Source organism: Candidatus Omnitrophota bacterium, assembly GCA_028716165.1.
In the GTDB taxonomy this organism is placed as follows: domain Bacteria; phylum Omnitrophota; class Gorgyraeia; order JABMRG01; family JABMRG01; genus JAQUQI01.
On record JAQUQI010000003.1, the window covers coordinates 31,136 to 136,529 of the forward strand.

Below are 105,394 nucleotides of genomic sequence, written 5' to 3' on the forward strand. Positions count from 1 at the left end.
ACCGTAAGGGAGCGTAACTAATAAGTGCGAATTTATCCTGATAATGCGACCAACGGGAGCATTAGAAGGATCTAAGCACTAATACAGCATACGCGACCGTAAGGGAGCGTAACTAATAAGTGCGAATTTATCCTGATAATGCGACCAACGGGAGCATTAGAAGGATCTAAGCACTAATACAGCATACGCGACCGTAAGGGAGCGTAACTAATAAGTGCGAATGTATCCTGAAGATACGACGAACAGGAGTATCTGAAGGATCCAAGTATCAATACAGTATACGGGAGCATTAGAAGGATCTAAGCACCAATACAGCATACGCGACCGCAAGCAAAGCGTAACTTATAAGTGCGAATGTATTTTTAGGATTGTGGTTAAGGATAATCGCAGGACAGATGATAGCATAAGGTTTGAATAAGCTATCAGCGTTGTTAATAAAAGTGCGGAATAAAAAAAGGAGGAATGGAAATGGCAGCAGATGAAAAGGTGAAAGCTATAATAGCGGAGCAGTTAGGCGTTAAGCCTGAAGAGGTTACTTCTGACGCGTCATTTATAGACGACCTTGGAGCTGATTCTCTGGATACCGTAGAGCTTGTTATGGCCCTTGAAGAAGAGTTTGGCATTGAGATACCCGATGAAGATGCGGAGAAGATGAGCAAGGTATCGGATGCCGTCAAATATATTGAAGAAAAAGTTGCCGCAAAAGGTTAATCAATAATCCCGCCAAATAATAGATGAAGAGAAGAGTAGTTATTACAGGCCTTGGAGTAGTGTCCCCTATAGGCAACGGTAAGGAAACTTTTTGGCAGTCTTTATGTGCCGGCAAATCGGGCATATCAAAAATAACAAGTTTTGACGCATTACAGTATAGCTCAAAGATAGCCGGAGAAGTCAAAGACTTTGACCCGTCGGCCTATATGCTTCCCAAGGACATAAAGCATAGCGACAGGTTTACCCAATTCGCTGTCGGCGCTGCGTGCATGGCAGTAGATGATGCGGGTATAGACCTGACAAAGATAGATCTATGCAAGGCAGGATCTATTATAGGTTCCGGTATAGGCGGTATCCATACCATTGAGAGGGAACACAAGGTGCTCTTGAGCAAGGGGCCCTCACGCGTATCCCCATTTTTCATTCCCATGCTTATAGTAAACATGGCCTCGGGCATGGTTGCCATAAGGCTTGGCCTGAAAGGGCCCAATACGTGCTCTGTCACTGCCTGCGCTTCAAGTAATCACTCTATAGGAGAGGCTTTCCGCGTGGTACAAAACGGCTATGCCGATATAATGTTTGCCGGCGGCAGTGAAGCTGCTATTAGCCCGATGGCTGTCAGCGGTTTTTGCGCGGCCAAGGCCCTTTCCACTACTAATGATATTCCACAGGAAGCGTCAAGGCCGTTTGATAAACACAGAAATGGTTTTGTCATGGCCGAAGGAGCCGGTATAGTTTTGCTTGAGGAATATGAGCGGGCAAAAAAAAGAAAGGCCTATATTTATGCCGAGCTTATTGGTTATGGCATGAGTTGCGACGCCTATCACATGACCGCGCCGGATCCTGACGGAAAAGGCGCTGTCCGGTGCATGCAGGAGGCCCTTAAAGACGCGCGCATAAGATCCGAAGATGTTGATTATATAAACGCCCACGGCACATCAACCGTGCTTAATGACGCTATGGAGACAAAGGCCATAAAGGCCGTCTTTGGCGGCCATGCTTCGCGGACGGCGGTAAGCTCAACGAAATCCATGACAGGCCATTTGCTTGGAGCTGCCGGCGGCATAGAATTGGCCGCTTGCGCCTTGTCAGTCTCAAGAGGCGTTATAACCGCCACGATCAATTATAAATATCCGGACCCGGAATGCGACCTTGATTATGTCCCTAACGAAGCCAGGAAAAAGCAGGTAAATATAGCCATGTCAAACAGCTTAGGTTTCGGCGGACACAACGCGACGATTATTATCAAAAAGGTCTAAAGCAAGGAGCGTGTAATGAGTTATTTGTTTACCGAAGAACAAAAAATGATAAGGGACCTGGCGCGGCGGATAGCGGACGAGAAGATAAGGCCTGTTGCCGCTGAATATGATGAGAAAGAAGAATTTCCATGGCCCATATTGAAGGTTATAGCGGAAAGCGACTTATCGGGCATCTATATTGAAGAAAAATACGGCGGTATGGGCGGAGGCGTCACGGAATTGTGCATCGCGACGGAAGAATTTTCAAAGGCATGCGGCGGTATTGCCGTTAGCTATGCCGCCAGCGCCCTGGGTTCATATCCGATAATATTATACGGTACCGATGAACAGAAGAAGAAATACCTGCCCGATATAGCCAGCGGCAAAAAGCTCGCCGCATTCGGCTTGACAGAAGCCGGGGCGGGAAGCGATGCCGGAGCCGTGAGCACGACGGCAAGAAAAGAAGGCAATTATTATGTTTTAAACGGTGTTAAACAGTGGATCACAAACGGCGGAGAAGCCCAGACATATACCGTTGTGGCGATGACCGATAAGACCAAGGGCAGCCGCGGGGCCAGCGCTTTTATAGTAGAAAAGGGCACCCCCGGTTTTGAGTTTGGTAAAAAGGAAAAAAAGCTTGGTATAAGATCCTCGGCCACAAGGGAGCTTATTTTTACAAATTGCAGAATACCCAAAGAAAACCTGCTTGGCAGGGAAGGAATGGGTTTTATCGTGGCAATGAAGACTTTTGATAAGTCCCGTCCCGGCATAGGAGCGCAGGCTGTAGGCATTGCCCAAGGCGCTCTTGACCATGCCTTAAAATACGCGAAAGAAAGGGTGCAGTTCGGCAAACCTATTTCCAGTTTTCAGGGGATTCAGTTTATGCTTGCCGATATGGGGACAAAAATAGAAGCTGCCAGGGCCCTTGTGTATTATGCGGCCGGGCTTATTGATTCGGGCGCTAAAGAGATATCAAAATTTTCGGCGATGGCAAAACTTTATGCCTCGGATGTCGCTATGGATGTTACTACCAATGCCGTTCAGATATTCGGCGGATACGGATATATGAGGGATTATCCTGTTGAAAAATACATGCGGGATGCCAAAATCACGCAGATATATGAAGGCACTAACCAGATACAGCGCGGCATTATCGCATCGGAATTGGTCAAAGAAATACTAAAAAAAGCGGATTAACCTTAAGGACAGCTTCTATAATATGAATTGCTTTAAGAAGCTGTCCTTAATTATAAAGATGAGATAAAATGAACATAGCGGTTTGCATTAAACAGGTCCCGGATACGGCCAATGTGCGCATTGATCCTAAGACGAATACATTAATACGCCAAGGCGTGGCTTCTATTATCAATCCCTTTGACATGTATGCGATAGAAGAGGCGGTAAGGACAAAAGAAAAACTTGGGGGTAAGGTCACGGCTGTCACAATGGGCCCCGCGCAGGCGGAAGATGCCTTGCGTGAGGCAATATCCATGGGCGTTGACGAGGCTGTTCTTATCTGCGACAGGGCCTTTGCCGGAAGCGATACATGGGCTACGAGCTATACCCTTGCCCGGGCCATTGCTAAATTAGGCGGTTTTGATATAATCTTTTGCGGCAAGCAGGCAGCCGATGGAGATACCGCTCAAGTCGGACCCGGCATATCCATGCACTTAGGCATACCTCAAGTGACATACGTAAAGAAGATAGAAGATATAAGCGCTTCCAAGGCGAGGGTAGAACGTATGACCGAGGAAGGATATGAGATTATAGAAACGCCTTTGCCGGCGCTGTTTACTGTGGTTAAAGAGATAAATCAGCCGCGGATACCTTCGCTAAAGGGAAGGATGAGGGCTAAATCGGTTGATATTAAAATATTACGCGCTCAAGATATTGGCGCTGATGAAAAGTTTTTGGGGCTTAACGGTTCGCCGACGCAAGTCGTAAAAATATTTACCCCCCCGCCACGGGAGGGCGGAGTCATGATAACCGGCTCGGTGGATGAAATAACGGACAAAATAATAGAAGCCATAAAAAACGAGTGTAAACCGAAGTTTTAAATAAAAAATTAAACAAGGCAAGATCAGGATATGAGCATACGAATAATCACGGATAAATGTGTAGGATGCAGATTGTGCATAAAATCATGCCCGTTTGGCGCTATAAGCCTTGCTGGAAAAATTGCTGTCATTGATCTTGGCAAATGCACGCTGTGCGGCGCCTGCAAAGATGCTTGTAAGTTTAAGGCCATAGCGCTTGAAAAAGAAAAAAAGCCGGCAAGGGATATTTCTTCATATAAGGGTGTATGGGTCGTTGCCGAACAGCACAAGGGGATTGTACAGAGTGTTTCATTTGAGTTGCTCGGCAAGGGCAGGGAGCTGGCGGATAAATTAGGCGTTGAGCTTTGCGCGGTATTGATGGGTGACAATGTAGGCCATGCGGCGCCCGAACTTTTTCATAGAGGCGCTCAAAAGGTATATCTTGTTGATTCGCCGAAGTTGAAATATTACCAGAGTGAGCCGTATTCAAAAGTCCTTATAGAGCTGATTAATGAGTATAAACCTGAAATAGTCCTGTGCGGAGCCACATCAACAGGCCGTTCTCTAATCTCAAGAGTGGCTGTAAAGATAAACACAGGCCTTACAGCGGATTGTACCGGACTTGATATAGACCCTCAAAGGAGATTATTGCTTCAGACCCGCCCGGCATTCGGAGGCAATATAATGGCTACTATCATATGCCCTAATCACAGGCCCCAGATGGCTACTGTCAGGCATAAGGTTATGAAAGAGGCTGTGCCGGATAAATCACTGAAGGGCCAGGTGATCAGGAAGACATATAGCGATGAAGTGCTTTCATCAAGGACAAGGATATTGGATATAGCCGAAGAAGCCGGCCAGAAGATCAATCTTTCCGAGGCCGATATTATAGTTTCAGGCGGCAGAGGGCTTGGCAAAAGCGACAATTTTTCTATTTTGAATGAATTAGCCGATGCGGTAGGGGGCGCTGTAGGCGCTTCGCGCGCCGCGGTTGACGCTGATTGGATAGCATATTCCCACCAGGTGGGCCAGACGGGCAAGACCGTGTGCCCGAAAATTTATATTGCCTGCGGCATATCAGGCCAGATCCAGCACCTTGCCGGAATGTCTTCATCCGATATCATCATTGCCGTGAATAAAGATCCTGACGCCCCGATATTCAAAGCCGCCAATTACGGTGTTGTCGGGGATCTGTTTGAAATAATACCGGCATTGACTAAAAAGCTCAAGGCCTTACTGGTATAACCTGTTTTACTCCCCGCCCGAGGCCGCCCAATAAAAATCATCATATCTTGTTCAATCTTCACCATAATTTTCGCCCGGGATATATCCGTCGGGAAGGGGTGTGTTTATAAAAAATACATACCCCTTCATTTGGCCTTGACAAGTATTATTGTTTTTGTGATAATACAAACAGGTCCGGTGGGAAAGGGTATTTACTTTTTTTTAAGATCCGCCTATCGGCGGGTTTTTGTTTTTCACAAGCCGGAAAAAGACTTGAGGCATATTTTTGAAAACACGCGGTTTTTAAGGGGAGAAAAGAATTGTATTTAAAGAGATTAGATATATACGGTTTTAAGAGTTTTGCCGAGAAGACTACTCTTGTTTTTGAGCCGGGAGTCACGGCGGTTGTCGGGCCCAACGGATGCGGAAAGTCAAACATCAGCGACAGTATTAAATGGGTCCTCGGTGAACAGAGCGCCAAGGAACTGCGCGGCTTAAAAATGGAGGACGTTATTTTTAACGGCACGGATACGGCCCAGCCTGTTAATCTCGCGGAGGTTTCATTAACGTTTTCCAATAAAGACAGGGTGTTCCCTATTGATTACGATGAAATTATTATTACCAGGCGAATCTACCGTTCCGGCGAGAGCGAATATCTTTTGAACAAGACACAGGTCAGGTTAAAGGATATCAACGCCCTTTTGGCTGGTACAGGCATAGGCGTAAGCTCCTATTCAATAGCGGAGCAGGGCAAGATGGACAGGATACTCCATTCGCGGCCGGAAGACAGGCGCGAGATATTTGAAGAGGCCAGCGGTATCACAAAATACAAATCAAAGAAGAAGGAGGCCTTAAGCAAGCTGGACAGTACCGAAAATAATCTCATAAGGATAGCGGATATAATTAATGAGATCAAGCGCCAGATAAATTCAATAGAAAGGCAGGCTCAAAAAGCGCAGCGTTTCCGGGTGGAATTTGAAAAAATGAAAGAGCTTGATATAAAGCTTTCGTACCGCGAATATAGCGGCATCAGGGAAAAGGAGTCTGAAAAAAAAGAAAATATCACGCTTCTTAAGCAGAAAGAAGGCCAGTTGTCTTTGGAATTGAGTATCTGCCAAGATGAGCTCCGGCTGTACCGTGACAAGATAAACGCTCTTGACGCAACTGTTGCGGAAAAAAGACAGTCGGTATCATTAATACTTTCCGGTATAGACAAAAACGATAACGGTATCAAGGTTAATACCGAAAGGGTAGAAGAGCTTAAACAGCGTTGTGAATCTTTGTCAAGAGAGTTGGAGGAGGCGTCAAAGCGCTTAACGGATCTTGATAAAAAGATCTCCGGCCTTGAATCCGAATTTAATATGGTACAGGAGGAAAGAGACAAAAGGCTCTCTCTGATAAAAGAGTCGGAAGACGGCCTGGCCAAGATCGTGGAGGCCGTAAAAAAATGCGAATCGGAAATCTCGGACGCCAAGATGGGCGTTATGGAGAACGCGTCCAGCCAGTTTAAATTAAAAAATGAGTTAAGCAAGATATCGGTATCATTGTATGCGGCTTCATCGCGTTATAAGCGCCTTAAAACCGAAGAAGACAAGGTGTTAAAGGATTCGGATGGGCTGGGTTTGGGCCTAATCTCAATTGAGGATGAATATAATCGCCAGAAAAAATCGCTCCAAAGCGTACTGCAATCATTAGACTGCCTTAAAAATGCCGATACACAACTTGCGATAAATGCCGCGGAAAAATCAAGCCTGATAGACAAACTTAAACAAAGGCTTGCTTCATCAGGCTCAAAACTTGAAATGCTTAAAGATCTTAAGCGCAAGATGGAGGGCTTCTCCGACGGTGTTAAGGCGTATATGGAATTTATAGACGCGGATCCTACCCGGAAAGAGCATTTTATCGGTATTGTAGCTGATATTATACACGCCAAGGAGTCTTTTATCAGTCCGCTTGAGTCGGCCTTGGGCCAGATGAGCCAGGCAATAATAGTAAAAGACGCCCAGGCCAGGCAGGATGCCGTACGGTTTCTTAAGGAAAGCAAAAGAGGCAGGGCCCATTTCATAGTGTTGGATGATTTTTCCGTTGAGGATGCCGGACTGCCGCAAGATGAGCGCCAGGCTGTCCAGGCGCCCATACTTGGTAGGCTCTGTGACATGATAGAGGTCAGCAGGCAGGATTGCAAAAAGATTATAGATTATCTGCTTAAGGGTATTTATGTTATTGACAGTTTAGGGCCTGATGCCATACCCGGTATTACCGACCGTTTTAAAGACATTGTGTCTTTTGACGGCGACATGAGGAGAGGCATGGTTTTTTCAGCAGGCCATACCCGGGCAAATGAGTGCACAAGCATCATAGGACGCGACAACAAGATCCGGGAGCTTAGCTGCGATGTAGACACGCTTAAAACGCAAATATCTGAATGCGGCCAGGAATATTCGCAGATGTTGTCCAGGCTTGACCAGATGAAAAAAGATATCAGCGGCCAGGAACGCATTGCCAAGCAGGAAGAGATAAAACTGCATTCGGTAGATGCTCAGCGCTTGAAAATACGCGAACAGGCTGACAGGTTGCAGGAAGAGCTTAAGGTCATAAGGCTTGAGATTGGGGAAACCGCAGAGGAGGAAAATACCCTTAAACAGCGCGAAGAAGCCCTGAACGCGCAATGCGCCGGGCTTGAAGACAAACAGCATATAATAGAAAATCTTATAAGCGGTAAGCAGTCGGAAATAGCCGGTTATATTACCGAGAAGGAATCTACCATAACCCTGCTTGCCCAGCTGCGCACGCAGATGTCTTTGGTAAGTGAAAAGTATGAGTCTCAAAGCGCCACTCTCAATATGCTTAGGAGCGCTTTTGCCGACGAAAATATTACTGTGTCCGAGAGGCGGACCCAGATGGATGCCGCGACGGCCCGTTCCGCCGCGCTTAAGTCAGACATGGAAAACCTCGCCAAGTTAAATGAACAGTTGCGTTTGGATCTTGATGAAGGTAACCGTAATCTCTTAGTGCTTAAGGAAGAAAGAGACAGTGTTTACGCGCTTGTTGAACAGTTTGAGGCCAAATCCAGGGCTATGCAGAAAGACCTTGATGAAATCAGGAGCTCTATATCCAATTGCCACCTGAATGCCAGCGAGCTTTCGTATTCCTCAAGCAGTATAAAAGAGAGAATATCTTCGTCGTATAAGGTTGATTTGGATAATGAGAATATTTTGTTTACAGGGACCGAGGATTTTGAGCAGCTCTGTAATGATCTTAAAGCGCTTAAGGAAAGGGTTGAGAAAATGGGGCCTGTTAATATGGTTGCCATTGATGAACATAATGAACTGAAACAGAGGTTTGAATTCTTGAGCACGCAGCAGCAGGACCTTATCGCCGCTAAAGAATCTCTGCATAAGGCAATTAATAAGATTAACCGGACAACGCGTAAGATGTTTATAGAAACCTTTGAAGCTATCAGGGCGGCGTTTAAGGAATATTTTAAACTGTTGTTTGGCGGCGGCACGGCAGAACTTTTTCTCATGGATCAGGCAGATATTCTTGAAAGCGGTATTGAGATAGTTGTCCGGCCCCCGGGCAAAAAACTTCAATCCATATCACTTTTATCGGGAGGCGAAAAGGCCCTTACATCAGTGGCGTTGTTGTTCGCGTTGTTTAAAGTCAGGCCTACGCCGTTTTGCATACTTGATGAAATAGACGCGCCTCTGGACGAAGCCAATATAGACCGTTTTAGCAGAATGCTGGCCGAGTTTGTCCATTCAACGCAGTTTATCGTTATCACGCATAACAAAAAGACCATATCGGTTTCAGATGTGATGTACGGTATTACGATGGAGAAATCTGGTATATCAAGGATAATATCCGCCAAGCTTGCTGACGACAAACAGATAGAGGAGCGCAGGATTCGGGCGGAAAATGAGGGCGCGAGGATATTAAAAGAACGCAGGATAGAGCAGGAAACCGAAGCGGATGCGGATCTGGCTGAACCTGTGGCGGAAGGCAAGCCTTAACAGGATATTATTTTATTTTTACCGGAGTTTTTTGCCGAATACAAGGCCTCATCGGCTTTTTTGATGAGGTCTTCTTTTTTTTGAGCGTCTGCGGGAAACGTTGATATCCCGGCGCTTATAGTAAGAGGCGGATACGATGTTTTTTTGTCCGCCCGCTTAAAAGTGCGTTCTATGGCCGACCCCAGTCTTTGTAAGGCGCATGAAGCATCAGCCTTGCCAATGCCCGGCATGATTATCGCGAATTCCTCGCCGCCGTATCTGCAGGCGATATCCTGTCCGCGTATACTTTTTTTGATGATGGAAGCAGTTTCACGCAGTGCCGCATCGCCTTTTTGATGGCCAAGGATATCATTGTAAGATTTAAAATTATCAAGGTCAACCATGGCCAGGCTTAATAACGTTTTATTGAGCCTGGCGTGTTTGATGTGTTCGGAAACAGAATTCTGAAAATACCCGTGGTTCCAAAGCCTGGTAAGCGAGTCTGTATGCGCCTGGAATTTGGTTGTTTCATACAAATGGGCGTTTTCAATGGCAAGCCCTGCCTGGTTGGCGAACATTGAGAGTATTCTTATGTCGTCTTTTACCACCGGTTTGCGGGTTATCATATTATCAACGATAAGAACACCCAGTGTTTCATGCTTGCCCTTAAGCGGAACGCACACAAACAGGTTTATTTTAAGTTCGTCTAATATGGGGTCATGGATCTTGGCCCTGGCTGATTTTGTCACTGCCTCCACATTAACACTTCCAAGCATGCATGACGCCAGAACCGAATTGGTTCCGTTTAGCGATACGCGTGTTTTTTTGATTATATTATTGAGAGGAGACCGTACTACATGGCTGTCAATCCTGTGAAACATGTCAACAATTTTATCAAGGCTTAATTTTTCTTCCTTTATCTTATTCCATATGATATAAGCCTCTTCGCGGTTTGTGGGCCCTATTGCCATGGCGCCCTCAAGCGCTGAACGGCTTTTGTTTGCTAAAAAAAGCATGGCCCTGTTAAAACCAAGCCCTTCGCGTGAGGTAACGGCGCTTAATATTATGTAAAGTATTTCCGGAAGGTTAAGCGTGGTCCTCATGGCATTGGTGACTTCATGCAGAAGCCATAATTCCGCTTTGGCCTTACGCAATTCTTTTTGTAATAATTTTATTTTATTTTCCATAACTCGCATTATTATATTACTATAGAGGGCATTGTCAAGGTAAATCCAGACAGAACCCGGTAGAAATCACAGCGAGAATCCCGGAGCCCGATCCGGGCAATCTTTTTCTTGACATCAGGAATTATTATGCTATACTCAATTTGTCTTCGGGACAGGGTGAGCTTCAAATGCCGTATCAGCAGAATTGACCGGCAAGAGGCAAATCCCGACTGGTCGTAAAAGCGGTTTTTTAAAAGCCGCGCCAAGCCGACAAGCCCCAGGTTTAGGGGCAGAAGAGGCGTAAATCCTCTGCCAATAGTATAGTCTAGATGAAAGAAGAGAAGGCGTATGCCGTGTCTGAATAATATCCCGAAGGCCAGTCCCCTTCGGGATAAATCATTTATGGAGCATTTTGTAAATATGAATACCATACAGGAAGCAATACAGGAAATTAAATCGGGCAGGATGATTATAATTGTTGATGATGAATCCCGTGAGAATGAAGGTGACCTTGTCTGCCCCGCTTCCAACGCCTCGGCGGAAAATATTAATTTTATGGCAAAATACGGCCGCGGCCTGATATGCGTTGCCCTTGAAGGCGGGAGGATGGACAGGCTTAATCTGCATCCGATGACATGCAACTCAAACACGCCTTTTAACACCGCATGGGCCATATCGGTTGATGCCGCAAAAGGTATTACCACGGGTATATCGGCTTATGACAGAGCGCAGACAATAAAAGTAATGATTGATGATAATTCCCTGCCTCATGACCTTGCCAGGCCGGGCCATATGTTTCCTTTAAGGGCAAAAGCCGGAGGCGTATTGGTAAGGGCGGGCCACACAGAGGCCTCCGTAGACCTTGCCAGGCTCGCGGGCTTTTATCCTGCCGGAGTTATCTGTGAGATTATGAATGATGACGGGACTATGGCCAGACTGCCTCAACTAATAAAATTTTCCAAAGAACACGCCTTGAAGATATGTTCTATTAAAGACCTTATAGAATATAGGCGCAGATTTGACAAATTGATAAAATGCCTTGCCGAGACAAAACTGCCGACCGATTACGGAGAGTTTAAGCTTTATATTTATGAGTCCATGATTGATAATTACCATCATCTGGCAATGGTAAAAGGAGATCTGAAACCCGGCCAGGGGCTGGATGTCCTGGTGAGGGTCCATTCGCAATGCCTTACAGGGGATGTATTTGGTTCAAAGAGGTGCGATTGCGGCAGACAGCTTCATAGCGCTTTGGCCATGATAAGCAGGCAGGCGCGCGGTATACTTTTATACATGAGCCAGGAAGGCAGAGGCATTGGACTTATAAACAAGCTGAAGGCCTATGCCTTGCAGGATCAGGGAATGGATACCGTTGAAGCAAACCATGCCCTGGGTTTTGAAGCGGATTTAAGAGATTACGGCATTGGCGCGCAGATTTTAACAGACCTTGGTGTAAGCAGGATAAGACTGCTTACTAATAATCCGCAAAAGGTTATAGGCCTTGAAGGTTACGGGCTTGAGATCGTTGAAAGGGTCCCTATTGAGGTTGAAACCAGCTTAGAGTGCAGAAGATATCTCAAGACTAAAAAAGAAAAACTCGGTCATAAACTGGAAAAGGTTTAGCCGTTTCAGAGATTATGCATTGAAAGTTGTTTAGGATGTTTTCCCGGTTATAATAAAAAGGAGGCTGTGATATGGCAAGGGTGATTGAAGGCGCATTGATCGCCAAAGGTAAATGTTTTGGTATTGTTGTTTCACGTTTTAATGATTTTATAACTAAAAAATTGCTGGAATCATGTATTGACACATTGTTAAGGCACGGCGCCAAAGATCAGGAGATTGAGGCAGCGTGGGCGCCCGGGGCATTTGAATTGCCTCTTGTAGCCAAAAAGATGGCCGGTTCAAAGAGATATGACGCGATCATTTGCCTTGGCACTGTTATAAGAGGTGAAACGCCGCACTTTGATTATGTCGCCTCCGAGGCCAGTAAGGGTGTTGCCAAGGTAGGCCTTGACACCGGCATACCTGTCATTTTTGGCATTATAACCGCTGATAATATGGAGCAGGCGATTAAACGCGCGGGTGCCAAGGAAGGCAATAAGGGTAAAGACGCGGCTTTATCAGCTATTGAAATGATAAACCTTTTAAGCGCTATATAAGCTGTGTATGGTTTCGGGCGGTTTAAGTTTACGGATATTGCCGTATCTGTTACAGGTTTTTTAAAAAGGACAAGCGTATGAGAAAAAGGACAAGGGCGAGAGAGATTGCTCTCCAGCTTTTATATCAGCTTGATATAAAACACGAGACCCTTAATGATATTGTAGATGATTTTTTTCTTTTATGCCTTGGCGATATGGGCCAGCCCGAGGCCTCTATCAAAGAGTTCGCGATAAGCCTTGCCCGCGGCACGCTTGAACATATAAAGACTATAGATGCCGCGATTTCATCTCATGCCCAGAATTGGCATCTTGAAAGGATGGCTGTTATTGACAGGAATATCATGAGAATGGCTTGTTATGAACTCCTTTATGTTAATGACATACCTGCAAAGGTTTCAATAAACGAGGCGGTGGATCTGGCGAAAAAATACGGAGACACCGAATCAGGCAAATTTGTAAACGGCATATTGGATAAGATTAAGGATGTCCATGCGGGGCCAAAATGAACCGTAAGGCGGATCTCCATATCCATACAAAACATTCGGACGGTTCTTTAAGTCCGGGAGATGTAGTTCGTATAGCCAGCGAAAAAGGCATATGCTGCGTTTCCATTACCGACCATGATAGCGTTTGCGGTATTGATGAGGCCATGAGCGCCGGCAACGCTTATTGCGTGGAAATAATCCCTGGCGTTGAAATAAGCGCCGAAGAATCAGGCAGGCAAATGCATATATTAGGCTATTGCGTAAACTACCATGACAGGGGCCTGCTCTCCTTCTTAAAGAAGATAAGGCAAGACAGGATTAAAAGATTTTATAAGATGGCCAATCTTTTGAGCAAGCGCGGTATGCGCATAGATGTTGATGAATTTTTAAGCTCTTACGGCGAGGTTTCCATAAGCCGTTTACATATAGCAATGTATATGCATAAAAAAGGCCTTGTCAGCAATTGGCGAAATGCTTTTAAGGAGTATATCGGAGACAATAAGCCTTGTTATGTTGCAAATTTTAGTTATACCCCAAGAGAGGCCATAGGCGCAATCAAATCCGCCGGCGGCATACCGGTCCTGGCGCATCCGGGCCTTAACGGTCTTGATGCCGCCCTGCCCGGGCTTATAGAGGACGGTATTATGGGTATAGAGGCTTTTCACAGCGAGCATTCGGATAAAACGGCAAGCGGTTATGAAAATTTTGCCAGGGCCAACAAACTTCTTGTTACAGGCGGATCAGATTGCCATGGCAGGCTTAAAGGGGAGATTATCATAGGCAGAAGCGCGATATCGTATTCATATGTTGAGGCCTTAAAAAATGCGCAAATCAATTGCTGAACGGTTTATGAGGCTTGCCATAAAGCAGGCTTTACTGGCAAGAGGGAAAACAGGTTTTAACCCCGCCGTAGGCTGTGTCATAGTAAAAAACGGCAGGCCCATATCATACGGTTTTCATAAGAAATTCGGCGCGCCGCACGCGGAGGTCGTGGCATTAAAGGCCGCGGGAAGCAGGGCAAAAAACGCGGTAATGTTTGTTACGCTTGAGCCTTGCGGCCATTTCGGGAAAACGCCTCCATGCGCCGATCTGATAATAAGGTCAGGTATAAAAGAAGTTTTTTGTGCCGCTCTTGACCCCAATCCTGCCAATAATGGAAAAGGTATTGGAAAGCTTAAGCGGGCAGGCATAAAGGTCTCTATAGGCCTTTTAAAAAAACAGGCCCAGGCTTTAAACAAGGATTTTATCGTGAGGATGAAGGCTTTGAGGCCTTTCGTCAGCCTGAAACTTGCCCAAAGCCTTGACGGAAAGATCGCTACAAGGACAGGCGATTCCAAATGGATAAGTTCGCCAAATTCAAGGGCTTTTGTCCATGAATTGAGGCATGGCCACGACGCGATAATGGTAGGGATAGGCACTGTTTTAAAGGATGACCCCCTGTTAAGCGCCAGAATACGACGCGGGCCACTTTCAAAAAATCCCAGACAGCCCATTAAGATAATAATAGACGCAGGGTTGAGAACGCCTGTAAACGCAAGGCTGCTAAGCAGGTTTTCGCCCGGCAAGACAATAATTGCCGCGTCCCAAAAGGCTTCTATTGCAAGGCAGAAGGCTCTATGCCAAAGAGGCGCCTGCGTAATACGCGCCGGCCTTGACAGCAAACGCGTGAATTTGCCTGTCTTGATGAGGCGGCTTATGGAAAAAGGCATAACCAGTATTCTGGTTGAAGGAGGAGGCGAAGTTGCCGCTTCAATGCTTGAGTCCGGATTTGTCCATAAGCTATATTTATTTATGTCTCCGGTTATAATAGGCGGTAAAAACGCTGTTGGCACTATAGGCGGACTGGGTGCCAATAGGGTCAAGGACGCGATAAGGCTTTACAATGCAAAGGCCCGAAGATTAGGAAAGGATTTTTTGGTGGAAGCTGATGTTTACAGGTATAATTGAAGAATTGGCCAGTGTTCACTCTCTTTCGCGTAACAATGACAGCGCGAGGCTTGCCATTGAGAGTAAAATATGCGGCTCTGACTGCCGGATTGGCGACAGCATTAGTATTAACGGCTGCTGCCTTACCGTGTCAGAAATAAACGGCCGCTATCTGTTTTTTGACATAAGCCGTGAAACATTACAGGCAAGCGATTTGGCGGATCTGGCGCAAGGAGACAAGGTAAACCTTGAGCGTTCATTAAAACAAGGCTCGCGCATAGGGGGGCATTTTGTGACAGGCCATATAGATTACGCGGCCAGGCTGTTGTCAAGGTCAAAAAAATCGGATTTTGTTCAATTAACGATAAGCATAGAAAGGTATTGCAGTGGTTTTTTGGCCAGGAAAGGCTCTGTTGCCATAGACGGAATCAGCCTTACGGTTAATGAGGTGGGAGAGAGTAGTTTTAATGTTATGATCATTCCCTTTACCTTGTCCAATACCACGCTTCAGTATAAGGAAAAGGGGTGCCGGCTGAACGTGGAAACAGACATATTGGCAAAATATACCCATAGTTTTTTAAGAAATACCTCCCGCGGAGTTTTTTCAGGTTCCGATGTAGATAAACTATTTCTTTCCGAGAACGGATTTATTTGATACCTCCCGCCCAAGTTAACATAAGTCGGAAATCTTCTTGATTATATGCCTTTGGAATGATAAACTAATTTGTCTGCCGCGGTGTATTAATGCGCATTGACATGAACTGGCGCGACGTTTAATATACCAGCATTTATCGGGGTGTAGCGCAGTTTGGCTAGCGCGCTTCGTTCGGGACGAAGAGGCCGGCGGTTCAAATCCGCCCACCCCGACCAATCTAAACATTGCGAATTTTGCGGACGGCGGCGGGACTGAAAGAAGAAAAGAAAGAGAGGTCGCCCTTGCCCCACCGCACCCGTGCGCGGGCGACAAAAAGGAACTCCCTTGATGATTTTTGTTGACTGTTTTTGAAAAATTGTTTATCATTATAATAGAAATCAAAGAAAGTTTAGATTATATTCTATATGCTATAATGTTAAACAATAATGAAAGCAATGTCAAATAAAATCTCCGAAAACCTGAAAAAGCTAAGAGAAAAGAAGGGCTACTCCCTTGAAAAGGTGGCTCGGCTTGCGGATTTATCGCTTAATACCATAGTCAAAGTTGAAAATGGAGTAAATAAAAACCCGACTATTGAAACATTAACTAAAATTGCCAAAGCGTTAGAAGTTGGCGTAGATGATTTAATTAAATGATTATGAAAAAACATACTCCTTTATTGGAAAAATTATTTGCAAAGGACTATCAGCTTATTGATGGGACTGATGAAATTTTTGAGTTAGATTTAGCTTTATGGGAATACGAGGCTTTATCAAAAAAAGAGTTGATTGATAGGAGTGCTTATTTAAAATCGGTTGACGGAAAAGAAACAACTCATTTCAGAACTTGTAATCTTCAAAATCTTGAAGAAGTTCATAAAAATAGTTCGTTTAGGACAAAAGTTTTCTTTCTTGACGGAAAATATTCGACGGGCTACGCAACACATAGTCTCTTTCCATATCGTGGAAAATTTCATCCTCAATTGATTAGAGCATTATTAAATATACTTGATATAAAGCCGGGCCATACCGTTCTTGATCCAATGGCTGGTAGTTCAACGGTTGCGGTTGAAGCTAATTTGCTTGGTATTGACGCAATCTCTGTTGATTTAAGTCCTTTTTGTGAGTTAATGGGAAAAGTTAAAACATTCGCATTAAATTTGGACATGAATATTTTAGAATCAATTGTCGCAAATCCGAAGGAAATTTTAGAAAAACTAAAAAAAGACAGGGCTCCTGAATATTTTAAAAATAATAAGGACGATAAAAAAAGAAGTTATTATGAAATAGTGCTATTGGCATTTTTGGATACTGTCGGTTTTGCTGGTCGTAGCAATTCATCTATTGATAAACTTTTCCCGCGCGTATTAGAGCGATATATTTCAACAATAAAATATTTTCAAGAAGCAAGACAAAAAATGGATTTGAAAATCGGGAGAAGTAAAATAATTCAAGGCAGTGTTATGAAATTACCAATCGATGATAACAGCATAGACGCAATAATAACCTCGCCGCCGTATTCTTTCGCTATTGATTATTTGAAAAATGATCAGCCGCAATTAGAATATCTTGGACATAATCTTGAAGTTTTACGGCAGGAAATGATTGGATTGCAGGGGCGAGGCGTGGAAAATAAGTTAGAAATTTATTTTAATAAAATGGATCAAGCTCTTGGCGAGATGAAACGAGTATCAAAGAAAAATGCGCCCGTTGTAATAATTATTGGCACAAATGATATTCAAACAAATGGGGTGAGATTGGAAACAAAAGTAATTGAACTTGGCGAAAAACAAGGACTTAAATTTGAACTCAATTTAAAGAAGCCAATACGGGGGCTACAGAATACAATGAAAGAGGAGTCAATATTATTTTTTACAAATCAAAAATAACATTATGAAATACACAAAACCTACAACCGATATTAAATTTAAAACAGTCATTGATAAAAATACTTTCTATTTTTTCAATCCCGCCTTTGAAGAAAAATATGAAGGTTATTTAAACTCGTTAAAGGAAATGCTTTTGATATTGAAAAATAATATTGAAACGCAAGGGCTAAAGAAAGAATTTTTTGAACAACTATTAATTGAAAAAGAAAACGGTCTTAGATCATTGCTCGCTTTGACTGGATTTTCAAACGAAACTTTAAAAAGATTGACTACAATTATTAGGGTTGTTAATGATCCAGAATTGAGCAAGTTGGTTTATAAGGACAAATGGTTTAAGGATGAAGACATAAATAATCTGAAAGAGTGGTCAGACGCTCAAATCGCAAAATTTATAAAAGAAAACGAATTTTTCAGAAAAGGAATTTTAAATATTTTCTTTGAAGGTTCAACAGTTCCGTTTTTGACAAAAACTATTCCGCTATTTGAATTGAAGAAACTAAGCATTTCAAAACTAAAATTTGAATTGCCGGAAATGATCGATACTTTAATCCGATATAAAGAAAAAGGTAGTTATTCCGGAATGAAAGAAAATAATCCGGAAATTTTAATTGAAGAAATTTTGAATCATTTAGAAATACCGTTTGAAAAAGGCGACCTCAGCGAACTAATTGATAATGCCCCCGATAATAAAAGAACAATGGATTTTATTATTCCAAACAAACAAAATCCGTTAATTATTGCTGAAAGCTCATTTTTGGTAACCACTTCATCCGGTCAAGGCGATAAGTCAAAAACAGAGATTTCCATTGATTCACTTATCAAATCGCATTATCCAAAGGCAAAATTCATTGGTTTTGTGGACGGCATTGGCTGGTATGTCAGAAAAGGTGATCTAAAAAGAATGGTTACGGCCTATGAAGATGTTTTTACCTTTCATAAGGCAGAATTAAGAAGATTTGAAAAACTTTTAATAGAAACTTTTATCGAAAAATAATTATGAGCAATTTAAATGAAATTAAATTTGAAATATCAGGCATAGGCAAGTTTATTGCTGATCAAATTATTGCTGTTCCTATTTACCAGAGAGCGTATGCGTGGGAAGAAAAAAATGTTGAGGAATTATTACAAGATATAGACCAGTCGCATCCCCATGATTATTTTATAGGTTCAATTGTAGTTAATCAGACTAAAGATGAAGGAATTTGGGAAGTGGTTGATGGGCAGCAAAGAATTGCTACTATCACGATTTTATTCGCTGCAGTTAGAAATTTTTTAAAAATAAATAAAGACCAGCAAGGAAGCGATAAGATTGAACGCGACTACATTTGTGATATTGACATTAGAACAAAAGAGCCTGTGCCGAAGTTAAGATTGGGAAATGATGATAATGATTATTTTATTTCAAAAATAGTTAAGAACGAAAAGTCAAAAGAATTAAAAGAATCACATCAAAGAATAAACAAAGCCTACAGTGTTGCATATAATTTTATAGCAAACAAAGTAAAACTTGATGGTGGTAAATATGACTACATTTTCAATTTAAATGATTTTATAAAAGAAAAAGTAAAAGTAATAATAGTGAGAGTGCCAGATGAATCGAATGCATTTACTGTCTTTGAAACATTAAATGACAGAGGTTTAGCTTTGTCTCAAGCAGATTTAATAAAAAATCATCTTTTTAATAAAGCTGGGAGCAGAATCAAGGAAGCTCAAAATTATTGGTCTGAAATGTCTGGTGCGATTGAGGCCGCACAAGATGAAGAAGAAATAATTAAATATATAAGATATTTTTGGTCGTCCCGTAATGGCTTAACTCGCGAAAAAGATCTATTCCAAGAAATCAAAAACAAAACAACAAATGCAAATTTATCAGTCTCTTTTTTAAGTGATTTGAAATCATCTACAAGTAAATATTTAGCTTTATTAAACCAAAACCATTCTTTCTGGGACGACCATACAAAGACAACTAAAGAATATGTAGAAAAATTTAATGACCTAGGCTTATATCAAAATAGACCACTCCTTTTAGCAGTTTTGAATCAGTTTGATTCAAAAGAAACAGAAAAAGCTTTTAAATTAATATTATCGTGGAGTGTTAGAAATTTAATTACAGGATCAATCCCTGGCGGAACTCTTGAAAGAGAATTCTCAAACCAAGCAAAAAAAATCAATAATGGAGAAATTAAAACCACAAAAGACTTACTAGATTCTGCAAAACATTTAATACCAACAGATAATCAATTTAAAGAAGCGTTCTGTATTGCCACAGTTACTAAAAATACTCTTGCCCAGTATTACTTGATTGAGCTTGAGAAAAAATATAGCGAAAGTGAAGAAAAATCTGTTGTAAAGAATTTTGACAATGTAAATCTCGAGCATATACTCCCACAAATAGTTGTTAATAAATCTGACTGGCAGACCTTTGATGAAGAGAGCCAAAAATCCTACTATAAAAGAATCGGCAATCTTACATTACTAAAAACTAAACCTAATTCAGATCTTAAAAGCAAAAGCTTTAGCGTAAAAAAAGAGGAATATAAAAAATCTGAAATAGAAATAACAAAAAATCTTAGTAGCATTACTGACTGGACACCAAAGGCTATAAAAGATAGACAAACAAATTTTGCAAAAAAAGCATTAGAAATTTGGAATTTAAGTATTAACTAAATATGCCAAAAAATTACCTCGAAAAAATTATTAAGGGCGATTGTCTCAAAATATTGAAGGGAATACCGGATAATTCGGTGGATATGACTTTTGCCGACCCGCCTTTTAATTTAAAGAAAAAATACAATCACTATGAAGATTCAAAAGAAAAACAAGATTATTTAAATTGGTGCAATGAGTGGATAAGTGAAATGGTGAGAATCACTAAACCAACAGGGGCAATTTTTGTTCACAATATTCCTCGCTGGCTTTCACACTACGCAGAGCATTTGAATAAAATTGCATATTTTAGACATTGGATTGCTTGGGATTCCGGCGGCGCACCGATGGGGAAAACCTTATTACCTAACCATTATGGAGTTTTATATTACACAAAATCAAAATCTCATAAAGATTTTAAATTTTTTGATATTAGGTATCCGCACCCAAGATGTAGGATTTGCGATGAATTTTTAAAAGATTACGGCGGCAAAAAAGATCAAGCCCATGGATTCGGACCGCTTCTCTCCGATGTTTGGAATGATATACACCGAATAAGACATAAAAAGCGAAGGGATGAGCACCCCTGTCAACTTCCTGTGCCGCTTCTTGAGAGGTTAATTTTAATGACTACAGATGAGGGCGATATTGTACTTGATCCTTTTGTGGGAACAGGTACAACAGCAGTGGCCGCAAAACGACTTGGAAGAAAATATATTGGGATAGAACTTGATCCTGATTATATAAAAATTTCCGAGAAGAATTTAAAAGCGGCGAAGGAAACAAAAATCAATGGGCATTTCGTTTCAATTTATCTCGGACATATTAGAACAATGAGAGACAAGGATTTTAAGGAAATTTGGAAAGATAATAGCGATTTGAAATTACTTGATAAGAAAATGTATAGAATTAAAAAATTGGTTGAATGAATTATGTTTATCCAGAAGCTCACAATAAAAAACCTCAAATGCTTTGCCGATGAGAGCGAAGCAATGGAGTTTAATGTTCCTGACGGCAAAACGGAAGGAAGCGGACTTAATATCTTTGTCGGCGAAAACGGGACAGGGAAAACGGCAACCTTGGAAGCAATAAATTTTCTAACAGAAAGTCATTTCGCAATTCAAAACAAATTGAAAATTTTTGATTTTCACAAAGACACGAGCGAAATAAGCGTTGAGGCGATTTTCAATCAGAACTTTAACTACAAAATGCCAGAAACATATCGCGGACAATTTTTTGAATGCAATGGCTTGATTTTTACCGCCAGCCAGAGAGACAGAAAGTCGCCCGGAAAACTACTTTCGCCAGCCCTTTCTGTTTCTACAAGCGTTTTGAATGTTGACCAAAATTATAAAAACTCAGAAGGTAAGCAAGGTAAATCCGTTGAAGGATATCACAAAATATTTGACGCAGGCAAATTAGACAAAGACGAACTTAATATTTTCTATTTTGACAAATATCGCACAAGGCATATAACGAGTGGGACTTTTACAACGACCTTTGATCGTATTGTTGATGACTTGAACTGGAAATTTGTTAAAGGATTAAAAGATAGTCAAGATAACAAAAATGCCGTAATGAAGTTAGCGAACGATTATTTTGCGAAAATGATTGAAGTTGCCCAGAAAGGCACCGGCGAAAAAATATCACAAGAGACGAAAACGTTTTTTAACAGAGAAGATTTTGAAAAAATAAAAATGGATTTTATAAACATTTTATGGCCGTTTTCCGACGCTTTCTTTGCGCTTCGTGAAGAAAATGAGGCAAATCAAATACCAGTCGCAAAGCTCGGCTCGGGAATTGAAATGATTTTTACGCTTCTACTGCTTCGTTCCATTTCTAATCAATCAAAAGGGTCAATAATCTATTTAATTGATGAGCCGGAAATATCACTGCACCCGCAGGCGCAGAAAAAACTTTTTCAGTTATTATTGCAAGAGTCCAAAGATAAACAGGTATTTATTTCAACGCATTCTTCTTATTTTACCGAGCCGAGTTTTATAAAAAATATTGCTCGTTTTCAAAAAACAAAAGAAAACAAGATTATTGTCCACAAACTTAAAGACGATACTTTGGCAGACGAATTGAAAGAAAACAGAAATTTCTTTTTTCGCCACAGGGATTTGTTTTTCACGGATGCCGCAATTTTTCTTGAAGGCGTAGAGGATTATGACAGATACTCAAAATTTTGCGAAGGAAATGATTTTTTAGGTTTGCTTGGTAATTTTTATATGATGAATGGTTGCGACCCGACTTTGTTTTTTGAAAAATTCTGCGGGCAATTCGGCATAAAATATTTTGCGGTTGTTGATAAGGATTTTTCAATCAATCGTTCAAAATGGCATAGGGAAAATAGAAAAAAGTTTATTGCCGACTTGAAACAATTTATAAAAGACAAGGGAATAAACTTTGATGAAAGTAAATTTGATCAAGAGTTAAAAAAAGAACTTCAGGAAACGCCAAGAACTGACGACAGAGAAGCCGAAGAAATTGATTTGGACAAGGTAAAAGTTTTGAAGGTGAAGAACAAGAATATTGTTGTACTCAAACAAGGCGAGGTTAAAGATTACCTTGATAAAGACGGAAATGTTGTTTCAGAAGGAAAAAGTGATAAAATAAAGGAGTTGAAGGCGATCTTTGGATATATTGCAAAAGATTTCCCCACCCACCGCCCAATTTGAAGTCCCGCCGCCGTCCGAAAAAATCGCTGAGGGTTTCCAGCAGGCGGGCAAAAAGGAAGGGGGTCTGGGGGAAGGAATTTTTGCCCGCCTGCTTTCCGTGCCGAAGGCGCGGCAGGGGTGGGAAGCGGCTCGTTCCTGCTCAAGCAGGAAGGCAAAGCCCGCAAAAATTGTTTCCTTAATTGAAAAAGAATTTTGCGCGCGCCCATTAAAAGAAAAAGAAATTTTTGCGGGCTTTGTCCGCCGAGAGGCGGCGAGCCGCTGGGGCGGGTTTCTGCCGTTCACGGCAGAAATTGTTGCTCAAAAAAGGTTCGTACTTCGTTCAGTAATTGCGACCATATTTTATCGCCCAGCCTTTTAGGCAAGAGGCTGTTTATGTAAAAAATTTATACTAACAGATTTACTGCCTATCTTGTAAAAATATTAAATATGAATAAAAGAATGCGCGTGACTTTCCACGGCCGGGTTCAGGGAGTCGGTTTCCGGTTTACCTGCCAACGTATTGCCGAAAACCTTGGAGTTTCAGGCTGGGTAAGAAATATGCCTGACGGCAGTGTTGAATTAGATGCCCAGGCGGGCCCTGGCGTATTGAGCGAATTTTTGAATTCCGTTAAACATGATATGGGAAGGCATATAGACAGGGATATCGTATGCTGGCACGAATCTGACAATAGGCCCAAGGGGTTTCATATAAGGTTTTAGCGTATGCCAAAACAGGAAAAGAAAAAAGAATTAGAGAAGTTAAAAAAACTGATCCGCGGGCATGACCGCAAGTATTACGTGGAACACGCCCCGGAAATTGCTGACTATGAATACGACGCAATGCTGCGCCGGGTAAAAGAAATAGAACGCCAGAACCCTTCTCTTATTAGCGGCGATTCTCCTACGCAAAACGTGGGAAAGGACTTGAGCGGGGGTTTTGAAAAGATCAGGCACCTCGCGCCGATGTTTAGCATAGATAATACATATTCCGACGATGAACTTATAGAGTTTGATAAGCGCGTCAGAAAAAACTTGAAGGCCGACAAAGTTTCTTATGTGGCGGAACTTAAAATTGACGGGGTGTCTATATCACTTTTTTTCCGCGGCGGTAAATTTCAATATGCCGCTACACGCGGCGACGGTAAAATAGGAGACGATGTTACGGAAAACGTATTGACCATTAAAACCATACCGCTGTCTGTAAGAGACAGCCGGGCTTTTCCGGCGGAGATAGAGGTGCGCGGGGAGGTGTTTATGGACAGGGCCGCGTTTGATGAAATTAACAGCCAAAAAACCGGCTCTGGAGAGGAGAAATTCGCTAATCCGCGGAATGCCGCTTCAGGTTCATTGAAACTGCTTGACCCGGACATTGTCAGAAAAAGAAGGCTTGACGCGTTTATATATGGAATAGGCTATTGCAGTGAAAAACTACTGCCCGCCCAATCGCAGATATTGGAATTTCTCAAAGATCAGGGGTTTCGCACAAGCCCTCATGCCAATAGATGTTCGGACATAAATGAGGTCATAGCATATTGCCAAAAATGGCATATAGACAAAACCCGGCTTGGTTATGATATAGACGGTGTTGTGGTAAAAGTTGATTCAATACCATATCAGGCCCTGCTTGGTTTTACCACGAAGTCTCCGCGCTGGGCGATAGCCTATAAATTCCCGGCCCAAAAGACGGTTACGAAATTAAAAGATATCATTGTTCAGGTCGGCAGGACCGGTGTGCTGACCCCTGTTGCCGAACTTGAACCTGTTGAGATATCAGGCAGTATTGTAAGCCGCGCCACATTACATAATATGGATGAAATCAGGCGTAAAGATATAATGATAGGAGACAATGTTATTATTGAGAAGGCGGGTGAGATAATACCGCAGGTGGTTTGTTCCCTGCCTGATGACAGGACAGGCTCGGAGAGGTATTTTGCCCCGCCCAGCATATGTCCGTCGTGCGGTTTGGCAGTATCCAGGCACGGACAGGAAGTGGCATTACGGTGCACAAACCCGAGATGCCCTGCCCAGCTAAAAGAGAGGCTGGCGCATTTTACCTCAAGAAGCGGGATGGATATCAGGGGCCTTGGGGACGCGCTGATCAACCAACTGGTTGACAGGGGTATGGTCGGTGACTATGCTGATATATATTGTTTAGGCCTTGACGATATATTAAAGCTTGAAAGGCTGGCTGAAAAATCAGCCAATAATTTACTGGATTCAATAAAGCGCTCCAAGACCAGGCCGTTTTCCAGGCTGATCTATTCCCTGGGCATAAGGCATGTCGGTATACACGCGGCAAATATACTATCTTTAAAATTTGACAGTATTGAAAAGCTGAAAGCGCAGCCGGCAGAAATCCTTGCTGATATAGATGCTATTGGGCCGGTGATGGCGGAGTCTATTGTGGATTTTTTCTCGCAACCGGATACGGATACGATCATTAATAAACTGAAAGGTTATGGTGTTATTTTGAGCCGGCAGTCCGCCCTGCCCCAAGGTGTTTTATCGGGAAAGACCTTTGTCTTTACCGGCACATTAAAGGATTTTTCCAGGATACAGGCCCAGGATGCCGTCAGGTCGCTGGGCGGGATTATTTCCGAATCTGTGGGTAAAAAGACGGATTATCTTGTCTGCGGGAAAGACCCGGGCTCAAAGCAGGCCCTGGCCCGGGATTTGGGAATAGCCATCATTGATGAAGATGAATTTAAGCATATGATAAAACGCGGAGGTCATTTATGAAGGCAAGATCAGCGCTTGTCTATTTATTATTAATTACCGTATTGTGCGCTTCCGGGTGCAGCGGCACCTGGAGAAAAAAATTTGTCAGGCCAAAGAAAGATGCTGACAAGCAGGGGCCGATATTACAGCCTTATGATTATGCCCGGGAATTTACCAATAAACAGTTATACGCCAATAATTATTCTTTCTGGAGGAGTTCGCAGTCGGAACTTATAAGGTCGGTAAAAGCCAAAGACGGCATAAAAAGGGTCAAGAGCCAAATGGGATACGCTGTTACCGATATTAAAAAAATGGCAAGCCTGCTTGTAGATGAGGAAAAGGCCAAACTCCAGCCTTATATCCTGGAGCTGGAGGAGATGGCGAAAAAGATAGAACAGCCTAATTACCTTAATTCAAACAGCAATGAGCTCTCATCAAGGCTTTCAAAGCATTATAGATCAATAAGCAGGAATTTTTCGTATCATTGCATGAAAAATTTAATAAAACCTGATCAGGCGTAATTATGTTTAAATGCCCTCGGCAGGATCAGCTGGTTTATAAGATTTATATAGATAGTGTCGGCACGAATTGTTACATATTCGGTTCAAAGAAGCTACGCGAGGTTATTGTCATAGATCCCGGCTCTGATGCGGACAGGATACGGGATTTTATGAAAAAAGAGGGCCTTGTTCCCAAGTGCGTGGTCAATACCCACGGCCATATAGATCATATAGGAGGCAATGCGGCGCTCGGCTTACCTATTTATATCCACGAAAGAGACGCCAATTTCCTGACCAACCCTTTATTAAATCTGGCCCCTTTTTATGGAACCCTGAAATGCTCTCCAAAGGCCTCGCGGCTGTTGAAAGATAATGATATTATAGAAGACGTTTCTGATATCAGCATTAGGGTCATCCATACGCCCGGGCATACTCCGGGGGGCATATCCCTTTACCATGACGGCGTCGTGTTTACCGGAGACACGCTTTTTTTTCAAGGCATAGGCAGAACGGATTTGCCATACGGCAGTAATAAGGAGATTAAATCTTCAATCAGGGATAAGTTGTTCCTGTTGGATGATGCTACTATTGTTTATCCCGGACACGGAGAGGAGACTACGATAGGCGGCGAAAAAAGGACGAACCCGTGGCTATGAAAGATTTTATTGAAGAATTCCTGAATTATCTCGTGGTTGAGAGAGGGCTTTCCGGTAATACCATATCGGCTTACAGAAGTGATCTCTATAAATACGCGGATTTTCTGACGACGAATAAAAAACGCCTGCATCTGAATGAAGTTGCCAGGAACGACGTCATGGATTATATGGCATACCAAAAAGATAAAGCGCTTTCTTCTAATTCCATATCGCGCCGCCTGGTCGCCATAAAAGTATTGCATCGTTTTTTATTGAGGGAAAAGTATGTCAAAGAAGATATAACAAGTGTCCTTGATTCACCCAGGCTATGGAAGCATCTTCCGGAAACGCTTTCCCCGGACGAGATAGAGGATATTATAAAAAAACCCAATACAAGAGACAGGCTCGGTTTAAGAGACAAGGCGGCCCTTGAGCTGATGTATGCCACCGGTTTAAGGGTATCGGAACTGGTAAACCTTGAGATAGGCAACTTGAATCTTGACGCAGGTTTTTTAAGATGCGTCGGCAAAGGAAGCAAAGAAAGGATAGTGCCTATCGGCAGCCAGGCCCAGTCTGCTATCAGAAAGTATATTGACAGGTCAAGGGAGTATATGAAAAAACCCAATTCGCCGGAGGCGCTTTTTTTATCACGGCTTGGAAAAAAGATATCAAGACAGAGTTTCTGGAAAATGATAAAAAAATACGCCAGATTGGCAGGTATAAATAAAGACATAACGCCGCATACTCTAAGGCATTCATTTGCCACGCATCTGCTTGAGGGAGGAGCTGATTTGAGGGTGGTACAGGAGATGCTGGGCCATGCCGATATATCAACTACCCAAATATATACTCATATAAACAAAGAGCGCCTGAAGTCTATTCATCACAAATTTCATCCCAGACCCTGACGGTATATAATGCGCGCAAGCAGGTTATGAAAGCTAAAGATAGATTATTATTAATGCCCGGTTTTATACAGGTTATCTTAAAAGAGGCCGGCGATATAGGCGATAGGCGTGGTTTTGGCGTGTTCGCGGTAGGCGGATTTGTCAGGGACCTTATGCTTAATAAAAAAAGCCTTGATATTGATATCGCTGTTCAGGGTGACGGCATAGGGCTTGCCGGGGAACTGGCTTACAGGCTTGGCGCTTCTTTAGCCGTATTCAAGTGTTTCGGCACCGCGGTTCTTGAGGCTAAAACGAGAAACAGTATTGCCTCATCAGAGCCATTACCGGTCAGGATAGATATAGCGACTGCCAGGAGAGAATATTATAAAACAGCGGCCTGCTACCCTGAAGTCAGGCCTGCCGGCATAAGGGCTGACCTTAAAAGGCGGGATTTTACAATAAATGCCATGGCCCTTGTTCTTAATAAGCGCAGGTTCGCGGAAAAGATTGATTATTTTGCTGGAACAGATGACCTGGAAAAAGGCATTATAAGGGTTCTGCACGATAAAAGTTTTATTGATGATCCGACAAGGATATTTCGGGCCATCAGGTTTGAACAAAGATACGGTTTTAACATAGATAATCATACATTGCGCTTGATGAAGGAAGCGGTCAGGGATGGCATGATTTGCAGGCTGAACAAGCGTAGGATTGAAAAAGAGCTCGCGCTTTTCCAAAGAGAGGGCAGGCATTCTGAAATGGCCGCGAGGCTAGAGCAGATAACCGGAGAATAATATGTCGCGAGTAGACAGGATGAATGAAGAGATACGTTATCAGATAAGCACGATACTACAGACGCAGACGCGGGATCCCAGAATAGGTTTTGTCACCATAACAAAAGTGGATACGTCGCCTGATTTCAGACAGGCTTTAGTGTATTTTACGGTGATCAACGCGGATGACGGCGCGCGCGATACATTAGAGGGCCTTAAGGCCTCAAGCGGTTTTATAAGAAGCCTGCTTGCTAAAAGGATCAGGGTTAAATTCATTCCCCGGATAACTTTTATCCATGATGTTCCGCCTGCCGAGTCCAAAAGGATAGACGATATTATTAATATGCTTCACAGGGAAAAGGAGATAGGATGATGGGTCTTTCGGGTATTGTTTCCGCTATAAAAGATAATAAGAACAAATGTTTTGCCGTGGCATCGCATAAAAATCTGGAAGGAGACGCTATAGGCAGTATGCTTGCCATGTCAGAGCTTTTGCGTTCTGCCGGGAAAAAGGTTGTTTTACTTGCTCCTGAAAACATGCCGCAAGTATATAAGTTTTTGCCTAACCAGTCATTGATAAAAGCGAGAAAAGACCCGCGCCGTATCAGATATGATATAGCCTGTCTGCTGGATTGCACTGATCTTGACAGGCTCGGTAACGCAAAAGCAGGCATAGACCCTTCCCTTCCGATACTTAATATAGACCACCATATAAGTAATCAATATTATGGCACGGTAAATTGGGTTGACCCGCGCATGTCGTGTTCAGGAGAACAGGTATATCATCTATTCAAAAAAACCGGACTGGCGATAAATAAAAATGCCGCTTTGTATATGTATATAGCAATTCTTACGGACACGGGCTCGTTTAAATATTCCAATACTACCGCTATTACTCATAAAGTAGTTTCAGAGCTTTTATCGTATGGTATATGCCCTGTTGACATATACCGGAAGGTGTATGAAGGCATCAGCGCGGGCTATCTGGGCCTGCTCGCATCTGTCTTGGCAACGCTTGATATGGATCAGCCGGCCGGCTTGGCGTGGGTGGAGGTAAGGCAGGATATGCTCAATAAATACCATTGCGGCATTGATGATGCGCAGGACTTTGTTAATTATCCCAGGTCAATGAAAGGCGTAAAAATAGCCATTGCCTTTAAAGAAGACTCCGGGGGGGTTGTCAAGGTTAGTTTTCGCTCCAACGACGGTTATGATGTAAACAAACTTGCCGGCTATTTTGGAGGAGGGGGCCATGCCGCAGCCAGCGGATGCGTTATAAAAGACAAATTTGATGCGGTAAAGAAGACAGTCCTTGCAAAAAGCAGAAAGTTTTTATTAGGGTGATTTTATTGCAGGATGTTTTGCCGTTTATGTTTGTTGTGAAAAGAAAACTATGCAGATAACAAAAGACATTCTTATAATAGACAAGCCCGAGGGCATGACGTCGCACGATGTCGTTGATGCCGTGCGCAAAAAATTTAATATACGCAAGGTTGGCCATTGCGGGACATTAGATCCGATGGCGACAGGCGTTCTTGTAATATTAATGAATCAAGCGACAAAACTTTCCGCGAAGCTTTCTTGCGATGAAAAAGAATATATATGCCGTATAATATTTGGCAGTTCCACAGATACCCATGACAGAACGGGTAATATTGTCCAGGTTTGCGGCATTAAAGGCGTAACAACACAGCTTGTTCGCGATACAATAATGTCTTTTAAGGGCAAACAGGAACAGACGCCTCCGATGATATCCGCGAAATATCACAAAGGAGAGAGATTGTATAAACTGGCCAGAAAAGGGGTTGTCGTGGACAGAGAACCTGTTGAGATAGAAATAAAGGCCATAGACATTATTTCAACAGGGCCTGATAACGCCGAATTCAGAATAATCTGTTCAAAAGGTACCTATATAAGGACTTTATGCCATGACATAGGCAAAAAGCTGGGATGCGGGGCTTATATGGATAGTTTAAGAAGGATACGCTCGGGACAGTTTTGTATCAAGGATGCCCTTACCCTGGAGGCTGTTTGATGAAGGTTTTTTATTATCCGGGAGGCATGGATAAAGAACCTAAACCAAGCGCGGTTGCGGTAGGGGTTTTTGACGGTTTTCATAGCGGGCACAAGAAGATACTGGGCTGTTTATTAAACTTGTCTCGTAAAAAAAGATTGCGGCCTGTTGTCGTAACGTTTTTTCCTCATCCCGACAATGTTCTTTCAGGGCGTAAAAAAGCCTTGATGCTTTGTTCGCTTAAGCATAGGCTTAGACTATTTTCCGATGCCGGCATAAGCTTATGCGTGGTTTTGAAGTTTGACCGTGTAATGGCAGAAATGCCCTGCGATGTTTTTATAAAACAGGTATTGATAGACGGGATTGGTATGAGGAGCCTTGTGGCCGGAGAGGGATTTTGTCTTGGTAAAGAAAGGTCCGGCAGTAATGACGGCCTGAAAGAGATAGCGGCGCGCTTAGGGTTTGGCCTGCGCATAGTTTCTCCCAAAAGGCATAAAAAGCGTATAATTAGTTCAAGCATTATACGCCGTTTAATAGAAAGAGGAGACATAAAACAGGCCGCGAAACTGCTCAACAGGCCTGTGTCTGTACTGGGTACAGTTATCCATGGGCGTAAAAAGGGAAGGAAAATAGGTTTTAGAACCGCCAACATTGACCCGCACCATGAGGTTATTCCGCCGCGCGGCGTTTACGCGGCTTATACCGTTATTGGCACTAAGACATATAAATCGGTCGTTAATATCGGACAAAGGCCGACTTTTGACGGGAAAGAGGCAAATGTTGAAACTCATATATTTGGCCTTCGCAGGAATATTTACGGCAAGGATATAGAGATATGTTTTATAAAAAAATTAAGGCCTGAAATAAAATTTAAGGATCAGGCACTGCTTGGACTGCAGATAAAAAAAGACATTCTGCGCGCAAAGGGCGTGCTTTAGCAAAATATTGCCCGCGAAAACAAGCCCCTGATGGATATCGCAGGCAATCTTTGTTTCTAAAAAAGCGCCTTAATTATCCCCGTATCAGACTGTTTTTAGAGACAGTTGCCTCAGCTTTTTACCTTTATTCGGCCTGGCAGGCATATTATGGATACCGGCCCGGTATCCTTGTTTAAAGCGATAGGTTTTTACATAAAAACACGCGATAGAAAAACAATTGACAGATCAAGTGCCTGTTGTTATAATTTGATACCAGTATTAATATTATATTTATGTAAAAAACCGTTTCATTAAATTTACGGATGTTTTTAAACAGGAAAGGACGATAATGAGAAGCATTGTGATAAAAAAAGGTTTGGAAAGGACTCCGCATAGGGCCTTATTGTATGCCACAGGCCTTAGCAAGAATAATCTAAACAAGCCTTTTATAGGTATTGCTTCCAGTTTTACGGATCTCATACCAGGCCACGTTGATATGAGGCTTTTAGAGCGTGAGATTGAACACGGAGTATGCGCAGGAGGGGGCGTGCCTTTTGTTTTTGGCATACCTGGTATATGCGACGGTATAGCAATGGGCCACGCAGGCATGCATTATTCTTTAGCGTCAAGGGAATTGATAGCTGATTCTGTTGAGAGCGTGGCAATGGCGCACGCGCTGGACGGGCTCGTTCTTTTAACCAACTGCGATAAAATTACTCCGGGCATGATTATGGCGGCAGCCAGGCTTGATATACCTGCCATTGTTGTGACGGCCGGGCCCATGTTGTCTGGTGTGTATAAGATGCAAAGGCGTTCTTTTGTAAGAGACACATTTGAGGCAATGGCAAAGAGGCAAAAAGGCCGGATAACGGATGCCGAATTGGATGGCTTGGAGATGTGTTCATGCCCCGGAGCAGGTTCCTGTCAGGGGCTTTATACGGCAAATACCATGGCCTGCGTAACCGAGGCGCTTGGAATGTCTATGCCCGGATGCGCTACAGCTTTGGTTAATTCCGCCAAAAAGAAACGTATAGGGTATGCGAGCGGCCAGCAGGTTGTTTCGCTGGTTCAGCGCGGGCTGTCGGCACGCAGGATCATCAACAAGTTTTCTTTATATAATGCTGTTATGATTGATATGGCATTAGGCGGCTCAACGAACACGATGTTACATATACCGGCTATTGCTCGTGAAGCAGGTATTGAATTAGATCTTGATGAGCTTGATATGATAAGCAGAAAAACGCCGCATATATGCAATATAAGGCCGGGCGGAGAACATTTTATGGAGGACCTTGAGTACGCGGGAGGCATACCTGCCGTATTGAGCAGATTGTCGTCTAAGATAAAGGATAATATAACGGTTACAGGCAGGCGTATTAAGGAAAATATAAAGGGTTTTTCTATTTATGATAACGATATAATCAGGCCTCTTCCAAAAGCGTATCACAAGGAAGGCGGTATAGCTGTGTTAAAAGGTAATATTGCCCCTGATGGCTGTGTTGTCAAGCAAAGCGCTGTAGATAAATCTGGCATGAAATTTACCGGAAAGGCTGTTTGTTTTGATTCGGAAGAAGATGCCATGCGCGCTATAATGTCAGGCAGGATCAAACCCGGCAGTATTATTGTCATAAGATATGAGGGGCCCAAAGGCGGGCCTGGCATGCGGGAGATGCTTGCGCCTACGGCCGCTATAGCCGGAATGGGGATGTCAAAAGAAGTGGCCTTAATTACCGACGGGCGATTTTCCGGCGGTACAAGGGGGCCGTGTATTGGGCATATATCGCCTGAAGCTGCTACAGGAGGCCCGATAGCTGTAGTTCAGGATAATGATATTATTTCAATAGATATACCGAAGAGAAAGATAGAGCTTAAAATATCTTGCCAGCAAATGCAAAAGCGTATTGATGCCTGGAGGCCCAGGCCGCCCAAGATAAAAAAAGGCTATCTGTCGCGTTATGCCTGCTTTGTCCAATCTGCCGCGAAAGGGGCGGTCTTATCAATAAAATGAGATTAAAAGGCGCTAATATATTGGTTGAATCGTTAAAGAAAGAGAAAGTCGGTATTGTGTTTGGATACCCCGGCGGCGTTGTCCTTCCTATATTTGATGTTCTTTACGATTCTGATTTGAAGTTTATGCTGACAAGGCATGAGCAGGCGGCTGCCCATGCCGCAGACGGTTATGCCCGCGCCACAGGCAATGTCGGCGTTTGCTTGGCCACTTCCGGTCCCGGCGCGACCAATCTTGTTACGGGCATTGCCACGGCTTATATGGATTCAGTTCCCATGGTTGCATTGACAGGGCAGGTCAAGACTAATCTTATAGGCAGTGACGCTTTTCAGGAGGCTGATATTACGGGAATAACCAGGCCTATTACAAAGCATAATTATCTTGTTAAGGATATAAACGATCTGGCGCCTACGATAAAAGAGGCTTTTTATGTTGCCAGAACCGGCAGACCCGGACCTGTCTTGGTTGACCTGCCCGCTGACCTTATGTTCGCAGAGGCGGAATTCAATTATCCTGAAAAAATCAGTATGAGAAGTTATGACCCTGTTTGCGCAGGTTTTCAGGGCCAGTTGAAGAAAGCCGCCAAGGCGATACATGAATCATGCAAGCCTATAATATATGCCGGAGGAGGCGTAATAATATCAGGCGCCGAAAATGAGCTTTTGGAATTTGCCAGCAAGGCTTCAATACCCGTTACCACAACACTTCTGGGCCTGGGCTGTTTTCCGGAGACAAACCCATTGTCCCTGAAAATGCTTGGTATGCACGGAAGCGCGTATGCCAACCACGCTATAACAGAAAGCGACCTTATTATTGCCGTAGGCTCCAGATTTGATGATAGGGTTACGGGTAAGCTGGATGAATTTGCCCCCAAGGCCAAGATTATTCACATAGATATTGATCCTTCAAGCGTCAGCAAAAATGTCCATGTCCACATACCTATTGTCGGAGACGCCAAAGAAGTGCTAATGGCGCTTAACAGGATTGTTAAGGCAGGTGACACGTCAAAATGGATGGATAGGATAGCCCAGTTGAAAAAACAATATCCTCTAAGGTATGATAACTCCGGTGATGATATAAAGCCCCAGTATGTTGTTGAGCAGATATATGAGGCCACCAAGGGTGATGCTATTATCACTACAGAGGTTGGGCAAAACCAGATGTGGGCGGCCCAATTTTATAAGTATTCAAAACCCCGTTCTTTTTTATCAAGCGGGGGGCTGGGTACCATGGGTTACGGTTTCCCTGCCGCGATAGGCGCGCAGACAGCCTACCCGGAGAAAACGGTATTTGATATTGCCGGTGATGGTTCCATACAGATGAACATACAGGAACTTGCCACGGCTGTTATTAATAAGCTCCCTGTAAATATAGCCATACTGAACAATTGCTGTCTTGGCATGGTAAGGCAATGGCAGGAACTGTTCTACAATAAGAGGTATTCGCATACCTGTTTTCAGCCAGGCTGTCCGGATTTTGTCAAACTGGCGCAGGCATACGGCGCCGTAGGCATAAGGGTTACCAAAAAAGCTGATGTCGCGGACGCGATAAAGCGTGCGATTGAAACGAAGAATACGGTTGTCCTTGATTTTATCGTTAGAAACGAGGAAAACGTTTTTCCGATGGTGCCATCGGGAGAAGCGATTAACAGGATGATAGGCGGCATGGCTTAATGCCGTTTGCTTATACCGCGAAATCTTTAACGCATAGGATATGAAGGATCTGACATGAAACACGTAATATCGGTTTTAGTGGAGAATAAATTCGGCGTGCTTGCCCGCGTGGCGGGACTTTTCAGCGCCCGGGGTTTTAACATAAACTCGCTTGCCGTAGGCGAAACGGAAGATCCCAGCGTTTCAAGGATGACGATAGTTGTCAAGGGAGATGACAAAATACTGGATCAGGTCAAGAAGCAGTTGAATAAGCTGATTGATGTTATCCGTGTCAAAGACTATCTGCGGAAAGAACATATTGATAAAGAGCTTGTAATATTCAAGATTGGCGTGGAAAGGAAGGCCCGGCCCGCGGTGTTAGGACTGATAAGGAAATCCTCGGCCGATGTCGTTAAATCAGCATCTGATATTATTACTATTGAAATAACGGGTACCCAGGACGAGATAGATAAATTATTGTGCGCGATTAGAAACAAAGGCTGTAAGATAAAAGAGATGGTGCGCTCCGGCAGGATAGCAATGGAGCTTTGATCATAAGTTAAAGACAAAATTAAGGAGGGAAAATAGCATGGCAAAGATATATTATGACAAGGATGCGGACATTGATATACTAAAGAAGAAGAAGGTCGCTATAATCGGTTATGGTATACAGGGCAGAGGGCAGAGCTTGAATCTAAGAGACAGCGGCATAGATGTTATCATATCCGAGCTTGAGAATACGCCTAATTATGAACAGGCTGTAAAGGACGGTTTTAAGCCTGTTAAGGTTAATGAAGCGGCCAAGAAGGCGGATGTTATACAGATACTGACCCAGGACCATGTCCAGGCGGCCGTATATAAGGAATCCATAGCATCAAATCTTGAGCCGGGCAATGCCCTTGTTTTTTCACACGGCTTTAACATTCATTTTAAGCAGATAGTGCCTCCGAGCGACGTAGACGTGTTTATGATCGCGCCTAAAGGGCCTGGTGCTTTAGTGCGCAGGATGTATGAAGAAGGTAAAGGTGTTCCCTGCCTTGTTGCCATATATCAGGATACGACAGGCAGGGCCTTGAAATTAGCGCTTTCATATGCCAAGGCTATAGGCGGCGCGCGCGCGGGAGTGATAGAAACAACTTTTGCCGAGGAGACAGAAACCGATCTTTTCGGGGAGCAGACAGTGCTTTGCGGAGGCGTGTCGGAACTGGTAAAAGCGGGTTTTGATACTCTTGTTCAGGCCGGTTATCAGCCTGAAATAGCTTACTTTGAATGCCTGCATGAACTCAAGCTTATAACAGACCTTATTTATCAGTATGGTATACAAGGCATGAGAAGCAGGGTGTCAGATACTGCCGAATATGGTGATTATACGCGGGGCCCGCGCATAGTTAACAAAAATACCCGTAAGGAAATGCAGGTTATATTAGAAGAGATAAAATCAGGAAAATTTGCCAAGGAATGGATAGATGAAAACAAAAAGGGCAGGCCTGATTTTAATAAAATGAAAGCCGCGGGCGCCGGCCACAAGATAGAAGAGGTCGGCAAAAACCTGCGTTCTCTTATGCCCTGGATGGAATAATATAATTAAAACGGCCGGGCAGGCCGGAAAAAGAAAGAAAATCCAATGGGAAAACGTATAATAATACACGATACCACATTAAGAGACGGAGAACAATCGCCCGGCGCCAGCCTTCAGAAGAATGAAAAGCTTGAGATAGCCTTTGGGCTGCAGCGGCTCGGCGTTGATATCATAGAGGCGGGTTTTCCTATTGCCTCCCCGGATGATTTGGAAGCCGTTAAGCTTGTAAGCAAAAAGATCAAAAATTGCGGCGTATGCGCTCTTGCCCGGGCGCTTAAGAAAGACATTGACGCGGCTTTTGAGGCCATAAGGCCCGCGAAAGCCGGGCGTATTCACGTCTTTCTGGCTACCAGCAAGATCCATATGCAGTATAAGCTCAAAAAAGCCGAAGACGAGATATTGAAGCAGGCGGTGTCGGCCGTTAGGTATGCTTCAGGCTATGTCCGCGATGTGCAATTTTCACCCGAAGATGCTTCGCGCACCGAGGCTGATTTCCTGTTCAGAGTAATAGAGGCGGTAATAGACGCCGGAGCCAGGACTGTCAATATTCCGGATACGGTCGGTTATTCAATCCCTGATGAGTATGGCCAGCTTATATATAATATAGCAAGAAGGGTAAGGAACATCAATAAGGCGGTAATAAGCGTGCATTGCCATAATGATCTGGGATTGGGTGTTGCCAATTCCTTATCAGCGGTTAAAAACGGCGCCAGGCAGGTTGAGTGTACCGTAAACGGAATAGGCGAACGCGCCGGTAACGCTTCGCTTGAAGAGATAGTAATGGCAATGAGAACGCGCAGGGATTTTTTTCGCGCTACGACAGGCATAAAGACGAGGTATCTGTATGAGACATCGCGCATGGTAAGCAGGCTTACGGGTATAATCGTTCAGCCAAACAAGGCCATAATAGGTTCAAACGCCTTTGCGCATGAGGCAGGCATACATCAGGACGGGATACTTAAAAAAAGATGCACCTATGAAATCATGCGGCCAAAAGACATAGGTTTTGGAGAAACCAAACTTGTCCTTGGCAAACATTCCGGTAAGCACGCCCTTTCGGCAAGGCTGAAGAAGATGGGTTTTGATCTCAAGGGGGCTAAGCTGGAAAAGGCTTTTTACAGGTTCAAAGCGCTTGCCGATAAAAAGAAAAACATATACGATGAGGACCTGAAGGCCATTATGGAATACGAGATGTTATCGGCAGATGAGGTTTTTAAGCTGGCGTATTTTTACGTAGAAGGCGGAACCAGGCGTATGCCCAAATCAACAGTTTGTCTTGAGTATAAAAGCAAGCGGTACAAGGCGGACGCTTCAGGGGACGGCCCTGTAGACGCGTGTTATAAGGCCGTTGATCTTATAACCGGCCTTAAGGGCAGGCTCATTGATTATAACATACGTTCTGCCACAAGTGGTAAGGACGCTCTTGGAGAGGCCTCCATAAAAGTTTCTGTCAAAGATATGGTTGTTACGGGCAGGGGCACATCCACTGATGTTGTTGAGGCAAGCGTGAAAGCGTATCTTAACGCCATGGATAAGATACCATGGGCACACCCAAGCAGGCTTAAAGACTGCCGGTAAAACCTGTAACATATAATCTTTCATATGCCAAAAAGATTTTCTCACAAGCTCTATGGAATAATAGGAAACCCCGTAGAGCATAGTCTATCTCCGTATATGCATAATGCCGCTTTTGCGAAACTGAAGATAGACGCCGCATACCTGCCGTTTCTGGTGCAAAAACAAAAGTTAAAATCCGCTATCGCCGCCTTAAAGAGGATGGACATATCGGGGTTTAATGTCACACTGCCTTTTAAATCCGAATGCATGAGTTATCTTGACAGGATAGACACGCTTGCCAAGGCTATAGGCGCTGTTAACACGGTCATTAACAAAAACGGAAAGCTGATAGGTTATAATACCGATTGCGGCGGTTTTATCAAAAGCCTTAGAGAAGACCTTGGCATTTCTCCGTCGGGTTGCCGCGTTTTCCTGGCAGGCTCGGGCGGCGTTGCCCGATCTGTCGCCTTCGGCCTTGCGCGATCTTGGGCTAAGCAAATTATTGTCTGTGATATTATCAAGCCAAAGGCTATGGCATTGGCCAGGGATATCAGGCAAAATTTTCCCGGGATAGATATTATATTTTCCGCTCAAAAAGACGCGCCTTTTTTTATCAGAGACTGCTCTTTGTTTGTCAATTGCACCCCTCTTGGAATGCATGATAATGATCCTCTGCCGCTTGACGCAGGCGCCTTGCATAGTAAGCTTAAGGTATATGACGTAGTCTATACCCCGTTAAGAACAAGGCTTATAAAATTGTGCCAGGCCAAGTCTATACAATCTTCAAGCGGTATTAATATGCTGGTTTATCAAGGCGTACTGGCATTTGAATTGTGGACAGGGCAAAAGGCGCCCGTTTCTTTAATGAAAAAAGAGTTATTGGCCAGGTTGGGCAAATGATATTAATCGCGGCTGTTTTAGGATTGATGGCAGGAAGTTTTTTGAACGTGTGCATTCACAGAATGCCATTAGGCGAATCGGTCATCGCGCCGCGTTCGCATTGCGTCAAATGCCATCATGCTATAGCGTGGTATGACAATATTCCGCTTATTAGTTTTATTGTACTCGGCGGTAAATGCCGTTTTTGCGCGGGCCGCATATCATTGAAATATCCTATCGTAGAGTTATTGACATCAGCTGTTTTCGCTTTATTGGCCAAATATCTCGGCGTAAATACCACAACCGCCGTTTATATGCTTTTATCCTGCGCCCTGATATTATCGGCATTCATTGACATGCAATATCAGATAATACCTGATGAGATAACGTATGCCGGAATGATTTTGGGGCCTGTTTTAAGCTTTGCCCTGCCCGGTTTTCATTCAACCGCGAACAGGTTCAACGCTTTATTAAACTCGTTAACAGGGATCGCGCTGGGCGGGCTTTTGATATATGCCATAGCCGTGCTCGGAACAATTTTATTTAAAAAAAAGCTAAAGGCCATAGGAGAAGAGTATGCCATGGGCGGCGGGGATATTAAATTTCTTGCCATGATAGGCGCTTTCCTTGGATGGAAAGGCGTTATTATCGTATTTTTCTTAGCCCCTTTTTTCGGGTCTGTTATTGGTATAATTGAAAAGCTGCGCAAGAAGGCGGATATAATACCGTATGGCCCTTATCTGTCGCTGGCGGCCTTTATTGTTATGTTATGGGGTGAAAGGATAGAAAGGTTTTTATTTCCGTATAATTTTTAAAATACGGGATATGCAAAACTTTTTTGACGTAAAGATATTTTTTAGATAACAGGTATCGTCAGGCTTGTGGATTTTAAATAGGAAGCATTGGAGGAAGATATGTTGAGATATATGACAGCAGGAGAGTCACACGGTAAGGCTTTGATAGCCGTTTTAGAAGGTATACCCGCCAAACTAAGATTGAACCCCGATATAATTAATAATGAGCTTAAACGCCGCCAGCTTGGCCCGGGCAGGGGCGATAGAATGAAAATAGAATCGGACAGGGTTGAAATATTGTCCGGGATAAGAAAAGGTTTTACTATTGGCAGTCCTATTGCTTTGCTTATAATGAATAAAGATTTTAAGATAGATACCCTGCCTCCTGTAAACTATCCCAGGCCCGGGCACGCGGACTTAGCAGGCATGATCAAATACGGCTTAGATGATGCAAGAGATATACTTGAGCGGGCAAGCGCCAGAGAAACGTCGGCAAGGACAGCGGCAGGCGCTGTGTGCAGGGCTTTTCTCAGGGAATTGGGAATTGATGTTTTTAGCCACATAAAGTCTCTTGCTGATGTAGAAGCCGACACAGAAGGCATGGATTTGGCTCTGATAAGAAAAAAGGCGTCCGCCTCATCGCTTAACTGCGCTGACAAGGCTTCGGAGGCGCTTATGCTTGAGAGGATTTCCCGCGCCAAGGCCTGCGGAGACACACTTGGGGGGTGCTTTGAAGTAATAGCATTAAACGTCATGCCGGGGCTGGGAAGCCACGTTCATTACGATAGAAAGCTTGACGCGGCTATAGCTTTTGAACTTATGTCTATTCAGGCTATCAAAGGCGTTGAGATCGGGGCCGGTTTTAACGGGGCAGCCTTGCCGGGTTCATGTTTTCATGATGCGATCGGACTGGCCCGCGGCGGGGCCATACTCCGGAATACAAATAATGCCGGCGGTATTGAAGGCGGCATTAGTAACGGGGAGCCGATAAGGGTAAGCTGTGCCATGAAGCCTATAGCCACCCTTATAAACGCTTTATCTTCGGTAAATATGAAAACAGGAAAACCGGGCAAGGCGGATATCCAGCGTTCCGATGTCTGCGCTTTGCCTGCCGCCTCGGTTATCGCGGAAAACGTAATGTGTTTTGTCATCGCGCGCGCTGTGTTGGAAAAATTAGGCGGGGATTCAATGGATGAGATCAGGCAAAGATTTGCCTGCCAGGCCAAATCGTGTTTTGCGGTAAAATCCCGGAAACGAAAATGAAGAATATAGTGCTTGTCGGATTTATGGGAACAGGCAAGACCTTAACAGGAAAACTTCTGGCTGGCAGGCTGAATAGAAAACGTATTTCACTTGATGAGATGATAGAAAAAAAAGCCGGGCAGGCCATATCCGATATCTTTAGCCGGCATGGCGAAGAGTATTTCAGGCGCCTTGAGAAAGATATTGTAAATTCCTTGCCTGTTAATAAAAGCATGATTATTGATGCCGGAGGAGGGGTTGTTATTGACGAAGATAATGTCAAAAGGCTTAAACAAGGCGGCGTGATTATATGCCTTAAGGCCAGGCCCGAAGTAATATACGAAAGGACGAAGTCCGGGAATTCAAGGCCCCTGCTCAATACCCCTGACCCTGTTAAGAGCATAAAAGAACTGCTTGCGGCCAGGGCCAGTTTTTACGACAGGGCCGATTACTCAATTGATACTTCAGATCTTACTCCTGATGAGGTTGTTAATGAAATACTCAATGTATTAAAAATATAATACGCTCATGGACAATTTCAAAAAAGACCTTATACTATTAAATATGGTAAAAGACCTCGGGTGTATCAGGCTGAAATCATTGCTGGAGGCATTCAGGGAACCGGGGGCGGTATTAAGGGCTTCTTTTGACCAGCTTATAAGCGTGGGGGGTATCGGGCCTGCTGTTGCCAGAGGCATAATGAGCGCGCGTTCTCAATATGACGCGGGCTCGGAAATAGAGCTGGCAAAACGGTCCGGAGTTGATATAATCGCCTTAAGCGACAGCAATTATCCGAAAAATCTGAAAAATATTTATGACCCTCCTGTTATATTGTATGTCAAGGGGGACATCAGTGATCGCGATGAGGTGTCCGTGGCAATAGTCGGTTCAAGGAGATGCACGTGTTATGGCATGAACATGGCCGATAAAATAACCCAGGTGCTTGCCGGCAAAAAAGTGACAATTGTTTCAGGGCTTGCCAGAGGCATAGACACAGCGGCCCATAAAGCTGCTTTGAAAGCCCGCGGCAGGACATTGGCGGTTCTTGGCAGCGGGCTTGGCAGGATATATCCGGCCCAGAATACCGGACTATCGCAAAATATCGCGGACAATGGGGCGCTCGTTTCCGAATTCCCTATGGCAATGCCCCCTTATAAACAGAATTTTCCGCGCAGGAACAGATTGATAAGCGGCCTGTCCAGGGCTGTGGTTGTCATTGAGGCAGGCGCGAAAAGCGGGGCTTTGATAACAGCGGATTTTGCTCTTGAGCAAGGCAGGGATGTATTTGCCGTGCCGGGCATGGCGGATGGATTTTCATCAAGAGGCAGTAATGCCCTTATCAAGCAAGGGGCTAAACTTGTTGACACGGCCGACGATATATTAGAAGAGCTTGATATCAATGCTTCGGGAATTGATTTCTCCGACGGAGAAAAAACCACAAATGATACGGAAGGGCTTGACGGTTTGGAAAAAAAGATATATTCGTCAATTCCGCAACAGCCCTGTTATATTGATGATATAGCGCAATTTTCCGGAATAAGCCAGCCCATGGCACGGTCTGCCCTGCTCCATTTGCAGATTAAGGGGCTTGTCAAAAGCCTTCCGGGCGGATTTTTTGAAAAGATGCCGATGACCTGCCCTGATAAAGGGCCTGTGAAAGATAAAATGATGTAATGAATGCGTAAGGCGGCGCGTGTCGGATACTTTTGTACCGATTAAAACTAACGAGTCAATATAAGGATAAGTGATGAAAAAAGCGCTTGTAATTGTAGAGTCACCGGCAAAATCAAAAACCCTGGCCAAATTTTTAGGGGATAAATATGATATAGAGCCGTCCATGGGCCACGTCATAGACCTGCCTTCAAATGGCATGGGCGTTGATGTCAAAGATAATTTTAAGCCAAAATATGTTGTATTGCCCGCGAGAAAAAAGCTCATGCAGGATTTGAAGGCGAAAGCCAAGGGTAAAGACATTATTTACCTTGCCACAGACCCTGACCGGGAAGGTGAGGCAATAAGCTGGCATCTGGAACGGGAACTGGTATCCAAAGGACAGAAGTCATTGCGAGTTGAATTCCATGAAATCACAAAACCTGCCATAGAACATGCTTTTCAAAACCCCCGCGATATAGATATAAATAAGGTCAATGCCCAGCAGGCGCGCAGGGTCCTTGACAGAGTAGTTGGTTATAACCTGTCGCCTTTATTATGGGAAAAAGTCGGCCGTGGATTAAGCGCGGGAAGGGTCCAGTCCGTGGCCTTGCGGCTCATAGTTGAGAGAGAGGCCCTTATCAACGCTTTTAAGGCCGAAGAGTATTGGGAGCTTGAGGCAGAGCTTAAAAAACAGTCTGCTGAAAATAACATTAGCTTTAACGCCAAGCTGGCCAGCTATGACGGTAAAAAACCCGGCGTAAAAGACAAACAGGCCGCGGACAGTATTGTGTCAGGGCTTTTGAAAAGTGTTTTCAGGGTAGGCGAATTGAAAGAACAAAAAAAGACAAGAAAACCTCTGCCGCCGTATACTACAAGCACCTTGCAGCAGGATGCCTTTAATAAGTTTCGTTATTCAGCCAGCAAGACTATGCGTATCGCCCAGCAATTATATGAAGGCCTTGAACTTGAAAAGGGGGACGCGACAGGCCTTATAACGTATATGAGGACAGACTCGCTTAATATTTCTCAAGAAGCCAGCCAGCAGGCCGCCGAGTATATTAAGAGCCGTTTCGGAAAAGATTATTTGCCCAAGCATTACGTTCATTTTAAAAAATCAGGCCAAAAAACCCAGGATGCGCATGAGGCCATACGCCCTACCTCTATAGCCATGTCCCCTGACCTTGTGAGAAAATTTCTGAACCAGGAACAGAACAAGGTCTATGAGATGATTTGGAAAAGATTTTTACAGAGCCAGATGCCCTCCGCCATATTCAATGTGCGCACTGTTGACGTTTGCGCTGTAGACAGCGTTAACGGCAAGGAATGTATTTTCAGATCGTCTTTTAGCAGTATAGTTTTTGACGGTTTTTTGAAACTTGACGAGGCCCATAAGGACCCGTCCATTTACAATGCGCCTTTATCCAAAGGAGAAATCCTTGAACTGATAAATTTAATACCTTCCCAGCATTTTACAAAACCCCCTGCCCGCTATTCAGACGCCTCTCTTGTAAAAGAACTGGAAGAAAAAGGTATCGGAAGGCCGAGTACTTATGCCCCGACTATTCAGACCATAGTTGACCGGCATTATGTTGAGAGGAAGGCCGGTTATTTTTATCCAACAGAGGTAGGCACTGTTGTCACAGGCCTTCTTGTCAAACATTTTCCCGATATCTTGAATGTGAGCTTTACGGCCTATATGGAAGAACAATTAGACAAGGTTGAGGCGGGCTTAACGGACTGGGTAAAGATCATATCTGATTTTTACACGCCTTTTGAAAAAGACCTCTCTCTTGCCCAGTCCGGCATGAAAGACATGAAAAAAGAAAAAATAGTCACAGAATACAAATGCCGGCTCTGCGGCAAGCCCATGATATTCCGCTGGTCAAGAAGAGGGGCTTTTCTCGGATGCTCGGGATTCCCGCGGTGCAAATATTCCATGCCCGCTAAAAAGACAGACGATGGCAAAATAGAGCTGGTAACTGTTGAGACCGTTGACCGGGTTTGCGACAAATGCGGCAAGCCTATGATGGTAAAACACTACAATAAAGGCAGGTTTTTGAGTTGTTCGGATTATCCTGCCTGCCGGAACACAAAGCCGTATCCTACAGGCGTTAAGTGCCCCAAGCAGGGCTGTGATGGAGAGCTTGTTGAGCGTTTTTCAAGGCGAGGGCCGTTTTACGGTTGCTCTAAATATCCTGATTGCACTTATACTGGCAGGAAACTGCCTAAAGAGGAATGACCCGGCTTCATGCAGAGATATATTGATAAATTTTTAAGGTATCTTGATATAGAACGGGAGGCGTCAAGGCACACGATTTTAAATTACCGTTTAGACCTTGACAGGTTCAGGAGATTTATAAACGGTAGGCGTGTTGACAGCGTTGACTATATTACAGTCAGGCAATTTCTCGCGCAGTTGAAGAATGAAAATATATCCAAGGCGTCAATAGCCAGGGTATTATCCGCTTTAAGAAGTTTTTTCAAGTTTCTTGTCAGAGAAAATCTTATCGGCACAAACCCCGTTTCAGGCATATCAACGCCTAAAAAAGATAAAAAACTCCCGGACTTTATGCAGGAAAATGAGGTAGCCGAATTGCTTGACAGCCGCGTTATAAAAGGCGGCGTGAATGAGCTAAGAGACAAGGCTATACTGGAGACATTATACAGCACAGGTGTCAGGGTATCGGAGCTCGTTGGCATGGATACCGATAAGTGCGACCTGATAGGCGGGGTTATCAGAGTTTATGGCAAAGGCAAAAAGGAAAGGATAGTGCCCATCGGCGAAAAGGCATCAGCTGTTATAAAGGTTTACTTGAAAGTGTCAAGCGGACTGCGCAGGCCCAATAGCAGAGCTTTATTTTTAAACTCCAGAGGCACGCGCCTGACCGACAGGTCTGTCAGGCGGATAATAAACCGTTGCGTAAAAAATACAAGCCTGAAGAATAAGATATCGCCCCACACCCTAAGGCATTCTTTCGCGACGCATCTTATGAATAGGGGGGCCGACCTAAGGTCTGTCCAGGAACTCTTAGGCCATGCCAGCCTGTCTACCACACAGATATACACGCACGTAAGTACGGAGAGGATGAAAGAGGCCTATAGAAAGGCGCATCCCAGGGCTTAGCCGCAAGCCTTGCCGGGCGCTCTTTCTCTTGGCTTGTATTAGTCTGTCTGCGTAAGGATTTTTTATGAATATATTGTATGATATCGCTTTCATATTTTTTTTGTTTTTTTATTTGCCGGTATTTTTTTTAAAGAGAAGAAAACGCGAGGGTATTTTGATCAGGCTGGGTTTTTATCCAAAAAGCCTAAAAGCCCTGCTTGCGGATAAAAAAAACATATGGGTCCATGCCGTGAGTGTCGGCGAAGTATTAGCCGCCGGACCGCTGATAAAGGCCTTGCATGAAAACCGCCCGGGATACAGGGTTGTTCTTTCGGTGGTTACGGAGACAGGCTACCGCGCCGCGAAAAAAATATTGCCTGATAAAGACATTGCACTATACCTGCCGTTTGACCTTAGTTTTATTGTAAAGAAAGCCTTAGGTTATGTCAGGCCTGTTTTGCTTATACTCATGGAAACGGAGTTGTGGCCTAACCTGATATTGTTCGCGCATAAAATGAAGGTCAAGGTTTTTCTGGTTAATGGCAGGATATCGGATAAGTCTTTTAAGAAATACCGTGTTATAAGAAGTTTATTGTCGCCTGCCGTAAAACGCGTGGGCGCATTCTGCATGCAGACTCAAGAATATGCCGAAAGGATAAAATTTTTAGGCGCGCCGGCGGAAAAGATAAAAGTAACAGGCAATATGAAATTTGACGGCGTTTTTCAGGGCGGTATTTCCTCAGGCGGATGCGCCGGGCCTTTGGCCGAAGCGCTAAACATTGAGCCAGGCCAAAGATTAATAGTCGCGGGCAGTACCCATCAAGGCGAGGACGAGTTAATATTAAACGCCTGGGCGAATTTGAAAAAAAACCATACCGGTTTAAAGCTTGTTATCGTTCCAAGGCATATTGAACGCTGCCAGGACATAGCGCGCCTTGTAAGGCGCTTAGGCTGTCAGCCTGTGTTTTTTTCGCGCCTGCAAAAAGGGGCACGCGTTTCGTCCGGCCAGGTAGTGGTTGTTGATGTTATTGGTATTCTTAGTTCTATCTATGGTATCGCCTATATGGTTTTTGTAGGCGGAAGCCTGGTCCGTCGCGGAGGCCATAATATAGTAGAGCCCGCGGCCCTATCTAAGCCTATAATATTGGGCCCGCATACCTTTAATTTTCGCGATATGGTCGCTGTGTTTTTAGAAAAAGAGGCTGTCGTGATTGCCAAAGACGGAAGTTCTCTGGAAAGGATTATGGAAGGCCTGTTAAAGGATGAAACCCGGGCCGAAAGGCTTGGCCAAAAAGCGGCTCTTGTGGTAAAATCAAATACGGGCGCCGCGCAAAGGACATTGCGTATTATAGAACATGAAGCGATATTTTCATAATTTGATTACAGGCGAAAGACGTGTCGCGTTTGGGCCTATTTTAAGGCCTTTTCTCTTATTTGCCTCATTGTTATTTTTTCTTGCGGCAAAAGTAAGGTTCTTTTTGTATAAGAGCGGGGTGTTCTGTTGTAAAAAACTGCCTGTTCCGGTCATAAGCGTCGGTAATATTACCTGGGGCGGTACGGGCAAGACGCCGCTTGTTGAGGCAATACTCTTATGGCTTAATGCCGCGCGCTTATCTCCGGTATTATTGACACGCGGTTACGGAAATGATGAAGACAAAATGGTGTCCTCGCGTTTTCCAAACGTGTTTGTATTAAGCGGAAAGCGCAGGCTGCGCAATGCCTTAAATTATCTTAAAACGGCCCATGCCGGCGTTTTTATTCTGGATGATGGTTTTCAGCATCTTGGTATATCAAGAGACATTGATATAGTTACTGTCAGCGCGGTATCGCCTTTTGGAAATAGCCGGCTTATACCTGCCGGAAGCCTGCGAGAGCCTATAAGCGCGCTTAAACGCGCCGATATCATAGTTTTGACAAAGGCAGACCTTGTCACGGATAAACAACTTTCCCGCATAAGCCGCTTCGTTCGGGCCGCATCAAACGGCGCTTTGATATTTTACGCAAGGCATGTACCTGTGTCTTTAAAAATATCCGGCATCCGGGAAAAAGGCCTTGAATATATAAAAGGTAAACAGGTTATCTGCGTTTCGGCATTGGCCGATAACCGGTCTTTTGTGAAAACAGTGGAAAATCTCGGTGCCACATGTGTTGATTCTTTCTCTTATATTGACCATCACTTATATACCGGCTGTGATGTTGACAGGATCTTGCAGGCATCAAAAAGACGCGGTGTTGATATTGTTTTAACAACGGAAAAGGATTGGGTAAAATTGGCCCCATTGACGGCAAAGCCCGGCATAGGCGGCATAGAGTTTACGGTATTAAGGGTGGAGTTGAAAATAACCGAAGAAGAGGTTTTCTATGGGCGGTTATCTGCTTTATTTCATAGCTAAGGGGTTTGCCTTATTTTTTAGGGCCATGCCTCTGGGCCTTTCAATAGCTATTGCCAGAATGCTGGGCATATGCTCAATGTTTATCAATACCAAGCGTTACAGGATTTCTTATGCCAATCTTAAGGCCGCGCTTGGCCATAGATATGGCCCGCGCCAGATCAAGAAAATTCTAAAGAATACGTATGCCAATATAGGCCAGGGCATGATGGAGGTCTTCCTCCTGCCCGGCATAGATGACTCTTACATAGAGCGTTATATAACATTTGAAAATTTTGGCATAGCTCAAGATGTCCTTGCCCGCGGTAAAGGCCTGATATTCCTTACGGCGCATTTCGGTACATGGGAGATATCCCACGCGGCATTGCCTTATAAAGGGCTGTGCTATAAGGGTATAGCAAGACAGCAAAAACCTTATATTCTTGACAATTTGCTTAATAGCTACAGGCAGTCACATGGTTGCAGGATACTTATAAAAGGCCCCGCGATAAAAGAGGCCTTGAGAACATTGCGTTCTAACGGCATAGTAGGCATGCTTGTTGACCAGGATGCCGGAAAAAAGGGTATATTCACGGATCTGTTTAAAAGGCCTGCTTCATGGCACAGGGGGGTTGTGGAGATAGCTCTAAGGTCAGGCGCGGGTATAGTGCCTGGTTTTGCGATAAGACAAAAAGGCCCCTATGTAAAGTTTAAACTTTTTCCGGCTCTTTGCCTGAAAAGCCATTTGCCTGACGAGGAGGCTATAGCGGATGCCATGGTTCAATACGCGGCCGTGCTTGAAGATATGATAAGCGCCTATCCGGATCAGTGGTTATGGCAGCATAGGCGCTGGAAGTCAACTACTGTGCGTAAAGTTATCGTTCTTAATGATAAAAAAACGGGGCATCTAAAACAGTCGCAGAAGGTGGCAGAAATTATAAGGTGTATATGGCAGGAGAGAGGATATGATCCCGACGGCATAAGGGTGGATATCATTGACGTAGAATTTAAAAACGGCACGCGAAAGCATATGCTTTCCGCCCTGGCTAATTTTTCCAGCATCTTTTGCCAGGGGTGCATGAGGTGTGCCAGAGCCGCGTTAAAAGAGGCCTCTTATGAGCGGCTTATAAAAAGCTATGCTGATATATACATATCGTGCGGGTCCTCTACAGCGTCAGTCAATCTGCTTTTTGGCAGGGAGAATAATGCCAAGTCTATCGCCGTAATGAAGCCAGCTTCCGCCGCGGTAAGATATTTTGACCTTGTAATAGCTCCCAGGCATGACGGCCTAAGGCCAGGGAAAAATGTCGTGGTAACGGACGCGGCCTTGAGCATAATAAGAAAAGACAAATTGTCTTTATGCCAAAGCCGTAAGCTCTTTACCCCGGATACCGGCAGTAAAGGGTCCATAGGTGTCCTTATGGGAGGGGACACTAAAAATTTTGTTATGGATATTAACAAGGTAAGTGAGATTATAGAGTCTGCTGTCAGGATATGCTCCGAACGGAATATGGATTTATTTGTCTCTACATCAAGAAGGACTCCGGCCCATATAAGCGATTATCTTAAGAAAAGGCTTTCTGCGCCGGCGGTATGCAAGCTATTGGTGATAGCAAATGAATACAATCCGCCGCTTGCTGTAGAATCCATACTGGCTTTGTCGGATATCCTGCTTGTTTCAGAGGAATCGGTTTCCATGGTATCAGAGGCCGCTTCATCGCGCGGATATAGCATTGTCTTCAGGCAGGGTGATTACCGCAGTAAAAGGCATAATAGGTTTTTGTCCGGTCTGGAAAAAGCAGGTTATATACAGACAGCAGGATACAAGGACGTTTACGATGCTGTAATAAAGGCGCTTGAGCTTGGCCTTAGGCAGAATATAGTAGATGATGACAGTCGCGTGAAAAAAGCCCTTGAAGGGCTGATTTAGCGATGAATAGGCGCGCGGGCTTTTGGCTATGGCACGCGGTTTAGCAAGGCCGATTATCTGAACGGACGCGGAATCCTTTATCTGAAACGAAAGAAATATTTATATGAATATATTGCAAGTTGTACCGGAGCTTAATAGCGGCGGGGTTGAAACAGGGACGATAGACCTTGCCAAACAATTAGTCAAACATGGGCATAAAGCGGTAATCATTTCAAACGGCGGAAGGATGCTTAATGAGATTGTCTCAACCGGCATTATCCACTATTGCCTGCCTGTGCATGAAAAATCCCCCTTTACCGTATTAACCATGGTGGATAAGATAAAAGATATAATTTCCAGGGAAGGGATAGATATTGTCCATGCCCGCAGCAGGGTGCCGGCATTTTCAGCTTTTTTTGCCGCCAGGGCCCTTGGCATTCCTTTTATTACCACCTGCCACGGCCATTATTCAAGGCATCTGCTAAGCAGGGTAATGGGCTGGGGCAAGTTTGTCATAGTGCCGAGTAATGTCGTGGCCAGCCATATGATCCGGAACTTTAAGGTGCCCCTGCAGAGGATAAGGCTGATACCCAGAGGCGTTGACCTGGATAGATTTGAATTTTACTCCTTATCGGGTAAGAAAAATAAAAAGGAATTTGCCATAGCGATTATAGGCCGTATCACCCCGATAAAAGGCCACATATATCTTATAAGGGCTATGTCAAAGGTCGCAAGGCTTATTCCTCATGTGAAATTATATATTATCGGCGCGCCGGCCGCGTCAAAACCCAAATACAAACAGGAGCTTGAGTCGCTTGTAAAACGCTTGTCGCTGGGCGCTTATGTGGAGTTTGCGGGAGATTGCGATAATGTGGCGCAGAGGCTCAAAGACATTGACCTGTTGATAGTCCCCTCTGTCGGCGAGGAAACTTTCGGCCGTGTTATAATTGAGGCGCAGGCTTCGGGTGTGCCTGTTATCGCCAGCAGGATAGGAGGCATTGTTGACATAATAAAGGAAAACAATAACGGTATTTTGGTAAATCCGAGGGATTACAGCGGGCTGGCTGATGCCATTCTTAGTGTCATAAAAGACAAGTCCCTTCAAAATAAACTTTCCGAATCCGCCAGGGATTATGTTGAAAAGCATTTTACGCTTGAAGGCATGTATGATGCCACGATGAAGGTCTATAAGGAGGCGAAAAGATCATTTAAAATACTGGTTATCAAATGGAGTGCTTTAGGTGACATAATACTGTCTCTGGCATCTTTAAAGGCGCTTAGGTTGAAATTCCCCGAAGCTGAAATAGCACTTTTTACAAGCAGGCAGGGCATTGAAATAGCAGGCAGATATTGTTATATGGATGAATTCTTCGTCGCGAAAAATCTCCGCTTTAGGCAAGGATTGCCGGGCCTGCTTGAGGCCGCTTCCGAGTTAAGGAGGTTTGCCCCCGACCTGGTATGCGATCTGCAGAACAATAAAAAGAGCCATTTATTGTCTTTTTTATCTTGCGCCCGCCGGCGCCTGGGATACAAGAGCGGGAAGCTGGATTTTCTCATGAACGAAGCTATTGACGGCGCGCGGGATATATTGTCACCTGTAAGCCACCAATTCAGATTGCTTGAAAAGCTGGGCATAGATTCCATCCCAGAATCCGATACTCTCCCTATTACTGATAAAGAATCTGCTTATGCCGATGAGCTGATAAGGGAAAGCTGGATAGGCCCTGGCCAGAAGATAGTAGGCGTTAATTTTGCCGCCAGCGGCAGATGGCAGACAAAGAGATGGGGCGCGGAAAACATAGCAAAACTTTCCGACCTGCTTGCCGCCGATAATATAAGAGTATTTATAACAGGCCTCAAAGATGATTCGGCCCAGGCAAAAAAGATCGCCGCGCTTTCAAAGAGCAAGCCCTTTGACATAACCGGAAGGACCAATATAATGCAGTTAGTGTCATTCATAAAAAGATGCGATGTTTTTATATCAGGCGACTCCGCGCCTATGCATATAGCCGGCATGTGCGGCGTTCCTTTTATCGCTTTGTTCGGGCCTACTGATCCTAAGAGGCATTTCCAGCATACTGCCATTGACAGTGGTAAGAGCAGGTTTATATACAAAAAACCCAAATGCTCGCCTTGTTATAAATGCAAATGCCGCCGCATGGACTGCATGAAGGGCATAATGCCCGAAGAAGTATACGCGGCCGTAAAAGATATATTGGAGAAATAGTATATGAAAATATTGATAGTGACAACGCATCTTGACTTAGGCGGCATAGGAGTATACACATTGTCTCTTTCATCCGCCTTAAAAGAGGCGGGCATTGAGGTTGTGGTTGCCTCAAGCGGGGGAAGCCTCGCCCATGAGCTTGAAAGGGCCGGCATAGAACACATTACTATACCGGTTAATACGAGTTCTGACATAGGATTCCACACGCTTATCAGTGTTGCCAGGCTTTCATCATTAGTAAAAGAGCGCGGCATTGATATTGTCCATGCCCAGACCAGGGTAAGCCAGGTTATAGCTTATTTCTTGTGCCGCAAAACAGGGGCCGGTTTTGTTTCAACATGCCACGGTTTTTTCAAGATGAAATGGTTTAGGCATATTCTGCCCTGCTGGGGCGAACGCACAATAGCCGTAAGTGAAGCAGTAAGACAGCATTTGGTCTGCGACCTCAAAGTTCCTAAAGAGCGTATCAGCACTATCCATAACGGCATTGACCCGAGAAGATTCAATCCTGATGTGTCTGCTGCTGACAAAGGGCTTATTAGGAAGCAATACTGCCTGGGCCCCGGGCCTGTTGTAGGAATTGTTTCCCGGCTGTCAAAGGTAAAAGGCCATAAGTATTTGATAGGCGCTTTCGCGAAACTTTTGCAGATGATACCAGATGCCCAATTACTGATAATAGGGGATGGCGCCCGCGGGTATAAAAACAGCTTGGTATCTTTGGCTTCCGATCTGGGCGTATCGTCAAAAACGTTTTTTTATCCCTCATGTAAAGATACGACTATACCTCTTTCTGTTATAGATATATTTTGCCACCCGTCTCTGCAGGAGGGATTAGGGCTTTCAATATTGGAGGCAATGGCAATGCGCCTGCCTGTTATAGCTTCAAATGTGGGAGGCATATATACGCTTATAAAACATAGAATAAACGGCCTGTTGGTGCCTGCCATGAATGAGTGCGCGCTCGCGGAAGGCATCGCGCAGATTATATCAGACCCTGACATGGCCCGCAGGATGGGTATTGCTTCAAGGCAGGCAGTGCTTAGGGATTTTACCCTTGACATTATGAGGGATAAGGTCATAGAAGTCTATGAACAACTTATAAGGCGCTGATGTGTTTATGGATATGAAGAGAATACTTATTATAGAGCCTAACTGGCTTGGCGATATATTGTTTACAACCCCGTCGCTGCGCGCATTAAAAAAAACATACCCGTCAGCCTTTATAGTAGTCATGGCGCATCCCAGATGCGCCCAGATGCTTGAAGATAATCCCTGTATAGACAAATTGATACTGTTTGATGAAAGGCCGATTTTCGCGGGTTTTTTCAGAAAGATATTGTTTATACGTGAATTAAGGAAGATGGAATTTGACACGGTCATATCTTTTCACCGGTCAATGAGTAAACTTCTTATTGCCTGTCTGTCGGGCATACCGCGCCGATTAGGTTATTATACCAGGAAGCGTTCATGGTTGTTAACCGATCCTGTGGCGGAAGACAAGAAGCCTTTGCACAGGGTTGAATATTTTTTGAAAATATTAAAAAAGGCGGGCATTAGCGGTGATAATAAAGATTACGAATTTCATATACCGGATAATATTATCAGGGACACGGCTGCTGTTATGTTTGATGCCGGCCTTGACCGTAATGAAAATTATTTTGTGGTCAATCCGGGCGGAAATTGGGACCAGAAGCGGTGGCCGCCGGATAAGTATTCCGCATTGTGCCGAAAGTTGCATGAAACATATAAGCTTAAGATACTTATTACGGGAGCGCAAAAAGATGTGCCTCTGGCCCGCCTGATAACAGGCTCTGCCGGGAAATCCGCCATTGATATTTGCGGCAAGACAACACTCAAACAGCTTGCATGTATCATGCGTTACTCAAGGCTGGTTATCGCAGGCGACACAGGCCCCATGCACATAGCAATAAGCCAAAAGGCCCCTGTCATTGCCTTATTTGGTCCGACATGTCCTGATATCACAGGGCCTTACGGCGCAGGAAGGTATAGGGTTTTGCGAAAATGGCATGATTGCGCCCTGCCTTGTTATAAATTGTGCCCCGCGGCCATGTGCATGGATGCTATATCTGTTGACGATGTATTTGAGGCGGCAGAGGACTTGCTTCTTTCAGACGGCAAACTCGCCTAAGGCGTAACCGGACAACCCGACATATGCTGCAAAGACAAAAACTAAAACGCGAAAAGATACTGCTTATCCGGACGGACAGGATAGGCGACCTCATACTTACTACGCCGGCCATCAAGGCTGTGCGCTGTGCCTATCCCGGCGCGCATATTGCCATGATAGTCCGGCCGTATACTCAAGACATCGTCAGAGAAAATCCTTTCCTTGATGAGATTATTGTTTATGATAAACTCTCAAAGCACAGGTCATGGCTGGCCGGTTTTAGGTTTGCCATGGAGCTTAAGCGGAAGGGTTTTGGCATGGCTCTGATTTTTAACCCAACGAACAGGATGCATATAACGGCGTTTTTGGCAGGCATACCCCGCAGGATAGGTTACGATAATAAACTTAGGTTTTTGCTTACGAATGCCGTAAAAAACACCAAGCACCTTGGTTTAAAACATGAGAGGGATTATGCTATTGACATGCTTAAGGCCGTGGGTATATATTCGGATGAAAAAGAGCTTTGTTTTAATGTAAACGGTTTTTCCGGCGAACGAGCGCGGGAGGCATTATTAGCGGAGGGAATAAATGACAAAGACAGGTTTGTCGTTATCCATCCCGGAGCGAGCTGTCCGTCCAAGATATGGCCGGCAGAGAGATTTGCCGGACTTGCGGATGCCCTTGTCCGTAGTTATGGCGTGAAGGTGGTTATTGTAAGCGGCGCGGCCGCTGCGGATTCGGCATGTGCCCTGTCTGTTCAAAGGTTTATGCAATATACGCCGGTATTATTTGCAGGCAGTCTGGACATAGGATGCCTGGCGGCCTTGATAAAAAAGTCGGTTTTATTCATATCTAATGACAGCGGCCCTGTCCATATAGCGGTTGCTGTAGGCACTCCGGTTGTTGATATATTCGGCCGTTCGCAGTCCGGACTCGGCCCGTTAAGGTGGGGGCCTTTAGGGCCCAGAGACATAGTTATGCATAAAGACGCAGGCTGCGGACAGGCATGCCTTGCGCACGACTGCAAAAGGAATTTCGCGTGTTTATTGTCCGTCAGTGTAGATGATGTTTTTAAGGCCATCGCCTCCGCGGGGCTTTTATAATCCGCATACCCTATGACCTTATTAAACCCATTGACACGTTTATATATACTTGTTATAATTATTACATTTAACGAGTTAAAAAACATAGTATATCGGGTTATTATGTATAGTAAAAAACTAAAAAAATTTTATAAAATTATATCGCGTATGCCGGCATCATCTATCCTTATTGTCGGTGACATTATGCTGGACAGGTTTATATGGGGTACTGTTTCCCGAATATCTCCTGAAGCGCCTGTCCCTGTGGTTTGGGCCAAATCTGAATCTTTTATGCCCGGAGGCGCTTCCAATGTTGCCAATAATATACGCTGTTTAGGCGCCGAAGCGCATATATGCGGCGTAATAGGCGATGACGAACCGGGCAGGATACTTGTTTCAGAGCTTGCCAAAAACGGCATCAAGGCAGACGGTGTTGTTCTTGACAGGAACAGGCCCACCATTCACAAGACAAGGATCATAGCCCATCATCAGCAGGTTGTGCGTATAGATAAAGAATCAGATATAGCGGTGGACAAGGGTACCATAAACACTATGATATCGTATATAAGATCCAAAATAAACAGTGTTAACGCTATTGTCATTGAGGATTACGGAAAAGGCGTCGTGAGCCCATGCTTGATAAAGGAACTTGTCTGCCTGGCGAGGCGGCACAAGAAGATCATCACGGTTGACCCAAAAGAAGAGCATTTTAATTTGTATACCGGCATTACATCTATTACGCCTAACCGCAGTGAAGCGGAAAATGCGACAGGCGTTAAGATAAAAGACGCGCGGTCACTACAGAAGGCGGGTAATGCCTTGTTGAAAATACTAAAGTCCGAATCGGTCTTGATCACACTCGGCGAAGACGGCATGGCATTGTTTCGCAAAAACATGCCCTGCATGTGTATCCCTACCGCCGCCCGTGAGGTTTATGACGTTTCAGGAGCCGGAGACACTGTTATCAGCGTGTTTACCCTCGCGCTGTCCGCTGGCGCGGACATGGAAGAGGCTTCCTATATAGCCAATGCGGCGGCAGGAGTTGTTGTCGGCAAACTTGGCATAGGTATATGTGACACGCGCGAGTTAAAATCGTATTTGCGTAAAATCAGGCCGGATAAAGGCATTAGAGAAAAGCCCGGACGGTATTTTGAACCCGGATTATTGAGGAGTAATATATGACAAGTGTAGGCATAATACCAGCCAGATATGGAGCCAGCAGGTTTGAGGGAAAGGTCATGGCCGATATTGGAGGCAAAACCATGATACAGCATGTCTGGGAAAGGGCGAAGAAGGCCCATTCTCTTGACGATCTTATAGTGGCCGCTGATGACGACAGAATTATAGAGGTAGTTGAGAGCTTTGGCGGAAAGGCGATTTTCACATCAAAATCCCATCCTTCGGGCACAGACAGGCTTAGAGAGATAGTCAATCCCCTTGACGTTGATATAGTGGTTAATATACAGGCAGATGAGCCTCTCCTGCATCATTCAATGATAGACAATCTGGTTGACGCCATGCGCGGGGACAAGGGTATAGTCATGGCCAGTCTTATGAAAAAGATATTGCATTTTTCGGACTTTGAAAATCCTAATGTGGTAAAGGTCGCGGTTGACAAGAATAATTTTGCCTTGTATTTTTCAAGAAGCCCCATACCTTTTATAAGGGATAAGAAAAAACGTGATATATTAAGGGCTGATGACAATGCCCTTAAGGAAGAGAGGTTTTATAAGCATATCGGCTTATATGCCTATACAAAGGATTTTTTATTTACCTTTGCCAATCTGCCGCAGTCCTTTCTTGAGCAATACGAAAAACTTGAGCAGTTAAGGGCCCTTGAAAACGGTTACAGAATAATGATGATTGAGACCGGTTATGATACCGTTGGTGTTGATACCCCGGAAGACCTTGAACGGGCGAAAACAATGATTGACAGGCCCGAGGAGCAGTCTTTATCGTGAAAAATCATATTGTCAAGGCAGGCAATATTGAAATAGGCCGCGGCAGAGCTCTTGTATTAATGGCCGGTCCGTGCGTTATTGAGAATGAGAGGCAGGCTTTTTATCACGCTGAAAGGCTTTTGAAAATAACGGACAACCTTAAACTGCCTTTGATATACAAAAGCAGTTATGACAAAGCAAACAGGTCGTCGGGCAGATCTTTTCGCGGGCCCGGGATTTCAAAAGGCCTTGCTATACTGAAAAAGATTAAAAAAAGCCTTGGGCTTATTGTCACCAGTGATGTCCATTGCAGGCAGGAGATAGAGGAGTCGGCTTGTGTCCTGGATATAATACAGATACCGGCTTTTCTTTGCAGGCAGACGGATTTGTTGACCGCCGCGGCAAGGACAGGCAGGCCGGTTAATGTTAAAAAGGGCCAGTTTATGGCGCCTTGGGACATGCAAAATGTGCTGGAAAAGATCAAAGACGCCGGCGGAAGAGATATACTACTGACGGAAAGAGGGACCAGCTTTGGTTATAATAATCTGGTCAGTGATATGAGGTCTTTGCCTATTATGCGCGGCATGGGTTATCCTGTCATATATGATGCCACACATAGCGTGCAATTACCTTCAGGCCAAGGGCGCTCTTCGGGCGGGCAGAAAGAGTTTGTTTCGTATCTTGCCATGGCATCGGTAGCTGTAGGCATAGACGGCATCTTTATAGAGACCCATAAAGACCCCGGCAAGGCCCTTTCAGACGGCCCTAATATGGTTGCCATAAAGGACCTTGGCGAATTGTTACAAAAATTGAAGGCAATAAGAGAGGCGCTCGGCGATGTTTGAAGAAAACTGGATATACAGGATCGTTGTTATAGTGTCTTTATGCGTATTACTGGCGTGGGTTTACGTTGTCAATGAGGCCTCATTTACCGGCTTTATTAACGGAAAACCCGGACTGGATGCCGCCAGGCTTGCCTGGCACATAGGTATTTTTATTTTGCTGGCGGTCGCGCTGGTCTATCTCATGCAGTCTGTCATTGATTATAAGGGGCAGAATGATGTGCTAAGAAAATATCTCCAGCGGCTTCAACAGGAGCTTGACGTGGAACGAGAGGCCATAAAACAGCTTAAGACGGAATCCAACGACGAACTCTTAAGGCTTGAGTCTTTTATAATCACAATGTCCGATACTGCGAAACAAATAAGTTCTGTCCTGCGCACAGACGAACTTTTAAGGGTATTGTTGCGTAAGGCCATAGACCTTTTGGGTTCTCAAAAGTGTGTTATATTTAAGGTGGATGAAAAGACCCAAAAGCTCGTGTATATTGATTCGGTGGGTTATAAAAAAGAAGAAATTGAGGGTTACGATTTAAAGGCGGACGAAAAATCAGGGCTTATAGGTTATGCCTCTGAACAGGGCATATTCGTTTCACGAAAGACCCTGGCCCAGGATTACACAAAGGCCCACATCGTTGACGGAGATAAGCTTAAGGCCAATTTTTGTCAGCCTATTGTGTATAATTCAAAAACCTTAGCATCCATATGCGTCGGCACCGCCAATCCGGATTTGACCCATGAACAGGTAATGCGCCTTTTGTCAACCCTTGCCAATTTCGGCGGTATAGCGCTTACCAACACGGAGCTTGTTGATAAAATAAGGGAGCAGTCTGTAAGAGACAGCCTTACCTGGTTGTATAATCATCAGTATTTTCAAAACTACATGAATCACTTATTGTCGGTGGCTAAGCGGGAAAGGGATCCGCTTGGTTTTATAATGATGGACATAGATTTTTTCAAAAAATTTAACGATACTTACGGCCATCAGGCCGGGGATTTTGTGCTCAAAAAAGTTGCCTCAATGTTGACGGCAGAATTACGAGGCACTGATATAGTGGCCAGATACGGCGGAGAGGAGTTTGTAGCCATATTGCCCGGCAGGGACGCGGAGGCCTCCTATAAGATAGCGGATAGGATCAGAAAGCTTTTTGAAGGCACTTTGTTTAATTATGAATCGCATGAATTGAAAATTACTTTGAGCGCGGGTGTGTCTGCTTATATACCGTCTGTCAATGATACTACGACGAAGGAACTCTTGATAAGGTATGCTGACAATGCCTTATATGAAGCCAAGGCAGGCGGCCGCAACAAGGTTGTTATCCATAAAATTAATTCTTAAAAAATACGCCGCCGCGGGCCTATCCGTGAGGTTACTTGCGCGTTAAAGGCGCGCGTTTATAAGAGCGCGGAGAATACCTTTATGCCGGTGGGACGGGAAAAGGTGTTTAGTAAAAAATCCCGCAAGACAGGAGCTTATTATGGAAATAATAGATCTCTTACGTATGGCCAAAGATGCCAATGCCTCTGACCTTTTGCTTGTGGTGGGCACCCCGCCTATTTTAAGGATAAACGGAAATTTAAAGAAGACCGATTTTGCCCCTTTGGCCCCGAAAGAATCCGAGAGGCTTATATTCTCCATTATGGATGACAGGCAAAAGGAGCAGTATAAGAAGTGCCGTGACATAGACATATCATTTGCCGCCAGCGGCCTGGCGCGTTTCAGGATAAACGTGCACCAGCAGAGAGGCAGTATAGCGGCGGCTATAAGGATTATACCGCTTGGCATACCGTCTTTTGACGATCTGATACTGCCCAAAGACGTGATAACCAGGCTTTGCAACTTAAGGAGCGGATTGGTGCTTGTGACAGGGCAATCCGGAAGCGGCAAGACCACAACCTTAGCGAGCATGATCAACTACATTAACTCCCAGAGAGAGTGCCACGTTATTACTATAGAGGACCCTATTGAGTTTATCCATGAACATAAGAAGGCTGTTATAGAACAGAGAGAAATATTGATTGATTCGGATTCTTTCCAGGCCGCTCTGTTTCATGTTGTCAGGCAGAACCCGGATATAATATTGGTTGGCGAGATGCGCGACCTTGAGACCATATCCACGGCGATTACGGCATCCGAGACAGGACAGCTGGTGCTGGCCACACTGCATACTATTGACGCGGTTGAAACGATAAACAGGATAATTGATGTTTTCCCGTGGCGTCAGCAGCAGCAGATAAGGGTACAGCTCGCTTCAACCATAAGCGGGGTCATATCCCAAAGGCTTGTCCAGAAATTGCACGGCAACGGTATGATAGTAGCTTGTGAAGTCATGCTCGGCATACCCGCGGTAAAAAACCTTATACGGGAAGGCAATACCCACCACCTGCAAAACGTGATTGAGACAAATGCTAAATACGGTATGCAATCAATGGACCAGTCGCTTATTGACCTTTACAGGAAGAACCTGATCGGTCAGGATGAATTGTTATCAAACATAAAAGATAAAGAACGCGAAGCCGTAAGGACGGTAATAGGATGAAACCGAAAAAAAACATACGAATTGATAAATTAGACCCCGCGCTCATCGGCCGGCAGGTGTTGAAGATAGAATCAGATGCCATAAAGGCATTGGTCCCTAATGTATCATCTGATTTCAACAAAGCCGTAAGCCTTATATTGAAAACCAAGGCCAGGGTCATTGTTACCGGCATGGGCAAGCCCGGTATCATAGGTAGAAAAATATCGGCGACACTTTCATCCACGGGGACACCAAGCCTGTTCCTGCACCCTGCCGAGGCCGTCCATGGCGACTTAGGCCGTGTTACCGAGGACGATGTGATAATAGCTCTCTCCAATAGCGGTGAGACGGATGAGATCAAGAAACTGCTTCCGGTGATAAAAAAAATCGGGGCTAAACTTATAAGCTTGACCGGCAATACGCGCTCAACGTTAGCTGTTTTTAGCGATATTGTACTTAATGTTTCTGTGAGAAAAGAGGCATGCCCTTTGGGGTTGGCTCCCACCGCAAGCACAACGGCAATGCTTGCTATGGGAGACGCCTTATGCGTTGCCCTGCTCAAGGTAAGGGGTTTTAGGGCGGAAGACTTCGCGTTTTATCATCCAGGCGGCAGTCTTGGCAAGAAGCTGTGGCTTAAGGTAGAGGATGTGATGAGAAAAGATGACGCCTTTACCGTTGCAAGAGAGGACGCGCCGCTTAAAAAGGTGCTCTATGCCATAACAAAGGCCCGCGCGGGCAGCGCTACCGTAGTTGATAAAAGCGGCAGGCTGACAGGCATATTCACGGACGGTGACTTGAGAAGAAACCTTGAAAAAGACCCTTATGTTACCGAGAAGATGGTCAGGCTGGTCATGACTAAAAACCCCGCCGTGATAAAAAAAGGAAGTATGGCTGTTGAGGCGCTGAATCTGCTTAGAAGAAAAAAGATAGACGAGATACCTGTCGTTGACAGGGATTACAAACCGGTAGGGCTTGTGGACGTGCAGGACCTTTTAAGGGCCGGGCTTGTCTGATCCGGGGGCCTGGAGGATTATTATGGGTATCAATCTATCCCGCGAAAAGAAAAAGGCTTTTGTCAATACCGTGCAGGATATTAAGTGCCGCGCTAAAAAGATTAAAATGCTTTTAATGGATGTTGACGGTGTCCTTACACCCGGCTCTATGATAATATCTGATTCCGGCAAAGAGATAAAGGCCTTTGATGTCCATGACGGTTTCGGTATCATGCTATGGCACAAGGCCGGGTTAAAGAGCGCCATAATTACAGCAGGGGATTCCAAGGCTGTAGCCCGCAGGGCCGATACCTTGAATATAGACAGGGTGTTCCAAAACGCAAAAGACAAACTTTGTTTTTATGATAAGATCAAAAATGAGTTTGGATTGCGTGACGATCAGGTATGTTTTATCGGAGACGATCTAATTGATATACCTGTCTTAAAGCGGGCGGGATTGTCCTGCGCCGTGTCAAATGCCCGCGAAGATATACACGATTACGCGCACTATAGATGCAGGGCCCGCGGCGGCAGAGGCGCCGTGCGTGAGGTCATAGATATGATACTGAAAATAAAAGGCCTTTGGCCCGGCGTTACAGGTATTTACCGTCTTTAGAACGTATTTTTGACGGATTCGGACAGGCCCTTGGCAGTTCGCGTTTTTATCAAGATATTTTTTTGTTATATACCGGGAGGTTTTTAAGGATAGTGAAATATCGTTTCAGGAGACGGTTCTTATACATACTGCTTGTCGTTTCGGGTAAAATATTTTTATTACTGCCGTATAATATCGCCGTTACTCTCGGCGGCGCCTGCGGCCGGGCGGTTTACATGTTGTTGGGCCGCTATAGGTCTCTTACGATATCCCATCTGGAATACGCTTTCGGCTCTGCTTTGACAAGAGAGCGGATCAGGCTTGTGTCAAAATCCGTGTTTGTAAACCTGGGCATGTGCGCGGCAGAGATATTGAGCCTTCCGAAAATAAAACACAGGTTAAACAGGCTCATTGACATTGAGGGTAAAGAAAAGATAGACAGGGTAATCTCCGCCGGCAGTGGCGCGGTTATTGTCTCTGCCCATCTGGGCAACTGGGAGCTTATTCCCGTGTTCTTTTCGTGTAATGGTTATAAATCCAATGTTATTGCCAGGCCGATATATTACGAGAAATATAACGAATGGATATCCTCGCTTAGGTCTGGCATGGGCATTAACGTTATATACAGGACAGACTCCGCGAAAAAAATAATACGTCTTCTAAAACGAAAAGAACTGCTTGGCATCGTTGCTGATCAGGATGTGGACAGCCTCGGAGGGGTGTTTGTTGATTTTTTCGGCAAAAAGGCATACACGCCTTCCGCGCCCGTGAAACTCGCCCAGGTATGCCGGGTGCCGATAATACCGGTTTTTATCATCCGTTCGGGCCTGCGGCATACAATTCGCGTGGAAGATCCTATTTACATAAATGATATTTCTGATCCTGAATGGGTTGTCAATTATACAAAGAAATGGTCGGATGTCGTAGAGTCTTATGTCCGCAGATATCCCGAACAGTGGGTATGGATGCATAGAAGATGGAAGACCAAGGCCGTATGTTAAACCCCAATTACAGATTAACAATTATTGCCGTATCAGCCGTTGCTGTTATTTTATTTTGCTGCAGGGGTTTTATTTTTGAGAATACTGCCTCCCCGGGCCCGGGTTCGGCAGCGGAGTCCGTGCGCGATCAGGATATGGCGTCAGGCGAAAAAGTCAAGGTTTTTTCCATGTCCGGGTTTTCGGATTCAGGCAAGAAATCATGGCAGCTTAACGGCAAAAGCGCGGACATATTTGCCGATGTGATAAAGCTTTTTGACATCAACGGGAATTCTTACGGTGACGGGGTAAAGGTAAGCCTTGTTTCGGATAACGGTATCTTTGACCGCAAGACGAACAATATTGAATTGCGTAATAATGTAAGTATTGCCACGGATGAAGGCACCACGCTTAAAACCGAAGTATTGAAATGGGATTCCAAGGAAAAGATAGTCTTTACCGATGACAAGGTATATATCAACAGGAAAGAGATGGACATGTCGGGGACAGGCGCTTTGGCCAGGCACAGCCTTAAACTCGTCCAGCTTGACCGCGATATTACTGTTGATCTTAAAGACCCCGCGGCTGTTATCACATGTGCCGGTCCCCTTGAGGTGGATTACGCCAAAAACGCCGCTATCTTCAACAATGACGTCAGGGTGACCGATAAGGAGGTCTTTATCGGCGCGGACAAGGCCACGGCTTATTTTGAACCGAAAAGCAGGTCTCTTAAAATGATATTTTGCCAAGGAAATGTGAACATAAAAAGAGGCCAGGACAGCACCCTGGCCAAACAGCTTACATACCTGCCGGGCGAAGGAAGGGTATTACTTGAAGGCAGGCCCAGGATAATTATACGCAGCGGTGGAGATTTTATTCAAAGATTCAGGCAAAAGAAAGAGAGCGCGGGTGAGCAGATTAAAGGTTGAAAACCTGGCCAAATCCTATAATGGCCGTAGCGTGGTTAATGATATAAACATAGAGATAAACCGAGGCGAGATTGTGGGTCTTTTGGGCCCGAACGGAGCGGGCAAGACAACCTCTTTTTACATGATAGTAGGCCTTATCAGGCCTGATAAAGGCAGGATAATGTTTGATGATAAAGACATAACGCAGATGCCTATGTATAAAAGAGCGCGCTTGGGCATAGGATATCTGTGCCAGGATGATTCGGTTTTCAGGAAACTGACTGTTGAGGAAAATATCATGGCTGTTCTTGAAACGCTTAATATACCGATGCGCGAAAGAAAAAACAGGCTTGAAAAACTACTAAGTGAATTGAAGATATCGCATCTTGGTAAGAATAAGGCGTATACGCTAAGCGGCGGGGAAAGAAGGCGTCTTGAGATAACAAGGGCCCTTGTGACCGAGCCTTCGTTTTTACTCTTGGATGAGCCGTTCAGCGGAATAGACCCTATAGCGGTGTTTGAGGCGCAACAGATTATCCAGGACTTAAAACAAGGCGGATTGGGGATACTGCTTACGGATCATAGCGTGCGCGAAACGCTGGCGATAACAGACCGTTCATATATCATGTATGAAGGCAGGATATTGATATCCGGGACATCCAACGATCTGATTTCCAGCCCGAAGGCCCGGCAGATATATCTTGGAGAAAAATTCACGCTGTAAGAAAACGAAACGATAAACAGGAGGACGCATGCAGGTAAACATTACAACCAGGCACGTGGAACTTGATAACGGCATGAAGGCGTATATCAATGATAAGCTTTCAAGGCTTGCCAAATACAATAATTCCATAGAAGACACCCGCGCGGTTTTTCAAAAAGAAAAATTTATTCATATTACGGAAATAACGGTTACAGGCCGCGGTTTTCGTATCGCGGCCGTTGAGAAAGACCAGGCGCTCAAGGCCTCGTTTGATTTGTGCCTGGCCAATGCCCAAAAACAACTTAAAAAGGCCAGAGCCAAGGCAAAGGGAAGAAGGATACGCGATATATTTTACGGTATAAATGTGTTTAGAAAAAGCGAGAATAGACTGCCTAAGCCTTGCGGGAACATTGTCAAGGTTGAATCTTTTGCCGCGAAACCCATGTCTCCGGAAGAGGCCGCGTTGGAACTGGAAGCCTTTGGCAAGCAGTTTGTAGTTTTTCATAATGCGTCGGATAACAGCATGAATGTTTTGTATAAGCGCAAAAACGGAGATTACGGCCTTATCCAGCCATAGCCGGAAGGAGATAACAGATAGTGAAGATAAAGGTTGAGGACGCGAGCAAGGCGCAAAAACTAATAAAGATAGAAGTGGAACCGCAGAGGGTGGACGCCGCCCTTAACGAGGTTTATGACAGCATAAAGAAAAATGCCAGTGTTCCCGGATACCGGCCCGGCAGGGTTCCGATGGATCTTTTGAAGGCGCATTATAACAAGAGGGCCAGCGAAGAGGCGGTCAACAGCCTTATATGGCAATGTTACGAACAGGCTGTGTCCGGGCAGGGCATAAAGGTATTGGGCTATCCCGTTGTCCAAGACGTTAATTATACGGAGAATAAAAACTTATCTTTTTCGGTTAGAGTTGATGTCAGCCCTGAATTTAAGCTTAAACAATATAAGGGGATAAAGGTAAGCCAAAAGCCCTGCCAGGTAACGGATGAAGATATTGACAAAGCAATGGGGCAGATACAAGAATCCATGGCGCAATACAAGGATATCGCCCCCAGGCCGATAAAAAACGGAGATTATATTGTATGCCTTTATGAATGTTTTGAAAACGGAAAACTGGTTGACAAAAAAGATAAACTGTGGCTATATATTAACGACAAACTTCAGCCGAAAGAGCTATTGCAGGCGCTCTTAGGCGCTGATATAGATACCGAAAAGCAGGCTCTTGTCAAATACCCCGAGGATTATGAATATAAGGAACTTGCCGGCAGGCAAAGGCTTTATAAGATTACTCCCAAGCAGATAAAAGAAAAGATATTACCGGAGATAGACGATGAGTTTGCCAAAAAGGCCGGTAATTTTACAAGCATCGCGGATTTAAAAAAGTTTGTCAGTGATAATGCCGCCGCTTCAAAAAAGGCCGAATCGGAGCGGGACATTGAAAGGCAGATATATGACTATCTGCTTAAAAGCCATGATTTTGATACGCCTGATTCGTTTGTGCAAAGACAACTGGACGCTCTTCTCCGGCAGGCCAAGCAAAGGCTTTTTTACCAGGGTTACAAAAAAGAGGATGTGGACGGGCTTGATAATAAATTGAAAGAGTCTTTACGCGATCAGGCCGAAAGAGATGTAAGGCTGTTTTTTATAATTGACAGAATATCCAAAGAAGAATCAATCAGCGCGCAGGATGAAGACATCAGGCAGAGGATAGCCGAGATAGCCGAGGAAGCTAAAGAAGACGTAGAAAAGACCGGAAAGAGGCTGGAGTCAGACGGCCTTATGGAAGGCCTGAAAGAGCAGATAGCTCACGACAAAACCGTAAGGTTTTTAATCAACGAGTCAAAGGGATAAACAGGCCGGCCGCTTATTATGTCCGGCAATTCCATCGTAACAGTAATATAACCGGAGGATGCAATATGGATGCGAAATTACAGACTTTGGTGCCCATGGTTGTTGAGCAGACCGGCCGCGCGGAACGCGCCTATGATATATATTCAAGATTGTTGAAAGACAGAATAGTATTTATAGGCACTCCCATAGATGACGGTATAGCCAATCTTATCATAGCCCAGTTGTTGTTCCTGCAGATGGAGGACCCTGATAAAGATATAAACGTGTATGTCAATTCGCCCGGGGGGCATGTGACGAGCGGGCTCGCCATATATGATACTATGCAGTTTGTTAAGCCTGATGTCAACACATATTGTATAGGCCAGGCGGCGAGTATGGGCGCTTTACTTTTGGCCGGCGGCACAAAAGGCAAAAGATACGCTTTACCGAACGCGCGAATAATGATACATCAGCCGTGGGGCGGCGCGGAGGGCAGCGCTTCCGATATCCACATACAGGCCAAAGAGATATTGAGAATGAGAGAGCGTATAAATCAATTATTAGTCTATCATACGGGCCAGCCGCTGGACAAGGTGGAAAAGGATACCGACAGGGATTATTTCATGACATCGGATGAGGCGATGAAATATAATCTTGTTGATCATGTTATTGACACGTTAAAGAAAAAATAACCCCGGCCGGCCGGGCATATGGCAGGTTGTATTTTTTTTAGCGCTTTAACATCGCAGGCATGAGTTTATCTACAGGAAAGGAGACAAGTTTATGCAGAAGCGTTATCTTTTGACTCCGGGGCCTACACCGGTGCCCGAGAATGTATTGCTGGAAATGGCAAAGCCTGTGATACATCACAGGACACCCCAATTTATGGCGGTATTAAAGGAGGCGGTTGACGGATTAAAATATATCCTGCAGACAAAAAATGATGTATTTTTATTTACTTCATCAGGCACAGGCGCCATGGAGAGCGCTGTCGCGAACCTGTTATCTCAATCCGACAAGGCCATAGTTGTAAGAGGCGGTAAATTCGGAGAACGTTTTACGGAGATATGCCAGGCATATGGAGTAAACGCTATCAACCTTGATGTGGAATGGGGTAATGCTGTTGACTCTGTCAGGATAAAAGACCTCTTGGCAAAGGATAAGTCTATAAAGGCTGTTTATGTAACATTGTGCGAGACATCAACGGCCGTTGTAAATGATATCAAGGCCATAGGTGATATTGTTTCCAAGACCTCTGCTGTTCTTGTCGTGGATGTTATAAGCGGTTTAGGTTCGGTTGAGTTTAAGACAGATGAGTGGAAGGTGGATATAGCGGTAGGGGGTTCGCAGAAAGGCCTTATGGTACCGCCGGGGCTTGCCTTTGTTTCTGTCAGCGAAAAAGCTCTTGCCATGGCCAAGACATCAAAATTACCAAAATTTTATTTCAGTTATGAGGCAGCCAAAAAAGCGGCCGACAAAAACGATACACCGTGGACACCAGCTTTAACTCTTGTGATAGGTTTGGTAGAGGCTATAAAGATGATAAGGCAGGAGACGATTGAGGCGGCCATTGCCAGGCAGAGAAAGATGGCACAGGCTATAAGGGCCGCGGCTTTAGCCATGGGCCTTGAGCTCTACGCGCCCAAGGCGGCAAGTGATTCGGTGACCGCTATAAAGGTTCCGTCTAATATTGACGGTGCAAAGCTTGTTAAGACCATGCGTGATGTGCATGGTGTCGGCATAGCCGGCGGACAAGCGGAATTAAAAGGCAAGATAATAAGAATAGCCAGTATGGGTTTTATGACACAGTGGGATATAATTGTGGCTGTATCATGCCTTGAAATGACATTAAGGCAGATGGGGCATAATCTGGCCCTCGGATCAGGGGTCAAGGCCGCAGAAGAAATTTTTAGCAGATAAAGTAGAGCAGGCATACTCTTTCTAAATCAAGGAGACGCGTATGTTCAAGATACTGGTTAGCGATCCGTTAAGCGAGAAGGGTCTTTTGATCCTTGAGAAGGAAAAGGATATAAAAGTTGATGTAAAGATCAAACAGCCGGCAGATGTCCTTAAAAAAATAATTAAGGATTATGACGCTTTGATAATTCGCAGTGAGACCAAGGCAACGGCTGATCTGATAGCGTGCGCCGATAAATTGAAAGTAATCGGCCGGGCCGGCGTGGGCCTTGATAACGTGGATGTTGCCTCTGCCACCAAGAAAGGCATTATCGTGATGAACACGCCGGGAGGTAATACCATATCAACGGCTGAACATACAATGAGCATGATACTGGCATTATCGCGCAATATTGCTCCTGCCGACGCCTCAATGAAAAGCGGCCAATGGGAAAGAAAAAAGTTTATGGGTGTTGAGCTTTACGGAAAGGCTTTAGGGATAATCGGTTTGGGGAGGATAGGAAGCGAAGTCGCCGGACGCTGTTTGAGTTTTGGCATGCGTGTATTGGCATATGACCCGTTTCTGGCGCCTGAAAAAGCTTCTGATTCCGGCATAGAACCTGCTGACTTGAAGAAGATATTTTCAGCCTCCGATTATATTACCGTGCATACGCCTTTGACATCAGATACCAGGCATCTTATAGGCGAAAAAGAGATAGATATGATGAAGCCGGGAGTCAGGCTTATAAATTGCGCCCGCGGCGGTATTATGGACGAAAAGGCTGTTTTAAAAGGCATTGAATCCGGCAAGGTCGCCGGCGCCGCCTTTGATGTATATGAAGAAGAACCACCTAAAAACAGCCCCCTCGTATTATCGGATAAGGTCCTGACCACTCCCCATCTGGGCGCTTCTACCGCTGAAGCGCAGGATAATGTGGCATTGGAGGTGGCCCAGCAGGTTGTTGACGCCCTCTTAAACAGAGGTATAAGGAACGCTATTAATATCCCTTATATTGAATTAAAGGCATGGAAGGTCTTGAGGCCTTATATGATACTTGCTGAAAAAATGGGTATGATGCAGGCCCAGCTTGCCCAAGGCCCCATAGGAATGGTAAGCTTGGAATACGCAGGCGAAGTGGCCAAGCACGATATAGCGGCCATTACCACGGCATTCATAAAAGGCCTTTTGACGACAGCTGTAGGCGAAATGGTCAATAATGTTAATGCGATTGCCATAGCCAGGGAACGCGATATAAAGATAACGGAATCCAAGACAAATCAGGTTGAGGAATTCGCGCATCTTATCACTGCAGTCGTGAAATCAGGCGGCAAGACATTATCCATATCCGGCGCCTTGTTCGCTAATAATCAGCCGCGCATTGTTAAGATAGATGGTTATTATGTTGATGCCCTGCCGGAAGGCAACATGATATTGATATCCAATAAGGATGTCCCCGGTGTTGTGGGCCAGCTTGGGACATTGCTGGGAAAGAACGGAATAAATATAGCGGGTATGACATTCGGCAGGCAAAAACCCTCCGGCAGGGCCATAAGCTTATGCAATGTGGACAGCAAGATCTCTGCCGAACTGATATCGCAGTTGAAGGGCCTTAAAGACATATTTGACGCCTGGGCCATAAGCCTATAGCCTTATTCCGGCGGCATGTTTGTAAAAATTATTCCGGTTTTATAAGGTTACGAACAATACTGCTCTGCCTTGATGCGCGCGCAAACATTATTTTAAGGTGGCAATACAGGGCCGGCACACCGTAATGGCCCCTGTTTTTATAAAATTGGAGGTAAAACATGAAAAAAGAACCAATCATCAGGATTATAGACGTGACCAACAGGGACGGAGTGCAGACTTCGCGCATTTGCCTGTCAAAACTCCAGAAGACAATGATAAATATCTATCTTAACGAGATGGGTATTTACCAGAGCGAATTCGGTTTTCCTGTTACGCGTCATGAAACTAATTATTTAAATGCCAACATGGAACTTGTCAGATCCGGCGCGTTAAAGCCCATAATTTTGAGCGGCTGGATAAGGGCCATAGCCCCTGACGTTGAAGAGGCAGTCAAACAAACAAAGGTTGAACACCTGAATATCTCTATATCCACGTCTGAACAGATGATGAAAGGCAAGTTCATGGGCAAAAAATCAGGCGATGATATAATAGCGATGATGGTTGAGGCCTTGAGGCTTGCCAAGAAAAAAGGGATAAAGACCGTGGGCGTTAATGCCGAGGACGGTTCAAGGTCTGATCTGGATTACCTGGTAAAATTTGCCAAGGCCGCCAAGGACAATGGCGCGGACAGGATAAGGTATTGCGATACGCTGGGATACGACGATCCTTTCAGCATATATGACAGGATATACCATATAGCCGGTAAGGTCGGTATCCCAATAGAACTGCATTGCCATAATGACCTTGGGCTTGTTGCGGCCAATTCAATAGCAGGGGCCAAGGCTGCCATAGATGCGGGTGTTGATGCGTACATAAACACAACGGTAAATGGTTTTGGAGAGAGGGCCGGAAATGCTGATCTGGTATCGGTAATATTGGCCTTAAAATATGCCAGCGGTTTTCAGGGTAAATATAGAATAGACGGTAATATTGACCTCTCAAAGTCATGGAAGATAGCCAAATACGCCTCATACGCGTTTAATGTGCCTATACCGATAAATCAACCCGGGGTAGGCGCCAACGCCTTTGCGCATGAATCCGGCATACATGCCGACGGGGCCTTAAAGGACAGGCGTAATTATGAACTGTATGATTATGAAGAGCTGGGCAGGGGCGAACCTGAAATAATAGATACAGGCAGGCAGATAACCGCGGGCGAATACAGCGGCATTAAGGGTTTCAGGAACGTTTATGATAAACTTGAGGTAAAGTTTAAAGACGACAAAGAGGCGGCTGAAATACTTGAGCTTGTAAGATATGCCAATGTCCATAACCAAAAACCGCTTGTTGAGGATGAATTAAAATTTGTCGCCAGCTATCCGGATATAGCCCGTAAAATTTTTACAATGAAGCCGTAACCGGCGCTTCGCGGGGTTATTTTTTAAAACACGGCTGTCCGCTTAAGGGTATGACGGCCATAGCAGGATAAGAAGGGGAATTTATGCCGAGCACGGTTGTAATAGGGGCCCAGTGGGGCGATGAAGGCAAGGGCAAGATAATAGATATATTTTCAAAAAATTACGATTATATTGTCCGTTATCAAGGCGGCAATAATGCCGGGCATACGGTTGTTATAGGACAGGAATCATTTATCCTGCATCTTATACCGTCAGGCATACTGCACAAGGCTAAACGCTGTATCATAGGAAACGGGGTTGTCGTAAATCCTGTCGCTTTAATAGAAGAGATTGACAAGTTGACGGCCCGGGGCATAGATGTAGACGGAAAACTTCTTATCAGCGAACAGGCGCATATCATATTTCCGTATCATTGGAAGATAGACGAACTGCGCGAGATAGCCAAAGGCCAGGGCAAGATAGGGACCACAAAACGGGGGATAGGGCCTTGCTATACGGATAAGGTGAGCCGTTGCGGTATCAGGATGGTAGACTTTTTAAACGATAAGGTATTTGCCGAAAAACTTAAGCATAATCTAAAAGAAAAGAACGCTGTCTTAAGGAGCGTTTACGGTTTCAAGGGTTATTCGTTTTCCACCCTTTATAATGAATACATGGGTTACCGCAAAAAGATCGCCCGTTATATAGCGGATACGGCGCTTGTAATTAACAAGGCCCTTGACAAAGGCAAAAAGGTCTTGTTTGAAGGCGCGCAGGGGACATTGCTTGACGTGGATTTCGGCACATATCCCTATGTAACGTCTTCCAATTCCACGGCCGGCGGAGCGTGTACCGGTACAGGGGTCGGCCCTTCCAGAATTGATAATGTTGTCGGCGTGGTCAAGGCGTATACCACGCGCGTTGGCGAAGGCCCTTTCCCAACGGAATTTTCCAGCAAGCTCATGAAACAGATAAGGGACAAAGGCAACGAATTCGGCGCTACTACGGGCAGGCCCAGGCGCTGTGGATGGTTTGACGCTCTTATTGTCAGGCATGCCGTTATGGTAAACGGTATAAAAGAAATAGTTGTTACAAAGCTTGATGTGCTTGATGAGCTTGACAGCATAGACGTGTGTGTGGGATACAGGTATAAAAAAGACAGATACGAAAACTTTCCTTCCGATATTCAGGTATTGTCCGGCGTAAGGCCCGTATACGATACACTGCCCGGATGGAAATGCGACACGTCCGGGATAAAAAGTTATGACAGGCTCCCGCGCCGGGCGAAAGATTATTTAAAGAGGCTGTCCGGTATTACGAACGCGAAAATTAGCATGGTATCCGTAGGTTCGGACAGAAAGCAGATACTAAGGGTGGGATGATGTTTTTCGCAGCCATTGATATTAAGCGCGTATTATCTGCCGGTATCCGGTTTCTCTGCGCCGCGATTTTCGCGACGTCTGTTTTACCTGTATTTGCCGCCGCAGAGGATGAAGCGCAGGGGTATAAAGTCTGGATATCAGGCAGTCTGCCCGGAGACTGTATATCTGAAGGCGTCTGGCATTGGGACGATAAGGTCCTTTGCAATGGCGCGATGTCCCATACGCAGTATTCCGCAAACGGCATTGACAGGCATTCGTTTAAGGCAAAAGAGCCTATAGCCGTTAATACCGGTTCATCCGTGATCCAGTATGTATACATTGACCCTCAAAGCGTGCCTGACGGCATTATGCTTAAAATATTCCTGATACCAGGTGAAGACATGTCTTTTTACTGGGAAGGCTATGAAGAAGCGTTTGTGGCCTTAGACGAATACATAAGCGCCTGGTATATGGATTTTATGCCGCGGGCAGGGGAATGGATACGTTTGGCCATTGATTTTGGCCAGCTTGATCTGCCTAATGCCGCGGAGATATCAGGCATTGAATATATAGTAAGCAATGGCAGGGTTTGGTGGGGCCAGACTCTTGTGTCGGCTTAGGTGTTTTAGAAGGCGCAAATACAAGGAGATATAAACATGCCAAAGAGAAAAAGAAAAGGTAAACTGCAGTGGAGGAGTAAGAGGGCCAACAAGGGGGCCAGGCCCTGCAAGGGCTGATAGAAGCTCGCCGCCGTGATAATAATTTTACCGCTCTCATGGCGAAGAAATGGTTTTACTTGGGTTAAGAATACAGATTTGTTTTTAAATTGCCGGGTATGTGAATATAAAATGGGTACTGTGTCCAGTATCCTCTAATCCCGCGAGGCTATTTCTTACAAGGAGGTGTCAGATGAGGTCAAGCGTCTTATTGATCGTGTTCTGCCTGATCGTGTCTCTTGCGGTTTCAGGCTGCGCCGTCGGTTTTTATAAAGGCAGGCCGAGCGATAAAGAGAAGATTGAGGCATTGAAAGATGAGCTGGCCCGGTTAAGAGAGGCCAAGAGCATGTTAGACGGAAGGCTGAAAGAAGAAATAGATTCCGATAAAGTTTCACTGACAATGGATGAGAGAGGCATAGTAATTACCTTTGTCGCCGAGGTATTATTTGATTCGGGCAAGGCCGACTTAAAATCTGAAGGCACGGTGATACTGCAAAAGATAGCTTCCGTGATAAGCAGGGAAGCGGCTGATAACGAGATCAGTATTGAAGGCCATACCGATAATGTTCCTATAAAACATTCGCACTGGAAATCCAATTGGGACCTTTCCACGGCCAGGGCAACGAGCGTTCTCCATTATCTTGTCAGCGACTGCTCTCTTAGGCCGGATAATTTATCTGCCACAGGTTATGGCGAATACAGGCCGGTAAAGTCCAATAGCACTGCCGAAGGAAGGCAGGCTAACAGAAGGGTGGAGATTATAATTAAGCCTGTCCCGTCCGCTAAAGTTTCATACGGCCCGGTAGAAAACGTAATTGACGATTCCGAAGAAGGTTCGGAATATGTCAAATAGCTTTAGGGTGCATATAGCGCTCTTTGTTATTATCATTATATTGTCTTTATCCTTAATAAGGGCCGGTTCCCACTCAAGCCTGGTCAAGAAGGAAAACGCGGACCTTATAAGCCAGCATGATATTTTATTGTCAAAGACAAAGGCATTATCCGAGCGGCTTGATGAGGTGATGGCCGAGCTGGAAGGTCAAAATGCTGTTTTGGAGGATGCCAACAACAGCCTCGCGCGCGAGAGGCTTAAAAATGCCCGGCTTGTCCAGGATATTGAAAACATGAAACAGTCTTTTGCCTCCAACGACAGCGCGCAAAACGAGGCCGCTGTTGTTACGGCGACTGCTGTCTTGGAACAGTAAACAAGCGTTCGTTAGGGTTTTTTTAAAACTACGCACACTATAACACAAAACCGGTATTGTCAAAGGCGGACCGCGTGGCTGAGAATAGCAGGCTTCCAAGACATATTGCCGTAATAATGGACGGTAACGGCAGATGGGCGCGCAGGCGGCATCTGCCGCACGCCTTTGGCCATCGCCGCGGCGCTAAAAGCGTTGATATTATTACCCAGTATTGCGCCAGGTTAGGTATTGAAGCCCTTACCCTTTATAGTTTCTCAACTGAAAACTGGAAACGCCCGCCTGAAGAGATCAATGCTTTGATGGATCTTTTGTGCAAGTATCTGCAAAGTAAATATAAAAAATTGCAGGATAATGATATCAGGCTTAACGCTATCGGCAGGCTTGAGGCCTTGCCCATGGCCGTAAGGTCAGTCCTTTTTGATGTCATGAAAAAAACGGCCGCTAACAAAAAAATGGTATTGACTCTCGCGCTTAATTACGGCGGCAGGCAGGAAATTACGGATGCCGCGCGGGCGCTTGCCGCGGACGCCAGAGACCGGCGTATCGCGCCTGAAGATATAGATGAAGCGCTTTTTGCCGGTTACCTGTATACCCGGGGCCTGCCGGAGATAGACCTTTTGATAAGGACAAGCGGAGAATTCAGGTTGAGCAATTTTTTATTATGGCAGTTATCATACGCGGAGATAGTCATAACCAAAACCCTCTGGCCTGATTTCGGAAAAAAAGATCTTGACGACGCTTTGGGGCAGTATTGCAAAAGGGACAGGCGTTTCGGAGCCAGGACATGTTAAAATTCAGATTGCTCGGTTCTGTATTATGGGCGCTCTGCCTGTGGGCGGTGGTTTTTTTATCGCCGGCATGGGTATTGGCGCTTTCGGTAACTATTATAATAGGGATAGGGCTTTATGAATTTTATGCCATGGTTTCAAAAAAAGGCATACCGGTTTACAGGTATTTTGGTATTATCACAGGCTGTCTGATACCCCTTACCACCTATTTGCGGCTGTCGCCGACCGCTGAAATGGAATTTATACTGATAACAACCGTCTGCCTTTGCGTATTTCTTCTTCAGCTTACAAGGCGTAATACCGAGCAGGCTCTTACCGGTATTGCCACTACAATATTAGGCATATTTTATGTCAGCTGGATGTTCTCTTATACGGTCAAACTGCGTGTTATGCCGCCGCTTAATATGGACGGCAGGCTGGTCGTATTATTTTTGATTATTATTACTAAGGCGGGAGACGTCGGCGCTTATGTTATAGGGACGCTTTTCGGCAGGCATCAGCTTATACCCCGCATAAGCCCAAAGAAGACTGTGGAAGGGACTGTCTCGGCGCTGGTCGTCAGTTTTTTTGCGGCGGTCTTTTTTAGATGGATGCTGCCGGCTGTATCCATGGGCCATATTTTTACAATCGGGTTTTTATTAAGCCTTACAGGGCAGGTCGGCGACCTCTCCGAATCGCTGATAAAAAGAGATTGCAAGGTCAAGGATTCCGGCACCTTGTGGCCGGGCCTGGGCGGCATGCTTGATATGATAGATAGTATTATTTTTACCGCGCCGATACTTTATTTTTATTTACGGCTTATTCCCCACAATTAAACGATGCTATGGACAAAAGAGAGATAAAAAGAGTCGCAGTATTCGGTTCAACAGGCTCTATAGGTATTAACGCGTTGAAGGTAATCGCGGCCTTTCCCGGCAGGTTTCAGGTTGCCGCGCTTTCCTCTTTTTCCAATATAAAACTTTTGGAAAAGCAGATAAAGGAATTCAGCCCCCTGATGGCGGCCATAGCGCGCCCTGGCCTGGCACTAAAGGCCGGACGCGGGCTTTCGTCTAAAGGCGTAAAGATATATGGCCCCGAAGGCCTTAATATTATAGCCGAAGACGATAGAATAGACATCGTTGTAATGGCCGTATCCGGTTTTGCCGCTATATATCCGCTTATCAGTGCCATAAAAAAGGGTAAGCACATATGCCTTGCGAACAAGGAATCTATCGTCGCGGCGGGAGATATTATTATGGGGCTTGTCAAAAAGCATAATGCCCTGTTGATACCCGTTGACAGCGAGCACAACGCGATATTCCAGTGCCTGCATTCAGGCCCCGCAGGCAGGATAAACAGGCTTTATATCACAGGCAGCGGAGGCCCTCTGCGGCGTGTTGACGAAAAAAAATTTCCAGCTCTAAGCGTAAAACAAGTACTCAATCACCCCAGATGGAAGATGGGCAAAAAGATAACAGTTGATTCGGCCACGCTTATGAACAAGGGACTGGAGATAATTGAGGCGCGGCATCTTTTCGGCGTGCCCATAGATAAGATAAAATTGCTTATCCATCCCGAAGCTGTTATACACTCCATGTGCGAATTTGTTGACGGAAGCATAATAGCGCAGTTGGGTGTCACGGACATGAAACTGCCGATTCAATACGCCTTGACATATCCTGATAGATTGGATACGCCGTTTGCCAGGCTGGATCTTTTGGATATAAAAAACCTGGCCGTTATGAAGGCTGATACGTTGAAATTCCCATGCCTTACGATTGCCCTGGCCGCGGCAAGGCTTGCGGGCACAGCGCCAGCGGTTTTGAATGCGGCGGATGAGATTGCCGTTAAAGCGTTTTTAGATGAGAAAATTTCTTTTACCCGTATACCCGGTATTATTGAGGACGTCTTGAGGGCGCACAGATTTGTATCAACACCGTCAATAGAGCAGATATTTGAAGCTGACCTTTGGGCGAGAGAAAAGGCGGGGTGCATCGTAAGCAGTCTTGGTCGGCCATGACCGGTAATTACGCGTTTTTTTAGGTATGACCCTGATTGCATATATTACACGGATCCTGTGACGGTCCTGGATATTAATTACGGCCGGTCAGTCAAAAAGGAGGAACATGTTTAGTTTTATTATTACGGGCATTGCGGTCATGGCGGTTTTCAGCATAGTAATTCTTGTGCATGAATGCGGACATTTTTTCATGGCAAGACGCATGGGGGTTAGGGTGGAGAGGTTTGCCTTAGGCCTTGGCAGGGTATTGGTCTCAAGAAAGGTCAAAGGCACGGAGTATGCCCTATGCGCCATACCTTTTGGCGGTTACGTAAAAATGGCAGGTGATGAGCCCAGCAGTGAAGTCTTAAAAGAAAACTATAAGTATTTTGGGCAGGCGCCTGGCAGAAGGTTCTGGATAATTTTTGCCGGAGCGGGCCTCAATTATCTTTTGGCATATGTTATTTTTTGTTTTGTCGCGCCGGCGGCGAGGATAGGCCTTGTCGTAAAGGACATGCCCGCGTATAAAGCCGGCATAGAATCGGGCGATAGGATATTATCGGTAAACAATAATCGCACGGAATACTGGCATCAGGTCATTGATATGATCTCGTCAAATCACAGCGCCGCTCCCCTTAGCATACAGCTTGAAAGAAACGGCCGGGTCTTTGAGGCTGTGGTAGTGCCTGAAATCGCCGGAGAAGGCGATTCCGGCAAAATTCAAAAAATCGGGATAAGTTCTTACGGCGATATCCGTTTTCTAAAAGCGCCTGCCGCGCAATATATACTGACAGGCATGAGACAGACCTTATCCAATACGGTTTTGACATACAGGTTTATCTGGTATCTTATTACGGGCAAGGTGGCTTTAAAAGGCTCCGCGACAGGGCCTGTCGGCATCGCGGTTATTATCGGCCGGGCCATTCATGTCGGAATGGCTTATCTGTTATATCTTATAGCCCATATCAATCTCGCGCTCGCGATATTTAACCTCCTTCCGTTTCCTGTTCTGGACGGCGGCCACATATTACTGCTTGGCATTGAAAAAATAAGAAAAAGGCCTGTCAGCGTAAGGGTGCAGGAGTTTATCCAGTATGCGGCTATTTTCCTAATTATATTATTGTTCGCCACGGTTACATGGAATGATATTACCACATGGATAATTAAAAAATGAGAAGAAGGCCGGCAAGGCAGATAAAATTAGGCAATGTGAAAATAGGCGCCAATGCCCCTGTGTCCATACAGTCAATGACAAATACGGACACCAAAGATATTGTTTCAACCGTCAGGCAGATAAAACGCCTTGAAAAAGCCGGCTGTGAGATAATAAGGGTCGCTGTAAGAGATGATGCCTCGGCCTCGGCTGTCAGAAAGATCAGGCCGGCAATATCAATACCCCTTGAGGCCGATATACATTTTGACCACAGGCTGGCTTTAAAGTCTGTTGAGTCCGGAGCTGACGGTATAAGGCTTAATCCAGGCAATATCCGCGTCCCGCGGCATATAAGGCTTGTGATGGATGCCTGTAAAGAACGCAATATACCGATAAGGATAGGCGCCAATTCCGGATCTGTGGCAGGCAGATACAGGGCCTTGGGCGAAAAGGCCCACGCGGCCGGCATGGTAAAGAGCGTAATGGATTATATCAAGATATTTGAAAAGAATAAATTTTTTGATATCATGATATCGCTTAAGTCCTCAAGCGTTATTTCCACGATTTATGCCTATAGACAGATAGCTTCATTGTGCAATTATCCCCTGCACATCGGGGTTACAGCTACAGGGTGCGGCGAAGAAGCCATAATAAAATCCGCTATAGGTATCGGTAGCCTGCTCTCGGAAGGGATAGGCGATACGATAAGAGTTTCTTTGACAGGCAGGCCTGAAGACGAGGTAATTGCCGCCAGGCATATATTGCAGGCTCTTAAATTACGGAGTTTTTATCATGAATTGATATCTTGCCCCACATGCGGCCGCTGCCAGGTTGACCTGGAAGGCATAGTTAAGCGCGTCAAGCGGAAATTATATGCCATGCCCGCCAGCGCGCGCGGAAACCGGTTTCTTACAGCCGCTGTTATGGGTTGCGAAGTAAACGGCCCGGGAGAAGCGAAGACGGCCGATGTCGGTATTGCATTTGGCAGAGATTCTGGTATACTGTTTAGAAAGTCAAAGATTATAAAAAAAATAAGCGCGAAAAACGCGGTCAAGGAGTTGATAGATGCTTTATTCTAAGTCTTTTATCCCGACCCTTAAAGAAGATCCTGCCGATGCTGAAGCAATAAGCAATAAGCTTATGATCAGGGCGGGGCTGATACGCAAGCTTGCCGCGGGCATCTATTCATATCTTCCTCTCGGGCTAAGGACGCTTAGAAAAATAGAAAATATTGTGCGTGAGGAAATGGATTCTTCCGGGGCATTGGAGGTGCTTATGCCGGCATTGCATCCGGCGCAGTTATGGCATGAAACAGGCAGGTATGACATTATCGGAGATGAATTATTTAAATTTAATGACCGGACCGGCAAGCAGATGGTTATAGGCCCTACCCACGAAGAGGTCATTACCGATATAGCCAGGAACAACCTGCGCTCATACAAAGACCTACCCAAGATCATATATCAAATACAGACAAAATTACGCGATGAGCCCAGGCCGAGATTCGGCGTAATACGCAGTAAAGAATTTATCATGAAAGACGCCTACAGCTTTGACTGCACATGGCAAGGGCTTAATCAAAATTACGATATTATGTTTCAAGCTTATAAACGGATATTCGCCAGGTGCGGGCTTGACGCTGTTGCCGTAGAGGCTGATTCAGGCTTTATGGGTGGTAATGAGTCGGCAGAGTTTATGATATTATCTGAAAGCGGCGAAGATGTGGTCGTTACATGCGCGAAATGCGGTTGTAAGACAGGCTTTGCCAAGGCCCTGTGCCCGCCTCCCGGAGAAGGCCTTAACGGGCCGGCGGCTCATACGGATATCCGCGGTAAAGATATGTGCCGGAACGCGTCCGGCCAGCCGGAAATAGAAGAGGTGCCCACCCCGGGTATATCCACTATTGATAAGGTTTCTGAAGCCTTGAAACGCAGTCCAAAGGATATTATCAAGACGCTTATTTATGTCTCCGATAAGAAACCCATAGCTGTATTGATTAGAGGCGACCACGAAGTTAATGAATCAAAGCTCGCCGCCTGCCTTAAGTCGGGTGAACTTGCGCTGGCAGGAAAAGATGTTATTGAGAATATCACCGGCGCGCCCGTGGGTTTTTCAGGCCCCTGCGGATTAAGAGGCGTGGATATAATAATAGATCATGCGGTAAAAACCGTTATTAACGGCGCGGCGGGCGCTAACAAAAAAGATACCCATATTATTAATGTGGTTCCCGGCAGAGACTTTGACGTTTCAAAGACATTTGACATACGCTATGTTACCGCCGAGGACAGGTGTTTGAAATGTTCCGGCGCGATAGAGCTAAAAAAGGCCATAGAGATAGGCCACGTATTTAAACTTGGCACAAAATATTCCGATGCCATGAAAGCGGGGTTTCTTGATTCTTGCGGCAGTCAAAAGCCTTTCATAATGGGTTGTTACGGTATTGGTATAAACAGGATAATGGCCTCCGCCATAGAACAGAATAATGATAAGGACGGTATCATATGGCCCTTATCCATCGCGCCGTATAGTATTACGATTTTATGCCTGAACGCGCGTGATGAAAATACTTTACAGGCCGCCAAAAAGATTTATCTCCTGATGGCCGCCTCCGGCATGGATGTTCTTATGGATGACAGGGATATAAGCCCTGGTATCAAGTTTAAAGACGCGGATTTATCCGGCATACCTATACAGGTCATTGTAGGCCCTAAAGGCCTTGCCTGTTCAAGGGTTGAGGTAAAGATAAGAAAAACGGGCGCCAGAACAGAGGTCGCCTTAGACGATATTGTGAATTACGCGCAAGGCCTTTTACGCGCGCGCGTATAATCTCGCATCTTTTCCTGCGTATTTTTTGTCAGATCCTGTATTATCTGCCGTGGCCGCGCGTTTGGCAATGAAACTACTCGCGTTCTACCGTTTTTTAAGTTTAGTCCGCGGGAATCTATTACGTGCAAGCCGCATCCGGGCCGTAAAAAAATATATTTCTAATTTACGCTTGACAGTTAAAGAAAAAAAGCTTGACAGGATAAAGGGTATGTAATATAATTTTTATACAAAATCTATTTGTGAAAGGAGAATTTTAAGTGGGTTGACGTAAGTTTACCCGCTTTTTTATTGTATGACATTTGATAACCGTATAATAGATAGTATTAAAGGCCTGACAGGCCCTGTAGCAGAGCAGGCCGGCGCCAAGATTTATGACATAAGCCTTAAAAGGGTAAACGGCCGCAGCGCTCTTACGGTATTGGTTGATAAACAGGGCGGCATATCATTAGATGAATGCGCTCTCATAAATAAGCGCTTATCGGACATTATTGAAAATGCCGGTTTTTTTTCCGGACCATATGTTATAGAGGTGTCTTCCCCCGGCCTTGACAGGCTTCTTAAAAACCGCCGGGATTTCAATTGGGCGTTTGGCGCCAGCGTTGACATATGGTTGACCGGCAACATCAATGACCGGAATTTTATCAGCGGTATTGTGAAGAACTGCCGTGAAAATGATGTTGAAATTGAGGACAGGCACGGCAGTTGTTTTATGATACCATACGATATGATAAATAAAGCTAAAAGAAATATCCAGGCGTGCACATAGGAGACTTTTATGAACGGAGAATTATTATCGGTATTAGAGCATATTGAGCGTGAAAAAGGCATCAGCAGGCAGATACTTATAGAGGCTGTGGAAAGCGCCCTGCTAAGCGCGGCGCGCAAGGTAATAGGCCAGAAGGATGAAGAAAATATCAGCGTTAAGATGGACCCCGAGACAGGCTCAATCAAGGTATTTGCCGCGGAAAAAGAAATAAAATCAGCCGAATTCGGCAGGATCGCGGCGCAGACTGCCAAGCAGGTGATTATACAAAAAATCAGAGAGGCTGAAAGGGATGTTATATTCGGAGAGTTTCGTGAGCGCAAAGGCACTATTGTTACAGGCGGCGTTCACAGATTTGAAAAAGGCAATATTATAGTGGATTTGGGTAAGGTTGAGGCCGTATTGCCGAGAACAGAACTTCTGCCAAGGGAAAGATATAAACAGGGCGAAAGGATAAAGGCCTATGTGACTAATGTGGAAAGGACGCCAAAGGGCTCATCCATTACCCTGTCAAGAAGGGACGATGGTATGATAAAAAGGCTTTTTGAGCTTGAGATACCCGAAATAACAGACGGTATAGTTGAGATAAAATCAATCGCGCGGGAGGCCGGAGAAAGGACAAAGATCGCCGTTACGTCAAAAGACGAAAAGATAGATTCTGTCGGCGCGTGTGTCGGGATGAGAGGCCAAAGGGTAAAGAACATTGTAAATGAGCTTCAGGGTGAAAAAATAGATATAGTCAGATACAGCGACGATATAAGAGAATATATAAAAGCCGCGCTTTCGCCGGCCGAGATAGCCCAGATCAAGGTGGACAAGGAGCTTAAGAGGGTTGAAATTGTTGTTGAAGATGACCAGCTTTCTCTGGCCATAGGCAGGCATGGACAGAATGTCAAGCTTGCCTCTAAACTCGTCGGTTATGAGATGGATGTCAAGAGCCGGTCAAACGCCGAAGACAAGGAAAGGGCGAAACGGGAGTCAGGATTATCTATCTGTGATTTGCCGGGTGTGGGCAAAAAGGCGGAAGAGTATCTTTTGGCGGCCGGTTACAAGACTATTGATGATATAGCCAAGTCTACGGTTGAGACACTGATGGAGGTCAAGGGCATTGGAAAGAAAACCGCCCAAAAGATCCTTGACTCAGCCAAGGAATATACCGAATAACAGGGGGATATGTTGAAAATATCAGAGCTGGCAAAAAAACTTAAAATTCCGTCAAAGGTCTTGCTTATGCAGGTTATCAAGATGGGTATAACCGCTAAATCCGCTCAAGCTATTTTACCCCAGGCCTCTGTTGACAGGATACTGAAGGAATATAATAAGGCCAAACTATCGGTTGATGTTGAAGCAATTGGCACGCGTCCTTCCTCTGCCCAAAAATCCAGGGCAAAATCCGTAAAAAAGCCGGCGGCCGGGAAAAAACCCGTTTCGGCCAAAACGATAAAAGCCTCCGGCATATCCGGCGCTAAAAAAGCCGACGGCACAAAGCCCAAGAAAAAGTCTGCAAAACCCGACGAAAAACCCGTCCGGCCTGTCCGTAAAAAAGCTCAAGATAGCCGGCAGCCTTCTGTTGGGCCGACCGTATCCACCCCTGAAGAAGTAGTTTCCGCGGATAAATTGCATGAAACGCAAAAACAAAAGCTACCGGAGCCAGGGCCTGCTGCCGTTAGGGTCGCAGAGACAAAACAGGCGGCAGACGCTATTAAGAAACCTAAGCAAGGAGCGGATGAGGGCCTTAAGCCTATCCAGGTTAAACTGCCTATTACCGTAAAAGCACTGGCCGATAAACTTTCCGTATCAGCCCCGGCTGTTATAAAAGAGCTTATGGGTATGAAGATATTTGCCAATATAAATCAGTTGATAGATGAAGAATGCGCCGCAAGCGTTGCCAGGAAGTTCGGTTACTTTCTTGAGAGGGCTTTTAACGTTGAAGAAGAGGCAGTGGCTTTTCATGAAAGCCTGGCACAAGATAAGGGTAGTCTTATACTAAGGCCCCCTGTCGTGACATTCATGGGCCATGTTGATCACGGTAAAACATCTCTCCTTGATTATATAAGAAAAACAAAGGTTACCGATTCGGAGACAGGCGGTATCACCCAGCACATAGGCGCTTATGAAGTAATACTGAATAGAGGCAAAATAACTTTCCTTGACACGCCCGGACACGCGGCTTTTACTGCCATGAGGGCAAGGGGCGCTAATGCTACAGATATTGTTGTTCTTGTCGTGGCCGCGGATGACGGACTTATGCCCCAGACGATAGAGGCCATAGACCATGCCAAAGCGGCGGGCGCAACTATCATAGTTGCCATAAACAAGATTGACAAACCGGATATTGACATAGACAGGGTAAAGAAGCAATTGTCCGAGATAGGCCTTTTGCCTGAAGACTGGGGCGGTAAAACCATCACGGTCAATGTTTCGGCGCTTACAGGTAAAGGAGTAGACGCGCTTCTTGAAATGATCCTGCTTGAGGCCGAAATGCTTGAGTTGAAGGCCAACCCTGCTAAACCGGCCAAGGGTGTTGTGGTTGAGGCGAAGATATCAAAAGGCGGCGGGCCGATAGCGACAGTCCTTGTGCAAAACGGCACGCTAAAGCAAGGAGATATTATAGTCGCCGGTATTTACTACGGAAAGATAAGGGCTATTTTAGATGATAAGATACACCGCATAAAGGACGCCCTGCCTTCAAAGCCTGCCGAAATATTGGGCTTGAACGGTGTGCCGCAGGCCGGAGATGTGTTTATGGCCGTTTCGGATGAGAAACAGGCCAAGCAGATATGCGCTATACGCCAGGAAAAATTCAAAGAACAGTCCCGTTGCGTGGTCCAGAGGATTACTCTTGAAGACCTGTATTCACAGATGCAGAAGGGCAGGGTAAAAGAGCTTAAGGTAATACTCAAGGCTGATGTCAGAGGTTCGCTTGAGGCCATATCCGAGTCTCTGACAGACCTTGGGACAAAGAACATGGGGCTTAATATCATACACAAGGGTATCGGTGATATTAATGATTCCGATATATTGCTTGCGGCAGCCTCCGACGCGATTGTTATAGGTTTCCATGTCAGAAAGACCCCTGAAGCCGAACGCGCCGGCAAACAGGAACACATTGATATAAGGCTTTATAATATTATTTACGAGGCAATATCCGATATCAAATCAGCCATGGAGGGCTTGCTTGAGCCCGATATAAAAGAGATATTTACGGCCAGGATTTTGGTAATGCAGGTGATGAAGCTTTCAAAGGCAGGTATTATAGCAGGTTCATCTGTCCAGAAAGGCAAGGTATTAAGAAATGTCAGGTGCCGGCTTATCAGGGACAATCAGATAATATATAAAGGCAGGATATCTTCCCTGAAACGGTTTAAAGATGATGTCAGAGAAGTGGCCGAAGGTTTTGAATGCGGCGTTAAGCTGGAAAATTTTAATGATATTAAGGACGGCGATATCATAGAGTGCTTTGAGATAGAAAAGATCGCCAGAAGGCTTTAAGGGCCTGTTTATCTATATGAAAACCGCCAAAATCCCCACGCGCGGGGCAAAAGAAAAAGACAAACGTTTATTAAGCGGAATGAGGCCGACAGGGCCCATGCACCTGGGCCATCTATTCGGCGTGCTGGAAAACTGGAACACGCTTCAGCAAAGTTATGATTGTTTTTTTATGATAGCCGATTGGCACGCTTTGATGAGCGAATATCAGGACCCGTCTAAAATATCGCCGTCAATTATTGAAATGGCCGCCGACTGGTTTGCCGCCGGCATAGACCCTGCCCGATCGTCTGTCTTTGTGCAGTCTAAGGTAAAGGAACACCTTGATTTTTTTATGATATTTTCCGCCATGACGCCCCTATCGTGGCTTGAAAGATGCCCTACTTATAAAGAGCAGTTGAGGCAGATAAAAGGAAGAGACCTTACCACTTATGGTTTTCTCGGATATCCGGTTCTCCAGGCCGCGGATATCTTAGCGTATGCGGCCGGCGTCGTGCCTATAGGATTAGACCAGATGCCGCATTTGGAGCTGACAAGAGAGATAGCAAGGCGTTTTAACGGTATGTATGAGCAGGTATTTCCTGAGCCGGAAGCCCTGCTGACGCATACTCCTAAATTCCTCGGCACGGACAACAGGAAGATGAGTAAAAGTTATGATAATTTTATTTCTCTCGGCGATTCGGACGATTCCATAGCGCGCAAAGTTTCTTCTATGATTACGGACCCTGAAAGGGTCAGGTTCTCCGACAAGGGCAGGCCCGGGGTGTGTAATGTGTTTAATTATTTTAAATTTATCTCAAGAGGCATGGAATCCGATGTCAGGGCCTGGTGCGAAAACGCGACAACGGGATGCACGGTCTGCAAGAAAAAATTATCCGATATCGTTATAGAATTTATCAGGCCGCACAGGCGCAGGCGCGAGGGTTTTCTAAAAGACAAGTCCTATATTGAAAACGCGCTGGCTGAAGGGGCCCGTAAAGCGTCCGATATAACCGCCCGGACGCTTCAAAAAACGCTCAAGGCCATGAAATTATATGACGTATAAAGTAAAGCTTGAGATATTTGAAGGCCCTCTTGACCTGTTGTTCTATCTGATAAAAAAAGACGAGCTGAATATCCATGATATACCTATATTAAGCGTCACGGAACAATATCTTCAATATCTTGAGTTGATGCGCATGCTGGATTTGGATATCGCGGGCGAATTTCTGGTGATGGCAGCCACTCTTATACATATAAAAAGCAAGATGCTGCTTCCTCCGGATGCTGAAGAAGCTGAAAAAGAAGAAGAGGATCCGAGAGAAGAGCTTGTAAAGAAATTATTGGAATACAAGAAGTTTAGAGAAGCCGCTGAAGCGTTAAAGGAAAGAGAGCACAGGCAAAAAGAAATATTCCCGCGGTCGGGCGCGCAGGACATTCCCGAAGACGGCATGGAAGGCGTCCAGGCGCCGTGTTTTGAAGCAAGCATTTTTGACCTTCTTTCGGCTTTTTCCAAGGTCTTAAAGGAAATACCGAGGGACAAGTTCTACGAAGTTGTCAAGGACGAGGTGACTGTAGCAGATAAGATTCATGATATATTTCACATGCTTCTCAAGACCCCTGTTATTTATTTTTTTGATCTTTTTAAACAGTCAAAAACCAAGGTACACGTGGTAGCCACGTTTCTTGCCCTGCTTGAACTGATAAGGATGAAAGAAGTCGCGATAAAGCAGGACGGGATATTCGGGGACATACGGATAATCAGAAATTCCACGAACATGGCGCCACCAAAAATTGAAGAGGCGGAAAATGCAGGAAGAGAAGACCCTGGACAGGAAGGACCGGCCGGCTCCGGAGAATGATTTACCCCGCGCGGATACTGCCACAGGCCCGGAAGATATAAAATTAATGATGGGCGAAGATGAACTAAAAAAAGTCATTGAGGCTCTTATATTTGCCAGTGATAAACCCCTTGCCATCAAGCAAATAAAGGATATCGTAGGTGATGTTGATACCCGCCTGATAAGGAAGCTGGTCAACGATTTGAAACAGGAATTTGCCGCAACCGGCAGGAGTTTTAACATATGCGAGGTTGCCGGAGGTTTCCGTTTTATGACAGAACCAGCCTACGGAAGATGGCTTAAAAAGTTGTATAAGATAAAATTAAGCGACTATCTTACCGGCCCCAGCCTTGAGACTGTTGCCATTATCGCGTATCGTCAGCCTGTGGCAAAGACGGAGATAGAGTTTATCAGGGGGGTGGCCGTGGACGGAGTCATAAATAGCCTCCAGCAAAAAGGTTTTATAAAAGTTGTCGGAAAAAAGGATGTGGCCGGCAGGCCTTATCTGTATGGAACGACTTCGCTTTTTTTGCAGTATTTCGGACTTAATTCCATAGATGAACTTCCCGCGCTTTCAGATTTCAAGGAGTCCGACCTTGAGTTTAACAGGCCGCAGGCATTAGACGCTTCCGCGGCGCAGGAAAATACTCTTACGGGAGATGAAGATGATGCCAAAGATAAGGACATTGAGAAATAATATAGACGGTATAGACGCGGAAATATTAAGGCTTTTAAACAGGCGTGCCCGGTTGACGCTTGAAATAGGGCATGTCAAGGAAAAAAAATCGCGCCCATTATTCTCCCCTGCCCGGGAATCTGACATATACAGCAGGCTTTTGAAATTGAACAAGGGCCCCATGAAAGAAGATTCGGTAAAGTCTATATTTTCCGAGATAATGTCGGCATCATTATCATTGCAAGGACGTTTGAAGATAGCCTATCTTGGGCCGGCGGCCACTTTTACTCATATAGCAGCTCTTAAGAAATTCGGGAAATCATTGGAATACGCGGAGTGCGCCAGCATAGCGGATGTGTTTACCGAGGTTGAAAGGTCAAGGGCCGATTACGGTGTTGTGCCTATTGAAAATTCAACAGAAGGCGCCGTAAATCATACCCTTGATATGTTCATTGATTCGGAACTCAAGATATGCTCCGAGGTATATTTGCCTATAGAGCATAATCTTTTGGTAAAAGGAAAGAAGGCCCGTGGTTTTATTAAAAACGTGTATTCCAGATACGAGGTATTTGCCCAGTGCAGGATATGGCTTGAAAAAAATCTGCCCTGCGCTAAGCTTATTTCCTGCGCCAGCACTACCGAGGCCGCTATGGCCGTTGCCGCGGGAAAGGCATGTTCGGCTATCGCAAGCAGGCTGGCAGCGCAGACGTACGGGCTGGACATAAAAGCCCTGTCCATAGAAGATTCGCCGCATAATATCACGAGGTTTCTTGTCATAGGTAAGCAAAGCACGAAGCCGACGGGTAATGATAAAACGTCCATGGTTTTTTCCATGAATGATAAAGCCGGCGCTTTGCACGACGTATTAAGCCCGTTTAAAAAAAGCGGCGTTAATCTTACGAAGATTGAATCGCGCCCTTCAAAAAAGCGGGCTTGGGAATACTATTTCTTTGTTGATATGCAGGGGCATGTGTCGGATACAAAGATATCCGGCGCCATAGCCTGTTTACGCCGGAAGGCGAAGTTTTTAAAGGTGCTGGGTTCTTATCCGGCGGTGCTTCAACCGGCGCGAAAGCGGTGAATATATGAACAATATAGAGATACGCGAAAATATAAAAAAACTAAAACCATATCAGCCCGGTAAGCCCATGGAGGAGCTTCAACGAGAGCTCAATATCCGGCTGGAGGATATAATCAAGCTGGCTTCAAACGAGAACCCGCTCGGCCCTTCTCCGAAAGCGGCCCGCGCGTTTTGCCTGACATCCGCGAAACTCAACAGGTATCCTGACGGCAGATGTTTTTGCCTTAAGGAAAAACTTGCTTTAAAACTCGCGATGTCACCGGATAATATTATAATAGGAAACGGTTCCGATGAAATCATTGATATGGCCGTAAAGGCCTTTGCCGGTGAAGGGGATAATGTGATCGTGTCTGAACCGGCTTTTCTTGAATACAGGATAATCTCAACTGTCAGAGGATGCATTGTGCGCAGTGTCGCGATGAAAAGGCGTAATAAATCCGGCATATTATCGGGTTTTGATTTTGATATTGACGCCATGCTCGGAGCCATAGACAGGCGCACAAGGATAATTTTTTTGGGAAATCCCGATAACCCGACGGGGGCCTATCTGAACAGAAAGTCGCTAAAGAATTTTATCAGGCGTTGCCCTAAAAACATCGTGCTGTTGATAGACGAAGCATACAGGGAGTTTGTTGACAAAAGTGATTATGTTGATACCGCAACTCTCAAGGGCATGAGCAATGTTGTTACCTTGAGGACATTCTCAAAGATCTACGGCCTGGCAGGCTTAAGGATAGGTTACGCCGTTTCAAACAGTGATATTATTGGGTGGATGGAAAGGGTCAGACAGCCTTTCAATGCCAATTTGCCCGCTCAAGCGGCGGCTGAAGCCGCGCTCGGAGATTTAGCCTTTGTAAAAAGGTCCCGAGCCCTTAACAAAAAAGGGATGTCTTATATCACAAAAGCCCTGAAAGATACGGGCTGCAGAGTAATAGAATCTCCCGCCAATTTTGTGTTATTTTCTTTAAAAGGGGTAAGCGGCAATGAATTGTTTTCAAGATTATTATCATCAGGTATTATTATACGGGACATGGCAGCGTACGGTTTAGGCGAGTGGGCCAGAGTTAGTATCGGGACGATGCCGCAGAACAAGGCTTTCATAAAAGCGCTTAAGAGGAGTTTTAAATGATAATAGTATTTAAAAAAGACGCCACAAGCAAGCAGATAAAACATTTAATCAGTCATCTTAAAGGTCTTGGAATGAAATCCATGGTTTCTAAAGGCATTGAAAGGACTATTATCGGGGCCATAGGCGATGAAGATATATTAAGGTCACAGCCTTTAAGCGTTTTCCCTGGAGTTGAAAAGGTCATGGCTGTCATGGCCCCTTATAAGCTTGTGTCGCGTGAATTTAAAAAGGAAGACACCGTTGTTGATGTAAACGGGGCCAAGATAGGCGCAGGCAAACTTATTGTGATGGCCGGCCCCTGTTCTGTGGAAAATTACGATATGCTGTTTAAAATAGCCAAATCGGTTAAGGCCAGCGGCGCCACGATGCTAAGAGGAGGCGCCTTTAAACCGAGAACGTCACCCTACGCGTTCCAGGGCCTTGGCGAAGAAGGGTTGAAATATTTACAGCAGGCGGGCAAAGCGGCGGGCCTGGCGGTCGTCACAGAGGTAATGGATATAAGGGATATCGGCATTGTAGAGCGTTATGCCGATATGATACAGATAGGCGCCAGGAATATGCAGAATTTTAATTTGCTTAAAGAGGTGGGTTTTTCAAAAAAACCCGTTTTACTGAAAAGAGGCATGATGTCTACCGTCAAGGAGTGGTTGATGTCGGCCGAATATATACTTGCCAACGGAAATTTTAATGTGGTTTTATGTGAAAGGGGCATCAGGACTTTTGAGAATGCGACAAGATTTACAATGGACATAAGCGCGATACCGTTGGTAAAACGGTTGAGCCATTTGCCGGTTATTGCCGACCCCAGCCATGCTACCGGTAAATGGGGGCTTGTGGCCCCCGTTGCCAAGGCCTCGGTTGCCGCCGGCTGTGATGGCCTCATGATAGAGGTGCATATGGATCCGGAACATGCTTTTTCTGACGGAGAGCAATCAATGCTTCCGGTCAAATTCAAAGAGATGATGAAAGACTTAAAGTCTGTGGCAAAAGCGGTTGGCAGAACAATATGATTGCGTTTGAAAAGATATCTATAGTCGGAGTAGGCCTTATAGGTGGTTCTGTAGGTTTGGCATTAAAACACAAACGGTTATGCCCTATGGTTGTGGGTATTGGCAGGCGGCGGTCATCTCTTGATAAGGCATTAAAGATGTCGGCTGTAGACAAAGTGACCCTCAATCTGGCAGAGGGCGTTAAAGGCGCCGGGCTGATTATTGTCGCCACTCCTGCCGCCAAGGTTAAGGAAAAGATAGCCCAGGTTTCGCGTTATGCCGGTAAAGGGGCCATCATAATTGATGTTAACAGTGCCAAGCAGGATATAATGCGCGCTGTTACGGGTATTATGCCAAAAGGCGTGCATTTTGTCGCCACACACCCTATGGCAGGTTCCGAAAATTCCGGTATAAGTTGGGCCCGAGGCGATTTATTTCACGGCAGTGTGTGCATAATTACTCCGGACCGGTTTACGAACAAAGAAGCGCTGAAAAAGGTGAAAAATTTCTGGCAGGCGCTGGGAACAAGGGTTTTTTTGATGTCTGCAAAGGCCCATGACGAAGCTGTGGCCAGGGTAAGCCATTTACCGCATGCCTTGGCATATGTATTATGCGATATGGTTTCAAGAAAAGAGCTTATTATGGCAGGCAGCGGTTTCCGTGACGCGACAAGGATAGCCAAAAGCGACCCCGGCATGTGGGAAGAAATATTCATACAGAATAGGAAGTCTGTCCTGAAGGCGATAAGCCTTTTTGAAAAAGGCCTTTGTTCTATAAAGAATGATATGATTCGCGAAGACCGGCCCGGTTTATCCGCGATGCTTAAAAGGGCCGTAAGAAAGCGGGAATCCATTGATTGATATAATTGCTATTGACGGCCCGGCAGGTTCAGGCAAAAGCACTGTTGCTAAACTGCTGGCGCGAAAAATAGGCTATGCCTATATAGATACAGGGGCTATGTATAGGGCCCTTACCCTTAAGGCCATGCGCAATTGTTTGGATTTAAACGATGAAGAAGAGATAGCAGGGCTTTTTATGGATACGGATATTGATATTGTTCCCGACGATTCAGGCGGCATATCTGTTATGCTTGACAATGAGGACGTAACTTCTCTTATTCGCACTCCGGAGCTTACGGATAAGGTTGCCTATATAGCCAAGGTCGCGGCGGTCAGGCAGAGGATGAAGGATATACAGCGCAATATAGGGGCCAGGCAGAAAGCCGTGTTTGAGGGCAGAGATATAACGACAGCTGTATTTCCTGAATCAAAGTTTAAATTTTATATTGATGCTGATTTTAATGAACGCGCCGCCAGAAGGCATAGGGAGCTGGTATCAAAAGGTATTGATATAAGCCTTGAAGACGTTGGAAAGGACCTGAAGATACGAGACCATAAGGACATGACGCGCCGGATAGGCCCTCTGAAGATAGCTAAAGGAGCGGTAGTTATTGATACGACGCATATGACAATAGACGAGGTGGTGGAAAGACTGCGAAAATACGTAAGCCGCGCCCTTTAAGGGCTTAGAGTCGCAGAGGGTTTATTGATATAACGGTTTTATTATATACGATGCAGCCCCCAATGACATGTTCTATTGGTTTGTTCAGATTATAATAGGCATATTAGCCAGGTTTCTATTCAGGTTTAAGATACAGGGCGGGGAAAATATCCCCTCAAAAGGCGGTTTTATACTGGCAAGCAACCACAGGAGCAACCTTGACCCGGTAATTTTATCGGTATGTATTGACAGGAAATTATTTTTTTTAGCCAAGGCTGAATTATTTGAGAATAATGTATCAAAGCGTATACTGCGCAGGCTCAATTGTATTGAACTTACCAGATCCGGAGAAGACAAGGCCGCGTTAAAGAAAGGCATCAGGCTGCTGCATGACGGCAAGGGGCTTTTGCTTTTTCCGGAGGGAACGCGAAGCAGGGATAACCGGCTCGGCAGGGCAAGGCCGGGCATATCGCTTTTTGCTTTTACGACAGGAGTTGCCGTTATACCGGTATATGTGACCGGCACTGAAAAAGCCCTGCCCATAGGTTCCAGAATGATAAAGCCTGATGCCGCTATAAGGGTTGTTTTCGGCAGGCCGTTATATGCCCGAAAGGACATGCCTCATGGAGCGAGAAAAGCCGGTTATCAGGCATTCGCGGATAGTATAATAGATGGGATATCAAATATTGAAAAGAGCAACCCCGCGGATAATTAAGGCCGGGCATATCGGTTTTTGTTTTGGCGTGAAGAGGGCGATCTCCGCGGCCGAGGGCGTGATAGGCAAAAGTAAAAATATATGTTCGCTCGGGCCTATTATACATAATCCTTTTGTTGTTGAACAATTATCAAAAAAAGGCCTCAAGGTCATATCGGATATAAGCCAGGCGCGCGGCCTGTTTCTTATTATACGTTCACACGGCATGCCGCCCGCGATAAGGAAGAAGGCCAGGGCCTATTGCGCCGGAATACTGGATACAACGTGCCCGTTCGTCAGCCGCTCGCACAAGATAGTGTCACGCCTTCGCAGGCAAGGCTACTTTATTGTAATGGCCGGTGAAAAACGCCATCCGGAAATGCAGGCATTGATTGAAACGGCAGGGCCCAATGCTGTGGTTGTGACGAAACCGCAGGACATAAGAAAGATAGCCGCGAAAAAAAACAAGTTGGCCCTTGTCGCGCAAACGACAATATCGCGCGGTATATTCATAAAAATAGCACGGGCTCTATTGGCCTGTGATTATATTGAGTGCAGGATATTTGATACCATATGCAATGATGCCCAAAAACGCCAGGAAGAGGCAAGAAAACTTTGTTTGGCGGCGGACGTGATATGCGTTGTAGGCGGAAAGAACAGCGCTAACACCAAACACCTTGCCGCGACATGCCGTAGATCCGGAGCCGTGACGCATCATATAGAATCGGCGGATGAATTAAAACCCGAATGGTTTTTTAAGGCCGAGCGCATCGGCATAGTAAGCGGCGCTTCAACCCCGGGCAGTATGGTTGAAGATGTAGCTAAAAAGATAAAAAATAATCTTACAAGGAGGAGCAGGTAAAATGCTGGAAAATAATATTGAAGACATGAAAGACGAGGGCGCTTTGGAAAAAACAAACGAAGCCGGGTTAGAAAATACCGGCAAAGGCGCTTTTGAGCAGGCGTATTATGAAAGTGTGAAGAACTTAAAGGAAGGGGAGATTATTAAGGGCAGGGTGGTAGGCATAAACAAAAGGGATGCCGTTATTGACATCGGATATAAATCCGAAGGCCTTATCCCTCTTTCTGAATTCGGCGTTAATTCCGATATAAAGGTTGGGGACGAGGTAGATGTCCTGCTTGAGTCTGTTGAAGACGAGAACGGTATGGTGGTGCTTTCAAGAAATAAAGCTGAAAAGATCGCCGGCTGGGAAAACATAATAAATAACTACAATGAAGGAGACGTGATCAAAGGCAGAGGCACAAGAAAGGTCAAGGGCGGAATGATGGTTGATATCGGTGTTGAGGCGTTTTTGCCGGCAAGCCAGTCAACGTTTAAGGGCCCTATAGAATTAAACGGCCTTTTAGGCAAAGAGCTTGATTATAAGATAATAAAGATCAATAAGCCCCGCAAAAATATAGTTGTCTCAAGAAAAGAGGTTATTGCCCAGGAAAAGGCCGAACTGAAGCAGAAGGTGCTCGGAGAGCTTACCAAAGGGCAGATCCGCAAGGGTGTGGTAAAAAACATAACGGACTTCGGGGCTTTTATTAATCTCGGAGGCATTGACGGGCTCCTGCATATTACCGATATGAGCTGGGGCAGGATCAGCCATCCGTCGGAGGTCCTTGCCGTTGGAGATGAGGTAGATGTAATGGTCCTTGATTTTGACAAAGAAAACCTTAAGGTGTCGCTGGGCCTGAAACAAAAGACCCCCAACCCCTGGAAGGAGGTCGGCAATAAGTACCCTGTCGGCTCAAAGATAAAGGGAAAGATAGTGAACCTTGTAGCCTACGGGGCTTTTGTGGAGCTTGAAAAAGGAGTTGAAGGGCTTATACATATATCCGAAATATCATGGACAAAGAGGATAAGCCATCCGTCGGACGTTTTGGCCATAGGCGACATAGTTGAGGCTGTTGTTCTTTCCGCCGATATGGATAACCAGAAGATATCATTGGGGCTCAAACAGCTTGAGTCCAATCCATGGATTGATGCTCCGGTAAAATATCCGCAGAATTCCCGTATCAAGGGTAAGGTCAAGAACCTGACCGATTACGGGGCCTTTGTTGAGCTTGACGATAATATAGACGGGCTTATACATATTTCGGATATATCGTGGACAAAGAAAGTATCGCATCCTTCCGAGGTCTTGAAGAAAGGCCAAAAAGTGGAGGCAATGGTGCTTTCCGTTGACCAGGAAAGCATGAAGATATCTCTGGGCCTCAAACAGCTTTCAGAAGACCCGTGGCCGTTATATGTGGAAAAATACCCTGTAAACACCGTCGTGGAAGGCACTGTTACAAAGATAGCGAATTTCGGGGTTTTCATTGAGTTTGACAAGGACTTAGACGGCCTTATTCACATATCCGAGCTTGCGGATGAGCCTGTAACAAATATAGAGGAAAGATACAAGGTTGGCGATAATATACGCGCCAGGATAATAAAGATAGATAATGATACGAGGAAAATAGGGCTTAGCGCAAAAGGTATAAATTAAGGCGTAAACCGGGTTTATCGCATGGATACTTCTAAATCGCTGGAGACCATAAAAAGGGGCGCTGTTGAAATAATTGATGAAGCGGAGCTTACCCAAAGGCTTGAATTAAGCCGAAAGGAAAAAAGACCGCTTGTCGTTAAGGCCGGGTTTGACCCTACGGCGCGGGACATACATCTGGGCCATACGGTTCTGCTAAGAAAAATGAGGCATTTCCAGGATCTGGGGCACAAGGTAGTGCTTCTTATCGGTGATTATACGGCCATGATAGGCGATCCGTCCGGGCGTTCAGAGATACGAAAGCGCATAAGCCGCGAGCAGGCAGAGGAAAATGCCGCGACATATACTAACCAGGCATCCAAGATCATAGATATGGATAAATGCCAGATAGCCTTTAACAGCAAATGGTTTGGCGCCATGTCATTAACGGATTTTATGTCGCTTGCCGCTCTGCAGACAGTCGCCCGTGTCCTTGAAAGGGACGATTTTTCAAAAAGGTATAAAGCGGGCAAAGAGATAAGCCTTTTAGAGTTCATATATCCTCTGCTTCAGGGTTATGATTCTGTTGTTCTAAAGTCCGACGTGGAATTGGGGGGCACTGACCAAAAATTTAATCTCCTGATGGGAAAAGTCCTGCAGAGGCGTTTTAATATGCCCCAGCAGGTAGTCCTTACCATGCCGCTTCTTGAAGGTACCGACGGTGTTCAGAAGATGTCAAAGAGCCTAGGTAATTATATAGGCATAACGGATGAGCCGTCCCAGATGTTCGGAAAGATTATGTCAATATCCGATACTTTGATGTGGAGGTATTATGAACTGCTTACGGACACCGGTATTGACGAGATCAAGGCGATGAAATGTGATACGGAATCAGGCAAGATGCACCCCAAACAAGCTAAGATCAGGCTTGCCAAAGATATTATAGCGCAATACCATAACAGCCGGCTGGCTGAATCAGCGGCTGTGGAATTTGAAAAAATATTTGTGAAAAAAGACATACCGGATGACGTTTTGGTCTATAAGGTTGATAAAGGCGGCCTTGAGGACGGCAGGATATGGATATGCGCTCTTTTGACAAAGTCGGATTTGACAAAGTCTAATACGCAGGCAAGGTCTATGATAAAACAGGGAGCTGTTTTGGTGAATCAAAAAAAGATATCCGACGAGAATATGAAAATAATCCCGGAAGACGGCATGGTGATACAGGTTGGCAAGAGAAGGTTTATCAGGTTATCATTGCGGTAAAAAAATACCGTTGATTTTTCTTAACAGATATTGCACAAAAAGGCAAAAATTATGGCACACACGCTTGATCTGACAAGCCCGGCGGTTTTTATAGGCAGGCAGGGAAACGGTATCATAAGTTTTGGTTCCGGCCAGCCCGACTTGCCTCCGCCCAACGAGGCGATAGAAGGTATTGATATACGAAAAGATTTAAGGTATGGATTAATACAAGGGGAATTTCCCCTAAGGCGGGCATTATCCAGGGAATACCTGGGTTCTGATGCGGAGAATTTCGTCATAACAAACGGCGCTTCTGAAGCGCTTGACCTGATATTTCGTTGTTTCGCGAAAGGAAAGGTCCTTTTGCCCAAGCCGTATTATTATTCATATCTTCCGATAATCCAGATGGCGGGCATGGAGGTTGTCTTTACCGAACTTATCAATGGCCGCATAGATATGGAAGATTTTAAGAGCAAAATTGAAGGCTGTAAGGCAGTGCTTATAAATTCCCCGTCAAATCCCACCGGTAGGGTGGAGCTTGTGGAGACATTAAAAGAAATAGAATCCATTGCCGCCAGGCTGGGTGTTTACGTAATCTCCGATGAGGTCTATAAAGACCTTATCTATGAACGCGAAAACTATACTCTCAAAGGAGAACGTGTTATTACCGTTAATTCATTTTCCAAGACCTATGCCATGTGCGGCGTAAGAGTAGGTTATCTCTGGAGCAGGGATAAGAAAATAGTAAGAGACTGCATAGAGATGAAGACCCACACGTCCATGAACACAAACCTTGTGGGCCAGGATATGGCCCTTAGGGCCATGTCCGCGCCCAAGCAATATATCATAGCGCAGAAGGATATATGGCGCCGGCGCAGGGACAAAATATATAAAGGGTTTTGCGATTTAGGTTTTGAATTATGGAAACCCGAAGGGGCTTTTTATATATTGCCCAAATGCAGTAATGCGCGCGAATTTCTCACCACTCTTTTCCTGGAATACAATGTAATATTTTACCTGGGCGAATGGTTCGGCGCTCCGGGGCATATACGTTTAAGCTATGCCCTTGACGAAGCGGAGATAGACAAAGGCCTTGAACGCATAAAGTCGGCCATGCAAAAAGTCCGTTGTTTTTGATTTTACGCTGAAAAAATTACCGGTGATTTTGATGGGCATATTCTGGCCTAAGCCCTGCCAGGCGGTATTTAAATCCGTATAATTTAACCGAACCCGACGCTGTATTTGCATATTCCGAGGCCCGGCAGCAGGCATACGAAATGCCCCTAATAAATGTTTATAATCATAAAAAATGTAATAAAAAATGTATGGAACTTTTCCTTGACAAACCTTGTTTTGTGCTCTACAATATAATTACAATTAGAGAGGTCTTGTGTTTGGAGGAATAAATCCTGGACCGATATAAAACAAGTAAAACCTTCGTAAGGCTTATTATGGCCATACGAAGGTTTTTTATTTTAGGACATTAAAGTATTTTACATAGGACGTATACGGGTAAACTGTTTTGCGGCTATAATCATTACAATCTGGTTTATGGGTGTTGCGGTATGTTTTTCAGACATATAGATAAAAAGGATAGTTGATGATAGGACAGACAAAGCATTAGATTGAAAAAAGCGCGGTCATCCCGAAGACAAAATATGAAAAGGAGAAGGCTGTTATGAAAAATTTTACAAAGCAATATCCAGTAGCAAAAACTTTGCGGTTTGAGTTGAGGCCTGTCGGAAAAGATGGAGAGCTTCTTGACGAGATCCAAGCTTCCGCACTTTTATCGGATGTTCGTGCAAAAGACGACAGAATTAAAAGAGCGTATATAGCATTGAAACCGGTATTGGATAAAATCCATGAAGACGTGATAAATGTAAGTTTGAATTCAGAGCAAGCCAGAAAAATTGATTTCTCCGATTATTATGGAGCTTATAAAAGTAAAACAAAATTAGAAGATAAAGAAATGTTACTGAGAACAAAAATTGTTGAAACTTTTAATGCAGGGGTTGAGCCCATAATAAAAAAAGCTGGAACTGATGGAAAGGGAAAGAAGATATTTAAAAAAAAAGATATAAAATGTTTAAGCGAATCCGGAATTTTAAAATATATCAAATATAACATTGATTATTTTGTTTCCGACAAGTTGCCAAAAAATGAATTGTTGGAACATTTGGAATCTGTTAAAAGATCCTTCTCATATTTCTCGGGGTATAATCAGAATCGGGAAAATTATTACGCGAAAGATGAGAAGGCAACAGCCGTAGCGACAAGAATAGTGAACGATAACTTGCCAAAGTTTTGTGACAATCTCATTTTATTTTCAGAAGATAGGATTATTAAAAAGAAAAAATCTAAAGAAATTAAAAGAATTCCTAGCCGAAAAGAGGAATATCTTAACGCCTATCAATTTCTTAAAGACAAAAACAAGATTACTCAAATTGAAACAAATCCCATAGATAAGGCATTATTTAATATATCAAATTTTTCTAATTGCCTTTCTCAAACTGGAATTAATGAATATAACAAAGTAATCGGTCATTGTAATTCACTTATTAATTTATACAATCAGGCACGCATCAAAGAGCCTGATTTTAAAAAGTTGGAAAAGTTTAAAACTCTTTTTAAGCAAATTGGATGTGGAGAAAGAAGAGGATTATTTTTTGAAATTAAATATGATACAAAAAAAGCACAGCAAGAGTCAGAGGACAAAGATTCGGACGAAATATTAAATCTTGAAGAAATTCTTAAAACGACAAGTGATGCCGGGGAGAAGTATTTCAAAAAACCGTATAATAAAGGGGAAGGGCAAACGATTTATCATTTTATCAATTGGCTAAAGAGCCGGGAAGACTGGGACGGTGTATATTGGTCTAAAGCTGCCATTGATATTATTTCAAATAAATATTTTGCCAATTGGCGTGTTTTAAAAGACAAGTTAAGTAACGGCTTGCAGGGGAAGGATAAAGATATTAAAAAGATATGTTCCGGGATTGCTACGTTTAATAAAAAACGAGAAGAACAATTTGAAATTAATGATGCCGTTGAGTTGTCTGCGTTATTTGCATTTATAGATGAAGAAAACCGTGATGGGTGCAGTAAGTTATTTTTTAAAGAAATAATTTTAGAAGAAAAAAATCAGTTGATCGATGAGCACCTATTATCAAGTCGAAATATTATCAATCTTATTTGCGATGATATGGAATCTCTTGCAAAGAAATTTTGCGATAAGTCATCAGAAATACTAAAGTTGACTGAGTATAAAATCGATGAAAATAGGTTAAAGATAAAAGAATGGCTTGATATTGCGAAATCTCTTTTATGGATTGTTAAATATTTTAATGTGAAAGAATCCAAAGTAAAAGGCAATCCGCTTAATTCTGAATTGTCAAATATGCTTACCTCTATTTTGTATGCTAATGATGTAAAGTGGTTTGACTGGTATGATGCGATAAGGAATTATCTCACCCAAAAACCACAGGATGATGTTAAGAAAAATAAGTTAAAATTAACTTTTGGAAATGGAAATTTGCTAAATGGATTTGTTGATAGTTTCTCGAAAAGCGACAATGGTACTCAATATGGAGGATATTTATTTAGAAAAAAGGTTATAAGGAAAGAAATAACTGAATATGAATATTTTTTGGGGATCAGCGAAAGCAGAAAATTATTTAGATGTCATTTGAAGAGCAATATTTCAAACGAGGATAAAAGTGAATTTGAACGATTAGAATATTATCAAGCAAAAAGCACAACATATTTTAGCCCCAAGTATGTAGAAAATAAATCAAAATTGGCGGAACTTATTGAGAAACTTGTTGATAAATGTGTTCAAAATAATAGTTCACTAGGTAAAGATGCCGAAAGAATAAAAAAAAGAGATAAGAACGGCGAAATAACCCCTTCTAAATTAATCAAAAACATAAAAGAGATAAAAGAGAAAAAAGAGAATGAACAACTTAGTAATATACTTCATGATAAAGATTTAGTTTGTTTTTTAGATCAAACTATCAAGGATTTGAAAGAGTATACCAGTAATTTTATTGAAAGGGCGCCGCAACTTAAAGATATTCAGAAAAGAAAATATTCTGGATATGACGGATACGAGCAGATTATTCAAGATTTGCAAGACATTGCAAAAAATAATAAAGTGTTTCATTTTTTTAATGTAGATAAGCGGGAATGGGCAACTTCCTGTGATGATGAGTCTAACCCATTTTATTTATTTAGAATAGATAATAAGGATTTAAATTATTACACAAAACCGCAAAAAAATAAAAAGGGTATTGAAAATCTGCATACTTTATTCTTTAGAGCTCTAATGAGAGAGTATAAGGATTGCAATTCAATAGACATGGGTAAAGGCGATATTTTTTATAGAGAAGCGATGAAAGATAATAAAACAATCATACATGGTGCCAATAAGCCTATTTATAGAAGAAGCGATGGAAAAACCGAGAGCCTATTTGATCACGATATAATTAAGGATAAACGGTTCACTAACCCTAAATACCATTTTCATCTATCAATATTACTCAATTTTGATTCAAAGCAATCCAACGTTACCGAGATGATTAATCAAGAGTATGTTAAAGACGGTGATATTCGTATTCTTGGTATAGACCGGGGAGAAAAACACCTGGTTTATTATTCATTAATTGACTCAAATGGCAAGATACTAGACCAAAATCATTTTGATCTGATTAACAAAAATAATTATTTGAAGGCCATTAACGAATCGGCTAATAAACGCAAAGAAAGTCGTCAGAATTGGCAGGAAATAAGAAATATCAAAAGTTTAAAAGATGGGTATATTTCTCTGGTTGTGCACGAAATTATTGAAAAGATGAAAGATAGAGAAGGTAATTTTGAACCTACCTTTATTGTGTTGGAGGATTTGACCCCGGGTTTTAAACGTGGTCGTCAAAAATTTGAACAGCAAGTATATCAAAAATTTGAATTGGCTTTGGCAAAAAAATTAAATTATTTGGTTGATAAAAATGCGGCAATGGGTGAAGTCGGGTCTGTTTCCGATGCTTTGCAACTTACTCCCCCAGTCACAAATTATCAGGATATTGAAGGTAAAAAGCAAGTCGGCATTATGCTCTATGCGCGTGCTAATTATACGTCTGTTACTGACCCTCTTACGGGTTGGCGGAAAACCATTTATCTTAATAAGGGAAGTGAAGGGGAAATCAAAGATCAAATAATTGGTTCGTTCACAGAAATAAAAATGGATGAAGCAGGAGATTATTATTTTCAATATACTGATAACAACAGCGGTAAAGAATGGAGGCTATGGTCAGGGAAAGATGGAAAACCGCTTGAGCGATATAGGTTCAAGAGGGGGGAGGGCAAAAATGAACGTATTATAGAGCTACATAATGTTAAAGAAACTTTAGATGGTCTATTCGCAAAATTTAATAAAGAAGAATCTCTTTTAACTCAAATAAAAGATGGAATCCAATTATCAAAAATCAGTGAAAAGTCGTCGGCATGGGAATCTCTGCGTTTTGCAATTGATTTAATTCAACAAATTAGAAATTCGGGAAATGTTGGACAAGGACAGGACGATAACTTTTTGCAGTCTCCTGTCAGAAGTATTGAAGGGCTACATTTTGATTCACGTTTATATAAAATTCAGGAAAATGCGAAATTACCAAAAGATGCGGATGCTAACGGCGCGTACAATATTGCCCGAAAGGGGCTTATTATGTACGAACATATAAAGTGGATGTATTCACAGAACAATAAACCTAAAAATTCGAAGCTTGATTTATTTATTTCAGATCAAGAGTGGGATTTATGGCTGCTTCATAAAAAGCAATGGAAACAACAATTGAAAGAGTTTGCATTGAGAAAAAAGAGCGAGCAGCAATCTAAAAACCAATAATGGAAACCTACATCCAAATTTCCAATTTAAACGATTTCATATTTTGTCCGCGGTCGATTTATTTCCATCAGCTGTTTGGGAAGATATCGACCCGGATGTATCACACGGAATCTCAAATCCGGGGCAAAGCTGCGCATGAAGCTATTGATGAAAAGACATATTCAACCTGCAAGAATATCTTGCAGGGGATGGAGGTTTACTCTGAAAAATACGGTCTTTGCGGAAAAATCGATATTTACGATCAGGACGAACGCACTCTGATTGAACGCAAAAAACACATTGAGGTGATTTATGACGGCTATGTTTTTCAAATCTACGCTCAATATTTTTGTTTAACGGAAATGGGATATCCTGTTGAAAGCATGTTTTTTTATAGTTTTGATACCAACAGAAAATACAGCGTTGAACTTCCCAAGGACGATCCGGCTATGTTCGCTAAATTCGAAAAACTCATTGATAATGTGAATAATTGTGATTTAAACCGATTTACCCAAACCAATGCGGAAAAATGCAGGCATTGTGTTTATACCGCATTGTGCGATCAGGCTTTATGCTAACAGCGCCGGATTTTAAGCAAAAACAGATTTTATTTGCTTTTTTAAGTCGTAATGAAAAGGTAATTTTTAAAAATGATAATATCATCGTTCAGGATGCTGAAGGAACGATAAAACATCAATCAAGCTGTTACCGCCTTTTTATTTTATTTGTTGTCGGTCACATGTCGGTTACAACGGGATTATTGCAAAGAGCAGAGAAGTTTGGCTTTAATATTGTTTTTATGACGCATGGACTGCATGTTTACGGATCGTGGGTAAATAAAGCCAATGGCAATGTTTTATTAAGAGCAAAACAATACAATTATACGAGCCTGGGGATCGCGCAACACCTGGTAAAAAACAAAATTGAAAATCAACTCTGTCTGCTGAAACGCATTAGAGAAAAATGTCCGAATTTAAAAATGGCTATTCAATCAGTTAAAAAAGTTTCCGCCATATTGCCGGACGCGAGTTTGAATTTAAAAGAAATATTGGGTATTGAAGGGATGGCTGCCAAAACTTATTTTCAAAATATTTTCTCCGAATATAAATGGACAACCCGCCGTCCGCGAGTCAAGCATGACATCACCAATTGCCTGCTCGATATAGGCTATACGTTGCTATTCAATTTTATTGAAGGATTGGTTACCATTTATGGGTTTGATATTTATCAGGGAATATATCACCGTCAGTTTTATAATCGTAAGTCATTGATTTGTGATCTTGTAGAACCGTTTCGACCTTTAATTGATTGGCGTATTCGTAACGCGCACAGCTTGGGACAGGTTAAGGAAAAAGATTTTGACGAAAGAAAAGGCCAGTATTTCTTGTCTAGCAAAAAAGCGTTGCCATATGTAAATTTCTTACTTGAAACCCTAGTTGAAGAAAAAGATGATATCTTCAAATATATTCAGGCTTATTATCGGGCGTTTATGAAAAACAAACCAGCAAAAGATTTTCCTTGCTTTATGTTGAAGGAATGAAGTATGCTAATAGTATCTTATGACATTGTCAATGATAAACTTCGGAATCAGTTCTCTAAATATTTGAGTAAATTCGGTTATCGTTTACAATTTTCGGTCTTTGATATAAAAAACAGTAAAAGAATATTGGAGAATGTGATTTGTGAAATTGAAACAAAATTCGCCAAACGGTTCGGTGAAACTGATAGTATTATTATATTGCACTTGAGCCAGCAATGTAAAAAATACTGTTTTGGTTATGCCAAACATGATGAGTGTGTTATGCTCATCGAGTAGATGCCTATTGTGCTTAGCCATTTTGCGCGGCTGATAAAAATTGTAAACCTGTGTCTTAATGTTTATGAAAACCTTTATTTGTTGGACTTACAAAGATGCATGTGGAAAATGCGATTTTATAACTCCTTTGGGAATTGTTTGTTACAAAAATACAGCTGTCTAATAGACTCATAAAATTTCTACTATTGTAGAT

Annotated in this window: 94 protein-coding genes, 1 tRNA gene, 1 pseudogene and 1 riboswitch; of the genes and pseudogenes, 95 read left to right on the forward strand and 1 reads right to left on the reverse strand. The window is 44.3% G+C overall.

The annotated features are described in order from the left end of the window. Window positions 1-468 precede the first annotated feature (468 nt). The 6 genes from acpP (at window position 469) to smc (ending at window position 9,222) form a co-directional block, all read left to right on the forward strand. On the forward strand, window positions 469-711 hold the full coding sequence (acpP, locus tag PHV77_02700; GenBank protein ID MDD5504208.1) for an acyl carrier protein: 243 nt from the start codon (window positions 469-471) through the stop codon (window positions 709-711). Between the two features lie 23 nt (window positions 712-734). Next, window positions 735-1,970: a beta-ketoacyl-ACP synthase II gene (gene fabF, locus PHV77_02705; GenBank protein MDD5504209.1), complete on the forward strand. Its 1,236-nt coding sequence runs from the start codon at window positions 735-737 to the stop codon at window positions 1,968-1,970. Between the two features lie 15 nt (window positions 1,971-1,985). Beyond that, on the forward strand, window positions 1,986-3,146 hold the full coding sequence (locus PHV77_02710) for an acyl-CoA dehydrogenase family protein (protein MDD5504210.1): 1,161 nt from the start codon (window positions 1,986-1,988) through the stop codon (window positions 3,144-3,146). Window positions 3,147-3,214: 68 nt separating this feature from the next. Continuing rightward, entirely contained in the window at window positions 3,215-4,006 is a 792-nt protein-coding gene (locus PHV77_02715; GenBank protein ID MDD5504211.1) for an electron transfer flavoprotein subunit beta/FixA family protein, read from the forward strand. Between the two features lie 30 nt (window positions 4,007-4,036). Next, a complete protein-coding gene (locus PHV77_02720; GenBank protein ID MDD5504212.1) occupies window positions 4,037-5,230 on the forward strand; it encodes an electron transfer flavoprotein subunit alpha in 1,194 nt (397 codons plus the stop codon). A gap of 299 nt (window positions 5,231-5,529) precedes the next feature. After that, window positions 5,530-9,222: a chromosome segregation protein SMC gene (gene smc, locus PHV77_02725; protein ID MDD5504213.1), complete on the forward strand. Its 3,693-nt coding sequence runs from the start codon at window positions 5,530-5,532 to the stop codon at window positions 9,220-9,222. Here smc and PHV77_02730 read toward each other — a convergent pair. Beyond that, window positions 9,219-10,388, reverse strand: a complete 1,170-nt coding sequence (locus tag PHV77_02730) for a diguanylate cyclase (protein ID MDD5504214.1) — start codon at window positions 10,386-10,388, stop codon at window positions 9,219-9,221. The two genes, smc and PHV77_02730, sit on opposite strands and share 4 nt — an antisense overlap. 138 nt (window positions 10,389-10,526) lie before the next feature. After that, window positions 10,527-10,712: riboswitch (FMN riboswitch) on the forward strand. A 57-nt stretch (window positions 10,713-10,769) separates the two neighbouring features. Between PHV77_02730 and PHV77_02735 the strand changes: the two genes are divergently transcribed. The 89 genes and pseudogenes from PHV77_02735 to cas2 all read left to right on the forward strand — a co-directional run bounded on the left by PHV77_02735 (window position 10,770) and on the right by cas2 (window position 105,201). Continuing rightward, entirely contained in the window at window positions 10,770-11,990 is a 1,221-nt protein-coding gene (locus tag PHV77_02735; protein ID MDD5504215.1) for a bifunctional 3,4-dihydroxy-2-butanone-4-phosphate synthase/GTP cyclohydrolase II, read from the forward strand. 71 nt (window positions 11,991-12,061) lie between these two features. Continuing rightward, window positions 12,062-12,526, forward strand: a complete 465-nt coding sequence (gene ribE / locus PHV77_02740; GenBank protein MDD5504216.1) for a 6,7-dimethyl-8-ribityllumazine synthase — start codon at window positions 12,062-12,064, stop codon at window positions 12,524-12,526. Between the two features lie 77 nt (window positions 12,527-12,603). Next, window positions 12,604-13,032, forward strand: coding sequence for a transcription antitermination factor NusB (gene nusB / locus PHV77_02745; protein MDD5504217.1), 429 nt, complete (start codon window positions 12,604-12,606; stop codon window positions 13,030-13,032). Next, window positions 13,029-13,853, forward strand: coding sequence for a PHP domain-containing protein (locus PHV77_02750; GenBank protein MDD5504218.1), 825 nt, complete (start codon window positions 13,029-13,031; stop codon window positions 13,851-13,853). The genes nusB and PHV77_02750 overlap by 4 nt, the downstream gene beginning before the upstream one ends. Beyond that, window positions 13,834-14,958: a bifunctional diaminohydroxyphosphoribosylaminopyrimidine deaminase/5-amino-6-(5-phosphoribosylamino)uracil reductase RibD gene (ribD, locus tag PHV77_02755; protein ID MDD5504219.1), complete on the forward strand. Its 1,125-nt coding sequence runs from the start codon at window positions 13,834-13,836 to the stop codon at window positions 14,956-14,958. Before PHV77_02750 ends, ribD begins: the two co-directional genes overlap by 20 nt. Further along, window positions 14,939-15,592: a riboflavin synthase gene (locus PHV77_02760; protein ID MDD5504220.1), complete on the forward strand. Its 654-nt coding sequence runs from the start codon at window positions 14,939-14,941 to the stop codon at window positions 15,590-15,592. Before ribD ends, PHV77_02760 begins: the two co-directional genes overlap by 20 nt. 137 nt (window positions 15,593-15,729) lie before the next feature. After that, a tRNA-Pro gene (locus PHV77_02765) sits at window positions 15,730-15,807 on the forward strand. 219 nt (window positions 15,808-16,026) lie between these two features. Beyond that, window positions 16,027-16,227 carry a helix-turn-helix transcriptional regulator gene (locus PHV77_02770; GenBank protein ID MDD5504221.1) on the forward strand — a complete coding sequence of 67 codons (201 nt, stop codon included), beginning with the start codon at window positions 16,027-16,029 and terminating at the stop codon, window positions 16,225-16,227. Between the two features lie 2 nt (window positions 16,228-16,229). Continuing rightward, entirely contained in the window at window positions 16,230-17,459 is a 1,230-nt protein-coding gene (locus PHV77_02775) for a hypothetical protein (protein MDD5504222.1), read from the forward strand. 4 nt (window positions 17,460-17,463) lie between these two features. Beyond that, window positions 17,464-18,453, forward strand: a complete 990-nt coding sequence (locus PHV77_02780; protein MDD5504223.1) for a DpnII family type II restriction endonuclease — start codon at window positions 17,464-17,466, stop codon at window positions 18,451-18,453. 2 nt (window positions 18,454-18,455) lie between these two features. Next, window positions 18,456-20,126: a DUF262 domain-containing HNH endonuclease family protein gene (locus PHV77_02785; protein ID MDD5504224.1), complete on the forward strand. Its 1,671-nt coding sequence runs from the start codon at window positions 18,456-18,458 to the stop codon at window positions 20,124-20,126. A 2-nt stretch (window positions 20,127-20,128) separates the two neighbouring features. Then, a complete protein-coding gene (locus tag PHV77_02790) occupies window positions 20,129-21,034 on the forward strand; it encodes a site-specific DNA-methyltransferase (GenBank protein ID MDD5504225.1) in 906 nt (301 codons plus the stop codon). 3 nt (window positions 21,035-21,037) lie between these two features. Then, complete coding sequence (locus tag PHV77_02795) at window positions 21,038-22,786, forward strand: AAA family ATPase (protein MDD5504226.1); 1,749 nt, start codon at window positions 21,038-21,040, stop codon at window positions 22,784-22,786. Continuing rightward, entirely contained in the window at window positions 22,743-23,144 is a 402-nt protein-coding gene (locus tag PHV77_02800; GenBank protein ID MDD5504227.1) for a hypothetical protein, read from the forward strand. Before PHV77_02795 ends, PHV77_02800 begins: the two co-directional genes overlap by 44 nt. Before the next feature lie 68 nt (window positions 23,145-23,212). Then, window positions 23,213-23,485: an acylphosphatase gene (locus tag PHV77_02805; GenBank protein MDD5504228.1), complete on the forward strand. Its 273-nt coding sequence runs from the start codon at window positions 23,213-23,215 to the stop codon at window positions 23,483-23,485. 3 nt (window positions 23,486-23,488) lie between these two features. After that, complete coding sequence (ligA, locus tag PHV77_02810) at window positions 23,489-25,504, forward strand: NAD-dependent DNA ligase LigA (protein MDD5504229.1); 2,016 nt, start codon at window positions 23,489-23,491, stop codon at window positions 25,502-25,504. Continuing rightward, the gene (locus PHV77_02815) at window positions 25,501-26,004 is read left to right on the forward strand and encodes a hypothetical protein (protein ID MDD5504230.1); all 504 of its coding nucleotides are present in this window, start codon (window positions 25,501-25,503) and stop codon (window positions 26,002-26,004) included. Before ligA ends, PHV77_02815 begins: the two co-directional genes overlap by 4 nt. 2 nt (window positions 26,005-26,006) lie before the next feature. Further along, window positions 26,007-26,639, forward strand: a complete 633-nt coding sequence (locus PHV77_02820; protein ID MDD5504231.1) for an MBL fold metallo-hydrolase — start codon at window positions 26,007-26,009, stop codon at window positions 26,637-26,639. Continuing rightward, a complete protein-coding gene (gene xerD / locus PHV77_02825; protein MDD5504232.1) occupies window positions 26,636-27,526 on the forward strand; it encodes a site-specific tyrosine recombinase XerD in 891 nt (296 codons plus the stop codon). The genes PHV77_02820 and xerD overlap by 4 nt, the downstream gene beginning before the upstream one ends. Before the next feature lie 26 nt (window positions 27,527-27,552). After that, window positions 27,553-28,299, forward strand: a complete 747-nt coding sequence (locus PHV77_02830; protein ID MDD5504233.1) for a hypothetical protein — start codon at window positions 27,553-27,555, stop codon at window positions 28,297-28,299. Window position 28,300: 1 nt separating this feature from the next. Beyond that, window positions 28,301-28,651, forward strand: a complete 351-nt coding sequence (gene rbfA / locus PHV77_02835; GenBank protein ID MDD5504234.1) for a 30S ribosome-binding factor RbfA — start codon at window positions 28,301-28,303, stop codon at window positions 28,649-28,651. Then, complete coding sequence (locus PHV77_02840) at window positions 28,648-29,622, forward strand: DHHA1 domain-containing protein (protein ID MDD5504235.1); 975 nt, start codon at window positions 28,648-28,650, stop codon at window positions 29,620-29,622. Before rbfA ends, PHV77_02840 begins: the two co-directional genes overlap by 4 nt. A 49-nt stretch (window positions 29,623-29,671) precedes the next feature. Next, entirely contained in the window at window positions 29,672-30,313 is a 642-nt protein-coding gene (gene truB / locus PHV77_02845; protein MDD5504236.1) for a tRNA pseudouridine(55) synthase TruB, read from the forward strand. Continuing rightward, the gene (locus PHV77_02850; protein ID MDD5504237.1) at window positions 30,313-31,230 is read left to right on the forward strand and encodes a bifunctional riboflavin kinase/FAD synthetase; all 918 of its coding nucleotides are present in this window, start codon (window positions 30,313-30,315) and stop codon (window positions 31,228-31,230) included. Before truB ends, PHV77_02850 begins: the two co-directional genes overlap by 1 nt. 328 nt (window positions 31,231-31,558) lie before the next feature. After that, window positions 31,559-33,217, forward strand: coding sequence for a dihydroxy-acid dehydratase (ilvD, locus tag PHV77_02855; GenBank protein MDD5504238.1), 1,659 nt, complete (start codon window positions 31,559-31,561; stop codon window positions 33,215-33,217). Further along, window positions 33,214-34,890 carry a biosynthetic-type acetolactate synthase large subunit gene (gene ilvB / locus PHV77_02860; protein MDD5504239.1) on the forward strand — a complete coding sequence of 559 codons (1,677 nt, stop codon included), beginning with the start codon at window positions 33,214-33,216 and terminating at the stop codon, window positions 34,888-34,890. The genes ilvD and ilvB overlap by 4 nt, the downstream gene beginning before the upstream one ends. Before the next feature lie 54 nt (window positions 34,891-34,944). Further along, the gene (gene ilvN, locus PHV77_02865) at window positions 34,945-35,421 is read left to right on the forward strand and encodes an acetolactate synthase small subunit (protein ID MDD5504240.1); all 477 of its coding nucleotides are present in this window, start codon (window positions 34,945-34,947) and stop codon (window positions 35,419-35,421) included. Window positions 35,422-35,458: 37 nt separating this feature from the next. Further along, window positions 35,459-36,448, forward strand: a complete 990-nt coding sequence (ilvC, locus tag PHV77_02870; protein ID MDD5504241.1) for a ketol-acid reductoisomerase — start codon at window positions 35,459-35,461, stop codon at window positions 36,446-36,448. Between the two features lie 42 nt (window positions 36,449-36,490). Next, window positions 36,491-38,026: pseudogene (locus tag PHV77_02875) on the forward strand (2-isopropylmalate synthase). Between the two features lie 24 nt (window positions 38,027-38,050). Then, window positions 38,051-38,905, forward strand: coding sequence for a shikimate dehydrogenase (gene aroE, locus PHV77_02880; protein MDD5504242.1), 855 nt, complete (start codon window positions 38,051-38,053; stop codon window positions 38,903-38,905). Beyond that, window positions 38,902-39,699 (forward strand): prepilin peptidase, encoded by a 798-nt coding sequence (locus tag PHV77_02885; GenBank protein MDD5504243.1) that lies wholly within the window; start codon window positions 38,902-38,904, stop codon window positions 39,697-39,699. The genes aroE and PHV77_02885 overlap by 4 nt, the downstream gene beginning before the upstream one ends. A gap of 99 nt (window positions 39,700-39,798) precedes the next feature. Then, entirely contained in the window at window positions 39,799-40,941 is a 1,143-nt protein-coding gene (gene aroC / locus PHV77_02890; protein ID MDD5504244.1) for a chorismate synthase, read from the forward strand. Continuing rightward, window positions 40,938-41,441, forward strand: a complete 504-nt coding sequence (locus PHV77_02895; GenBank protein MDD5504245.1) for a shikimate kinase — start codon at window positions 40,938-40,940, stop codon at window positions 41,439-41,441. The genes aroC and PHV77_02895 overlap by 4 nt, the downstream gene beginning before the upstream one ends. Before the next feature lie 7 nt (window positions 41,442-41,448). Next, on the forward strand, window positions 41,449-42,594 hold the full coding sequence (gene dprA, locus PHV77_02900) for a DNA-processing protein DprA (protein ID MDD5504246.1): 1,146 nt from the start codon (window positions 41,449-41,451) through the stop codon (window positions 42,592-42,594). Between the two features lie 73 nt (window positions 42,595-42,667). Further along, window positions 42,668-44,812 (forward strand): type I DNA topoisomerase, encoded by a 2,145-nt coding sequence (gene topA / locus PHV77_02905; protein MDD5504247.1) that lies wholly within the window; start codon window positions 42,668-42,670, stop codon window positions 44,810-44,812. Window positions 44,813-44,821: 9 nt separating this feature from the next. Then, window positions 44,822-45,697, forward strand: coding sequence for a tyrosine recombinase XerC (gene xerC, locus PHV77_02910; protein ID MDD5504248.1), 876 nt, complete (start codon window positions 44,822-44,824; stop codon window positions 45,695-45,697). Between the two features lie 64 nt (window positions 45,698-45,761). Continuing rightward, window positions 45,762-47,051, forward strand: coding sequence for a 3-deoxy-D-manno-octulosonic acid transferase (locus PHV77_02915; protein MDD5504249.1), 1,290 nt, complete (start codon window positions 45,762-45,764; stop codon window positions 47,049-47,051). After that, on the forward strand, window positions 47,032-48,069 hold the full coding sequence (gene lpxK, locus PHV77_02920) for a tetraacyldisaccharide 4'-kinase (protein ID MDD5504250.1): 1,038 nt from the start codon (window positions 47,032-47,034) through the stop codon (window positions 48,067-48,069). The genes PHV77_02915 and lpxK overlap by 20 nt, the downstream gene beginning before the upstream one ends. After that, on the forward strand, window positions 48,038-49,975 hold the full coding sequence (locus PHV77_02925; protein ID MDD5504251.1) for an ELM1/GtrOC1 family putative glycosyltransferase: 1,938 nt from the start codon (window positions 48,038-48,040) through the stop codon (window positions 49,973-49,975). The genes lpxK and PHV77_02925 overlap by 32 nt, the downstream gene beginning before the upstream one ends. Before the next feature lie 103 nt (window positions 49,976-50,078). Beyond that, on the forward strand, window positions 50,079-52,181 hold the full coding sequence (locus PHV77_02930) for a glycosyltransferase (protein ID MDD5504252.1): 2,103 nt from the start codon (window positions 50,079-50,081) through the stop codon (window positions 52,179-52,181). A 3-nt stretch (window positions 52,182-52,184) separates the two neighbouring features. Further along, window positions 52,185-53,291: a glycosyltransferase family 4 protein gene (locus tag PHV77_02935; GenBank protein MDD5504253.1), complete on the forward strand. Its 1,107-nt coding sequence runs from the start codon at window positions 52,185-52,187 to the stop codon at window positions 53,289-53,291. 7 nt (window positions 53,292-53,298) lie between these two features. Then, window positions 53,299-54,330 carry a lipopolysaccharide heptosyltransferase II gene (waaF, locus tag PHV77_02940; GenBank protein ID MDD5504254.1) on the forward strand — a complete coding sequence of 344 codons (1,032 nt, stop codon included), beginning with the start codon at window positions 53,299-53,301 and terminating at the stop codon, window positions 54,328-54,330. A 23-nt stretch (window positions 54,331-54,353) separates the two neighbouring features. After that, complete coding sequence (locus PHV77_02945; GenBank protein ID MDD5504255.1) at window positions 54,354-55,412, forward strand: glycosyltransferase family 9 protein; 1,059 nt, start codon at window positions 54,354-54,356, stop codon at window positions 55,410-55,412. A gap of 102 nt (window positions 55,413-55,514) precedes the next feature. Beyond that, entirely contained in the window at window positions 55,515-56,573 is a 1,059-nt protein-coding gene (gene rfaE1, locus PHV77_02950) for a D-glycero-beta-D-manno-heptose-7-phosphate kinase (GenBank protein ID MDD5504256.1), read from the forward strand. Next, window positions 56,570-57,352, forward strand: coding sequence for a 3-deoxy-manno-octulosonate cytidylyltransferase (kdsB, locus tag PHV77_02955; protein ID MDD5504257.1), 783 nt, complete (start codon window positions 56,570-56,572; stop codon window positions 57,350-57,352). Before rfaE1 ends, kdsB begins: the two co-directional genes overlap by 4 nt. Window positions 57,353-57,360: 8 nt before the next feature. After that, window positions 57,361-58,176 carry a 3-deoxy-8-phosphooctulonate synthase gene (gene kdsA / locus PHV77_02960; protein MDD5504258.1) on the forward strand — a complete coding sequence of 272 codons (816 nt, stop codon included), beginning with the start codon at window positions 57,361-57,363 and terminating at the stop codon, window positions 58,174-58,176. Further along, window positions 58,169-59,509 (forward strand): sensor domain-containing diguanylate cyclase, encoded by a 1,341-nt coding sequence (locus PHV77_02965; GenBank protein ID MDD5504259.1) that lies wholly within the window; start codon window positions 58,169-58,171, stop codon window positions 59,507-59,509. Before kdsA ends, PHV77_02965 begins: the two co-directional genes overlap by 8 nt. A gap of 139 nt (window positions 59,510-59,648) precedes the next feature. Further along, complete coding sequence (locus PHV77_02970) at window positions 59,649-60,710, forward strand: PilT/PilU family type 4a pilus ATPase (protein ID MDD5504260.1); 1,062 nt, start codon at window positions 59,649-59,651, stop codon at window positions 60,708-60,710. Further along, the gene (locus tag PHV77_02975; protein MDD5504261.1) at window positions 60,707-61,702 is read left to right on the forward strand and encodes a KpsF/GutQ family sugar-phosphate isomerase; all 996 of its coding nucleotides are present in this window, start codon (window positions 60,707-60,709) and stop codon (window positions 61,700-61,702) included. Before PHV77_02970 ends, PHV77_02975 begins: the two co-directional genes overlap by 4 nt. A 22-nt stretch (window positions 61,703-61,724) precedes the next feature. Beyond that, entirely contained in the window at window positions 61,725-62,297 is a 573-nt protein-coding gene (locus PHV77_02980; protein ID MDD5504262.1) for an HAD-IIIA family hydrolase, read from the forward strand. Window positions 62,298-62,389: 92 nt separating this feature from the next. Then, window positions 62,390-63,277 (forward strand): lysophospholipid acyltransferase family protein, encoded by an 888-nt coding sequence (locus PHV77_02985; protein ID MDD5504263.1) that lies wholly within the window; start codon window positions 62,390-62,392, stop codon window positions 63,275-63,277. Further along, window positions 63,253-64,182 (forward strand): LPS export ABC transporter periplasmic protein LptC, encoded by a 930-nt coding sequence (lptC, locus tag PHV77_02990; GenBank protein ID MDD5504264.1) that lies wholly within the window; start codon window positions 63,253-63,255, stop codon window positions 64,180-64,182. Before PHV77_02985 ends, lptC begins: the two co-directional genes overlap by 25 nt. Further along, entirely contained in the window at window positions 64,163-64,885 is a 723-nt protein-coding gene (lptB, locus tag PHV77_02995) for an LPS export ABC transporter ATP-binding protein (protein ID MDD5504265.1), read from the forward strand. The genes lptC and lptB overlap by 20 nt, the downstream gene beginning before the upstream one ends. Before the next feature lie 28 nt (window positions 64,886-64,913). Continuing rightward, the gene (raiA, locus tag PHV77_03000) at window positions 64,914-65,441 is read left to right on the forward strand and encodes a ribosome-associated translation inhibitor RaiA (GenBank protein ID MDD5504266.1); all 528 of its coding nucleotides are present in this window, start codon (window positions 64,914-64,916) and stop codon (window positions 65,439-65,441) included. A 20-nt stretch (window positions 65,442-65,461) separates the two neighbouring features. Further along, window positions 65,462-66,727 (forward strand): trigger factor, encoded by a 1,266-nt coding sequence (gene tig / locus PHV77_03005; protein MDD5504267.1) that lies wholly within the window; start codon window positions 65,462-65,464, stop codon window positions 66,725-66,727. Between the two features lie 65 nt (window positions 66,728-66,792). Next, window positions 66,793-67,398 (forward strand): ATP-dependent Clp endopeptidase proteolytic subunit ClpP, encoded by a 606-nt coding sequence (gene clpP, locus PHV77_03010; GenBank protein ID MDD5504268.1) that lies wholly within the window; start codon window positions 66,793-66,795, stop codon window positions 67,396-67,398. A 91-nt stretch (window positions 67,399-67,489) separates the two neighbouring features. Continuing rightward, window positions 67,490-68,626, forward strand: coding sequence for an alanine--glyoxylate aminotransferase family protein (locus PHV77_03015; GenBank protein ID MDD5504269.1), 1,137 nt, complete (start codon window positions 67,490-67,492; stop codon window positions 68,624-68,626). Window positions 68,627-68,666: 40 nt separating this feature from the next. Then, a complete protein-coding gene (serA, locus tag PHV77_03020; protein MDD5504270.1) occupies window positions 68,667-70,250 on the forward strand; it encodes a phosphoglycerate dehydrogenase in 1,584 nt (527 codons plus the stop codon). A gap of 158 nt (window positions 70,251-70,408) precedes the next feature. After that, the gene (locus PHV77_03025; GenBank protein MDD5504271.1) at window positions 70,409-71,647 is read left to right on the forward strand and encodes a homocitrate synthase; all 1,239 of its coding nucleotides are present in this window, start codon (window positions 70,409-70,411) and stop codon (window positions 71,645-71,647) included. A gap of 83 nt (window positions 71,648-71,730) precedes the next feature. Beyond that, the gene (locus tag PHV77_03030; protein MDD5504272.1) at window positions 71,731-73,008 is read left to right on the forward strand and encodes an adenylosuccinate synthase; all 1,278 of its coding nucleotides are present in this window, start codon (window positions 71,731-71,733) and stop codon (window positions 73,006-73,008) included. Next, window positions 73,005-73,607 (forward strand): hypothetical protein, encoded by a 603-nt coding sequence (locus PHV77_03035; GenBank protein MDD5504273.1) that lies wholly within the window; start codon window positions 73,005-73,007, stop codon window positions 73,605-73,607. The genes PHV77_03030 and PHV77_03035 overlap by 4 nt, the downstream gene beginning before the upstream one ends. Window positions 73,608-73,896: 289 nt before the next feature. Further along, window positions 73,897-74,556 carry an OmpA family protein gene (locus tag PHV77_03040; protein ID MDD5504274.1) on the forward strand — a complete coding sequence of 220 codons (660 nt, stop codon included), beginning with the start codon at window positions 73,897-73,899 and terminating at the stop codon, window positions 74,554-74,556. Continuing rightward, window positions 74,546-74,908, forward strand: coding sequence for a hypothetical protein (locus PHV77_03045; protein ID MDD5504275.1), 363 nt, complete (start codon window positions 74,546-74,548; stop codon window positions 74,906-74,908). Before PHV77_03040 ends, PHV77_03045 begins: the two co-directional genes overlap by 11 nt. A 74-nt stretch (window positions 74,909-74,982) precedes the next feature. Further along, window positions 74,983-75,699 (forward strand): isoprenyl transferase, encoded by a 717-nt coding sequence (locus PHV77_03050; GenBank protein ID MDD5504276.1) that lies wholly within the window; start codon window positions 74,983-74,985, stop codon window positions 75,697-75,699. Then, window positions 75,693-76,511, forward strand: a complete 819-nt coding sequence (locus PHV77_03055; protein MDD5504277.1) for a phosphatidate cytidylyltransferase — start codon at window positions 75,693-75,695, stop codon at window positions 76,509-76,511. Before PHV77_03050 ends, PHV77_03055 begins: the two co-directional genes overlap by 7 nt. Before the next feature lie 8 nt (window positions 76,512-76,519). Next, on the forward strand, window positions 76,520-77,695 hold the full coding sequence (locus tag PHV77_03060) for a 1-deoxy-D-xylulose-5-phosphate reductoisomerase (GenBank protein MDD5504278.1): 1,176 nt from the start codon (window positions 76,520-76,522) through the stop codon (window positions 77,693-77,695). 106 nt (window positions 77,696-77,801) lie between these two features. Continuing rightward, complete coding sequence (gene rseP / locus PHV77_03065; protein ID MDD5504279.1) at window positions 77,802-78,848, forward strand: RIP metalloprotease RseP; 1,047 nt, start codon at window positions 77,802-77,804, stop codon at window positions 78,846-78,848. Further along, entirely contained in the window at window positions 78,845-79,906 is a 1,062-nt protein-coding gene (gene ispG / locus PHV77_03070; GenBank protein MDD5504280.1) for a flavodoxin-dependent (E)-4-hydroxy-3-methylbut-2-enyl-diphosphate synthase, read from the forward strand. Before rseP ends, ispG begins: the two co-directional genes overlap by 4 nt. Beyond that, complete coding sequence (locus tag PHV77_03075; GenBank protein ID MDD5504281.1) at window positions 79,893-81,653, forward strand: proline--tRNA ligase; 1,761 nt, start codon at window positions 79,893-79,895, stop codon at window positions 81,651-81,653. The genes ispG and PHV77_03075 overlap by 14 nt, the downstream gene beginning before the upstream one ends. A 292-nt stretch (window positions 81,654-81,945) precedes the next feature. Next, complete coding sequence (locus PHV77_03080; protein ID MDD5504282.1) at window positions 81,946-82,419, forward strand: hypothetical protein; 474 nt, start codon at window positions 81,946-81,948, stop codon at window positions 82,417-82,419. 9 nt (window positions 82,420-82,428) lie between these two features. Beyond that, entirely contained in the window at window positions 82,429-83,580 is a 1,152-nt protein-coding gene (gene nusA / locus PHV77_03085; protein MDD5504283.1) for a transcription termination factor NusA, read from the forward strand. Window positions 83,581-83,589: 9 nt separating this feature from the next. Next, window positions 83,590-85,908, forward strand: a complete 2,319-nt coding sequence (infB, locus tag PHV77_03090; protein ID MDD5504284.1) for a translation initiation factor IF-2 — start codon at window positions 83,590-83,592, stop codon at window positions 85,906-85,908. A 16-nt stretch (window positions 85,909-85,924) separates the two neighbouring features. Continuing rightward, window positions 85,925-86,950, forward strand: coding sequence for a tryptophan--tRNA ligase (trpS, locus tag PHV77_03095; protein MDD5504285.1), 1,026 nt, complete (start codon window positions 85,925-85,927; stop codon window positions 86,948-86,950). Further along, window positions 86,940-87,746 carry a segregation/condensation protein A gene (locus tag PHV77_03100; protein ID MDD5504286.1) on the forward strand — a complete coding sequence of 269 codons (807 nt, stop codon included), beginning with the start codon at window positions 86,940-86,942 and terminating at the stop codon, window positions 87,744-87,746. The genes trpS and PHV77_03100 overlap by 11 nt, the downstream gene beginning before the upstream one ends. Then, entirely contained in the window at window positions 87,694-88,422 is a 729-nt protein-coding gene (gene scpB, locus PHV77_03105) for an SMC-Scp complex subunit ScpB (GenBank protein MDD5504287.1), read from the forward strand. Before PHV77_03100 ends, scpB begins: the two co-directional genes overlap by 53 nt. Next, a complete protein-coding gene (pheA, locus tag PHV77_03110; protein ID MDD5504288.1) occupies window positions 88,394-89,482 on the forward strand; it encodes a prephenate dehydratase in 1,089 nt (362 codons plus the stop codon). The genes scpB and pheA overlap by 29 nt, the downstream gene beginning before the upstream one ends. Before the next feature lie 4 nt (window positions 89,483-89,486). Beyond that, window positions 89,487-90,611, forward strand: coding sequence for a histidinol-phosphate transaminase (hisC, locus tag PHV77_03115; protein ID MDD5504289.1), 1,125 nt, complete (start codon window positions 89,487-89,489; stop codon window positions 90,609-90,611). Further along, window positions 90,608-91,621 carry a 3-deoxy-7-phosphoheptulonate synthase gene (aroF, locus tag PHV77_03120; protein MDD5504290.1) on the forward strand — a complete coding sequence of 338 codons (1,014 nt, stop codon included), beginning with the start codon at window positions 90,608-90,610 and terminating at the stop codon, window positions 91,619-91,621. Before hisC ends, aroF begins: the two co-directional genes overlap by 4 nt. Beyond that, window positions 91,618-92,460, forward strand: a complete 843-nt coding sequence (locus PHV77_03125) for a prephenate dehydrogenase (protein ID MDD5504291.1) — start codon at window positions 91,618-91,620, stop codon at window positions 92,458-92,460. The genes aroF and PHV77_03125 overlap by 4 nt, the downstream gene beginning before the upstream one ends. Continuing rightward, window positions 92,453-93,121, forward strand: a complete 669-nt coding sequence (gene cmk / locus PHV77_03130; protein ID MDD5504292.1) for a (d)CMP kinase — start codon at window positions 92,453-92,455, stop codon at window positions 93,119-93,121. The genes PHV77_03125 and cmk overlap by 8 nt, the downstream gene beginning before the upstream one ends. A gap of 67 nt (window positions 93,122-93,188) precedes the next feature. Further along, complete coding sequence (locus tag PHV77_03135) at window positions 93,189-93,815, forward strand: lysophospholipid acyltransferase family protein (GenBank protein MDD5504293.1); 627 nt, start codon at window positions 93,189-93,191, stop codon at window positions 93,813-93,815. Further along, complete coding sequence (ispH, locus tag PHV77_03140) at window positions 93,772-94,656, forward strand: 4-hydroxy-3-methylbut-2-enyl diphosphate reductase (protein ID MDD5504294.1); 885 nt, start codon at window positions 93,772-93,774, stop codon at window positions 94,654-94,656. The genes PHV77_03135 and ispH overlap by 44 nt, the downstream gene beginning before the upstream one ends. A 1-nt stretch (window position 94,657) precedes the next feature. After that, window positions 94,658-96,289 carry a 30S ribosomal protein S1 gene (gene rpsA / locus PHV77_03145; GenBank protein ID MDD5504295.1) on the forward strand — a complete coding sequence of 544 codons (1,632 nt, stop codon included), beginning with the start codon at window positions 94,658-94,660 and terminating at the stop codon, window positions 96,287-96,289. Between the two features lie 21 nt (window positions 96,290-96,310). Further along, complete coding sequence (gene tyrS / locus PHV77_03150; GenBank protein ID MDD5504296.1) at window positions 96,311-97,531, forward strand: tyrosine--tRNA ligase; 1,221 nt, start codon at window positions 96,311-96,313, stop codon at window positions 97,529-97,531. A gap of 51 nt (window positions 97,532-97,582) precedes the next feature. Then, complete coding sequence (locus PHV77_03155) at window positions 97,583-98,647, forward strand: pyridoxal phosphate-dependent aminotransferase (GenBank protein MDD5504297.1); 1,065 nt, start codon at window positions 97,583-97,585, stop codon at window positions 98,645-98,647. A gap of 541 nt (window positions 98,648-99,188) precedes the next feature. After that, window positions 99,189-103,406: a type V CRISPR-associated protein Cas12a/Cpf1 gene (gene cas12a, locus PHV77_03160; GenBank protein ID MDD5504298.1), complete on the forward strand. Its 4,218-nt coding sequence runs from the start codon at window positions 99,189-99,191 to the stop codon at window positions 103,404-103,406. Then, window positions 103,406-103,963 carry a type V CRISPR-associated protein Cas4 gene (cas4, locus tag PHV77_03165; GenBank protein ID MDD5504299.1) on the forward strand — a complete coding sequence of 186 codons (558 nt, stop codon included), beginning with the start codon at window positions 103,406-103,408 and terminating at the stop codon, window positions 103,961-103,963. The genes cas12a and cas4 overlap by 1 nt, the downstream gene beginning before the upstream one ends. Continuing rightward, window positions 103,957-104,925, forward strand: a complete 969-nt coding sequence (gene cas1, locus PHV77_03170) for a type V CRISPR-associated endonuclease Cas1 (GenBank protein ID MDD5504300.1) — start codon at window positions 103,957-103,959, stop codon at window positions 104,923-104,925. The genes cas4 and cas1 overlap by 7 nt, the downstream gene beginning before the upstream one ends. Window positions 104,926-104,928: 3 nt before the next feature. Further along, window positions 104,929-105,201: a CRISPR-associated endonuclease Cas2 gene (gene cas2 / locus PHV77_03175; GenBank protein ID MDD5504301.1), complete on the forward strand. Its 273-nt coding sequence runs from the start codon at window positions 104,929-104,931 to the stop codon at window positions 105,199-105,201. The last annotated feature ends 193 nt before the right edge of the window (window positions 105,202-105,394 follow it).

Excerpts from the sequence above, each read along its gene's own strand:
- PHV77_02770 (MDD5504221.1), top strand. The coding sequence starts at position 16,027 with ATGTCAAATAAAATCTCCGAAAACCTGAAAAAGCTAAGAGAAAAGAAG.
- nusB (MDD5504217.1), top strand. The coding sequence starts at position 12,604 with ATGAGAAAAAGGACAAGGGCGAGAGAGATTGCTCTCCAGCTTTTATAT.
- PHV77_02775 (MDD5504222.1), top strand. The coding sequence starts at position 16,230 with ATGAAAAAACATACTCCTTTATTGGAAAAATTATTTGCAAAGGACTAT.
- trpS (MDD5504285.1), top strand. The coding sequence starts at position 85,925 with ATGAAAACCGCCAAAATCCCCACGCGCGGGGCAAAAGAAAAAGACAAA.
- tyrS (MDD5504296.1), top strand. The coding sequence starts at position 96,311 with ATGGATACTTCTAAATCGCTGGAGACCATAAAAAGGGGCGCTGTTGAA.
- xerC (MDD5504248.1), top strand. The coding sequence starts at position 44,822 with ATGCAGAGATATATTGATAAATTTTTAAGGTATCTTGATATAGAACGG.
- PHV77_02885 (MDD5504243.1), top strand. The coding sequence starts at position 38,902 with ATGATATTAATCGCGGCTGTTTTAGGATTGATGGCAGGAAGTTTTTTG.
- clpP (MDD5504268.1), top strand. The coding sequence starts at position 66,793 with ATGGATGCGAAATTACAGACTTTGGTGCCCATGGTTGTTGAGCAGACC.
- nusA (MDD5504283.1), top strand. The coding sequence starts at position 82,429 with ATGAACGGAGAATTATTATCGGTATTAGAGCATATTGAGCGTGAAAAA.
- PHV77_03125 (MDD5504291.1), top strand. The coding sequence starts at position 91,618 with ATGATTGCGTTTGAAAAGATATCTATAGTCGGAGTAGGCCTTATAGGT.
- PHV77_03135 (MDD5504293.1), top strand. The coding sequence starts at position 93,189 with ATGTTCTATTGGTTTGTTCAGATTATAATAGGCATATTAGCCAGGTTT.
- PHV77_02895 (MDD5504245.1), top strand. The coding sequence starts at position 40,938 with ATGAAGAATATAGTGCTTGTCGGATTTATGGGAACAGGCAAGACCTTA.
- PHV77_02785 (MDD5504224.1), top strand. The coding sequence starts at position 18,456 with ATGAGCAATTTAAATGAAATTAAATTTGAAATATCAGGCATAGGCAAG.
- PHV77_02780 (MDD5504223.1), top strand. The coding sequence starts at position 17,464 with ATGAAATACACAAAACCTACAACCGATATTAAATTTAAAACAGTCATT.
- pheA (MDD5504288.1), top strand. The coding sequence starts at position 88,394 with ATGCCAAAGATAAGGACATTGAGAAATAATATAGACGGTATAGACGCG.
- cas4 (MDD5504299.1), top strand. The coding sequence starts at position 103,406 with ATGGAAACCTACATCCAAATTTCCAATTTAAACGATTTCATATTTTGT.
- PHV77_02930 (MDD5504252.1), top strand. The coding sequence starts at position 50,079 with ATGAATATATTGCAAGTTGTACCGGAGCTTAATAGCGGCGGGGTTGAA.
- PHV77_02850 (MDD5504237.1), top strand. The coding sequence starts at position 30,313 with ATGAAGGTTTTTTATTATCCGGGAGGCATGGATAAAGAACCTAAACCA.
- PHV77_02915 (MDD5504249.1), top strand. The coding sequence starts at position 45,762 with ATGAATATATTGTATGATATCGCTTTCATATTTTTTTTGTTTTTTTAT.
- rbfA (MDD5504234.1), top strand. The coding sequence starts at position 28,301 with ATGTCGCGAGTAGACAGGATGAATGAAGAGATACGTTATCAGATAAGC.
- PHV77_03100 (MDD5504286.1), top strand. The coding sequence starts at position 86,940 with ATGACGTATAAAGTAAAGCTTGAGATATTTGAAGGCCCTCTTGACCTG.
- PHV77_02925 (MDD5504251.1), top strand. The coding sequence starts at position 48,038 with ATGGGCGGTTATCTGCTTTATTTCATAGCTAAGGGGTTTGCCTTATTT.
- ilvN (MDD5504240.1), top strand. The coding sequence starts at position 34,945 with ATGAAACACGTAATATCGGTTTTAGTGGAGAATAAATTCGGCGTGCTT.
- PHV77_02840 (MDD5504235.1), top strand. The coding sequence starts at position 28,648 with ATGATGGGTCTTTCGGGTATTGTTTCCGCTATAAAAGATAATAAGAAC.
- lpxK (MDD5504250.1), top strand. The coding sequence starts at position 47,032 with ATGAAGCGATATTTTCATAATTTGATTACAGGCGAAAGACGTGTCGCG.
- infB (MDD5504284.1), top strand. The coding sequence starts at position 83,590 with ATGTTGAAAATATCAGAGCTGGCAAAAAAACTTAAAATTCCGTCAAAG.
- PHV77_02820 (MDD5504231.1), top strand. The coding sequence starts at position 26,007 with ATGTTTAAATGCCCTCGGCAGGATCAGCTGGTTTATAAGATTTATATA.
- kdsB (MDD5504257.1), top strand. The coding sequence starts at position 56,570 with ATGACAAGTGTAGGCATAATACCAGCCAGATATGGAGCCAGCAGGTTT.
- scpB (MDD5504287.1), top strand. The coding sequence starts at position 87,694 with ATGCAGGAAGAGAAGACCCTGGACAGGAAGGACCGGCCGGCTCCGGAG.
- PHV77_03045 (MDD5504275.1), top strand. The coding sequence starts at position 74,546 with ATGTCAAATAGCTTTAGGGTGCATATAGCGCTCTTTGTTATTATCATT.
- PHV77_03155 (MDD5504297.1), top strand. The coding sequence starts at position 97,583 with ATGGCACACACGCTTGATCTGACAAGCCCGGCGGTTTTTATAGGCAGG.
- PHV77_02735 (MDD5504215.1), top strand. The coding sequence starts at position 10,770 with ATGGAGCATTTTGTAAATATGAATACCATACAGGAAGCAATACAGGAA.
- PHV77_03055 (MDD5504277.1), top strand. The coding sequence starts at position 75,693 with ATGTTAAAATTCAGATTGCTCGGTTCTGTATTATGGGCGCTCTGCCTG.
- rfaE1 (MDD5504256.1), top strand. The coding sequence starts at position 55,515 with ATGTATAGTAAAAAACTAAAAAAATTTTATAAAATTATATCGCGTATG.
- PHV77_03080 (MDD5504282.1), top strand. The coding sequence starts at position 81,946 with ATGACATTTGATAACCGTATAATAGATAGTATTAAAGGCCTGACAGGC.
- cas1 (MDD5504300.1), top strand. The coding sequence starts at position 103,957 with ATGCTAACAGCGCCGGATTTTAAGCAAAAACAGATTTTATTTGCTTTT.
- PHV77_03030 (MDD5504272.1), top strand. The coding sequence starts at position 71,731 with ATGCCGAGCACGGTTGTAATAGGGGCCCAGTGGGGCGATGAAGGCAAG.
- PHV77_02830 (MDD5504233.1), top strand. The coding sequence starts at position 27,553 with ATGAAAGCTAAAGATAGATTATTATTAATGCCCGGTTTTATACAGGTT.
- lptC (MDD5504264.1), top strand. The coding sequence starts at position 63,253 with ATGGAAGACCAAGGCCGTATGTTAAACCCCAATTACAGATTAACAATT.
- PHV77_02935 (MDD5504253.1), top strand. The coding sequence starts at position 52,185 with ATGAAAATATTGATAGTGACAACGCATCTTGACTTAGGCGGCATAGGA.
- ribD (MDD5504219.1), top strand. The coding sequence starts at position 13,834 with ATGCGCAAATCAATTGCTGAACGGTTTATGAGGCTTGCCATAAAGCAG.
- PHV77_02790 (MDD5504225.1), top strand. The coding sequence starts at position 20,129 with ATGCCAAAAAATTACCTCGAAAAAATTATTAAGGGCGATTGTCTCAAA.
- raiA (MDD5504266.1), top strand. The coding sequence starts at position 64,914 with ATGCAGGTAAACATTACAACCAGGCACGTGGAACTTGATAACGGCATG.
- aroF (MDD5504290.1), top strand. The coding sequence starts at position 90,608 with ATGATAATAGTATTTAAAAAAGACGCCACAAGCAAGCAGATAAAACAT.
- PHV77_03060 (MDD5504278.1), top strand. The coding sequence starts at position 76,520 with ATGGACAAAAGAGAGATAAAAAGAGTCGCAGTATTCGGTTCAACAGGC.
- ilvC (MDD5504241.1), top strand. The coding sequence starts at position 35,459 with ATGGCAAAGATATATTATGACAAGGATGCGGACATTGATATACTAAAG.
- PHV77_02715 (MDD5504211.1), top strand. The coding sequence starts at position 3,215 with ATGAACATAGCGGTTTGCATTAAACAGGTCCCGGATACGGCCAATGTG.
- PHV77_02815 (MDD5504230.1), top strand. The coding sequence starts at position 25,501 with ATGAAGGCAAGATCAGCGCTTGTCTATTTATTATTAATTACCGTATTG.
- PHV77_02805 (MDD5504228.1), top strand. The coding sequence starts at position 23,213 with ATGAATAAAAGAATGCGCGTGACTTTCCACGGCCGGGTTCAGGGAGTC.
- PHV77_03040 (MDD5504274.1), top strand. The coding sequence starts at position 73,897 with ATGAGGTCAAGCGTCTTATTGATCGTGTTCTGCCTGATCGTGTCTCTT.
- serA (MDD5504270.1), top strand. The coding sequence starts at position 68,667 with ATGTTCAAGATACTGGTTAGCGATCCGTTAAGCGAGAAGGGTCTTTTG.
- PHV77_02710 (MDD5504210.1), top strand. The coding sequence starts at position 1,986 with ATGAGTTATTTGTTTACCGAAGAACAAAAAATGATAAGGGACCTGGCG.
- ispG (MDD5504280.1), top strand. The coding sequence starts at position 78,845 with ATGAGAAGAAGGCCGGCAAGGCAGATAAAATTAGGCAATGTGAAAATA.
- hisC (MDD5504289.1), top strand. The coding sequence starts at position 89,487 with ATGAACAATATAGAGATACGCGAAAATATAAAAAAACTAAAACCATAT.
- ispH (MDD5504294.1), top strand. The coding sequence starts at position 93,772 with ATGGGATATCAAATATTGAAAAGAGCAACCCCGCGGATAATTAAGGCC.
- PHV77_02945 (MDD5504255.1), top strand. The coding sequence starts at position 54,354 with ATGCTGCAAAGACAAAAACTAAAACGCGAAAAGATACTGCTTATCCGG.
- PHV77_02795 (MDD5504226.1), top strand. The coding sequence starts at position 21,038 with ATGTTTATCCAGAAGCTCACAATAAAAAACCTCAAATGCTTTGCCGAT.
- PHV77_02975 (MDD5504261.1), top strand. The coding sequence starts at position 60,707 with ATGAAACCGAAAAAAAACATACGAATTGATAAATTAGACCCCGCGCTC.
- PHV77_03075 (MDD5504281.1), top strand. The coding sequence starts at position 79,893 with ATGCTTTATTCTAAGTCTTTTATCCCGACCCTTAAAGAAGATCCTGCC.
- PHV77_02965 (MDD5504259.1), top strand. The coding sequence starts at position 58,169 with ATGTTTGAAGAAAACTGGATATACAGGATCGTTGTTATAGTGTCTTTA.
- PHV77_02980 (MDD5504262.1), top strand. The coding sequence starts at position 61,725 with ATGGGTATCAATCTATCCCGCGAAAAGAAAAAGGCTTTTGTCAATACC.
- truB (MDD5504236.1), top strand. The coding sequence starts at position 29,672 with ATGCAGATAACAAAAGACATTCTTATAATAGACAAGCCCGAGGGCATG.
- topA (MDD5504247.1), top strand. The coding sequence starts at position 42,668 with ATGAAAAAAGCGCTTGTAATTGTAGAGTCACCGGCAAAATCAAAAACC.
- rpsA (MDD5504295.1), top strand. The coding sequence starts at position 94,658 with ATGCTGGAAAATAATATTGAAGACATGAAAGACGAGGGCGCTTTGGAA.
- xerD (MDD5504232.1), top strand. The coding sequence starts at position 26,636 with ATGAAAGATTTTATTGAAGAATTCCTGAATTATCTCGTGGTTGAGAGA.
- PHV77_03015 (MDD5504269.1), top strand. The coding sequence starts at position 67,490 with ATGCAGAAGCGTTATCTTTTGACTCCGGGGCCTACACCGGTGCCCGAG.
- waaF (MDD5504254.1), top strand. The coding sequence starts at position 53,299 with ATGGATATGAAGAGAATACTTATTATAGAGCCTAACTGGCTTGGCGAT.
- PHV77_02970 (MDD5504260.1), top strand. The coding sequence starts at position 59,649 with ATGGAAATAATAGATCTCTTACGTATGGCCAAAGATGCCAATGCCTCT.
- PHV77_02720 (MDD5504212.1), top strand. The coding sequence starts at position 4,037 with ATGAGCATACGAATAATCACGGATAAATGTGTAGGATGCAGATTGTGC.
- ligA (MDD5504229.1), top strand. The coding sequence starts at position 23,489 with ATGCCAAAACAGGAAAAGAAAAAAGAATTAGAGAAGTTAAAAAAACTG.
- aroC (MDD5504244.1), top strand. The coding sequence starts at position 39,799 with ATGTTGAGATATATGACAGCAGGAGAGTCACACGGTAAGGCTTTGATA.
- PHV77_03035 (MDD5504273.1), top strand. The coding sequence starts at position 73,005 with ATGATGTTTTTCGCAGCCATTGATATTAAGCGCGTATTATCTGCCGGT.
- fabF (MDD5504209.1), top strand. The coding sequence starts at position 735 with ATGAAGAGAAGAGTAGTTATTACAGGCCTTGGAGTAGTGTCCCCTATA.
- ilvB (MDD5504239.1), top strand. The coding sequence starts at position 33,214 with ATGAGATTAAAAGGCGCTAATATATTGGTTGAATCGTTAAAGAAAGAG.
- rseP (MDD5504279.1), top strand. The coding sequence starts at position 77,802 with ATGTTTAGTTTTATTATTACGGGCATTGCGGTCATGGCGGTTTTCAGC.
- ilvD (MDD5504238.1), top strand. The coding sequence starts at position 31,559 with ATGAGAAGCATTGTGATAAAAAAAGGTTTGGAAAGGACTCCGCATAGG.
- cas12a (MDD5504298.1), top strand. The coding sequence starts at position 99,189 with ATGAAAAATTTTACAAAGCAATATCCAGTAGCAAAAACTTTGCGGTTT.
- acpP (MDD5504208.1), top strand. The coding sequence starts at position 469 with ATGGCAGCAGATGAAAAGGTGAAAGCTATAATAGCGGAGCAGTTAGGC.
- PHV77_03025 (MDD5504271.1), top strand. The coding sequence starts at position 70,409 with ATGAAAAAAGAACCAATCATCAGGATTATAGACGTGACCAACAGGGAC.
- aroE (MDD5504242.1), top strand. The coding sequence starts at position 38,051 with ATGCCAAAAAGATTTTCTCACAAGCTCTATGGAATAATAGGAAACCCC.
- dprA (MDD5504246.1), top strand. The coding sequence starts at position 41,449 with ATGGACAATTTCAAAAAAGACCTTATACTATTAAATATGGTAAAAGAC.
- PHV77_02750 (MDD5504218.1), top strand. The coding sequence starts at position 13,029 with ATGAACCGTAAGGCGGATCTCCATATCCATACAAAACATTCGGACGGT.
- ribE (MDD5504216.1), top strand. The coding sequence starts at position 12,062 with ATGGCAAGGGTGATTGAAGGCGCATTGATCGCCAAAGGTAAATGTTTT.
- cas2 (MDD5504301.1), top strand. The coding sequence starts at position 104,929 with ATGCTAATAGTATCTTATGACATTGTCAATGATAAACTTCGGAATCAG.
- PHV77_02760 (MDD5504220.1), top strand. The coding sequence starts at position 14,939 with ATGTTTACAGGTATAATTGAAGAATTGGCCAGTGTTCACTCTCTTTCG.
- PHV77_02730 (MDD5504214.1), bottom strand. The coding sequence starts at position 10,388 with ATGGAAAATAAAATAAAATTATTACAAAAAGAATTGCGTAAGGCCAAA.